The 115,343-nt window shown below is 55.0% G+C and carries 107 protein-coding genes and 6 tRNA genes (2 of these 113 cut by a window edge); 55 read left to right on the top strand and 58 right to left on the bottom strand.

Going from position 1 to position 115,343, the window contains the following annotated elements:
* On the bottom strand, positions 1-118 hold the beginning of the coding sequence (locus VH86_RS00525; protein ID WP_045831563.1) for a thiamine pyrophosphate-binding protein. Its footprint begins 1,538 nt before the window's first position; 118 of the gene's 1,656 nt are visible here — the first part of the coding sequence; the start codon lies at positions 116-118; its stop codon lies off the left edge, out of view.
* 213 nt (positions 119-331) lie between these two features.
* Here VH86_RS00525 and mgrA point away from each other — a divergent pair, with 213 nt between their 5' ends.
* Both mgrA and VH86_RS00535 read left to right on the top strand, forming a co-directional pair.
* Positions 332-1,324: an L-glyceraldehyde 3-phosphate reductase gene (mgrA, locus tag VH86_RS00530; protein WP_045831564.1), complete on the top strand. Its 993-nt coding sequence runs from the start codon at positions 332-334 to the stop codon at positions 1,322-1,324.
* A 159-nt stretch (positions 1,325-1,483) separates the two neighbouring features.
* Positions 1,484-1,831, top strand: a complete 348-nt coding sequence (locus tag VH86_RS00535; RefSeq protein ID WP_045816613.1) for a DUF2502 domain-containing protein — start codon at positions 1,484-1,486, stop codon at positions 1,829-1,831.
* 60 nt (positions 1,832-1,891) lie between these two features.
* Here VH86_RS00535 and VH86_RS00540 read toward each other — a convergent pair whose 3' ends face one another.
* A complete protein-coding gene (locus VH86_RS00540) occupies positions 1,892-3,133 on the bottom strand; it encodes an Nramp family divalent metal transporter (RefSeq protein WP_034825925.1) in 1,242 nt (413 codons plus the stop codon).
* A 369-nt stretch (positions 3,134-3,502) separates the two neighbouring features.
* Here VH86_RS00540 and VH86_RS00545 point away from each other — a divergent pair, with 369 nt between their 5' ends.
* The 5 genes from VH86_RS00545 (at position 3,503) to VH86_RS00565 (ending at position 9,153) form a co-directional block, all read left to right on the top strand.
* Positions 3,503-4,693, top strand: coding sequence for a NupC/NupG family nucleoside CNT transporter (locus VH86_RS00545; RefSeq protein ID WP_034825912.1), 1,191 nt, complete (start codon positions 3,503-3,505; stop codon positions 4,691-4,693).
* A 192-nt stretch (positions 4,694-4,885) separates the two neighbouring features.
* Positions 4,886-5,974, top strand: coding sequence for an LLM class flavin-dependent oxidoreductase (locus VH86_RS00550; protein ID WP_045831565.1), 1,089 nt, complete (start codon positions 4,886-4,888; stop codon positions 5,972-5,974).
* The gene (locus VH86_RS00555) at positions 5,974-6,957 is read left to right on the top strand and encodes an ABC transporter substrate-binding protein (protein ID WP_045831566.1); all 984 of its coding nucleotides are present in this window, start codon (positions 5,974-5,976) and stop codon (positions 6,955-6,957) included. Before VH86_RS00550 ends, VH86_RS00555 begins: the two co-directional genes overlap by 1 nt.
* Positions 6,954-7,544 carry a cysteine dioxygenase gene (locus VH86_RS00560; protein ID WP_038645597.1) on the top strand — a complete coding sequence of 197 codons (591 nt, stop codon included), beginning with the start codon at positions 6,954-6,956 and terminating at the stop codon, positions 7,542-7,544. Before VH86_RS00555 ends, VH86_RS00560 begins: the two co-directional genes overlap by 4 nt.
* Positions 7,537-9,153, top strand: coding sequence for a rhodanese homology domain-containing protein (locus VH86_RS00565; protein ID WP_045831567.1), 1,617 nt, complete (start codon positions 7,537-7,539; stop codon positions 9,151-9,153). Before VH86_RS00560 ends, VH86_RS00565 begins: the two co-directional genes overlap by 8 nt.
* 495 nt (positions 9,154-9,648) lie before the next feature.
* Here the strand turns inward: VH86_RS00565 and VH86_RS00570 are convergent.
* Positions 9,649-9,724: transfer RNA gene (locus VH86_RS00570), tRNA-Ala, on the bottom strand.
* 39 nt (positions 9,725-9,763) lie between these two features.
* Positions 9,764-9,839: transfer RNA gene (locus tag VH86_RS00575), tRNA-Ala, on the bottom strand.
* 344 nt (positions 9,840-10,183) lie between these two features.
* Between VH86_RS00575 and VH86_RS00580 the strand changes: the two genes are divergently transcribed.
* Both VH86_RS00580 and VH86_RS00585 read left to right on the top strand, forming a co-directional pair.
* Positions 10,184-10,969 (top strand): formate/nitrite transporter family protein, encoded by a 786-nt coding sequence (locus VH86_RS00580; protein WP_045831568.1) that lies wholly within the window; start codon positions 10,184-10,186, stop codon positions 10,967-10,969.
* A gap of 114 nt (positions 10,970-11,083) precedes the next feature.
* The gene (locus VH86_RS00585) at positions 11,084-11,437 is read left to right on the top strand and encodes a YfeC-like transcriptional regulator (RefSeq protein WP_034825897.1); all 354 of its coding nucleotides are present in this window, start codon (positions 11,084-11,086) and stop codon (positions 11,435-11,437) included.
* 83 nt (positions 11,438-11,520) lie between these two features.
* Here VH86_RS00585 and gltX read toward each other — a convergent pair whose 3' ends face one another.
* Positions 11,521-12,942, bottom strand: a complete 1,422-nt coding sequence (gene gltX, locus VH86_RS00590; RefSeq protein ID WP_045831569.1) for a glutamate--tRNA ligase — start codon at positions 12,940-12,942, stop codon at positions 11,521-11,523.
* Positions 12,943-13,215: 273 nt separating this feature from the next.
* Between gltX and VH86_RS00595 the strand changes: the two genes are divergently transcribed.
* From VH86_RS00595 to VH86_RS00615, 5 genes are all read left to right on the top strand, one after another.
* Positions 13,216-13,291, top strand: a tRNA-Val gene (locus VH86_RS00595).
* Between the two features lie 46 nt (positions 13,292-13,337).
* Positions 13,338-13,413: transfer RNA gene (locus tag VH86_RS00600), tRNA-Val, on the top strand.
* 41 nt (positions 13,414-13,454) lie between these two features.
* Positions 13,455-13,530 (top strand) — tRNA-Val (locus tag VH86_RS00605).
* A gap of 4 nt (positions 13,531-13,534) precedes the next feature.
* Positions 13,535-13,610, top strand: a tRNA-Lys gene (locus tag VH86_RS00610).
* A 147-nt stretch (positions 13,611-13,757) separates the two neighbouring features.
* The gene (locus VH86_RS00615) at positions 13,758-14,108 is read left to right on the top strand and encodes a FlxA-like family protein (protein WP_034825893.1); all 351 of its coding nucleotides are present in this window, start codon (positions 13,758-13,760) and stop codon (positions 14,106-14,108) included.
* Here VH86_RS00615 and VH86_RS00620 read toward each other — a convergent pair.
* The gene (locus VH86_RS00620; protein ID WP_045816606.1) at positions 14,105-15,025 is read right to left on the bottom strand and encodes a LysR family transcriptional regulator; all 921 of its coding nucleotides are present in this window, start codon (positions 15,023-15,025) and stop codon (positions 14,105-14,107) included. The genes VH86_RS00615 and VH86_RS00620 overlap by 4 nt on opposite strands.
* A gap of 99 nt (positions 15,026-15,124) precedes the next feature.
* On the opposite strand from VH86_RS00620, the gene VH86_RS00625 reads away from it, so the two are divergent.
* Positions 15,125-16,126: a bile acid:sodium symporter family protein gene (locus tag VH86_RS00625; protein ID WP_045831570.1), complete on the top strand. Its 1,002-nt coding sequence runs from the start codon at positions 15,125-15,127 to the stop codon at positions 16,124-16,126.
* A gap of 31 nt (positions 16,127-16,157) precedes the next feature.
* Here the strand turns inward: VH86_RS00625 and VH86_RS00630 are convergent, their stop codons facing one another.
* From VH86_RS00630 to zipA, 3 genes are all read right to left on the bottom strand, one after another.
* Complete coding sequence (locus VH86_RS00630) at positions 16,158-16,376, bottom strand: DUF3820 family protein (RefSeq protein ID WP_045831571.1); 219 nt, start codon at positions 16,374-16,376, stop codon at positions 16,158-16,160.
* Position 16,377: 1 nt separating this feature from the next.
* On the bottom strand, positions 16,378-18,396 hold the full coding sequence (gene ligA, locus VH86_RS00635) for an NAD-dependent DNA ligase LigA (protein ID WP_045831572.1): 2,019 nt from the start codon (positions 18,394-18,396) through the stop codon (positions 16,378-16,380).
* A 72-nt stretch (positions 18,397-18,468) separates the two neighbouring features.
* Positions 18,469-19,455: a cell division protein ZipA gene (gene zipA / locus VH86_RS00640; protein WP_045831573.1), complete on the bottom strand. Its 987-nt coding sequence runs from the start codon at positions 19,453-19,455 to the stop codon at positions 18,469-18,471.
* A 217-nt stretch (positions 19,456-19,672) separates the two neighbouring features.
* Here zipA and cysZ point away from each other — a divergent pair, with 217 nt between their 5' ends.
* The 5 genes from cysZ to crr all read left to right on the top strand — a co-directional run bounded on the left by cysZ (position 19,673) and on the right by crr (position 24,620).
* Entirely contained in the window at positions 19,673-20,431 is a 759-nt protein-coding gene (cysZ, locus tag VH86_RS00645) for a sulfate transporter CysZ (protein WP_045831574.1), read from the top strand.
* 140 nt (positions 20,432-20,571) lie between these two features.
* Complete coding sequence (cysK, locus tag VH86_RS00650) at positions 20,572-21,543, top strand: cysteine synthase A (RefSeq protein WP_045831575.1); 972 nt, start codon at positions 20,572-20,574, stop codon at positions 21,541-21,543.
* A gap of 386 nt (positions 21,544-21,929) precedes the next feature.
* The gene (gene ptsH, locus VH86_RS00655) at positions 21,930-22,187 is read left to right on the top strand and encodes a phosphocarrier protein Hpr (RefSeq protein WP_007889063.1); all 258 of its coding nucleotides are present in this window, start codon (positions 21,930-21,932) and stop codon (positions 22,185-22,187) included.
* 159 nt (positions 22,188-22,346) lie between these two features.
* Positions 22,347-24,074, top strand: coding sequence for a phosphoenolpyruvate-protein phosphotransferase PtsI (ptsI, locus tag VH86_RS00660; protein WP_034825874.1), 1,728 nt, complete (start codon positions 22,347-22,349; stop codon positions 24,072-24,074).
* 42 nt (positions 24,075-24,116) lie between these two features.
* Positions 24,117-24,620, top strand: coding sequence for a PTS glucose transporter subunit IIA (crr, locus tag VH86_RS00665; RefSeq protein WP_034825872.1), 504 nt, complete (start codon positions 24,117-24,119; stop codon positions 24,618-24,620).
* A gap of 658 nt (positions 24,621-25,278) precedes the next feature.
* On the opposite strand, the gene VH86_RS00675 is transcribed toward crr, so the two are convergent.
* The 11 genes from VH86_RS00675 to VH86_RS00725 form a co-directional block, all read right to left on the bottom strand.
* The gene (locus tag VH86_RS00675) at positions 25,279-26,640 is read right to left on the bottom strand and encodes an ATP-binding protein (protein ID WP_038645569.1); all 1,362 of its coding nucleotides are present in this window, start codon (positions 26,638-26,640) and stop codon (positions 25,279-25,281) included.
* A complete protein-coding gene (locus VH86_RS00680) occupies positions 26,637-27,317 on the bottom strand; it encodes a response regulator transcription factor (RefSeq protein ID WP_038645567.1) in 681 nt (226 codons plus the stop codon). Before VH86_RS00680 ends, VH86_RS00675 begins: the two co-directional genes overlap by 4 nt.
* A gap of 178 nt (positions 27,318-27,495) precedes the next feature.
* On the bottom strand, positions 27,496-28,377 hold the full coding sequence (cysM, locus tag VH86_RS00685) for a cysteine synthase CysM (RefSeq protein WP_045831577.1): 882 nt from the start codon (positions 28,375-28,377) through the stop codon (positions 27,496-27,498).
* Between the two features lie 72 nt (positions 28,378-28,449).
* Positions 28,450-29,538, bottom strand: a complete 1,089-nt coding sequence (cysA, locus tag VH86_RS00690) for a sulfate/thiosulfate ABC transporter ATP-binding protein CysA (RefSeq protein ID WP_045831578.1) — start codon at positions 29,536-29,538, stop codon at positions 28,450-28,452.
* Positions 29,528-30,400 carry a sulfate/thiosulfate ABC transporter permease CysW gene (gene cysW / locus VH86_RS00695; protein WP_038645560.1) on the bottom strand — a complete coding sequence of 291 codons (873 nt, stop codon included), beginning with the start codon at positions 30,398-30,400 and terminating at the stop codon, positions 29,528-29,530. The genes cysA and cysW overlap by 11 nt, the downstream gene beginning before the upstream one ends.
* Positions 30,400-31,233 (bottom strand): sulfate/thiosulfate ABC transporter permease CysT, encoded by an 834-nt coding sequence (gene cysT / locus VH86_RS00700; RefSeq protein ID WP_034825859.1) that lies wholly within the window; start codon positions 31,231-31,233, stop codon positions 30,400-30,402. Before cysT ends, cysW begins: the two co-directional genes overlap by 1 nt.
* Positions 31,233-32,249 carry a sulfate ABC transporter substrate-binding protein gene (locus tag VH86_RS00705; RefSeq protein ID WP_045831579.1) on the bottom strand — a complete coding sequence of 339 codons (1,017 nt, stop codon included), beginning with the start codon at positions 32,247-32,249 and terminating at the stop codon, positions 31,233-31,235. The genes cysT and VH86_RS00705 overlap by 1 nt, the downstream gene beginning before the upstream one ends.
* A 194-nt stretch (positions 32,250-32,443) precedes the next feature.
* Positions 32,444-33,340, bottom strand: coding sequence for a Dyp-type peroxidase (locus VH86_RS00710; RefSeq protein ID WP_045814864.1), 897 nt, complete (start codon positions 33,338-33,340; stop codon positions 32,444-32,446).
* 98 nt (positions 33,341-33,438) lie between these two features.
* Positions 33,439-34,059, bottom strand: coding sequence for an RpoE-regulated lipoprotein (locus VH86_RS00715; RefSeq protein WP_045831580.1), 621 nt, complete (start codon positions 34,057-34,059; stop codon positions 33,439-33,441).
* A 63-nt stretch (positions 34,060-34,122) separates the two neighbouring features.
* The gene (locus VH86_RS00720) at positions 34,123-34,584 is read right to left on the bottom strand and encodes a DUF2919 domain-containing protein (RefSeq protein ID WP_156150540.1); all 462 of its coding nucleotides are present in this window, start codon (positions 34,582-34,584) and stop codon (positions 34,123-34,125) included.
* A gap of 7 nt (positions 34,585-34,591) precedes the next feature.
* Positions 34,592-35,017: a GNAT family acetyltransferase gene (locus tag VH86_RS00725; protein ID WP_034825851.1), complete on the bottom strand. Its 426-nt coding sequence runs from the start codon at positions 35,015-35,017 to the stop codon at positions 34,592-34,594.
* A gap of 210 nt (positions 35,018-35,227) precedes the next feature.
* Between VH86_RS00725 and amiA the strand changes: the two genes are divergently transcribed.
* Together amiA and hemF are read left to right on the top strand one after the other, a co-directional pair.
* Positions 35,228-36,085, top strand: a complete 858-nt coding sequence (amiA, locus tag VH86_RS00730) for an N-acetylmuramoyl-L-alanine amidase AmiA (protein ID WP_038645549.1) — start codon at positions 35,228-35,230, stop codon at positions 36,083-36,085.
* 47 nt (positions 36,086-36,132) lie between these two features.
* On the top strand, positions 36,133-37,053 hold the full coding sequence (hemF, locus tag VH86_RS00735) for an oxygen-dependent coproporphyrinogen oxidase (RefSeq protein WP_045831582.1): 921 nt from the start codon (positions 36,133-36,135) through the stop codon (positions 37,051-37,053).
* 303 nt (positions 37,054-37,356) lie between these two features.
* Here hemF and maeB read toward each other — a convergent pair whose 3' ends face one another.
* A complete protein-coding gene (gene maeB, locus VH86_RS00740) occupies positions 37,357-39,636 on the bottom strand; it encodes an NADP-dependent oxaloacetate-decarboxylating malate dehydrogenase (protein ID WP_045831583.1) in 2,280 nt (759 codons plus the stop codon).
* A 319-nt stretch (positions 39,637-39,955) separates the two neighbouring features.
* Here maeB and tal point away from each other — a divergent pair, with 319 nt between their 5' ends.
* The 3 genes from tal to ampH all read left to right on the top strand — a co-directional run bounded on the left by tal (position 39,956) and on the right by ampH (position 44,300).
* Entirely contained in the window at positions 39,956-40,906 is a 951-nt protein-coding gene (gene tal / locus VH86_RS00745) for a transaldolase (RefSeq protein ID WP_045831584.1), read from the top strand.
* A gap of 69 nt (positions 40,907-40,975) precedes the next feature.
* The gene (gene tkt, locus VH86_RS00750; protein WP_045831585.1) at positions 40,976-42,985 is read left to right on the top strand and encodes a transketolase; all 2,010 of its coding nucleotides are present in this window, start codon (positions 40,976-40,978) and stop codon (positions 42,983-42,985) included.
* Positions 42,986-43,130: 145 nt separating this feature from the next.
* Entirely contained in the window at positions 43,131-44,300 is a 1,170-nt protein-coding gene (gene ampH, locus VH86_RS00755; protein ID WP_038645536.1) for a D-alanyl-D-alanine-carboxypeptidase/endopeptidase AmpH, read from the top strand.
* 84 nt (positions 44,301-44,384) lie between these two features.
* On the opposite strand, the gene VH86_RS00760 is transcribed toward ampH, so the two are convergent.
* The gene (locus VH86_RS00760) at positions 44,385-45,458 is read right to left on the bottom strand and encodes a DUF1176 domain-containing protein (RefSeq protein WP_045831586.1); all 1,074 of its coding nucleotides are present in this window, start codon (positions 45,456-45,458) and stop codon (positions 44,385-44,387) included.
* Positions 45,459-46,060: 602 nt separating this feature from the next.
* Here VH86_RS00760 and VH86_RS00765 point away from each other — a divergent pair.
* Genes VH86_RS00765 through VH86_RS00800 form a run of 8 tightly spaced genes read left to right on the top strand, consistent with a single transcriptional unit; the run spans position 46,061 to position 53,984 of the window.
* Positions 46,061-46,891 carry a DeoR/GlpR family DNA-binding transcription regulator gene (locus tag VH86_RS00765; RefSeq protein WP_045831587.1) on the top strand — a complete coding sequence of 277 codons (831 nt, stop codon included), beginning with the start codon at positions 46,061-46,063 and terminating at the stop codon, positions 46,889-46,891.
* Positions 46,892-46,903: 12 nt separating this feature from the next.
* Positions 46,904-47,887 carry a substrate-binding domain-containing protein gene (locus VH86_RS00770; protein WP_034825834.1) on the top strand — a complete coding sequence of 328 codons (984 nt, stop codon included), beginning with the start codon at positions 46,904-46,906 and terminating at the stop codon, positions 47,885-47,887.
* 2 nt (positions 47,888-47,889) lie between these two features.
* Complete coding sequence (locus VH86_RS00775; protein ID WP_038649967.1) at positions 47,890-49,395, top strand: sugar ABC transporter ATP-binding protein; 1,506 nt, start codon at positions 47,890-47,892, stop codon at positions 49,393-49,395.
* Positions 49,388-50,377, top strand: coding sequence for an ABC transporter permease (locus tag VH86_RS00780; protein ID WP_045831588.1), 990 nt, complete (start codon positions 49,388-49,390; stop codon positions 50,375-50,377). Before VH86_RS00775 ends, VH86_RS00780 begins: the two co-directional genes overlap by 8 nt.
* A gap of 13 nt (positions 50,378-50,390) precedes the next feature.
* Positions 50,391-51,440 (top strand): ABC transporter permease, encoded by a 1,050-nt coding sequence (locus tag VH86_RS00785; RefSeq protein ID WP_038645528.1) that lies wholly within the window; start codon positions 50,391-50,393, stop codon positions 51,438-51,440.
* Positions 51,440-52,132, top strand: a complete 693-nt coding sequence (gene alsE, locus VH86_RS00790) for a D-allulose 6-phosphate 3-epimerase (RefSeq protein WP_038645526.1) — start codon at positions 51,440-51,442, stop codon at positions 52,130-52,132. Before VH86_RS00785 ends, alsE begins: the two co-directional genes overlap by 1 nt.
* Entirely contained in the window at positions 52,129-53,022 is an 894-nt protein-coding gene (gene alsK / locus VH86_RS00795) for an allose kinase (RefSeq protein WP_045831589.1), read from the top strand. The genes alsE and alsK overlap by 4 nt, the downstream gene beginning before the upstream one ends.
* Positions 53,022-53,984 carry a ribokinase gene (locus VH86_RS00800; RefSeq protein ID WP_045831590.1) on the top strand — a complete coding sequence of 321 codons (963 nt, stop codon included), beginning with the start codon at positions 53,022-53,024 and terminating at the stop codon, positions 53,982-53,984. The genes alsK and VH86_RS00800 overlap by 1 nt, the downstream gene beginning before the upstream one ends.
* Positions 53,985-54,171: 187 nt before the next feature.
* On the opposite strand, the gene nudK is transcribed toward VH86_RS00800, so the two are convergent.
* From nudK to VH86_RS00835, 7 genes are all read right to left on the bottom strand, one after another.
* A complete protein-coding gene (gene nudK / locus VH86_RS00805) occupies positions 54,172-54,750 on the bottom strand; it encodes a GDP-mannose pyrophosphatase NudK (protein WP_038645520.1) in 579 nt (192 codons plus the stop codon).
* 257 nt (positions 54,751-55,007) lie between these two features.
* On the bottom strand, positions 55,008-55,592 hold the full coding sequence (napC, locus tag VH86_RS00810) for a cytochrome c-type protein NapC (RefSeq protein WP_038645518.1): 585 nt from the start codon (positions 55,590-55,592) through the stop codon (positions 55,008-55,010).
* Between the two features lie 8 nt (positions 55,593-55,600).
* Positions 55,601-56,032 carry a nitrate reductase cytochrome c-type subunit gene (napB, locus tag VH86_RS00815; protein ID WP_045814877.1) on the bottom strand — a complete coding sequence of 144 codons (432 nt, stop codon included), beginning with the start codon at positions 56,030-56,032 and terminating at the stop codon, positions 55,601-55,603.
* 11 nt (positions 56,033-56,043) lie between these two features.
* A complete protein-coding gene (napA, locus tag VH86_RS00820) occupies positions 56,044-58,530 on the bottom strand; it encodes a nitrate reductase catalytic subunit NapA (protein WP_045831591.1) in 2,487 nt (828 codons plus the stop codon).
* Positions 58,527-58,817 carry a chaperone NapD gene (locus VH86_RS00825; RefSeq protein ID WP_045814879.1) on the bottom strand — a complete coding sequence of 97 codons (291 nt, stop codon included), beginning with the start codon at positions 58,815-58,817 and terminating at the stop codon, positions 58,527-58,529. The genes napA and VH86_RS00825 overlap by 4 nt, the downstream gene beginning before the upstream one ends.
* A gap of 162 nt (positions 58,818-58,979) precedes the next feature.
* The gene (gene ansP, locus VH86_RS00830; RefSeq protein WP_045831592.1) at positions 58,980-60,482 is read right to left on the bottom strand and encodes an L-asparagine permease; all 1,503 of its coding nucleotides are present in this window, start codon (positions 60,480-60,482) and stop codon (positions 58,980-58,982) included.
* Positions 60,483-60,759: 277 nt separating this feature from the next.
* Positions 60,760-61,044, bottom strand: coding sequence for a YdgH/BhsA/McbA-like domain containing protein (locus VH86_RS00835; RefSeq protein ID WP_045831633.1), 285 nt, complete (start codon positions 61,042-61,044; stop codon positions 60,760-60,762).
* A gap of 214 nt (positions 61,045-61,258) precedes the next feature.
* Here VH86_RS00835 and narQ point away from each other — a divergent pair, with 214 nt between their 5' ends.
* The 3 genes from narQ to acrD all read left to right on the top strand — a co-directional run bounded on the left by narQ (position 61,259) and on the right by acrD (position 66,934).
* Positions 61,259-62,947 (top strand): nitrate/nitrite two-component system sensor histidine kinase NarQ, encoded by a 1,689-nt coding sequence (narQ, locus tag VH86_RS00840; protein ID WP_045831593.1) that lies wholly within the window; start codon positions 61,259-61,261, stop codon positions 62,945-62,947.
* A gap of 42 nt (positions 62,948-62,989) precedes the next feature.
* The gene (locus tag VH86_RS00845; protein WP_045831594.1) at positions 62,990-63,622 is read left to right on the top strand and encodes a response regulator; all 633 of its coding nucleotides are present in this window, start codon (positions 62,990-62,992) and stop codon (positions 63,620-63,622) included.
* Positions 63,623-63,817: 195 nt separating this feature from the next.
* Positions 63,818-66,934 carry a multidrug efflux RND transporter permease AcrD gene (acrD, locus tag VH86_RS00850; protein ID WP_045831595.1) on the top strand — a complete coding sequence of 1,039 codons (3,117 nt, stop codon included), beginning with the start codon at positions 63,818-63,820 and terminating at the stop codon, positions 66,932-66,934.
* A gap of 95 nt (positions 66,935-67,029) precedes the next feature.
* On the opposite strand, the gene ypfM is transcribed toward acrD, so the two are convergent.
* Complete coding sequence (gene ypfM, locus VH86_RS26310; protein ID WP_366557345.1) at positions 67,030-67,095, bottom strand: protein YpfM; 66 nt, start codon at positions 67,093-67,095, stop codon at positions 67,030-67,032.
* Positions 67,096-67,496: 401 nt separating this feature from the next.
* Here ypfM and VH86_RS00855 point away from each other — a divergent pair, with 401 nt between their 5' ends.
* From VH86_RS00855 to VH86_RS00865, 3 genes are read left to right on the top strand one after another with little or no spacing between them, the layout of a single operon-like run.
* A complete protein-coding gene (locus tag VH86_RS00855; protein WP_038645497.1) occupies positions 67,497-67,865 on the top strand; it encodes an ArsC family reductase in 369 nt (122 codons plus the stop codon).
* A 1-nt stretch (position 67,866) separates the two neighbouring features.
* Positions 67,867-68,994 (top strand): succinyl-diaminopimelate desuccinylase, encoded by a 1,128-nt coding sequence (gene dapE / locus VH86_RS00860; protein WP_034825781.1) that lies wholly within the window; start codon positions 67,867-67,869, stop codon positions 68,992-68,994.
* 25 nt (positions 68,995-69,019) lie between these two features.
* Entirely contained in the window at positions 69,020-69,208 is a 189-nt protein-coding gene (locus VH86_RS00865; RefSeq protein WP_034825779.1) for a YpfN family protein, read from the top strand.
* Positions 69,209-69,328: 120 nt separating this feature from the next.
* Here the strand turns inward: VH86_RS00865 and ypfH are convergent, their stop codons facing one another.
* From ypfH to dapA, 6 genes are all read right to left on the bottom strand, one after another.
* Positions 69,329-70,024, bottom strand: a complete 696-nt coding sequence (ypfH, locus tag VH86_RS00870; protein ID WP_045831596.1) for an esterase — start codon at positions 70,022-70,024, stop codon at positions 69,329-69,331.
* A gap of 73 nt (positions 70,025-70,097) precedes the next feature.
* Positions 70,098-72,203, bottom strand: a complete 2,106-nt coding sequence (locus VH86_RS00875; RefSeq protein WP_045831597.1) for a tRNA(Met) cytidine acetyltransferase TmcA — start codon at positions 72,201-72,203, stop codon at positions 70,098-70,100.
* Positions 72,203-73,066 (bottom strand): neutral zinc metallopeptidase, encoded by an 864-nt coding sequence (locus VH86_RS00880; RefSeq protein ID WP_045831598.1) that lies wholly within the window; start codon positions 73,064-73,066, stop codon positions 72,203-72,205. Before VH86_RS00880 ends, VH86_RS00875 begins: the two co-directional genes overlap by 1 nt.
* Positions 73,067-73,291: 225 nt before the next feature.
* The gene (gene purC, locus VH86_RS00885) at positions 73,292-74,005 is read right to left on the bottom strand and encodes a phosphoribosylaminoimidazolesuccinocarboxamide synthase (protein ID WP_034825771.1); all 714 of its coding nucleotides are present in this window, start codon (positions 74,003-74,005) and stop codon (positions 73,292-73,294) included.
* Positions 74,006-74,149: 144 nt separating this feature from the next.
* The gene (bamC, locus tag VH86_RS00890; protein ID WP_034825767.1) at positions 74,150-75,181 is read right to left on the bottom strand and encodes an outer membrane protein assembly factor BamC; all 1,032 of its coding nucleotides are present in this window, start codon (positions 75,179-75,181) and stop codon (positions 74,150-74,152) included.
* Positions 75,182-75,195: 14 nt separating this feature from the next.
* Positions 75,196-76,074: a 4-hydroxy-tetrahydrodipicolinate synthase gene (gene dapA, locus VH86_RS00895; RefSeq protein ID WP_034825765.1), complete on the bottom strand. Its 879-nt coding sequence runs from the start codon at positions 76,072-76,074 to the stop codon at positions 75,196-75,198.
* Positions 76,075-76,184: 110 nt separating this feature from the next.
* Between dapA and VH86_RS00900 the strand changes: the two genes are divergently transcribed.
* A complete protein-coding gene (locus tag VH86_RS00900) occupies positions 76,185-76,784 on the top strand; it encodes a glycine cleavage system transcriptional repressor (protein WP_369800279.1) in 600 nt (199 codons plus the stop codon).
* Between the two features lie 139 nt (positions 76,785-76,923).
* A complete protein-coding gene (gene bcp, locus VH86_RS00905; protein ID WP_034825761.1) occupies positions 76,924-77,391 on the top strand; it encodes a thioredoxin-dependent thiol peroxidase in 468 nt (155 codons plus the stop codon).
* 34 nt (positions 77,392-77,425) lie between these two features.
* Here bcp and VH86_RS00910 read toward each other — a convergent pair whose 3' ends face one another.
* The 10 genes from VH86_RS00910 to VH86_RS00960 all read right to left on the bottom strand — a co-directional run bounded on the left by VH86_RS00910 (position 77,426) and on the right by VH86_RS00960 (position 87,451).
* Complete coding sequence (locus VH86_RS00910) at positions 77,426-78,493, bottom strand: AI-2E family transporter (protein ID WP_038645487.1); 1,068 nt, start codon at positions 78,491-78,493, stop codon at positions 77,426-77,428.
* A gap of 279 nt (positions 78,494-78,772) precedes the next feature.
* Positions 78,773-80,365: a diguanylate cyclase gene (locus VH86_RS00920; RefSeq protein WP_045831600.1), complete on the bottom strand. Its 1,593-nt coding sequence runs from the start codon at positions 80,363-80,365 to the stop codon at positions 78,773-78,775.
* A gap of 165 nt (positions 80,366-80,530) precedes the next feature.
* Positions 80,531-81,361 (bottom strand): phosphodiesterase, encoded by an 831-nt coding sequence (locus VH86_RS00925; protein WP_045831601.1) that lies wholly within the window; start codon positions 81,359-81,361, stop codon positions 80,531-80,533.
* 11 nt (positions 81,362-81,372) lie between these two features.
* A complete protein-coding gene (locus VH86_RS00930; protein ID WP_045831602.1) occupies positions 81,373-82,362 on the bottom strand; it encodes an ABC transporter ATP-binding protein in 990 nt (329 codons plus the stop codon).
* Positions 82,359-83,171 carry an ABC transporter permease gene (locus tag VH86_RS00935; protein WP_034825754.1) on the bottom strand — a complete coding sequence of 271 codons (813 nt, stop codon included), beginning with the start codon at positions 83,169-83,171 and terminating at the stop codon, positions 82,359-82,361. The genes VH86_RS00930 and VH86_RS00935 overlap by 4 nt, the downstream gene beginning before the upstream one ends.
* Positions 83,168-84,034 (bottom strand): ABC transporter permease, encoded by an 867-nt coding sequence (locus tag VH86_RS00940; RefSeq protein ID WP_045831603.1) that lies wholly within the window; start codon positions 84,032-84,034, stop codon positions 83,168-83,170. The genes VH86_RS00935 and VH86_RS00940 overlap by 4 nt, the downstream gene beginning before the upstream one ends.
* A 2-nt stretch (positions 84,035-84,036) precedes the next feature.
* Entirely contained in the window at positions 84,037-85,041 is a 1,005-nt protein-coding gene (locus VH86_RS00945) for an ABC transporter substrate-binding protein (protein WP_231647072.1), read from the bottom strand.
* A gap of 39 nt (positions 85,042-85,080) precedes the next feature.
* Positions 85,081-86,076, bottom strand: coding sequence for a substrate-binding domain-containing protein (locus VH86_RS00950; protein ID WP_038645473.1), 996 nt, complete (start codon positions 86,074-86,076; stop codon positions 85,081-85,083).
* 126 nt (positions 86,077-86,202) lie between these two features.
* Positions 86,203-86,811 (bottom strand): DsrE family protein, encoded by a 609-nt coding sequence (locus VH86_RS00955; protein WP_038645471.1) that lies wholly within the window; start codon positions 86,809-86,811, stop codon positions 86,203-86,205.
* 34 nt (positions 86,812-86,845) lie between these two features.
* A complete protein-coding gene (locus VH86_RS00960; protein ID WP_045831605.1) occupies positions 86,846-87,451 on the bottom strand; it encodes a DsrE family protein in 606 nt (201 codons plus the stop codon).
* A gap of 639 nt (positions 87,452-88,090) precedes the next feature.
* Here VH86_RS00960 and VH86_RS00965 point away from each other — a divergent pair.
* Entirely contained in the window at positions 88,091-89,554 is a 1,464-nt protein-coding gene (locus VH86_RS00965; RefSeq protein WP_045831606.1) for a M48 family metallopeptidase, read from the top strand.
* A 5-nt stretch (positions 89,555-89,559) separates the two neighbouring features.
* Positions 89,560-89,907: an arsenate reductase (glutaredoxin) gene (gene arsC / locus VH86_RS00970; RefSeq protein ID WP_045831607.1), complete on the top strand. Its 348-nt coding sequence runs from the start codon at positions 89,560-89,562 to the stop codon at positions 89,905-89,907.
* On the opposite strand, the gene hda is transcribed toward arsC, so the two are convergent.
* The 3 genes from hda to upp form a co-directional block, all read right to left on the bottom strand.
* A complete protein-coding gene (gene hda, locus VH86_RS00975; RefSeq protein WP_034825971.1) occupies positions 89,904-90,605 on the bottom strand; it encodes a DnaA inactivator Hda in 702 nt (233 codons plus the stop codon). The genes arsC and hda overlap by 4 nt on opposite strands.
* Before the next feature lie 93 nt (positions 90,606-90,698).
* A complete protein-coding gene (gene uraA, locus VH86_RS00980) occupies positions 90,699-91,982 on the bottom strand; it encodes a uracil permease (protein WP_045831608.1) in 1,284 nt (427 codons plus the stop codon).
* 73 nt (positions 91,983-92,055) lie between these two features.
* On the bottom strand, positions 92,056-92,682 hold the full coding sequence (gene upp, locus VH86_RS00985) for a uracil phosphoribosyltransferase (RefSeq protein WP_034825735.1): 627 nt from the start codon (positions 92,680-92,682) through the stop codon (positions 92,056-92,058).
* A gap of 239 nt (positions 92,683-92,921) precedes the next feature.
* On the opposite strand from upp, the gene purM reads away from it, so the two are divergent.
* The gene (purM, locus tag VH86_RS00990) at positions 92,922-93,962 is read left to right on the top strand and encodes a phosphoribosylformylglycinamidine cyclo-ligase (RefSeq protein ID WP_034825969.1); all 1,041 of its coding nucleotides are present in this window, start codon (positions 92,922-92,924) and stop codon (positions 93,960-93,962) included.
* Entirely contained in the window at positions 93,959-94,597 is a 639-nt protein-coding gene (gene purN / locus VH86_RS00995; RefSeq protein ID WP_045831609.1) for a phosphoribosylglycinamide formyltransferase, read from the top strand. Before purM ends, purN begins: the two co-directional genes overlap by 4 nt.
* Before the next feature lie 137 nt (positions 94,598-94,734).
* Here purN and pstB read toward each other — a convergent pair whose 3' ends face one another.
* Genes pstB through VH86_RS01010 form a run of 3 tightly spaced genes read right to left on the bottom strand, consistent with a single transcriptional unit; the run spans position 94,735 to position 99,203 of the window.
* The gene (gene pstB, locus VH86_RS01000; protein ID WP_038645455.1) at positions 94,735-95,502 is read right to left on the bottom strand and encodes a phosphate ABC transporter ATP-binding protein PstB; all 768 of its coding nucleotides are present in this window, start codon (positions 95,500-95,502) and stop codon (positions 94,735-94,737) included.
* 12 nt (positions 95,503-95,514) lie between these two features.
* Positions 95,515-97,113: a phosphate ABC transporter permease PstA gene (gene pstA, locus VH86_RS01005; RefSeq protein WP_045831610.1), complete on the bottom strand. Its 1,599-nt coding sequence runs from the start codon at positions 97,111-97,113 to the stop codon at positions 95,515-95,517.
* Complete coding sequence (locus VH86_RS01010; protein WP_045831611.1) at positions 97,110-99,203, bottom strand: ABC transporter permease subunit; 2,094 nt, start codon at positions 99,201-99,203, stop codon at positions 97,110-97,112. Before VH86_RS01010 ends, pstA begins: the two co-directional genes overlap by 4 nt.
* Before the next feature lie 182 nt (positions 99,204-99,385).
* Between VH86_RS01010 and ppk1 the strand changes: the two genes are divergently transcribed.
* The 5 genes from ppk1 to mgtE all read left to right on the top strand — a co-directional run bounded on the left by ppk1 (position 99,386) and on the right by mgtE (position 105,499).
* The gene (gene ppk1 / locus VH86_RS01015; RefSeq protein ID WP_034825724.1) at positions 99,386-101,446 is read left to right on the top strand and encodes a polyphosphate kinase 1; all 2,061 of its coding nucleotides are present in this window, start codon (positions 99,386-99,388) and stop codon (positions 101,444-101,446) included.
* A gap of 5 nt (positions 101,447-101,451) precedes the next feature.
* Entirely contained in the window at positions 101,452-102,975 is a 1,524-nt protein-coding gene (ppx, locus tag VH86_RS01020) for an exopolyphosphatase (protein WP_045814904.1), read from the top strand.
* Between the two features lie 27 nt (positions 102,976-103,002).
* Positions 103,003-103,602 carry a tellurite resistance methyltransferase TehB gene (gene tehB, locus VH86_RS01025; RefSeq protein ID WP_045831612.1) on the top strand — a complete coding sequence of 200 codons (600 nt, stop codon included), beginning with the start codon at positions 103,003-103,005 and terminating at the stop codon, positions 103,600-103,602.
* A gap of 148 nt (positions 103,603-103,750) precedes the next feature.
* Positions 103,751-103,939 carry a YfgG family protein gene (locus VH86_RS01030; RefSeq protein ID WP_034825717.1) on the top strand — a complete coding sequence of 63 codons (189 nt, stop codon included), beginning with the start codon at positions 103,751-103,753 and terminating at the stop codon, positions 103,937-103,939.
* Between the two features lie 126 nt (positions 103,940-104,065).
* Positions 104,066-105,499 carry a magnesium transporter gene (gene mgtE, locus VH86_RS01035; protein ID WP_038645445.1) on the top strand — a complete coding sequence of 478 codons (1,434 nt, stop codon included), beginning with the start codon at positions 104,066-104,068 and terminating at the stop codon, positions 105,497-105,499.
* A 1-nt stretch (position 105,500) separates the two neighbouring features.
* Here mgtE and VH86_RS01040 read toward each other — a convergent pair whose 3' ends face one another.
* Positions 105,501-105,995: an AlpA family transcriptional regulator gene (locus VH86_RS01040; protein WP_045831613.1), complete on the bottom strand. Its 495-nt coding sequence runs from the start codon at positions 105,993-105,995 to the stop codon at positions 105,501-105,503.
* Positions 105,996-106,005: 10 nt separating this feature from the next.
* Positions 106,006-106,254: a hypothetical protein gene (locus tag VH86_RS26000; protein ID WP_072050553.1), complete on the bottom strand. Its 249-nt coding sequence runs from the start codon at positions 106,252-106,254 to the stop codon at positions 106,006-106,008.
* 216 nt (positions 106,255-106,470) lie between these two features.
* On the opposite strand from VH86_RS26000, the gene VH86_RS01045 reads away from it, so the two are divergent.
* Positions 106,471-106,650 carry a hypothetical protein gene (locus VH86_RS01045; RefSeq protein ID WP_034825711.1) on the top strand — a complete coding sequence of 60 codons (180 nt, stop codon included), beginning with the start codon at positions 106,471-106,473 and terminating at the stop codon, positions 106,648-106,650.
* A 252-nt stretch (positions 106,651-106,902) separates the two neighbouring features.
* Here VH86_RS01045 and VH86_RS01050 read toward each other — a convergent pair whose 3' ends face one another.
* The 3 genes from VH86_RS01050 to guaB all read right to left on the bottom strand — a co-directional run bounded on the left by VH86_RS01050 (position 106,903) and on the right by guaB (position 110,941).
* Positions 106,903-107,679: a DUF3750 domain-containing protein gene (locus VH86_RS01050; RefSeq protein ID WP_045831614.1), complete on the bottom strand. Its 777-nt coding sequence runs from the start codon at positions 107,677-107,679 to the stop codon at positions 106,903-106,905.
* Between the two features lie 142 nt (positions 107,680-107,821).
* On the bottom strand, positions 107,822-109,402 hold the full coding sequence (gene guaA / locus VH86_RS01055) for a glutamine-hydrolyzing GMP synthase (RefSeq protein WP_045831615.1): 1,581 nt from the start codon (positions 109,400-109,402) through the stop codon (positions 107,822-107,824).
* Between the two features lie 72 nt (positions 109,403-109,474).
* Positions 109,475-110,941, bottom strand: a complete 1,467-nt coding sequence (gene guaB / locus VH86_RS01060) for an IMP dehydrogenase (protein ID WP_034825688.1) — start codon at positions 110,939-110,941, stop codon at positions 109,475-109,477.
* Between the two features lie 169 nt (positions 110,942-111,110).
* On the opposite strand from guaB, the gene xseA reads away from it, so the two are divergent.
* The 4 genes from xseA to VH86_RS01080 all read left to right on the top strand — a co-directional run bounded on the left by xseA (position 111,111) and on the right by VH86_RS01080 (position 114,156).
* The gene (gene xseA / locus VH86_RS01065; protein WP_045831616.1) at positions 111,111-112,484 is read left to right on the top strand and encodes an exodeoxyribonuclease VII large subunit; all 1,374 of its coding nucleotides are present in this window, start codon (positions 111,111-111,113) and stop codon (positions 112,482-112,484) included.
* Between the two features lie 47 nt (positions 112,485-112,531).
* The gene (locus VH86_RS01070; RefSeq protein ID WP_045831617.1) at positions 112,532-113,545 is read left to right on the top strand and encodes a M4 family metallopeptidase; all 1,014 of its coding nucleotides are present in this window, start codon (positions 112,532-112,534) and stop codon (positions 113,543-113,545) included.
* Positions 113,542-113,868, top strand: a complete 327-nt coding sequence (locus tag VH86_RS01075) for a protealysin inhibitor emfourin (protein WP_045831618.1) — start codon at positions 113,542-113,544, stop codon at positions 113,866-113,868. Before VH86_RS01070 ends, VH86_RS01075 begins: the two co-directional genes overlap by 4 nt.
* Positions 113,869-113,973: 105 nt before the next feature.
* Complete coding sequence (locus VH86_RS01080; RefSeq protein ID WP_045814915.1) at positions 113,974-114,156, top strand: general stress protein; 183 nt, start codon at positions 113,974-113,976, stop codon at positions 114,154-114,156.
* A gap of 88 nt (positions 114,157-114,244) precedes the next feature.
* On the opposite strand, the gene VH86_RS01085 is transcribed toward VH86_RS01080, so the two are convergent.
* On the bottom strand, positions 114,245-115,343 hold the 3' portion of the coding sequence (locus VH86_RS01085; RefSeq protein WP_045831619.1) for a glucose/quinate/shikimate family membrane-bound PQQ-dependent dehydrogenase. The gene runs 1,340 nt beyond the window's last position; the window shows 1,099 of its 2,439 coding nt (coding positions 1,341-2,439); its start codon lies beyond the right edge, outside the window; the stop codon is at positions 114,245-114,247.

Here is a 115,343-nt window from a genome sequence, read left to right on the forward strand (position 1 = left end):
GCGCGATAACGCTGTCGAGAAATTGCAGATTGTAATCACCCGGCACACCGAACAGATGACGGATACCAGCTTGCTGTAAACGGTGCAGTAAATAGTCGCCAACGTTGAGGGTTTTCATCGACAGCTCCTTCTTAAGGGGATGATAGAAGTATCAGCGATGTGGCTGAATTGGCGAGATTTTCACCATCAGCGCATGGTGATTTGTGGCAAGCAATCGTTACGACGACAGAAAATTCTGTAAGTTGCGATCTTCGGCGCGTTTCGGCTTAGTGTAAACGCATACACTGCTATGCTGATGTCACTTTCTCCCTTCTTGAGACAGGAACGCTGCATGTCTGTATTTCCTCACCCCGAACGTTATCAACAGATGCAATATCGTCGCAGTGGCCGTACCGGCCTGAAATTACCGGCTATTTCGCTGGGTTTATGGCACAACTTTGGCGACAGCACCCGTGTCGACAACAGCCGTGAACTCCTGCGCCACGCCTTTGACCGTGGCATCACGCACTTTGACCTTGCCAACAACTACGGCCCACCGCCGGGTTCCGCCGAATCCAATTTTGGTCGCATTTTGCGTGAGGATTTTGCCGGATTGCGCGATGAGTTGGTGATTTCCACCAAAGCCGGTTACACCATGTGGGACGGCCCTTACGGCGACTGGGGCTCACGCAAGTATCTGATTTCCAGTCTGGATCAGAGCCTGAAGCGCATGGGGCTGGAGTATGTCGATATCTTCTACCACCATCGCCCTGACCCGGAGACGCCGCTGGAAGAGACCATGCGTGCGCTGGATCAGGTGGTGCGCCAGGGTAAAGCGCTGTATGCCGCCATTTCCAATTACCCGGCAGATAAAGCAGCCGAAGCGATCGCCATTCTGCGCGATCTGGGCACGCCTTGCCTGATTCATCAGCCGAAATATTCCATGTTCGAACGAGCACCGGAAGAGCAAGGTTTACTGGATGTGCTAGGTGATAATGGCGTCGGCTGCATCGCCTTCTCTCCGCTGGCTGGCGGCGTGTTGACCGATCGCTATCTGCAAGGCATCCCGGAGGATTCTCGTGCCGCCAGCGGCAGTCAATTCCTCAATGAGAGCCAGTTGACGCAAGAGAAGATGGAAAAAGTGCGTAAGCTGCAGGCCATCGCGCAACAGCGTGGACAGAAGCTGGCGCAAATGGCGCTGAGCTGGGTGTTACGTGATCCGCGTGTGACTTCGGTGCTGATTGGTGCGAGTAAAACTGCGCAAATTGATGATGCGGTTGAGATGCTAAGCCAGCCCATGCTGACAACTGAAGAGATCGAAGCGATTCATAACATATTAGTGTAAACGCTTACCTACCCGGCTCAGGCCGGGTATTTTCCGCAGCAGAAAATTCTCAATTCAGATTTCCCGCAACGTTTTCAGACTCACTCTCAAGGCAACACTGGACCGATGTGGCACACTAGCGCAACGGTGGCAGTGATAAGCCACTGAAAAGGAGAAGTTATGAAACGTGCAATTTTGTTTGCCGCCTTGCTGGCAACACTTTCCCCCCTGGCAATGCACACAGCAGAAGCCAACAGTGCCACCCTGACGCTGGCTCCGGGTGTCACGCTGCATCTCGGCGATCGCGACCGTCGAGGTTACTATTGGGATGGCGGCCGCTGGCGCGAGCCGCGTTGGTGGAATGACCGTTATCGCTACAACGATCACCGCTGGTGGCGTCATGAAGAGTGGCGTCGCCATGAGGCTTACGAACGTGAGCGTGAACGCCGCTGGCATGAGCGGGAACGCCGTGAGCATTGGCGCCATGACCATCGTCATGATGACAGGCATGATCACCACCACCATTAATACAAAAATCCCGGCCTGATAGCCGGGATTTTCTTTTCTTCCTGCTGACCAGCCGAAGAGTTACCAGCCGAGCGCCTCACCTACCAACAGATAGAGATTCAATGCCACCACCAGCACCACTATCAGGCGTCCGGCGTTTTGCATCAGGCGCGAATTGACCATCTCATCGCCCATCAACTCGCGGTTGCCGGTAAAGGCCAACAGCGGGATCAATGCCAGGGCGATACCGAAACTCAACAGTACCTGGCTCATCACCAGAATGCGTGTCGGATCCCATCCGGCCCAGATCACGATAAAGGAAGGCAGCATGGTGATAGTGCGGCGCAGCCACAGCGGAATGTGGAAGCGAATAAAGCCCTGCATCACGACTTGCCCCGCCAGCGTTCCCACCACGGTTGAAGACAAGCCTGCCGCCACCAGACTTAATCCAAAGACAATGGCTGCTGCACGGCCCAATAAAGGTTGCAGCGTCAAATACGCCTGATCGAGGTCAACGATGCTGGTGTGGCCACTGAAGTGAAAAGCCGCCGCCGCAGTCGCCATCATCGCCAGATTCACAAAGCCGGCAATGGTCATGGCAATCGCCACATCCAGCTTGGTTGATGAGTAGCGATCCGCTTTGCTGCCAATGTTACCGTGTTGCGTCAGTGCCGAGTGCAGGTAGATCACGTGCGGCATGATGGTGGCACCCAGCACACCGGCAGCGAGGAACACCGCGTCAGAGGTTGGCAGCGAAGGCAGCGCCATACCGGTGACCAGTTCACTCACTTTCGGCTGCGAGAAAAACAGCTCAACAATATAGGCAGCGGCGACAAACAACAGCAGGCCGCCAATCACCAATTCCAGCGGCTTCTGCCCCCGGCTTTGCAGCATCAAAATCAGGTAGGTGGCGACCCCCGTGAGCACTGCGCCTTGCAGTAGCGAAATCCCCAGTAATAATTTAAAGCCGAGTGCCGCACCGATAAATTCAGCAAGGTCAGTGGCCATGGCGATGATTTCCGCCTGCACCCAGTAGAACCATACCGCCGGGCGCGGAAAACGATCGCGGATATGTTCTGCAAGATTTTTACCGGTGGCTATACCGAGTTTGGCCGACATCAGCTGAATCAGCATCGCCATCACATTGGCCCAGACCACCACCCACAGCAGCTTGTAGCCGTAGGCCGCACCTGCCTGAATGTTGGTGGCAAAGTTACCGGGATCGATATAACCGATCGCCGCGATGAAGGCGGGGCCCAGCAGCGCGAGCTTGATTTTTCTGGCTCCGCGAGCAGCGCGCTCAGCGGTGCGACTTTCTGACATAGTGTGGACCCTGTCCTAACGCTTATTGACCCGTGCAGCTTAGCGGGCGCTCAAGGCAAGTGAAATTTGATTATAGTTATCGTATTAATAGATGGTGCTATGAAGTATAGCCATTGCTATATCTTGCGGTAAAGCCAGTTCTTGCCAAAATGTTTGCAACAGGAATCACTCTACTCTCGGGTTATTTTATAGACAATGTTTTTGTGGATATTTCTTGTGAAGACTTTGTGAAGAGGTTGTGAGCGGTGAGACTATTCTTAGAAATTTGTCGATACCGAATACTTATAATGTGGTTTTGATCTCGTTTTTAAGTAACGCGTTACATAGAATACGCAACAAAATACAACCCTCCTCAAATTTGGAGCCGACATGTCCCATATTTTGCACTTTCTTTTGGCATTAGTGGTGGTAGCCGTACTGGCCTTGCTGGTCAGTCACGATCGTAAAAGCATCCGCATTCGCTACATCGTTCAGCTTCTGGTGATCGAAGTTTTGCTGGCGTGGTTCTTCCTCAACTCTGAAGCGGGCCTCGGCTTCGTCAAAGGGTTTGCAGGTCTGTTTGATCATCTGCTCAAGTATGCCGCCGAAGGTACCAACTTCGTGTTTGGCAACATGAACGACAAAGGCCTGGCGTTCTTCTTCCTTAATGTTCTGTGCCCGATCGTATTTATCTCGGCGCTGATCGGTATTTTGCAGCATTTCCGTATCCTGCCTTGGGTGATCCGCGGCATCGGTACCGTGCTGTCAAAAGTTAACGGTATGGGCAAACTGGAATCCTTCAACGCCGTAAGCTCTCTGATTTTGGGACAGTCAGAAAACTTCATCGCGTATAAAGATATCCTCGGCAAAATGTCACAGCGTCGCATGTACACCATGGCGGCTACGGCGATGTCGACCGTCTCCATGTCCATCGTCGGTGCCTACATGACCATGCTGCAACCGAAGTACGTGGTGGCTGCGCTGGTATTGAACATGTTCAGCACCTTTATCGTGTTGTCACTGATTAACCCTTACCGCGTCGATAGCGAGGAAGATCTGCAGTTGCAGGATCTGCACAAGGGTCAGAGCTTCTTCGAAATGCTGGGTGAATACATCCTCGCCGGTTTCAAAGTGGCGATCATCGTTGCCGCCATGCTGATTGGTTTTATCGCCCTGATTTCTGGCCTGAACGCGCTGTTTGACCTGATCTTCGGCATCAGCTTCCAGGGTGTGCTGGGTTATGTGTTCTACCCGTTCGCGTGGGTGATGGGCGTGCCGTCCAGCGAAGCGCTGCAGGTGGGCAGTATCATGGCGACCAAGCTGGTTTCTAACGAATTCGTGGCGATGATGGATCTGCAGAAAATCGCCGGGCAGCTGTCACCGCATGCGGAAGGCATTCTGTCCGTGTTCCTCGTGTCCTTCGCTAACTTCTCTTCTATCGGGATTGTGGCAGGTGCGATTAAAGGTTTGAACGAAGAACAGGGTAACGTGGTTTCACGCTTCGGCCTGAAATTGCTGTACGGTTCAACCCTGGTGAGCGTGCTTTCTGCCGCTATCGCCGGTCTGGTTCTGGCCTTCTGATGTTCAGGGCGAGCTGCGGCTCGCCCTTCTCTTCTTAATTATGCCTTTCTGTTCTATCTCACTTCGATTCCCGTTTATCCCCGCCAATCGCCACTTCCCCGCTAAACGCAAAACCTTTGCACAATATTGAATTTCCTTCACGGCTGCCTGCGCCCGTAGCTTTTCTCCATAACGTCACATCTGGAGAATCGTATGAGCATTCAATTTCTTGGCATGATTGGCCACCGACTGGCTTCCGAGATCATCCCCGCCAGCGGCCCGCTGTTTGATAAAGATTACATCGCACGTTTTGCCCGCGCCCATGAAGAAGCAGGCTTTGACCGTATTCTGGTGGGGTATTGGTCCGATCAACCGGATGGTTTTCTGGTCACCGCCCACGCGGCGGCACACACTTCCTCACTGAAATTCCTGCTGGCACACCGTCCGGGCTTTGTCGCACCGACCCTGGCCGCACGCAAGCTGGCAACGTTGGATCAACTGACCGATGGTCGTCTGGCGGTGCATATCATCAGCGGCGGTAGCGATGTCGAGCAGCGTCGCGATGGCGATTTCCTGAATAAAGCCGAACGCTATGCACGCAGCGACGAGTTCCTCACCGTGCTCAGGCAGAGCCTGGAGTCCAGCCAGCCTTATGATCACAAGGGAAACTTTTACCAGACTGAACAGGCATTTTCAGCCATCAAGCCCGTGCAGAAAAAACTGCCGGTGTACTTTGGCGGATCGTCTCAGGAAGCGATTGATGTGGCTGCACGCCATGCCGATGTGTTTGCCTTGTGGGGCGAACCGCTGAAAGGGGCGGAAGAGACGGTGCGCAACGTACGAGCCGCTGCGGCTCAGCACGGGCGCGAAATTGATTTTAATATCTCGTTCCGCCCCATCATCGGTAAAACCGAAAAAGAAGCCTGGGAGCGCGCCGAGCATATCCGTGAGCTGGCAGAAAAACAGTTACAAGAGACCGGATTTGCGTTTGGCAAACCCAAGCCGCAAAGCGTCGGTGCTCAGCGCCTGCTGGCTGCCGCCAATGAAGGCGATCGCCTGGACAAAGTACTGTGGACAGGCGTGGCTAAACTGGTGCAAGGCGGCTACAACTCCACAGCACTGGTGGGTACTGCCGATCAGGTTTCCGACGCGCTGCTGGATTACTATCGCCTTGGCATTCACAGCGTGCTGATTCGCGGCTTCGATCCGCTGAATGATGCGGTGGAATACGGCCAGGAACTGATCCCACTGACGCGCGAAAAAGTGGCTGCGCTAAAAACCGCTGACAAAAGGAGCGCCTGATGCGCCTGGCTGCACTGTTTACCGGTGTTGCGCTAGCGCTCTCCACGCTCAATCCACTGTTCGCCGCTGATAAAGTCACGCTGCGACTGGGCGATGTAAAAGGGGATCGCTTTGCCGCATTAAAAGCGTCGGGCGAACTCAATAATCTGCCCTACGATCTGAAACTCACGGCATTTGATTCGGGTGCACCTGTGCAGGAAGCCTTGAATGCCGGTGCATTGGATGTCGGCTTCACGGGCGATTTGCCGTTCCTGTTCGTATTCGCAGCTGGCGCCCCTGTGAAAGCCGTGGGCGCATGGCAGAACAATCCTGACAGTATCGCGCTGCTGACGCGTCCCGATACCGGAATTCACCGTTTGCAGGATTTGAAAGGCAAGCAGATCGCGGTGAATCGTGGCGGCTGGGGCCACTATCTGCTGCTTGGCTTGCTAGAGCGTGCGGGATTAAAACCAGACGATGTCACGCTGCGATTCCTTGGACCTGTTGATGGCCGAGCCGCCTTGACCTCCGGCGCCGTATCCGCGTGGGCGCCATGGGAACCTTATATTGCTACCTCCACTGCTGTAGATGGCACGGTACGTGTCGCTGACGGCGGCGGCAAAGGCATTATGTCGGGTTATTCGTATGCTCTGGCGCGTGACGAGGCCTTACATGATGCCGGTAAGCGTAAAGCGATTGCCGATTTGCTGGCGCGTCTGGCTAAGGCACAAATCTGGGCGCAGCAACATCCGCAGGAGTTTGCCAGCGTGCTGGGCAAGACACTGAATATGCCCACTAATATCACCAGCAGCTGGATTGCCGATGCGCGTATTCGTCCACTGGTGTTTGATGCCAGCCTGATCCCCACGCTGCAAAAATCGGCTGACTTCTTCCATCGCTATCAGGTGCTGCCGAAAGCGATCGATGTCAGTAAAGCCTTTGATTTTAGTTTGTCGGCTCAGGCCAATCAGGTTGCCAAAAGCGCACCGGGAGATAAATCATGAGTGCCAATCAGCATCATCGTTTACGCGATTTTGTCGGCAATCTGGCTACGTTACTCGATCAGAATCCCGATGAAGCCACCATTTTGCAACAGGGTAGCGTTTGGCTTGGCGAGTTAATCCAGCATGATGACTGGCTGGACGAGGCTTATACCCAGCCACATCCTGAGCACTATCAACAATATCTGCTGTATGCCGATGCCCGACAGCGCTTTTCAGTCGTGAGCTTCGTGTGGGGGCCGGGCCAGCAAACCCCGATTCACGACCATCGCGTATGGGGATTAATTGGCATGCTACGTGGTGCGGAGATATCGCAATCCTGGCAGCCCGGGCCGAACGGCTTGCAGCCGGAAGGTGCACCAATACGCCTTGATCCCGGCAGCGTTGAAGCCGTCTCTCCCACCGTGGGCGATATCCATCGCGTCAGCAATGCCTATGACGATCGCGTCTCAATCAGCATCCACGTGTATGGCGCCAATATCGGCGCGGTAAAACGCGCGGTTTACCGCGAAGACGGCAGTGAAAAACAGTTTATCTCCGGTTACAGCAACCGTTACTTACCGAACATTTGGGATCTATCACATGAGTAAACCCGCATTCCCTTTCCGCCAGGCGGCGGACATTCTTGAGTCACTGCGTCAACAGCAGGAAGTGGCGATTGTTGATGTCCGCGACGAAGCGCTGTTTGCCACCGGTCATCCGCTGTTTGCGGTCAATATCCCGCTTTCCAAACTGGAACTGGAACTACTGGATCGCATCCCGCAATTGACGACAGCCATCACGCTATATGATAACGGCGAAGGACTGGCACAGACGGCTGCGGAACGAATTGCAGCACTGGGTTACAGCAATATAGCGCTGTTAAAAGAGGATTTAGCCGGCTGGCAGGCTGCGGGCGGTGAGCTGTTTATTGATGTGAATTCGCCGAGTAAGGCCTTTGGTGAACTGGTTGAACATCGCAATCATACCCCTTCCCTGTCAGCCGATGAAGTGCACAGCTTAATCAATAGCGATGCCAACGTGGTGGTGCTGGATGCGCGTCGCTTTGATGAATATCAGACCATGAGCATTCCAGGCGCCACCAGCGTACCGGGCGGTGAACTGGTGCTGCGCGTTCGCGATATCGCGCCATCACCGGAAACCACGGTGATTGTGAACTGTGCGGGCCGCACGCGCAGCATTATTGGTACTCAGTCGCTGGTGAATGCGGGCATTCGCAATCCGGTGTTTGCGCTGCGTAACGGCACTATTGGCTGGACGCTGGCAGGCCACGCGCTGGAGCATGCTCAGTCGCGCCGATACGGTGAAGCCAGTGAAACGGCACAGCGCCAGGCTGCGACGAACGCGCGTAGCATCGCGGATCGCGCAGGCGTGGAGCGCATTCCTCTGGCAACACTCAAGCGCTGGCAGCAGGAAACACGCACCACTTATCTGTTTGATGTGCGTGACGCTGACGAGTATGCAGCGGGTCATCTGCCCGGCAGTCGTCATGTACCAGGCGGACAGCTGGTGCAGGAAACCGATCATTACGCCAGCGTGCGCGGTGCACGTATTGTACTGATTGATGACGACGGCGTACGCGCCAATATGACCGCCTCCTGGCTGGCGCAGCTGGGCTGGCAAGTGTCGGTGCTGGAAGAGCTGCAGGCCAGTGATTTCAGTGCCACCGGTGCCTGGAAAGCGCAGGTTCCTGCTGTTGCGCAGCCCGAGTTTGTTTCGCCACAGCAGCTGGCGGAGTGGCTGGAAGAAGGTCAGACCCAGGTATTGGACTTCACCACGCACGCCAATCATCTTAACAGCCATATTCCGGGTGCGGGCTGGCTGCTGCGCTCAACGCTGCAAAAAGAAGGTAAAGCCATACTGCCAACGGCACGACGTTATGTGCTGACCTGCGGCAGCAGTTTGCTGGCCGGATATGCGGTTGACCAGGTGGCGGAACTCACCGGCAAGCCGGTGTTTGTGCTGGAAGGCGGCAATGCGGCCTGGCGCGCAGCTCACCTGCCGACTGAGCAAGGCGACCAGCAGTTGCTTTCACCGGTGATTGATCGCTATCGCCGTCCGTATGAAGGCACCGATATCGCACCTGCCGTGATGCAGGCGTACCTGGATTGGGAATACGGCCTCGTGGCGCAATTGGATCGTGATGGCACGCACGGTTTCCGTGTGTTGCCTGCTCAAGAACAAGCCGCAACCGCTTAACTCTTAGCGCCATGAATTGCGCCGCGACAAGATTGTGCATAATTTCAGTGCACACTAAGCGCTGGCGGCGCGATTTGTGGCGCACTCTGATGCAGTGCTGAATGCTGAACGGATAAGATGATCTCAGCGCGTGAGAAGCTGCTGCGGTGCGATTCATTGCGCACTCTGATGCAGTGCTGAACGCTGAACGCTGAACGCTGAACGCTGAACGGATAAAATCATCGCAGTGCGTGAGAAGCTACTGCGGTGCGATTCATTGCGTCCCCTGAGAAGAAGCTGGAATGCTGAATGGGTGAGATCATCGCAGCGCGCAGGAAGAAGCTCGCGCGTTTTATGGCGCAATTCGTCGTGAGACTTGATATCAAAAGATGGGCGCAATTCATAACGCTGGGAATGTCTTCGCACCAATAATGACGCCATTCTGCACATGAAATGAGCAATTATGAATTCAGTAATGTTGGATTGTGTTGCAATTGTTCAGGACGAACAGAGATTTGGTGGAGATAAGCGGGATCGAACCGCTGACCTCTTGCATGCCATGCAAGCGCTCTCCCAGCTGAGCTATACCCCCACATCTGGAAATCTTTTTCAGTGCATCGTTAAAACGATTTGGTGGAGATAAGCGGGATCGAACCGCTGACCTCTTGCATGCCATGCAAGCGCTCTCCCAGCTGAGCTATACCCCCAGCACCGAAAAACAGCCGATTTAACTCGACGGACGGCATCATATGAAACCGCTCCCTGAGTGTCAACGCCAAATTCTCGTTCTGTGTTCAATCGCTGAAAAAGGCGGCAACGCCCTACCGTAATGGCTTTTTTTTCAACGCAATTGCGCATTTCGTTAACGCATTTTCGCATTTAACACCCTGCAACCAAGGTTAAATCAGGGTTAAAGATGTTAGGAATAATCTTGTGTTCGTTACAGGTAAGTGTAAAACTTAGCGCGCTAATTAACCGGTCAACCTTCCAGGGTATATCACTCTTTGATCGGCCAGCATTTTCCCCTTGTTCATTAAAAGAAAAGTGAAATATGTCGCTGCATACACCGAAAGAGATCGCCCAACTGGCGATTCAAGCAGGCGTGGCTAAAAGCCGTTTGCCTGTTTCCACCTTATTGATCCTTGGTTTTATGGCCGGTGCATTTATTGCCACAGGTTTTCTGTTGGATCTGCATGTTATCAACCAGCTGCCTGCTGAATGGGGCTCCTTTGGCGGCTTCCTCGGCGCTGCGGTGTTTCCGGTTGGCCTGATACTGACCGTTCTGGCCGGTGGTGAACTGTTGACTGGCAACATGATGACCTTACCGATCGCCTGGTTCGCCCGCCGCATCAGCGGTTTGAGTGTGCTGCGCAACTGGTTCTGGGTCACGATTGCCAACTTTATTGGCAGCATCGCAGTCGCCTGGTTCTTTGGTCATATGCTCGGTATGACCGAAGGCGATTATCTGAAAAAGACCGTGGCGATTGCTCACGCGAAAGTGAATGCGGATTTCCAGCACGCATTCATTTCAGGTATTGGCTGCAACTGGCTGGTGTGTCTGGCTGTGTGGTTAGCTTTTGCCAGTAAAGATATGGTCGGCAAAATCTTTGGCATGTGGTTCCCGGTGATGGCCTTCGTGGCGATTGGCTTCCAGCACGTGGTGGCGAACATGTTTATTGTGCCCGCCGCGATTTTTGCCGGACAAATGAGCTGGGCAGACTTTGCGCCAAACGTGATTGCCGTCTTCCTTGGCAACGGCGTGGGCGGTGCAATATTTGTTGGCCTCACCTATTTCCTTGCTTTCCGTCCTGCACAAGCTGAAACCAGCGAAGCTTAATATCCGATTTATGCCTTTTGTCATGAGACAAGAGGCATTTTCCTGCCTGATTACTTTTCCCCGTTACGTTTTGTTGTAATATGTACAGCTAATGTATTTAACAGGGACAGCATCGTGAAAAAGGAATGGCTCACCCCCGAGGAGCTCGCGCTGGAAACGGGCTACAGTCGGCAAACGGTGAATAAATGGATCAAACGCGAAAACTGGACAACCACGCCCAAGCCCGGTGTACAGGGTGGTAAGGCGCGATTGATTCATATTGATGAGCGTGTAAAAAGCTTTGTTCAGTCTACCCGCCACGCGACCGAGCCGGCGGCCAATTACGGTGCTCAACAAAATACGTTACCTGCGTTATTAATAAATTCTGTCCAGCAAATGACAACCGCTGAGCAAGATCAACTGGCTGCATTGTTGCTACGCGAGGGGATAAGTGGTGTGCTGGAACGGCTAGGGATCAAAGAAGATTAAAAAAAGCCGGGCGCTCATGCTCCCGGCTTTTTTAATGCCCACGATAAGTGCAGCGGCAACGTTACAGGCTGCCGCTACCTCAATTAAGCCTGGGCTTCACGCTCAGCAATAAAGGCCAGCGCTTTTTCGATGCGAGCTACGCTGCGGCTGCGACCAATCGCTTCGACAGTCACATCCAGTGCCGGAGACTGACCTGCACCGGTGACCGCCACGCGCAGTGGCATGCCCACTTTGCCCATACCCAGTTCGAGCGCATCGGCGGCCCCCTGAATCGCGTTGTGCACATTCTCCGCATTCCACTCGCTGTCGCTCAGCGCAGCCAGTTTGTCACGCACCACTTCCAGTGGCTGACGCGCAACAGGGCGTAAATGTTTCTTCGCCGCATCGGCATCAAAAGCATCGAACTCTTCATAGAAGTAACGGCAAGAAGCGGCAATCTCGACCAGTGTTTTGCAACGCTCACCCAGCAGCGTCACCAGTTTCGCCAACTCCGGGCCGGTGCGGGTATCGATATTCTGCTGCTCGATGTGCCACTGCAGCTGCGTTGCCACGTATTCCGGCGGCAGCGTATTGATGTAGTGATGGTTCAGCCACTGCAGTTTTTCGGTGTTAAACGCACTGGCAGACTTACTCACAGCATCCAGGGTAAACAGCTCGGCCATCTCAGCCACGCTGAAAATTTCCTGGTCGCCATGTGACCAGCCCAAACGCACCAGATAGTTGAGCAGCGCTTCCGGCAGATAGCCATCATCACGGTACTGCATCACACCCACTGCGCCATGGCGTTTCGACAGCTTCTTACTGTCATCACCCAGGATCATCGAGACGTGCGCGTAGGTTGGCACTTCTGCACCAATCGCCTTAAGGATGTTGATCTGGCGTGGCGTGTTGTTGATATGGTCTTCACCACGGATCACGTGCGTGATGCCCATATCCCAGTCATCCACCACCACACAGAAGTTGTAGGTTGGTGAACCATCGGTGCGGCGGATGATCAGATCATCCAGCTCCTGGTTACTGAACTCAATGGGTCCACGGATCTGGTCGTCAAAAATGACCGAACCCTCTTGCGGGTTACGGAAACGGACCACGCAAGGCTCATCCGCCGCATGATGTTCATGACTGTCACGGCAGCGGCCGTCATAACGTGGCTTCTCGCCTTTCGCCATCTGCTCTTCACGCAGCGCGTCTAAACGCTCTTTAGAGCAATAGCATTTATAAGCGGTACCCGCTTCTACCATCTCATCGATGACGGCGTTGTAACGATCAAAGCGCTTCGTCTGATAGTACGGGCCTTCATCCCACTGCAGGTTTAGCCAGTTCATGCCATCCATGATGGCTTCAATGGCTTCCGGCGTTGAACGTTCCAGATCGGTATCTTCGATACGCAGAACGAATTCGCCCTTGTTATGGCGAGCATAAAGCCAGGAATAAAGAGCAGTACGGGCACCGCCCACATGCAGGTAGCCCGTTGGGCTGGGTGCGAAGCGAGTTTTGATTTTCATTCAGCATTGCCTTAGATGCGCAGGTTTCTTTGTCTGGATGACAAAAAAACGGGTTAACGCGAAAAAACAGTGCGCATATTCTAGCAGGTGGGACGCTTTCCTCAATGACTCTCGCGGCGGCATCACAGATTGAAGTGCGTTTTTCTGCTAATAAAACCAGCACATTGGCTAAAAGCGCGGCATGCTGCCTAAATTTAAAGCGAACGCACATTTATGTTTTAAAAAGCGTTGACTCACTTCGAAGGATCCCTATAATGCGACTCCACACAGCGGGGGTGATTAGCTCAGTTGGTAGAGCATCTCCTTTACACGGAGGGGGTCGGCGGTTCGAGCCCGTCATCACCCACCACTCTAAAAGTGGCTCGCAGTGTACAAGAGTTTGAAGAGTAAGATATGGGCGATTAGCTCAGTTGGTAGAGCATCTCCTTTACACGGAGGGGGTCGGCGGTTCGAGCCCGTCATCGCCCACCATATCTTAGTCAGATGACACTCTTGTTAAGCAGTTCCGAAGTGGGCGATTAGCTCAGTTGGTAGAGCATCTCCTTTACACGGAGGGGGTCGGCGGTTCGAGCCCGTCATCGCCCACCACTTCGGGTCGTTAGCTCAGTTGGTAGAGCAGTTGACTTTTAATCAATTGGTCGCAGGTTCGAATCCTGCACGACCCACCAATGTAGAAAGGCGCCCTAAAGGCGCCTTTTTGCTATCTGCGATTTGCCCACCCTAACAAAACCTTTGCAAACACTTAACGCTTTGTGTGCTCAAGCCGTTTTATCCCCTTGCCGATAACGATAATGGTCTATTGCAAGGAGAAAACCATGTCGACTATCTCAAGTGTTAGCAGTATCAGTACAGCGAGCAGTGGTGGCGGTTCAACGTCACAAATTGCCAGCCTGAATAAGCAGATTCAAAGCCTGACTCAGCAAGTCAAAGATCTTTCCAACGACGATACCCTGACAGATGAGCAAAAATCTGAACAGGAGCAGATGCTGGAGTCACAAATTCAGATGGTTGAAGCTCAAATTGCACAAATTGAGCAGCAGGCAGCTGAAAAGGCACAGCAGAAGCAGGAAGCCCAGCAACCCACCACGGAAAGTGCCACCAGCGCTCAAAAAGCCGATGGCATCAACCGTCCAACTGACACCAATCAAATCAACGTTTACGTTTAAAACGCCGGTTTGAGAGCACGTTGTTGCGCCAGCAAGCCTGCTTGTTGGCGCACCTCCTGCCAAATCGCTTCCGCGGCTGGCGTCAGGGAACGGTTTTTGCGTTTAATCAGCATGAGATTTCGATGAATTTCCGGATAGAGGCGTCGCACCGTCAGTTTCCGCCCCGCCGGCAGCGGTAACGCCAGAGCAGGTAAAATGCTGATGCCAATCCCTGCTTCCACCATCGGGAACAACGTGGCGGGATGGCCAATTTCCTGTACCACCTGCACCTGGATCGATAACTGCTGCAGCGCTGCATCCACCAGCAGACGGCTTCCTGAAGCATAATCCTGCAAAACCAGGTTACGCCCCGCCAGCATCGTCCACTCCGCTTGCTCAACCCGGGCCAGTTCATCATCCGCATGGCACAACAGTAAAAACGGCTCCTGCAAAATCGCTTCGTAATCCAGATCGGCATCTCCTAACGGCCCGATGACAATGCCAAAATCGACTTCCGCATTGCGAACGCTTTGTAGTACGGATTGCTGTGCGCGATCGTGCAGAATGACGCGAATATCCGGATAACGTTGCTGGCTACTCGCCAGACATTGCGGCATCAGATTCGCCGAAGGTGTCTGGCTGGCGGCAACACGTACGGTGCCACTGCGCTGCTCGCCGTAACTGCGCACATCCAGCAGCGTGGTGTTTAACTCCTCCAGCAAACGCTCCAGGCGCGATGCCAGCTGATGCCCTGCTTCAGTCAGCATCACTTCGCGCGTGGTGCGGTCCAGCAAACGCACGCCCATCTCCGCTTCCAGCTCTTTAATACTGTGGCTGACCGCCGACTGGCTGAGCCCAATCGCCTGCCCTGCCTGGCTAAAACTGCCCTGCTGCGCCACGGCCACAAAGGTGCGTAACTGACGTAAGGTGTAATTCATCGATATCGCTCATAGATTGATGCAATAAATCAATTTTATTTCTAAACCCAGCTGGCGCACAATCAGCACCATCTTTTTTATTTTAACCGGATTGTAACAATGGGCTTTTTACGACTCGACCCGATGATGGTCAAACTCATCATCACTGTGCTGTTGGCCAGCTTCATCCCGGCCAAAGGCGGGTTTGTCGATTTCTTTGAATACCTGACCACTGCCGCCATCGCCCTGCTGTTCTTTATGCACGGCGCCAAGCTGTCACGCGAAAAAATCATAGCCGGCAGCAGCCACTGGCGTTTGCATCTGTGGATTATGTGCAGCACCTTCGTGGTATTCCCGATTCTTGGCTTGCTGCTGGTGTGGTGGCATCCGGTGAACGTTGGCCCAGAGATTTACACTGGCTTCATTTACCTGTGTATTCTGCCTGCCACCGTGCAGTCTGCGATTGCGTTCACCTCCATGGCGGGGGGTAATGTGGCCGCTGCGGTCTGTGCCGCTTCTGCTTCCAGCTTGCTCGGCGTATTCATCTCACCGCTGCTGGTGAATCTGGTGATGAACGTGCACAGCGATGCGCCGAGCAATGGTCTGGAGCAGATTGGCAAAATCATGCTGCAACTGCTGGTGCCCTTTGTGATCGGTCATATGTCCCGTCGTTGGATTGGCGGTTGGGTGGAAAAACATCGCAGCCTGATTGGTAAAACCGACCAGACCTCAATTCTGTTAGTGGTTTACTCCGCGTTCAGCGAAGCGGTGGTCAACGGTATCTGGCATCGCGTGGGTGTGGATACGCTGCTGTGGATTCTGGCGGGTAGCGTGCTGATCCTGTTTGTCGCGCTGGTGATTAACCTGGGTGCCTCGCGCCTGTTTGGCTTCAGCCGCGCCGATGAAATCGTGGTGCTGTTCTGTGGTTCGAAAAAGAGTCTCGCCAATGGCGTGCCGATGGCCAATATCCTGTTCCCGGCCAGCTCCGTGGGGATTATCGTGCTGCCGCTGATGATCTTCCATCAGGTGCAGTTGATGGTCTGCTCCTTCATCGCTCAACGCTATAAAGCGGGCAATGAGAAGCGGCTGGCGCAACAGCAAGTTGAAGTGCAGAAATCATAAGTAAAATGGCCCGCGATGGCGGGCCATTTTGTTATTCACTGCGGTTGAGTGGTTTAACTAACCCCTGCAATCCTTCAATTTTGATCGCTAAAGTCAGCTGCATCAGCTCGCCCAACTTCCCTGCCGGAAATTCGTTTTTACGCGCAAACCAAAGCAGATACTCTTCTGGTACATCAATCAGCATGCGGCCTTTATACTTGCCGAATGGCATGGCGGTATTGGCGATTTCAACCAGCTGATGTTTGTCCACGTTAGGCTCCCAGCAGGCGAATCATTTCCGCTTCGTCGATCACGGGTATACCGAGCTCCTGCGCTTTCGCCAGTTTGGAACCCGCTGCTTCGCCAGCAATCAGTAAGTCTGTTTTCTTCGACACGCTGCCGCTTACTTTCGCGCCCAGCGCGACTAAACGTTCTTTGGCATCATCGCGGTTCATCTGTGACAGCGATCCGGTCAGCACCACGGTCTTGCCAGCAAACGGACTGTCGATCTCTTCAATATTCACCACTTCCAGCTGCGGCCAATGCACGCCCACCTCTTCGTTGAGCTCGCGGATCACTTCGCGATTGCTCTCTTCTTCCATGAAGTTGCGCACATGCGCGGCCACCACTTTACCCACGTCCTGTACCGCAATCAGCGCATCCAGATCGGCGTTCATCACCTTCTCAAGATCGCCAAAATGATTGGCCAGATTGGCCGCAGTGGCTTCACCGACTTCACGGATTCCAAGGGCATACAGGAAACGAGGGAGCGTGGTGAGCTTCGCTTTTTCCAGCGCATCCACCACATTTTGTGCCGATTTCGGCCCCATGCGATCCAGCCCCGTCAGCTTGCCCGCCGTCAAACGGAACAGATCGGCAGGCGTGTGCACGTACTCTTTTTCAACCAGCTGATCGATGATTTTATCGCCCATGCCATCAACATCCATCGCACGTCGTGAAACGAAATGTTTGAGCGCCTCTTTACGCTGGGCACCACAAATCAGTCCACCGGTACAACGGGTAACGGCTTCGCCTTCCACGCGCTCGACATCCGAGCCACACACCGGGCAATGGCTGGGGAAGACGATTTCACGGGTCTCATCCGGACGTTCGGATTCCACCACGTTGACCACCTGCGGAATCACATCTCCGGCGCGACGAATCACCACTTTGTCGCCAATGCGCAGGCCAAGACGCGCAATTTCATCCGCGTTGTGTAAGGTGGCATTACTCACCACCACGCCAGCCACCTGCACCGGTTCCAGACGAGCGACGGGCGTAATCGCGCCAGTACGTCCCACCTGAAACTCAACATCGCGCACAAAGGTCATCTGTTCCTGCGCCGGGAATTTAAAGGCCACGGCCCAGCGCGGGGCGCGAGCAACAAAGCCTAACTGTTCCTGCAGCGCCTGCGAATCGACCTTGATGACCACGCCGTCAATATCGAATCCAAGTGACGGACGGTCTTGCTCAACCTGACGATAAAACTCCAGCACCTCTTCCGCCGTATGCGCGAGGCGAATACGGTCACTGACCGGCAAGCCCCAGGCTTTAAATTGCTGCAGACGCTGCCAGTGACTGGCGGGCATATCACCGCCTTCCAGCAGGCCGAAACCGTAACAGAAGAAAGTCAGAGAACGTTTAGCGGTAATGCGCGGATCGAGCTGACGTAGCGATCCTGCCGCGGCGTTGCGCGGGTTGGCAAACACCTTCGCGCCGGTGCGGCGTGCATCCTCATTGAGCTTTTCGAAACCCGCTTCGGTCATAAAGACTTCACCACGTACTTCGACACGCGCAGGAATATTGTCGCCGTGCAGACGCAGCGGAATGGCATGGATAGTGCGCACATTGGCGGTAATATTCTCACCCGTGGTGCCATCACCGCGTGTCGCCGCACGCACCAGCAGCCCATCTTCATACAACAGGCTGACCGCCAGACCATCCAGCTTCAGTTCACAACAGTAGGTCAAATCATCGCTGCTTTTCAGACGATCCTGCACGCGTTTATTAAAGGCCAGGAAACCGGCTTCATCGAAAGTGTTGTCGAGTGACAGCATGGGCACTTCGTGGCGAACCTGTTCGAAAGCGGCCAGCGGTGCTGCGCCCACGCGCTGAGTCGGCGAATCCGGGGTAATGAGATCAGGGTGTGCCGCTTCCAGTTCACGCAGTTGCTGCATCAGTCGGTCATATTCTGCATCCGGAATTTCCGGGGTATCCATCACGTGATAGAGGTACTCATGGTGACGTAACGAGGTGCGCAGCGCAGTGATCTGCTCCTGAACCGATTTCATAGTGTTTTATCCGATAAAAAACCCCCGACATGCGGGGGTTATTTCGTTAATATTTGATTTTTCTCGCGGCTATCAACCGATAACCTCGCGAATGCGTGCTTTGTAGGTTTCCAGCTTCTGCGGCGTCATCATGCGACGCTCATCATCCAGCACAACCCCGCCGACATCGTCCGCAATTCGCTGGGCAGATTGCAGCATCAGCTTGAAGTTTTGGTTCGCATCGCCATAAGACGGCACCATCATAAAGATGGATATGCCTGGCGTGCTGAAATCGCCCATGGTGTCGGGATTAAAGGAGCCCGGTTTCACCATGTTCGCCAGACTGAACAGCACAGGACCGCTGCCCGCTGGACTCAGGTGACGATGGAAAATATTCATCTCACCAAACTGGAAGCCCGCTTGCAGAATACCCTGCAACAGAGCTTCACCGTTCAGTTCGCCACCGGCGTGAGCGGCAACATGCAGCACCAGTACCGCTTCATTTTTTCTCTGGGCAGAAGCAGCAGGCTGTTTTGGTTCATCGTGTGCGACCGGCGCTTCTTCTTCGTATTCAGGCTCTTCAGCGGCCTGGAACTCAGGCGCAGGCTGCGTGGCAGAAAGTGGCTCGTTATCCAGTAAGGGATCGGCCTGAACGGATTGAGGCTGTGGCTGCGGCGCAGGTTTAACCACCGGCGGTTGTGGCGCAGGTGCAGGCTGGCGCACTTCCGGCTCATCATCCAGCAGCGGATCGCCCATCAATGGAGTTTCATGACGCGGGAACGGCTGACGCGCAGGTTCAGGCGCACGTGGCGCGCTGACAGGCTTAGTCACAGGTGCGTCGAATTCGGGTTCGACATGCGCGTCACGATTGCGACGGACACGCACTTCGCCGACACCATCATCATCTTCTTCGCTCAGCAGATCTTCATCCGCTTCTTCGCGCTGTTTCAGACGTTTGTGCGGGCGATCGCGAAACACGGAAGAGCGCTCTTTACGGCTGGTCCACAGTCCGTGAAGTAGCAACGCTATTATGGCGATCGCGCCAACAACGATTAATATCAGACGCAAATCCTGCATCATTGTATTCTCTGTTGTTCCAATACCTTGCCACCACGGCAAACTTTATCCTCTAACTGTATTTGCCCAGCTACACAAGTGCAAGTCTGTGCAGTATTTTCTGACAAATAAGATAGCTGCCCCACGCTTTTTTGCTGATTTTTCGCGCAAAGTGCGCCTGCCACCGACAAAAAGCCAGGTTATGATGTTTGCGCCGCCACATAAAGGAGAAAGGCTCGCTATGCCCGTTGAGAAATCGCCCTCATCATTAAATGGTATTCATTACTTTGCCGAAGGCTGGAGACTGGTGCGTCTGCCTGGCATTCGTCGTTACGTCATTATTCCTCTGCTGGTGAACATTTTTCTGCTGGGAGGCGCCTTTATCTGGCTGTTTCAACGGCTCGGAGAGTGGATCCCGGCCTTGATGTCGCACATCCCTGATTGGTTGCAGTGGCTGAGTTATTTGCTGTGGCCGCTTTCCGTCATATCGATTGTGCTGGTATTCAGCTACTTCTTCTCCACCATTGCGAACTGGATTGCCGCCCCCTTTTGTGGATTGCTGGCCGAGCAACTGGAAGGCCGCCTCACCGGTCACCCGCTGCCGGATAGCGGTTGGGTGGCGATGTTTAAAGATATCCCGCGCATCATGAAGCGCGAATTACAGAAGCTTGGCTACTATTTACCACGCGCATTGGGATTGCTGCTGCTTTACTTTATCCCCGGTTTTGGACAAACGGTGGCACCGGTATTATGGTTTCTGTTTAGCGCGTGGATGCTATCGGTGCAGTACTGCGACTATCCGTTTGATAACCACAAAGTGAGTTTTCAGCAGATGCGCAGTGCGTTACGTCAGCATAAAACGGCGAACATGCAATTTGGCGCGCTGGTCAGTTTGTTCACCATGATTCCGATTCTGAACCTGGCCATCATGCCGGTGGCCGTATGTGGCGCTACCTCGATGTGGGTTGATCGCTACCGCCTACAGCATGCGCGTCATTAAAGCTTCAAAAAGCCTTATGCATTTTTGCGTAAGGCTTATGGTTGTGGGCTATATAGATATGCGATTTCTTTCCTTCCGCACACCGGAAGAACAGGTATGCTCTGAGGGTTCCCAATATTTCATACAGTTAAGGACGAGCTATGAGTAAGATCTATGAAGACAACTCTCTGACAATTGGTCATACGCCGCTGGTTCGACTGAACCGCATCGGTAATGGACGGATCCTGGCGAAGGTCGAATCGCGTAACCCGAGCTTCAGCGTCAAATGCCGTATCGGTGCCAATATGATTTGGGACGCAGAAAAGCGCGGAATTTTGAAGCCAGGCGTTGAACTGGTCGAGCCAACCAGCGGTAACACTGGCATTGCACTGGCTTACGTGGCCGCCGCCCGTGGTTACAAGCTCACGCTGACCATGCCAGAGACCATGTCTGTTGAACGTCGCAAGCTGCTGAAAGCACTGGGCGCGAATCTGGTGCTGACCGAAGGCGCAAAAGGCATGAAAGGTGCCATTGCCAAAGCCGAGGAAATTGTCGCCGGCGATCCGGATAAATTTGTGCTGCTACAGCAATTCAGTAATTCAGCTAACCCGGAAATCCATGAGAAAACTACCGGCCCGGAAATCTGGGAAGACACAGACGGTGAAGTAGATGTGTTCATTGCGGGTGTAGGTACCGGCGGCACGCTGACAGGCGTGAGCCGTTACATCAAGAACACCAAAGGCAAAAAAGACTTAATTACCGTAGCGGTAGAGCCGACTGACTCTCCGGTCATCGCTCAGGCTATCGCTGGCGAAGAGATCAAACCGGGCCCGCATAAGATTCAAGGCATCGGCGCAGGTTTCATCCCCGGCAACCTTGACCTGAAACTGGTTGATCGGGTTGTCGCCATCACCAACGAAGAAGCCATCAGCACGGCGCGTCAGCTGATGGAAGAAGAAGGCATTCTGGCCGGTATCTCTTCAGGTGCGGCAGTGGCTGCTGCGCTGAAGCTGCAGGAAGATGAGGCATTCGCCAACAAGAATATCGTGGTGATTCTGCCTTCCTCTGGCGAGCGTTATTTAAGTACCGCTTTGTTCGCCGACCTGTTCACTGAAAAAGAGCTGCAGCAGTAAACGCCTTAGTCTGAAAACGACGAAAAAAGCACCCAAATGGGTGCTTTTTTGTGGCGCAGATCTCACTTTTATCACCAGACAGATTGATTTCAATGACGCGGCTCTGGTATTTAAGCTCCCAATTATTTCGGTGCCTGAAATTAATCTGGCTTTGAAGTGGATCAAGCTGAATGGAATTACTGATTTGGCGAAACGGCGAATCACGGCATACTTAGCAAGGTGACCTTTTCGCACAGTTTTTGATCTGCTGCTGAAAGACACACATTATTCAGCGCATTTTTTGGTCAGCTTAATGCCATACCAGCGCACCTATACAGGCTAAAGTGACGGCTCCAGGCTAGACTTTAGATCCATAACACCAAACCTGATAAAGTTGGGGAAATAGAATGTTCCAGCAAGAAGTTACCATTACCGCACCTAACGGCCTTCATACCCGTCCTGCAGCTCAGTTTGTAAAAGAAGCTAAGGCTTTCCAGTCAGAAATCACTGTGACCTCCAATGGCAAATCTGCCAGCGCGAAAAGCCTGTTCAAACTGCAGACCCTGGGTCTGACTCAGGGTACGGTTGTTACACTGTCTGCTGAAGGTGAAGATGAGCAGCAAGCGGTTGAGCACCTGGTGAAACTGATGGCTGAGCTGGAGTAATTCCGCTCAGGCAAGCAACTAAACCGACTCTTTTGCCCCATTGAGTGCAAATATCTTGATCGCGGACAACCTGTCCGCGTTCTTGCTTCCTTAGAGTACTGTTCCGCGACAGTGGCAACGCATTGGGTCAATGAGCCATCGTGATTAAAAGGTAGGGTTATGATTTCAGGCATTTTAGCATCACCGGGTATCGCTTTCGGCAAAGCACTTCTGCTGAAGGAAGATGAGATCGTCATCAGCCGTAAAAAAATTACTGACGATCAGGTTGAGCAAGAAGTTCAACGCTTCCTTGATGGACGTGGCAAAGCGGCAGTACAGCTTGAAGCCATCCGTGTCAAAGCCGGTGAAACCCTCGGTGAAGAGAAAGCGGCGATCTTTGAAGGTCACATCATGCTGCTCGAAGACGAAGAGCTTGAGCAGGAAATCATCGACCTGATTAAGAAAGATCACGCAACAGCGGATGCTGCTGCTTACTCCGTCATTGATGGCCAGGCCAAGGCGTTGGAAGAACTCGACGACGAATACCTGAAAGAGCGTGCGGCTGACGTACGTGACATCGGTAAGCGTCTGCTGCAAAACATCCTCGGTCTGCATATTGTCGACCTGGGTGCTATCGCAGAAGAATCCATTCTGGTGGCGAAAGATTTAACGCCGTCAGAAACCGCACAGCTGAACCTGAAGAAGGTGCTGGGCTTTATCACCGATATCGGTGGCCGTACTTCGCATACGTCCATCATGGCGCGTTCTCTGGAGATCCCAGCGATTGTCGGTACTGGTAACGTCACCACGCAAATCAAAAACGGTGACTTCCTAATTCTCGATGGCGTGAATAACAAGATTTACGTTAATCCTACCGATGCAGAACAAGAAGAACTGAAAGCCATCCAGACACAATACCTGTCTGAAAAGCACGAACTGGCGAAACTGAAAGATCTGCCCGCCATCACCCTGGATGGCCATCAGGTGGAAGTGTGCGCCAACATCGGTACCGTGCGTGATGTCGCCGGTGCAGAGCGCAACGGTGCGGAAGGCGTGGGCCTGTATCGTACCGAGTTCCTGTTTATGGACCGTGATTCACTGCCCACCGAAGAAGAGCAGTTCCAGGCTTACAAAGCGGTGGCGGAAGCCATGGGTTCTCAGGCTGTTATCGTGCGTACCATGGACATCGGCGGCGACAAAGATCTGCCGTACATGAACCTGCCGAAAGAGGACAACCCGTTCCTCGGCTGGCGTGCGATTCGTATCGCCATGGACCGCAAAGAGATTCTGCATGCTCAGCTGCGCGCTATCCTGCGTGCATCGTCCTTCGGCAAACTGCGCATCATGTTCCCGATGATCATTTCGGTGGAAGAAGTGCGTGCACTGAAGGCCGAACTGGAGCTGCTGAAAACCCAGCTGCGCGAAGAAGGCAAAGCCTTTGATGAGACCATTGAAGTGGGCATTATGGTGGAAACACCGGCTTCAGCGGTGATTGCGCGCCATCTGGCGAAAGAAGTCGACTTCTTTAGTATTGGGACAAATGACCTGACGCAGTATACTCTGGCGGTCGATCGTGGTAATGATTTGATTTCACACCTCTATAACCCAATGACGCCATCTGTTTTGGGCCTCATCAAGCAAGTGATCGACGCATCACATGCCGAAGGGAAATGGACCGGCATGTGTGGTGAGCTGGCTGGTGATGAACGTGCTACACTACTGTTACTGGGAATGGGGCTGGACGAATTCAGCATGAGTGCCATTTCAATCCCGAGCATCAAGAAGATTATTCGTAATACTAATTTCGAAGATGCGAAGGCATTGGCGGAGCAGGCTCTGGCTCAACCCACAGCGGAAGATTTAATGAACCTGGTGAACAAGTTCATTAAAGAAAAAACGCTCTGCTGATCCACGAGACGCTGGCCCCAAATTACTGCTTAGGAGAAGATCATGGGTTTGTTTTCTAAACTTTTTGGCGAAAAATCAGAGAGCGCGTCAGGGACTATTGATATCGTTGCGCCTCTGTCAGGCGAAATCGTGAATATCGAAGACGTACCTGATGTGGTATTTGCTGAGAAAATCGTGGGTGATGGTATCGCCATTAAACCGACTGGCAACAAAATGGTTGCACCGGTTGATGGTACCATTGGCAAGATTTTTGAGACCAACCACGCCTTTTCAATCGAATCTGACAACGGCATCGAGCTGTTCGTCCACTTCGGTATCGATACGGTTGAACTGAAAGGTGAAGGCTTTAAACGCATCGCCGAAGAAGGCCAGAAAGTGAAAAAAGGCGACGTGGTGATCGAGTTTGATCTGCCATTGCTGGAAGAGAAAGCAAAATCTACGCTGACGCCGGTTGTGATCTCGAACATGGACGAGATCAAAGACCTGATCAAACTCTCCGGTCAGGTGACTGTGGGCGAGACCCCGGTTATCCGTATCAAGAAGTAAGCAGCGTTTGCATCATAAAAAACGGCACCCACTGGGTGCCGTTTTTGTTTGTGTCGCTGCCTGGAACCAAAGGGTGCGGTGGCGGTTAGTGCTAGATCGGTTGAATTGGGACGCGTGGCGGTGACGTCGGGCTAGTGTGGTGGTGTTGGGGCTGGTGCTGTGGCTTTAGAGATGGTGCGGTGGCGTTAGGGATGGTGCGGTGGCGTTAGGGATGATGCGGCGGCGCTGGAGCTGGTGCGGCGGCGCTGGGGCTGGTGCGGCGGCGTTGGGGCTGGTGCGGTGGCGTTGGGGCTGGTGCGGTGGCGTTAGAGATGGTGCTGTGGTGTTAGAGATGGTCGGTGGCGTTAGGGATGGTCGGTGGCGTTAGGGATGGTGCGGCCGGTCAGGACGACCGGGCAGATCGCAAAGACGGCATAAACCATCCCTGGGCCTCGGCCCTCGCCATCCATGGCGAGGGACGCTTTGCTCCTCTGCCCGGTCGTCCTGCCCTGCTCCACATAGTGCGTGCTGCTTTTGACTGCGTTAGATGACCGGCTCAGTGCAAATAGCTTCGTAGTATGAGTTGCAATGCATTGCTCTTGCCTGTGCGAACCGGACTGTATGGGCGCCCTGCTCTGGATTCATAGGAACCGGGTTAAATTGTGAGCGCTTTAAACCTTCAGTCTTGTTTCCAGCGCGGCAGCTTCAAGGTCAGCTCCAGACCACCCTCAGGGCGATTCACCGCCTGCACTTCGCCATGGTGCGCCAGAATCACTTTACGCACGATGGAGAGCCCTAAGCCGTATCCTTTGCCCATCAGTGGCGAATTAACGCGTACGAAGGGATCGAAGATGCTGGAGAGCTTCTCTTCGTCAACGCCCGGTCCCTGATCGCGCACGCGAATCGCCAGCCACTGGTTCTCCGCCTGTAGCCTCACGCTGATATGCTGGCCTTTGTGCGAGAAACGCAGTGCATTACGCAGCACATTTTCCACACCACGACGAATCAACTCAGCATTGCCGTGCACGGTGTAATCGGCGTTCTCGTCCACCTGAAAATCGACTTTTACCCCCGGAATCTGAGCCTCATAGCGCACGTCCGTGACCACTGCGTGCAGCAGACCAGTGAGGTCGAAATACTGCTCGCCCGGCATACTTTCGTGTTCCGCACGCGACAGCGTTAACAGCTCGCCAATCATCTTGTCGAGACGGCGCGCTTCTTCATCAATGCGATTCAGGGAGGATTCGACGGATTCCGGCGTTTGCCGCGCCAGACCGGTCGCCAGTTGCAGGCGCGCCAGCGGTGAGCGCAGTTCGTGGGAGATGTCGTGCAGCAACTCCTCACGCGCCTTTACCAGCGTATCAAGACGCTCCACCATGGCATCGAAATCCTGCGCCACAATCGAAAGCTCATCGTGGCGCTTGCGCATTACAGGATAGAGCCGCACGGACAAATCACCACTGGAGACTCGCGCAAAACCTTCACGCAGCTGCCGCATCGGACGCGTCAGGTTCCATGCCAGCAATAGACTGAACAGCAGACCGAGCGCACCGGCAAAGGTAAACATCGGCTCCGGGATATTCAGAATCCGACGCGGCCCACCGCCGCCCATCGAGCTATCTTCTCGCAGACCCTTCACGTCATAACGCAGCTCGTACTCTTTACCGTCCTGCCCTTTAACCCAGCGCACAATGACGTCGGGGAAAGGCCCATGGAACGGCTCATTGATGCTCTCGGGCGGCGCATTATTGGGGGTAGCCATAGGCCTGGAATGTTGAATCACGGAGAAGAACTGACGATCGTTGGGCTCCCAGTCAGCCATCATGTCATCCAATGAACTGGGACCACCACGTTCCAACACCGACACCGCAGAGGCCATCTGCAAATTCACAATACGCCGAATCGCCATCAGTTCTGGGGGTTCATGATGACTGCCGGAAAGCGTAAACCCCAGCCACAACATCTGGCTAATGATGACAAAAACGATCCAGAAGCCCAGCAATATCTTCCAGAACATGCGGCCACGGTAGCTGTGTTTCATCGAATGCGATAACCAATACTGCGCACAGTTTCAATGTTGATGCTGTCGGCGGTCAATGCGGCCAGCTTCTGACGAATGTTGCTGATATGCACATCCACGCTGCGATCGTAAGCCTCACGCGGGCGACCCAGCCCTTTTTCTGACAATTCGTCCTTCGACACCACGCGATCGGGCGCACGCAGCAGCAGATCCAGCAGGTTGAACTCCGAGGCCGTCAGATCAAAGGCTTTGCCCTGCCATTCGGTGATGCGCGTGGCCGGATTCAGGCTCAACTCGCCCCAACGCAGTACTTCTTTTTTGTCCTGCACCGGTGCCTGATCTTCAAAACGACGCAGTACAGCACGCAGACGCGCCACCAGCTCACGCGGATAGCACGGCTTTGGCACATAGTCGTCCGCACCCATTTCCAGGCCAATCACGCGATCGATATTGTCGCCTTTCGCCGTCAACATGATCACCGGTAAGCGGCTGTTCTGACGCACCTGCCGCAGCACATCAATACCGCTCATATCCGGCAGCATAATGTCGAGAATCATCGCGGTATAGTTGCCCGACAGCGCCCCTTCAATCCCGGCGCTTCCGGTTAAAACCAATTGCGTTTCAAAACCTTCCGCAATCAGGTACTGGCTCAGCATAGTGCCAAGTTCTACATCGTCATCAACAAGCAGAATTTTCATCTTTATCTCTCGTACAAAATTGCCGCTATTTTGGCCTGAGTTGGCAATGAGCGCAGCCGATTTTACTCGATCCTTACAGTGCCAACACCAGAGGATTATCAGGGAGACTATAGACAAAAATGGCCCGGTCGCACCACAACAGCGCAAGCAGGCCAGATAAAATGCGGGGAAGAGGAGATCAGTGGTACACGCCGGTTGAGAGATAACGGTCACCGCGATCGCACACTATCGCCACCACGACGCTGCCGGGATGGGCGGTGGCGATGCGCAGCGCGCCTGCCACAGCACCACCGGAACTCACGCCGCAGAAAATCCCTTCACGTTGCGCTAGCGCACGCATGGTTTTTTCGGCTTCCACCTGTGCCATATCGATGACCTCATCCACTAACTCAGGACGGAAAATCCCCGGCAGATAAGCCTCAGGCCAGCGGCGAATGCCCGGAATGCTGCTGCCCTCCTGAGGCTGTAAACCAATCACTTTCACGGCGGGGGCAAACTCTTTCAGATAGCGTCCTACGCCGGTGATGGTCCCCGTCGTGCCCATACTGGAGACAAAATGGGTCACGCGGCCCTGCGTCTGCTGCCAGATTTCCGGGCCGGTAGTGAGATAGTGGCCGAGTGGATTGTCGGGATTATTGAACTGATCCAACACCCTGCCCTCACCGCGATCGGCCATCTCTTGTGCTAAATCGCGGGCGCCTTCCATGCCCTGTTCGCGCGTCACCAGGATCAATTCCGCGCCGTAGGCACGCATCGCGTCCTGCCGCTCCTGGCTCATGTTATCGGGCATCAGCAGGCGTAATTGATAGCCTTTCATCGCCGCGATCATCGCCAGGGCGATGCCAGTATTCCCACTGGTGGCTTCAATCAGAGTATCGCCGGGTTGAATGTCACCGCGCTGTTCCGCCTGATGAATCATCGACCAGGCAGCACGATCTTTTACCGAACCGGCCGGATTATTGCCTTCCAGCTTTAACCAGATTTCACTGCCGTTATCGGGCGTCAGGCGTTGCAGCCTGATCAACGGCGTATTACCGATGGTATTTTCCAATGTGGTCACGGTTTGATTCCAGACAGAAGAGAGGCAAATAAATCGGGCGGGAAAGTCCCGCCCGAAGGAGTGTCAAAAATATCAGGCGCTTTCGGCAAAGGCAACCGGACGCAACGGCGCAGTGCCATGGTAAAGTCGTGCCTGTTGCAAGCCAACAAACAGACGTTCGCCACGGATCGGTGCAGTATGGTCGCCGTCATAGACCACCGAGAAGACATCACCCTGCCAGCCGCTTGGCTGCACCACTAATTGCCAGAAGTGACCGCGCGGGCTGATCTCCAGCACCTGCACCGGCAGCGGCGTTTCCAGGCTGCTCTGACGCGAGATATCCACTTCCCACGGACGCAGGAACAACTCGACCTCACCCTGATGTGCGGGCGTGTAACCTAATGGCCAGCGATGTGCACCCACATGGAATTGTGAACCGTGCACTTCACCGTCAAAGCGATTCACTTCGCCGAGGAACTCCAGCACAAAGCGGGTAGCCGGTTCCTGCCAGACTTCCTCAGGCGTGCCGACCTGTTCGATATTACCCTGGCTCATTACCACCACGCTGTCAGCGACTTCCATCGCCTCTTCCTGGTCATGCGTCACAAACACGCTGGTGAATTTCAACTCTTCATGCAACTGACGCAGCCAGCGACGCAGCTCTTTACGCACCTGCGCATCCAGCGCGCCGAAAGGTTCATCCAGCAGCAAGATCTGCGGTTCCACTGCCAGCGCACGCGCCAATGCCACACGCTGCTTCTGTCCACCCGAGAGCTGAGCCGGGAAACGATTGGCGAGATGCGCCAGCTGCACCATCTCCAGCAGACGCGTCACACGCTGTTTAATTTCAGCGGCGGATGGGCGCTCACGGCGCGGCAACACGGTTAAACCAAAGGCGATGTTATCGAACACGGTCATATGGCGGAACAGCGCATAATGCTGGAACACGAAGCCGACCTGGCGATCGCGCGCGTGAATGCGGCTGACATCTTTACCGTGGAAATGAATCTGCCCGCTATTCTGATGCTCAAGACCCGCGATGATGCGCAGCAGCGTGGTTTTGCCCGAGCCTGACGGCCCCAGCAGCGCCACCATTTTGCCGGTAGGAATATCCAGAGAGATATCGTTTAGCACCGGCGTATGGCCGAACGCTTTGTTAATGTGTTTAATCTCAATGCTCATGATTTTCCTCCTGTTGGCGCTTCTGCTGATGCTCTAATCGCCACTGCACCACGCTTTTCAGAAACAGCGTCAAAATGGCCATCAGGGTTAACAACGCAGCCGCAGTAAAGGCGCCAACGGTGTTGTAATCCTGATGCAGTAATTCAACCTGAAGCGGTAAGGTGTAGGTCTCACCGCGAATCGATCCCGAGACCACCGAGACCGCACCAAACTCGCCAATCGCACGCGCGTTGGTTAACACCACGCCGTACATCAGCGCCCAGCGAATGTTCGGCAACGTTACGCGGCGGAACATCTGCCAGCCCGAGGCGCCTAACAGCACCGCGGCTTCATCTTCATTGCTGCCCTGGCTCAACATCACCGGCACCAGCTCACGGACCACAAACGGGCAGGTGACAAAAATGGTGGCCAGCACCATGCCCGGCCAGGCAAACATGATCTGAATGTTGTGCGCGTCCAGCCAACCACCCGCCGGGCCGTTGATGCCCCAGAACAGCAGATACATCAGCCCCGCCACCACCGGTGACACGGCAAAAGGAATATCAAACAGCGTCAGCAGCAGTTGGCGGCCCGGGAAAGTAAAGCGCGTTACCAGCCATGCCAGCAGCGTACCGAACACCAGATTGACCGGCACGGTAATCAGCGCCACCAGAATCGTCAGCCAGATGGCGTGCAGCATGTCACCCTCTTTTAAATTAGAGAGCGAGGCAATAACCCCCTGGCTCAGGGCTTCCCAAAAGATGGAGATCATCGGGACCACCAGCAGCAGGAAGGAGACCAGCGCGCCCACGCCAATCAGCAGCCATTTACCCCAGTTCACTGGCTGACGCTCAGCGTGATTAATCTGCGAAATCTCCGCCATTAGTGGCCTCCTAAGCGACGGCCAAAGCGGCTCTGCAAGGTGTTAATCGCGAACAGCAACAGCAGCGAAGCGGCCATGATGACCGAGGCGATAGCACTGGCCGCCGGGTAATCAAACTCTTGCAGGCGAACAAAAATCATCAGCGAGGTGACTTCGGTTTTCCACGCGATGTTACCCGCAATAAAGATAACCGCACCAAACTCACCCAGGCTGCGCGTGAACGATAACGCCGTGCCCGCTAACAGCGCGGGCGCCACCTCTGGCAGCACCACACGGCGGAAACTTTGCCACGGTGTCGCACCCAGCGTTTCAGCCGCTTCTTCATATTCCGGGCCTAACTCTTCCAGTACCGGCTGCACCGTACGCACCACAAACGGGATGCTGGTAAAGGCCATCGCCACTGCAATGCCCAGCCAAGTGTAAGAGACTTTGATATCGAAATGGGCCAACCATTGACCATACCAACCACTCACCGAGAACAGCCCCGCCAGCGTCAGGCCAGCGACAGCAGTAGGCAGTGCAAACGGCAGATCCATCAAGCCATCCAGCAATGCGCGGCCAGGGAAACGGTAACGGGTCAGAATCCATGCCATTAACATGCCAAAGAACGCATTGAAAATGGACGCCACACCCGCCGACAACAGCGTGACTTTATAAGCCGCAATCAGCTGTGGATTGGTGACCACATCCCAATACTGCGCCAGTGTCATGTTGGATAACTGCATCAGCAGCGCGCTGATTGGCAACAGCAGGATCAGGCAGGTAAATAGCAGGCTGGTGCCGAGGCTGAGACCAAACCCCGGCAGCACGCGCTTTTGCGCTAAGGCAAACATCAACCGCGCCCCGCTGCCAGTAATTTATCCAGCTCACCGCCGCTGGCAAAATGGGTTTTCATCACGTTATCCCAGCCGCCAAAGGCATCCTGCACATTAAACAGCGCGGTCTGCGGGAAGCGGTCTTTCTGTTCCGCCATCAGCTGTGGATTGTTCACGCGATAATAGAAACCGGTAATGATTTTCTGCGCCTCAGGGGAATAGAGGAAATTCAGGTAGGCTTTTGCCGCGTCTGCGGTGCCGTTGTGCTCGACGTTTTTGTCGACCCACGCCACCGGAAACTCCGCCAGAATATTGGTCTTAGGCACAATGACTTCGTAGTCATCTTTGCCGTATTGATTGCGGATGTTGTTCACTTCCGATTCGAAGCTGATCAGCACATCCCCTAAACCGCGTTCGGCGAAGGTGGTCGTCGCGCCACGGCCGCCGGTATCAAACACTTCGACGTTTTTCAGGAATTTCGTCATAAAGGCTTCGGTTTTGGCTTTATCTTTACCATCCGCCTGATCGGCAGCGCCCCAGGCCGCCAGATAGGTATAGCGACCATTACCGGAGGTTTTCGGGTTCGGGAACACCAGCTTCACATTATCGCGCGCCAAATCCGACCAATCGTGGATTTGCTTAGGATTACCCTTGCGCACCAGAAACGCCATGGTGGAGTAGAACGGTGAGCTGTTGTTCGGCAGACGGGTTTGCCAGTCAGCCGGGATCAGGTTGCCTTTGTCATGCAGCACCTGCACGTCAGTGACCTGATTGTAGGTCACCACATCCGCGCGCAGCCCTTGCAGAATAGCCAGCGCCTGTTTTGATGACCCGGCATGCGATTGTTTAATCGTCAGCTTTTCATTGGGATGTGCTGCATTCCACTGTTGTTCAAATGGCGCATTCAGGGCAACAAACAGCTCGCGCGAGACATCATAAGAGCTGTTCAACAACTCTGTTGCCTGCGCTGCACCGGCTAACGCCAGTGACAAGGCGATTCCGCTCATCCATTTTTTCGCAATCGGAAGTGTCATGCTGCACCCTGCTAGTCGGCGAAATCGCCAATGCCATTAGATGCTGTCAGTGTATTTATAACTCAGGGCAAACCAGTAACGGTTTTATATATCGTTTGGGGATTTCAAAGTCTAAAAAGGCATAAGACGGCGGGAGAGTTTATGCCAAGAGCGGGATTAACCGTGAGCGGCGCAGAGGGCCGCTCACCCGCCTGTTACAGCGCTTGTAATGCGTCCAGTGAAGGCGCGAAGAAGTAGCTGCCGGTGACCGGTTTGGTGAAACGCAGCATCGCATCCATCTTGCCATCGCGCTCACCGAACATGCTCAGCAACTGCTGCTCGATGTTATAGAGGCGGTTGCAATAGGAGATGAAGTACAGCCCGTGCGTGCCGCTGGCGGTGCCGTACGGCAAGCTCTGGCGCAGGATTTTCAGCCCTTTGCCCTCTTCTTTCAGATCAACGCGGCTCAGATGTGAGGTCACGGGACGTTGATCACCAGGTAACTCCTCGTTATCCACTTTGGTGCGACCCATAATCGCTTCCTGTTTCTCTACCGCCATGCGGTTCCACAGTTTGAGATTGTGTTCCCAGCGTTGAGTGAACACGTAACTGCCGCCCGCATCCGGTCCCTCGGCGATAATCGCCACCTGCTGACGTGCTTCGCCCTGCGGGTTTTCGGTGCCATCAACAAAGCCCGACAGATCGCGATCTTCAACCCAACGGAAGCCGTGCGTCTCTTCTTCAATCACGACCGCATCAGCAAAGGCGGCGAGTGCGGCCTGCGCCAGCGAGAAGTTCACGTCATGACGTAACGATTGGATATGGATGAGCAAATCACGCTGGGTCGCAGGCGCAATACCTTTACCCAGTGGCGCGAAAGCTTTCAATTCCGACGCGGAAGAGGCACCTTGCAGGTCACGCCACAACGCATCACCAAAGGCGATCACCGCGCCCAATCCGGCATCGGCAAATTTCTGTTGTAGCGCTTCGAGTTGCTGCAGAAATGATTTGCTGCCCTGACGCAGCGCATTGAGGTCACCCGTGACGCGGGCTTCAAGCCAAATGGCGAAACGGCGGTGTTCCAGCAGGATCCCGCTCTGAAATTGAGACATTGCACTGCTCTCCGGCATGATGAGTTAAGACGTTTTTTTCGCCTGTATCATACCGGAAAGCCACACTGAGGTTGTGCGTTAACGCAACTTTTTTTCGCTTAGCGCTGCCAAACGATCTTGCTGATTTTCCAGCTTTTTAAGGTATCGTCAGCGGGCATCAAACCCTCGGGGCCGTGTCCTTCTCCGCTATAGACATAGGAGATGTGCTGGCTACCCGGCGCACGGCATTCCACATCGCGCGCATCTAATCCCGAGACCAGTTTGCAGTTATCGAAGGCTTTACTGAATTTGTCGCTAAACAGATCGCCGATTTTGCTGCCATCAGCGCTTTTGGCTGCCGTGTCCAAGACTTCAATGCGCTCTACGCTGCTTTGACCATTGATCACCAGCTTCAGTTTGCCGTCATCCAATGCCTGCCAGAAATCCACCACCTGACCATTTTGCGTGCGCATCCCCTGACGCAGTTGGTAATCGTTGTTCAGCGCTTTACCAATCGCCGCTTCCGACATCGCCGTGGTGCTGCTGAGTCCAGCCACACCCTGCTCGGTCACGGTTAACGAACCGCCAAACCAGTTCATTGGATTCAGTGCCGACCAGTGATAGCTCAGCGGATTATACCAATGGGTTTCGCTCGCGCTGGAGGCGGAAGAGGAACCTGAACTGGCGCATCCTGCCAGAATCATGGCGCTGACCAGCAGTGCGGGACGAACAACTTTCATGAATACTCCTTGATCTTCTGTGCCGATTGGCGTGCCTGTTGGAGTCGCTAATCGGCAAAAAGTTTATTCGAGATGCAGATGTTCCGGCAGAAAACAGTCGCGCAAGCGCTGATGGGTTTGCAGCCAAATCAACGCCAGCAGATCAAACAGCGTTAAAAGTAGCGGCCACGGAGCGTCCGGAAAAGCGCCCTGTATCAGCCCATAGCCTTGCGACAACAGACTGATCAATAACGACACACTCAGCACCTGCCGCCCACTCTGCCACAGGCGCGGCCAGCGTTGGCGATAGCCGGTCAGCAGCAAACCCGCTGCCGCTGGAATGCCCAGCGCCAATCCAATCCAAAAGCTCTGACGGTCGGGATAGAACAGCGCCAGCAGATCGTTACCCTGTTGACGGGACGCGCCCGCCATCACCAGTAACAGCCAGGTGCGCGCCTGCAATAACAGAATCAGCCAGAAAAGAAACGGCAGCCGTAGCTGCCCTTTTGCATCGTATTCGTCTGGCAAATATTTCAGCCCCATCATCGGCGGCTTAATACTCGCGGTCTTCGATTAAACGTTTACCCAGTAACACCGAGTCCACAGGCTCGTAATCGAGCTTTTCGTAGAAGGCGAGCACCTGGTCATTTTCTTCACGCACCATCAGATTGATTTTCGGACAGCCGCGCGCGATTAATTTCTTCTCCAGGCGATTCATTAAGGCATTCGCAAAGCCGCGCCCTTGATAATCGGGGTGCACCGCCAGATAGTAGACCGATCCGCGATGGCCATCGTAACCGCCCATCACCGTGCCGACCACTTCGCCGCCCACTTCCGCCACCAGAAACAGTTCGGGATCGTGGTTCATTTTACGTTCGATATCCAGTTCCGGATCGTTCCACGGACGTAACAGATCGCAACGCTCCCAGAGCGTGATCACTTCTTCAAAATCTTCCTGGCGGAATGAGCGGATTTCCATCGGCGTTACCCTGCTGTTAGGCACAATTCGCTGATTATCACGCATTCTTTGCCAGGCGCAACCCTCACGCCGCGCAACGGCGGAAAAAAACGGCTAAATTGCTGTTAGTACCGTGTAATACAAAGTAATGCGCTGAAATGGTTGTGAAGTCGCCGCAGGGCAATTGTTACGATATAACACTGGGCAGGATTTCCTGTCAGGGACACTATTATGAATAAAATTTCACTGCTGAAGCGCCTTACCAATCGCCGCCAGCTGATTCTTTCTGGCCTTGCGCTGGCGGTGCTGTCACCCCGTGCGGTGATGGCAAAAGAAGAGAGCGCCGATTTGCGCGTCAGCAAAGGTCACACACCGCCTAAACCGGCGACTAACGGTAAACGCATCGTGATGATCGATCCCGGTCACGGCGGCATTGATTCGGGCGCGGTTGGCGAAGAGGGCTCGGAAGAGAAACATATCGTTCTGGCAATTGCCAATACTGTGCGCACGCTGCTGCAAAATCACCCTAAAGTGGAAGTGCGACTGACGCGAGAAAGCGATCACTTTATTCCGCTCTATCAACGCGTCGAAATCGCGCATCAGCACGGCGCCAATCTTTTCATGTCGATCCACGCTGACGGCTACACCAGCCCGGATGCCAATGGCGCGTCAGTATTCGCGCTGTCGAACCGCGGTGCCAGTAGCGCCATGGCGCGCTACATGTCGCAGCGCGAAAACGATGCCGATAAAGTCGGTGGCGCGGAAGTGCAGGAGAAAGATAACTATCTGAATCAGATTCTGTTCGATCTGGTCCAGACCGATACCATCCGCAATAGCCTGACGCTGGGCAAACACGTATTGGATCAAATTCGCCCGGTGCATCATCTGCACAGTCAGCATACCGAACAGGCCGCGTTTGCCGTGTTGAAGTCGCCCTCGATTCCGTCAGTGCTGGTCGAAACCTCCTTTATTACCAACCCGCGTGAGGAGCAACTGCTGGGTACCACTGCCTTCCGCCAGAAGATCGCCAGCGCGATTGCCGACGGTATCGTCAATTACTTCAACGAGTACGATCGTCGCCAGGCGTAGCGCTGTCCTGTGATAGAATCGCGGCAAATTTCCGGAACGAGTGACTCATGAGCAATCCCGATATTTCCCGCGTCAAAGCGTTTTTACTGACGCTGCAGGATGAAATTTGCGCCCAGCTGGCAGCAGCCGATGGCACAGCGACCTTCGCCGAAGATGACTGGCAGCGCCCAGGTGGCGGTGGCGGACGCAGTCGCGTACTGCGCAACGGCGCGGTGTTTGAGCAGGCAGGCGTGAACTTCTCTCACGTACACGGTGATCAGATGCCCGCCTCCGCCACTGCGCACCGCCCCGAACTGGCCGGCCGCAGCTTTGAAGCCATGGGCGTGTCACTCGTTGTGCACCCGGAAAACCCGTACATCCCAACCAGTCACGCCAACGTGCGTTTCTTCATTGCTGAGAAGCCGGGTGCCGATCCGGTGTGGTGGTTCGGCGGCGGTTTCGATCTCACTCCGTATTACGGTTTTGAGGAAGATGCGCTGCACTGGCATCAGACCGCCTTCGACCTGTGCCAACCATTCGGTGAAGACGTCTATCCGCGCTACAAAAAATGGTGTGATGACTATTTCCACCTCAAACATCGTAACGAGCAGCGTGGCATTGGCGGGCTGTTTTACGATGACCTGAATACGCCAGACTTTGATCACTGCTTCGATTTTATGCAGGCGGTGGGCAAAGGATATCTGGATGCCTATTTACCGATCGTCGCCAAGCGCAAAGCGCTGCCGTGGGGCGAGCGCGAGCGCCAGTTCCAGCTCTATCGCCGCGGGCGTTATGTCGAATTCAATCTGGTGTGGGATCGCGGCACGCTGTTCGGCCTGCAAACCGGCGGCCGCACCGAATCGATTTTGATGTCGATGCCGCCACTGGTGCGCTGGGAATATGATTACCAAACCGAAGCCGGCACGCCGGAAGCAGCGCTTTACAGTGATTTCTTGCCGGTGAAGGATTGGCTGGGATTGGGTGAATAGTTCTTTTGCAGGAAAGCACAAATGTTGATGGCCTTAGCCCCTCTGCTGCTGCAAGGGCTATCCGCAGCGCTGAGGCTTTTACGTTGGGCCAGGAGGTTCACGCAGGGATGCGTGAATCAGTTCGGGGCCGACCAGGGATGGTCGATCCCCGAACGATCCGTAGGCACAACGTGGAAGCCGAGGGCACCGCGTTAGCGGCGCGAGGACTGCCCGGCAGTAGCAGTGGGGCTAAGGCCCACACCAACCCCCTCCTAACTTTTAGCCCTTAGCCCTTAGCCCTTAGCCCTTAGCCACGTCATCACATCACAACGGCTCGGTTTGCGCCTCCACCACCGCTAATGCCACCATATTCACAATGCGCCTCACCGATGCAATCCGCGTCAGCACGTGCACCGGCTTGCTAATCCCCATCAATACCGGCCCGACCGTCACCCCTTCCGAACAGGACACGCGCAGCAGGTTATAGCTGATGCGCGCCGCTTCCACGTTCGGCATAATCAGCAGATTCGCGGTGCCTTTCAGCGGGCTGTCGGGCATCAGTTCACGCCGGATACTCTCCACCAACGCCGCATCACCGTGCATCTCACCGTCGATCTCCAGTTCCGGCGCACGGCTTTGAATCAGCGCCAACGCCTCGCGCATTTTACGCGCCCCTGGCGCATTAGACGTGCCAAAGCTGGAGTGCGACAGCAGCGCCACGCGCGGTTCAATACCAAAGCGACGCACCGTTTCGGCCGCCAGCAGTGTGATATCCGCCAGCTGTTCCGCACTGGGATCTTCATTCACATAGGTATCTGCAATAAAAGTGTTACCGCTCGGTAGCAGTAGCGCGTTCATTGCCCCAGCGACTTTCACGTCGTCGCGGAAACCAAACACCTTCTCCACCACATCGTAATGCTCGCGGTAATCGCCAATGGTGCCGCAAATCAACGCGTCGGCTTCGCCACGATGCACCATGATCGCACCGATCAAGGTGGGATTGCCGATCACTGCCCGCTGGGCCGTTTCCGGAGTGACCCCGCGCCGTTTCATGATCTGGTAATACTCGTTCCAATACTCTTTAAAGCGCGGATCGGACTCATTGTTGACGATCTCAAAATCCTTGCCCGTTTCAATCTTCAACCCTTGCTTCTGGATACGCATCGCAATCACGTTTGGACGACCAATCAGAATCGGCTTCGCCAGCCCCAGCGACACCAGCTCCTGTGTCGCATGCAGCACGCGCACCTCCTCTCCTTCCGCCATCACCACGCGCTTCGGATCTTTGCGTGCCTGCGAGAAAATCGGCTTCATAAACAGGTTGGTTTTATACACAAACTCGGTGAGCTGCTCGCGATAGGCATCAAAGTCAGCGATGGGCCGGGTCGCTACGCCGGACTCCATCGCCGCTTTCGCCACAGCAGGCGCGATCTGCACAATCAAACGCGGATCGAACGGTTTCGGGATCAGATATTCCGGTCCAAAACTCAGATCCTGATCATCATAGGCGGAGGCCACCACATCGCTCTGCTCGGCCTGCGCTAAGGCCGCAATCGCCTGCACCGCCGCCAGTTTCATCTCTTCATTAATGGCCGTCGCGCCAACGTCCAACGCCCCGCGGAAAATAAACGGGAAACACAGCACGTTGTTCACCTGATTCGGGAAATCCGAGCGTCCGGTGCAGATAATCGCATCCGGTCGAACCTCTTTCGCCAGCGGCGGCATGATCTCTGGTTCAGGATTGGCGAGCGCCAGAATCAGCGGGTTCTGCGCCATTTTCTTCACCATCTCTGGCGTCATCGCTTTCGGACCCGAGCAGCCGAGGAAGATGTCCGCACCGGCAATCACTTCATCCAGCGTACGCGCGCCTTTATCTTCTATGGCGTACTCGGCTTTGGTCGGCGTCATATTGGGTTCACGATCGCGGTAAATCACCCCTTTGGAATCGCACACCACAATGTTGTGCTTCTGCATGCCGAGCGCCACCAGCAAATTCAGGCAGGCAATGGCTGATGCGCCCGCCCCAGACACCACTAGCCGCACATCTGAGATGGCCTTTTTCACGATGCTCAAACCATTGAGCACCGCCGCAGTACAGATGATCGCCGTCCCGTGCTGATCGTCGTGAAACACCGGAATCTTCATGCGCTCGCGCAATTTCTGCTCAATGTAAAAGCACTCTGGCGCTTTGATATCTTCGAGGTTGATGCCGCCAAAGGTCGGCTCCAGCGCGGCAATCACCTCAATCAACTTATCCGGGTCCAGCTCATCCACTTCGATATCGAACACATCAATGCCGGCGAATTTCTTGAACAATATCCCTTTGCCTTCCATCACCGGCTTACCGGCCAGCGCACCGATATTGCCGAGACCGAGCACTGCCGTTCCGTTCGAAATCACCGCCACCAGATTGCCGCGTGCGGTGTATTTGTGCGCCGCCAGCGGATCGGCAGCAATCTCGAGGCAAGGTGCCGCCACACCCGGCGAATAGGCCAGCGCTAAATCACGCTGCGTCGCCAGCGGTTTGGTGGGGGAAACCTGAATTTTTCCGGGAGTGGGATATTGGTGGAAATCGAGCGCGCTTTGCTTGAGTTGATCGTCCATTTGGCATCCTTTGGCACGGCTGAAAAACCACCAGTATAGGAATCTGCGGCACAAAAGAGGGTGAAGGCGCTCAAAGAACGAGGGCACAGATTGCCACGGCTTCGCCTGCGGCTTTGGCGCAGCCTGCTATCCTTAATGATGGCAAAACACGTAGCTGAACCGATCAGGCACCCCCTTCCGTGACAGATGCCCTTCAGCGCCACAATCAGAGAAAACGCATTTTCTTCGTGCAACGTCTGTAGCACTGTGTTGAGCCACGACTCAACAGGAAAGGGCACGACTCGTTTGCCCACATTATTGCTAATCAAGGAGTTAAGCGATGAACCAGCTAGATGCATTGAAACAGTTCACCACCGTGGTGGCGGACAGCGGCGACATCGAATCTATTCGCCATTATCATCCGGAAGACGCAACAACTAACCCCTCTTTAATTCTGAAAGCCTCCGGTCTTGACGCTTACAAACATCTGATTGATGACGCTATCGACTATGCGAAAAAACAGGGCGGCAGCAAAGAGACGCAAATCATTAACGCCAGCGATAAAGTGGCCATCAACCTCGGTATGGAAATTCTGAAAAGCGTACCGGGCCGTGTTTCGACCGAAGTGGATGCGCGCCTCTCCTTCGATCGTGGCATGTGTGTCACTAAAGCTGAAAAACTGGTGCGGATGTACGAAGAGAACGGCATTGATCGTTCACGCATCCTGATCAAACTGGCCTCAACCTGGGAAGGGATCAAAGCCGCTGAAGAACTGGAGAAAAACGGCATCCAATGTAACCTGACGCTGTTGTTCTCTTTTGCGCAGGCGCGTGCCTGTGCCGAAGCAGGCGTGTTCCTGATCTCCCCGTTTGTCGGCCGCATTTATGACTGGTACAACTCACGTAAACCGCTGGACCCGTATGTGGTGGATGAAGATCCGGGCGTGAAATCCGTGCGTCGTATCTACGACTACTACAAAAAACATCGTTACAGCACCGTGATCATGGGAGCCAGCTTCCGTAAGGTTGAGCAGATTCAGGCACTGGCTGGCTGCGACCGCCTGACCATCTCCCCTAACCTGCTGGAAGAGCTGGCAAACAGCGATGCACCGCTGGAACGTAAGCTGGAGCCTTCAACTGAAGGCTTCCATCAGCCTGCTCCGCTCTCTGAAGCCGAGTTCCGCTGGGAACATAACCAGGATCCGATGGCAGTGGAAAAACTGTCTGACGGCATCCGTCAATTCGCCATTGACCAGCAGAAGCTGGAAGATGTGCTGGCATCACGCCTGTAAATCACCAAACTTCTCACGCCGGACGGGCGTCTGCCCGTCCGCTATTGCCCAATCACAAGGGAGTACCCTATGTCTTCACGCAGAGAGTTGGCTAACGCGATTCGTGCTTTGAGTATGGATGCGGTACAGAAAGCAAATTCCGGTCACCCCGGTATGCCGATGGGAATGGCTGATATCGCCGAAGTCCTTTGGCGCGACGTTCTCAAACACAATCCCAACAATCCGGCGTGGGCTGACCGCGACCGCTTTATCCTCTCCAATGGCCACGGTTCGATGCTGCTTTACAGCCTGCTGCACCTCACCGGTTACGACCTGCCGATGGAAGAGCTGAAAAACTTCCGCCAGCTGCATTCCAAAACGCCTGGCCATCCGGAAATTGGCTATACGCCAGGCGTGGAAACCACCACCGGTCCGTTGGGACAGGGTTTGGCCAATGCGGTGGGCATGGCCATTGCCGAGCGCACCCTGGCGGCGCAGTTTAACCGTCCCGGCCACGATATCGTCGATCACTACACCTATGTGTTTATGGGCGATGGCTGTTTGATGGAAGGCATTTCACATGAAGTCAGCTCACTGGCCGGCACCCTCGGCCTCGGCAAACTGATTGGTTTCTACGATCATAACGGCATCTCGATTGATGGTGAAACCGAAGGCTGGTTCACCGATGACACGCATAAACGTTTCGAAGCCTACAACTGGCACGTGGTTGGCAGTGCGGAAGGCATTGATGGCCACGATCCTGAAGCCATTGCGGCGGCGATCAAAGAAGCGCAGAGCGTCACCGACAAGCCTTCGCTGATCATCTGTCGTACGGTGATTGGTTTCGGTTCGCCGAACAAAGCCGGTAAAGAAGAGTCACATGGCGCCGCGCTGGGCGAGCAGGAAGTGGCGTTGACGCGCCAAAAACTCGGCTGGCATCATCCGCCGTTTGAAATCCCGAAAGAGATTTATCAGCAGTGGGATGCCAAAGAAGCCGGCAGCCAGCGTGAGAAAGCCTGGGATGAGAAGTTTGCTGCTTATAAAGCCGCACACCCGGACCTCGCCGCCGAGTTCAGTCGTCGTCTGGACGGGGGGATGCCGGCGAAATGGAGTGAGGCGACTCAGGCGTTTGTGGAAGATCTCCAGGCCAATCCGCAAAAAATCGCCAGCCGTAAAGCGTCGCAGAACACGCTGGAAGTGTACGGCAAACTGCTGCCAGAGTTGTTAGGTGGCTCGGCTGACCTTGCGCCGAGTAATCTCACCATCTGGTCAGGTTCGAAATCGATTAAAGAAGACATCGCCGGAAACTATATACATTACGGCGTGCGCGAATTTGGTATGACGGCGATTGGTAATGGCCTGGCGCATCACGGCGGCTTCATTCCGTACACCGCCACCTTCCTGATGTTTGTTGAATACGCGCGTAATGCGGTGCGTATGGCGGCGCTGATGAAGGCTCGCCAGGTGCTGGTCTATACCCATGACTCGATTGGCCTGGGCGAAGATGGCCCAACCCACCAGCCGGTTGAACAACTCGCCAGCCTGCGCGTGACGCCAAATATGAGCGTCTGGCGTCCGTGCGATCAGGTGGAAACTGCCGTGGCCTGGAAAGCCGCTGTTGAGCGCCACCATGGCCCGACCGCGCTGATTCTGTCGCGTCAAAATCTGCTGCAGCCAGAGCGCAGCAAAGCACAGGTAGCGGATATCGCCAAAGGCGGCTATGTGTTGCAGGATTGTGCGGGAACGCCAGAAGCGATCATCATCGCCACCGGATCTGAGATTGAAATCGCGCTGGGCGCAGCCGATAAACTCGGGGCCAGCGGTCACAAGGTGCGCGTGGTGTCCCTGCCCTGCACCGACGTGTTTGACAAGCAGGATGCCGCCTACCGTGAATCGGTGCTGCCTTCCGGCGTTAAAGCGCGTGTGGCGGTAGAAGCGGGTATTGCCGATTACTGGTTCAAGTATGTCGGTCTGGATGGCGCGATTGTCGGTATGACCACTTTTGGTGAGTCTGCGCCGGCAGGCAAGCTGTTCCCGGAATTTGGCTTTACGGTGGAGAATATCGTGAGCCATACCGAAGCATTACTCAAGCCGCACTAATCGATTCGGCCCTGCGTCTTTTGGCGTGAGGGCCGTTTTTTGATCACAGCCTGATACAGAAAAAAATCCTGCCTTCCCTCTTCACGCCTCGCACAAACTGATTACTATAAGCTTTCCTCCGAATCCTGTTGCGGACGCTTTCCCGTTGAAAAAACGTACTCCTTTTTTACTGGCCTTAATGGTTTCAGTGCTTCCATTAAAAAGCATGGCGCAGACGGTAGCCGATCCGCTGCTGGCCTCACAGATCGTTGATCGTTATGCCGAGCATATCTTCTATGGCAGCGGCGCAACCGGCATGGCGCTGGTGGCGATTGATGGCAATCAGCGCGTATTTGCTAGCTTTGGCGATACCAGCCCTGGCAATAACGTGCGCCCTCAGCTCGATTCAGTGATTCGCATCGCCTCGCTCAGTAAATTGATGACCAGCGAAGTGATGGTCAAAATGGCGGAACGTGGGCAGATTCGCCTTGATGACCCGTTAAGCAAGTATGCTCCGGCTGGCGCACGCGTCCCAAATTACAACGGTCAGCCGATTCGCCTGATCAACCTCGCCACTCATACCGGTAGCCTGCCGCGTGAACAGCCGGGCGGCAAACCGCATCGTCCGGTGTTTGTCTGGCCAACCAAAACCGATCGCTGGCAGTGGCTGCAGGGTGCACAACTGAAAGCCACGCCAGGAACACAGGCCTCCTACTCCAATCTCGGCTTTGATCTGCTCAGTGATGCGCTGGCTAAAGCGGCAGGCACGCCTTATCCCGCCCTGCTGCAACAGCTGGTGACGCGTCCGCTGGGAATGAAAGACACCACCTTTACGCCATCCCCCGATCAGTGCCAGCGCCTGATGATCCCTGAGAAAGGGGCCAGTCCGTGCAATAACACGCTGGCAGCGATTGGCAGCGGTGGCGTGTATTCAACGCCAGATGATATGGGCCGCTGGATGCAGCAATTTCTCAACTCGGCGGTTAATCACCGCACGCCGCAGGTTGATCGTCTGCAAACGCTGATCTATCGCCGAGATCAGCTGACCAAAGTGGAAGGTATGGATGTACCTGGTCGTGCCGATGCCTTAGGCATGGGCTGGGTCTATATGGGGCCAAAAGAGGGACGTCCAGGGATTATCGAAAAAACCGGCGGCGGCGGCGGCTTTATTACTTACATGGCGATGGTGCCACAGAATAACGTCGGGGTATTTGTGGTGGTGACGCGTTCACCGCTGTCACGCTTCACTCCGATGAGCGATGGCGTGAATAACCTGCTGGCGGAGTTGGTGGGCAATCAAAATGGTTCGCCGATGACGGTTAACGCCATCCGTTAAATCATGAGGCGTTGCGGCCGCCATCAATGGCGGCCCTGCATGGATAGAGGGCGCCTTGATGCGCACTCAGCAGCCAGCGCGCCATTAATCCGACTGAACGGCATTCTGAGTTTGGCTGACCCACAGCGTGGGCCAATGATCACTGCTATGCCATGCGTCACAAGTTTTCTCTTCAGCATACTCTGCCAGCACAAAGTCATTTCCGTCGTACTGCCAACGCGTGGCGACACCACAATCTCCCAGACCGCGGCCTTTACTGAAGGTGTAAAGCAAACCGCTGCTGGCATCGAATTCAGCATTCACCAACTCCATCTGATTGTCACTGCGTCCTGGTGGCGTGAATGGCAAGGTCAACGTCAGCCCGCGCGCCACGTAAGGCTGGCTACGCGTCACCTCAAAGGCCAAATCAATCACGTTATAGGCACCGGCTTCACAACTGATTAAAAGCAGCGCTTTGGTGTCGGTGAGCGGCGCCACACTCACTTCTCGCCTGAGCGGATCGAGTGAACAGTTGTCGGTGTTAACCCGCCAGGTACCGTAATCAATTAGACCGCTGGTTTCTTCCTGAGTTAACGGCGCTGGCTGCGGTAAGGGAGCGGGCAGTTGCGGTACCTGCGGCGCAGGGGGAACGTCCGATGGCGCGCGATCGCCCCGCTTCACCCAGGCACTGGCACCATTTACCCGCCCCTGAACGTCATCCATCAAGAATAGCGCCGCTTTCATGCCGCTGAGTGGGATAGTGGCTTTAGCCTGATAGGTCAGTTGCAGAGTATGGGCATCCAGCGTTTGCGCAAGAAATTCGTCGATGGCAATGGCATTACTGGTTGCAAGATGATGTGGCTCGACGCTCCAGTGTTTGAGGTCCGGCGTCAGGCGACGCTGATCCAGCAGCAAATTATCCTTTAACGATCCGCCGGGCAGCTCTCCACTGTACGCGCTGCCGTAATCAATACGCAGCAGCGGGCGATCGTTAACACCAGCGCCGCGTGATAGGGTCATCACTAATCCGTTGTCTCCCGGAAAGCTGCGTGCCACGCAAAAAGCCGCGTTGTTACAGGTGAGCTGCCAGTCAGAAAATGACTTTTGCAGTGGCTCAGCCTGAACGCACGCGACAAACACAAAAGGTAATAAAAGCAGCGATTTCATCCAATAAGACATCAAAAAAAAGGTCCCCAAATTCCTTGAAAAGAAATCATAGCGTAACGGAAAGGTTATCAGCAGGCCGAAACTGTGACCTGGCCCTAAAAGCGGTACTCACTGCTGAAAAAGCCGTCGCCTGAGGGCGATCTGAGGCTGGAGAAACAAGAATTCCATCATCCGTTTCGACTGATTTCCGCTCAATCGGATTCGTCGGACTATGGCGTCATGTTTGTCTGAAAGCGTGTGTCTGGGTAAGACCTCCGTCCGCTCGACGTCATGCCGTCATGCCGTCAGGGCGTCATGCCGTCAAAGAGGGTATGACTAAAAACAATTTAGCGCACATCACAATTCGGTCAAATACACACAAACGGTCACATTCGGTCATGATAAGGTGTTTTCATACGGTAATAATTGTTTCCTACCGATCCCTCGATTTAGCGCTAACACGCGTATTTATGTGAATAAAATCTCTATTACATGAAAAATAGATATCTCATTTACATAAAAATTTGATCCATATCACTCTAACGTCGCCGGGCATTTTGACCACTGCGGACTCGTGCGCAGTCCACATTTTCCCGCTGCGGTATCCAGTACTTTATAGCCATCGGAGGGAAGTCATGTTGCCGATTGAAAGACAGCAGCGAATTATTGACGAACTAAATTTAAATGGTCGGGTTATTGTCGCTGAATTAGTCACGTTGTGTCAGGTTTCGCAAGAAACCATTCGCCGTGATTTAACTCAACTGGAGAAACGTGGGCTATTACAACGCAGCCACGGCGGTGCGGTACCAGCAAAACGACAAGCCGCTAACATTCAGGGGAATACGAGGGGTGTTAACGAGTATGAATTATCTTTCCGCCAGCGCATGAATGAACATGTAGATGCAAAGATGGCGATAGCCAAACGTGCACTCGATTTCATCAGCCCCGGCGATTGTATATTATTCGACAGTAGCACCACTTGCTGGTATTTAGCGCGACAGCTACCAGATATTGAATTAACGGTGTTAACCAACTCTATCAGAATTGTGCAAACCCTTGCGGCGCGGGGAAGTATCCGCACCATCTGTCTGGGGGGAGAATATTCTGACCGTTATGAAGATTTCCACGGTGTTGTCGCTGAGCAGCCTTTACGGGAATTTCAGATTAATAAAATCTTTTTTTCCTGTAGCAGTTTAGGCAATGACGGTTATTTACGTGAAGGTAACGAAAACAACGCACATTTAAAACAACAGATGCTACTGGCAGCAGAAAGAAAACATCTGCTGCTGGACGCCAGTAAATTCCTGCGGCCCTCATTCGCGCGTATTTGTCATTATCGCGATGTGGACTTTCTCATCACTGACCAATTAAAAGACAAAGAGCTGGAACAAGAATTAGCCTGGAACGGCGTCAATATTATTGATTGCTCGCAGCGCAATAATTCAATGCAGCTAATAAAAAATTAATCCGGAGTCTTTATGAAAAAACATCTTATCGCCTGTTCTCTGCTTGCCCTGTTTGCCGCCACCGGCGCGCACGCTGCTGACAAATTACGCATGGGCATCGTGGTGAAAATTGGCGGTATTCCGTGGTTTAACGCCATGGAAGCGGGCATCAAAAGTGAAGCGGCAAAACGCGGCATTGATGCATGGATGGTGGGCCCAACCGCCGCCGACCCTGCGCTGCAGGTGCGTGCGATTGAAGATTTGATTGCGCAGAAAGTCGACATCATCGGCGTGGTACCGAATGACCCGAAAGTGCTGGAGCCGGTGCTGAAACGTGCGCGTGAAGCTGGCATTCAGGTTATCACCCACGAATCACCGGATCAGAAAGGCGCCAACTGGGACTTCGAACTGGTAGATGCCCCGACGCATGGCATCAACCATATGAAAGCACTGGCGAAATGCATGCATGAAGAAGGCAAATACGCCATGTACGTTGGCAGCCTGACTGTGCCATTGCACCAACAGTGGACCGATGCCGCGCTGAACTACCAGAAAGAGCACTATCCAAAAATGCAGATGGTGACCGACAAGTTCGGCGTGGGTGAATCGCTGGATGACTCCATCCGTACCACTAACGAACTGATGTCTAAGTACCCGGATCTGAAAGGCATTATGGCGTTTGGTTCACAGGGCCCAATCGGTGCCGGTCGTGCGGTGATGAACCGCAACAAGATTGATCAGGTGTGCGTGATTGGCGCCTTCAGCCCAGGCCAGGGGGCTTCTCTGGTGCAGCGTGGCGCAATCAAAGGCGGCTACATCTGGAACCCGCAAACCGCAGGCGAAGTGTTCGTGCGTATTGCCGACATGATGCAGAAGAAAGAACCCATCACCGATGGGATGACCATCGACGGTCTGGGCAAAGTGAAAGTTGACGAGGCGACCCACACCATCCTCGGCAACAACACCGAAAGTCTGGATAAAGAAAACCTGCCAAAACTGGTGAAAATGGGGCTGTAATGATGAAAGAGGTGATCCCACAGACGTTAATCGCGCTCGACAACCTGTCGAAAACTTTTGGTGGCAACCGCGCACTGAGCGATATCTCGCTGAGCTTACTGGCGGGCGAAGTGCACTGCCTGGCTGGCACCAACGGCTGTGGCAAGAGCACCTTGATCAAAGTGATTTCCGGGGTGCACGCCCCGGACAGCGGCAGCCGCATCACCCTGGGTGATGGTCCGACCTTCCCGCGTCTGACCACCCGTCAGGCGCGTGATTTCGGTATCCAGGTGATTTATCAGGATCTGTCGCTGTTCCCGAATTTGAGCGTAGCCGAGAACATCGCTTTTGAGCACAACCTCAATGGCCTGCTCGGCTGGCACCGCAAAGCCAAACTGCGTGAAACGGCAGCGCGTATTATTGAAGAGCTAAAGTTCGATCTCGATCTGGATGAAAAAGTCTCGGCGCTGTCGATTGCCGCACGTCAGCAGGTCGCGATTTGCCGTGCACTGGTCGCCGATGCGCGTCTGGTGATCATGGACGAACCGACGGCTTCTCTGACCCGCACCGAAGTGAACCAGCTGCTGCGCACCGTGCGCTATCTGAAAGACAAAAACATCTGCGTGGTGTTCGTCAGCCACCGTCTGGACGAGGTGCTGGAGATTTCGGATCGCGTCACGGTGATCCGCGACGGACGTAAAATGGGCTGCTGGCCCGCCAAAGAGATGACGCCGCATCATCTCACCGAACTGATGACCGGACTGAAACTCGATTATCAACTGAAAGCCCCCACGCGTAATGCCGACCGCGCCATTCTCGAAGTTGAGAATCTGACGCGTGCCGGTCAATATCACGACGTCAATTTCAAACTGTACCAGGGCGAAGTGCTGGGTCTGTGTGGCCTGCTCGGTTCGGGTCGTACCGAACTGGCGCTGTCACTGTTTGGCATGACCAAACCTGACAGCGGCAAAATCTGGCTCGACAGTAAGCCAGTACGTTTCCGCGGACATGAAGATGCCATCAAAGCCGGCATCGGTTATGTCTCTGAAGACCGCTTAACTCTCGGTCTGGTGCAGCAACAATCGGTGGCCGACAACATGGTGCTGCCGATCCTCGACAAGCTGCAAAACCGTTTTCACATCATCGACGAGTACCGCAAAAACAAGCTGATCCTGCAATGGATTCAACAGCTCGGTGTGCGCGTGGCCGATCCCAATCTGGCGATCTCCACCCTCTCCGGCGGTAACCAGCAAAAGATCGTGCTGGCAAAGTGGGTACTGACTCAGCCGCGCATTTTGATTCTCGACTCGCCGACCGTGGGCGTGGATGTCGGTGCTAAAGCCAGCATCTATCAGTTGATCCACGAGCTGGCGAAAGAAGGTCTGTCGATCATTCTGATTTCCGATGAAGTGCCAGAGGTTTGGTACAACTGCGACCGCATCCTGCACTTCCGTGATGGCACCGTTCATGCCGAATACCAACCCGATACCGTTGAGCAAGAACAGCTGGCGGAGGTGATCAATGCCTGATTTTTCTCGTTTACGCCCGCACTCCAGTCAAGGCTGGCTGGCGTGGGTACTGCTGGCTTTCATCCTGTTCTTCTCGGTAGCCAGCGATCAGTTCCTCTCGGTACAGAACCTGCTGGATCTGGCCGAAAGCTACGCGGTGACCGGTATTTTTGCCCTCGGCCTGTTTGTGGTACTGGTGACCGGCGGGATCGATATCTCCTTCGCCGCCGTGGCGTCGGTGGTGCAATACCTGATTGCTTCGCTGTTTGTACAGTTCCAGTTTGATAACGCGACACTGAGCATCTTACTGGCGATTGCCTGTGGCACCGCCTTTGGCGTGATTAACGCTCTGCTGATTACCTCGCTGCGCGTGGTGTCGATCATCATCACCATCAGTATGCAGTCGCTGCTGTTTGGCCTACTGATGTGGGTGACCGGCGGTAAGAGCCTTTATTCCCTGCCGGACTGGTGGATCACGCTGCGCAGCGTGCTGCCCTTCACCTGGCAAGGCAACAGCTTCCAGATTGGCCTCCCGCTGATCACCATGCTGGTGATTGCCGGACTGACCGCGCTGCTGCTCAACAAAACCAACCTCGGCCGCCAGCTGTATGCGGTGGGCGGCGATGCGGAATCCGCACGGCGTATCGGGATCCGCGTCGGTCTGATTCACGTCTTCGCTTACGGTTGGCTCGGTGCAATGGCGGCGATTGGCGGGCTGGTGCAGGTCTATCGCATGGGTGAAGTGGTGCCGAATGCCTTAGTCGGCGGCGAGCTGGATGTGCTGGCGGCCACGGTACTCGGCGGGGCCAGCCTGATGGGCGGTAAAGGCACGGTGAGCGGCACGCTGATGGGCGTGTTCCTGATCGCCATCCTGAAGAACGGCCTCAACCTGATTGGCGTTTCCAACTACTTCATGAACATCGTGGTAGGTGGCGTGATCATGGTGGCGATTGCCGTCACTCACTACAAAAAACGTAAAGAAACTGACGTCAGTTTCGTCTGACAGGAGCATTCACATGAAATCACTCTCTGCTCTGCGTCCGGACGGCACCAATATCGGCCTGATGCTGTTGATTGCGCTGGCGCTGGCGGTCTTCACCTTCATGCTGCCGGGCCGCTTTATGACCGACTCGACCTTTATGAGTATGGCGTTTCAGTTGCCGGAACTTGGCTTGCTGACGCTGGCGATGTTTATCGCCATCCTCAGCGGCGGCCTGAACCTGGCGATTATCGCCACCGCCAACCTGACCGCACTGTTTATTGCCTGGACGCTGATGAGCGCCCTGCCCGCTGATGCCGGCACCGGTCAGCAACTGCTGTGGCTGTTTATCGCTATCGTCGGCGCGATGCTGATTGCCGCTTTTATCGGTGTGATCACTGGCGTGATGGTGACGCGAATTGGTGCCCACCCCATTCTGGTGACGCTGGCGACCATGATGACGCTGAACGGCATCGGTATCTGGCTGACCAAAGGTGCGGCTGTCAGCGGCATGCCATCGGTGGTGCAAGCGCTGGGTTCCAACACGCTGTTGGGTATGCCGCTGCCGCTGTGGGTATTTCTGATTGCGGCCGCGCTTCTGGCGCTGTTCCTCGGCAAAACCCGCGCCGGTAAATGTATCTACATGGGCGGCAGCAACATCAACGCGACCTGGTTCAGCGGCATCAACACGCATCGCATGGTGGTGCTGGTGTACGTCATCTCCAGCCTGCTGTGCGTGTTAGCCGGATTGATCATGATGGCGCGCTTTAACTCAGCGCGTATGGGTTACGGCGATGCGTATCTGCTGCTGACCGTACTGGCGATTATTCTCGGCGGCACCGACCCGAACGGTGGCTTCGGCCGCGTCACGGGTGTGGTACTGGCGCTGATTGCCCTGCAAGTGCTCTCAACCGGTTTCAATCTGATGAACATCAGCCAGCACGTAAGCCTGGCGATGTGGGGCGCAGTGCTGATTGTGGTGTTGGCCTTCAAACAATTTAAAGCCCGTTTTAATGAACATCGTGCCGTCAAGCTGAGCAAGCTCGCTGCGGCCCTTAATCCTCTGACCGAAAAAAAGGAAGTCTAATGCGTATTCAAGTCTCCCCGTCGTTGATGTGTATGAATCTGATGGAGATCAAGCACCAGCTGGAAGTGCTGGACTCCCGCGCAGACTTCCTCCATATCGATATCATGGACGGTCACTACGTTAAGAACATCACGCTGTCGCCGTTCTTTATTGAGCAGATTCGCCCACACACCAAAGTGGCGCTGGATGTGCATTTGATGGTGGAACACCCGACCGACTTCATTGAAGTGATTGCCAAAGCGGGTGCCGACTACATCTGCCCACACGCAGAAACCATCAACCGCGATGCGTTCCGCGTGATCAACCTGATTCGCAGCTTTGGCAAGAAAGTCGGCGTGGTGTTGAACCCGGCCACACCGGTGTCGTTTATCCATCACTATATTCATCTGCTGGACAAAATCACCGTGATGACCGTGGATCCTGGCTATGCCGGACAGCCATTCATCCCGGAAATGGTAGCCAAAGTGCAGGAGTTGAAAGCCCTGAAGCAGCAGCATGGCCACAAATATCTGATTGAGATCGATGGTTCCTGCAACACGCGCACTTACAATACGCTGGTCGGTGCGGGTGCAGAAGTGCTCATCGTCGGTACCTCGGGCCTGTTTAACATCCATGACGATCTGGCAACGGCCTGGGACATGATGCGTGACAGCATTGATGAAGCTCAGGGCCTGGCGAAGGTATCCGCATGATTCCACGCTGGCTGGGTATCGACATTGGCGGCACCGGCACACGTCTGCAGCTGATGGAAGAGGGACGCATCTGGCCCAGCTTCCGCAAGGTGCCGACGGCCAGCTGGGCGCAGCAGCCCGACGCATTGACGGCACTCGGGCAGTTAATCAGTGAAACACTGGAGCAGCAACCGGTGAGCGGCGTGATGCTGGGATTGCCCGGCATACTGAGTCGTGATCGTCAGCAGGTGATTTCGCTGCCGTTTATTCAGGCGCTGGATCATCAGCCGGTGGCGGCGATCCTCACCGAACGTCTTGGCGTGCCGGTGGCGATGGATAAAGATGTTAACCATCTGATGATGTGGGATTTAATGCAGCTGGAGCAGTTGCCGGATATCGCGGTAGGTTTGTATCCCGGTACCGGCATGGGCAACAGCTTGTGGATTAATGGCCGCTTCTATCACGGCCAGCACGGCGGCGCGGGTGAATTGGGCCATGTGCCGATCGCCGGTAACGATCTGCCCTGCCCGTGCGGCAACCGGGGTTGTGCGGAGACGGTGACTTCGGGCAATTGGTTGAGTCACTGGGCTAAGGCTCACGTGCCGAATACCGATATGTCGGCGCTGTTTACGCAACATGGCGACCATCCGGAGTTGCAGGCCTTTGTTTATCGTCTGGCGCAGCTGATTGCCACCGAAATGAACATCCTCGATCCCGAATACCTGATTCTGGGTGGCGGAGTGCTGGCGATGGCGGACTTCCCGCTGGCGCAGTTACGCAGTCAGATTCAGCAGCATCTGCGTCCACCGGCCACACGTGACAATTTGAAGATCGTGTTTAGTCAATCCACCGATCACACCGGCTGTCGCGGTGCCTGTTTAGCCGCCGAACGCCTGTTCAGGAGTGCATGATGAAAGGAAAAGTGTGTGTGTTTGGCTCGTTTAACCTCGACGTCGTCGCGGTGATGAACCGTTTTCCAATGCCCGGTGAATCACTGACTGCGCACAACAGCATGATGGGACCGGGTGGCAAAGGAGCCAACCAGGCCACGGCGGCGCTGCGCGCTGGGGCGCGCGTGCACTACATCGGTAAAGTGGGTAACGATGATTTTGGCACCTTTGCCCGTCGTCACCTGGAGAAGACCGGTTTCGATGCGATCACGCTGTTTACCTGCAAAGAGAAGCCCACCGGCAACGCGTTGATCTATGTGGCCGGGGATGATGCAGAAAACATGATTTCGGTGTTTCCGGGCGCGAACACCACCGTGACGGCGGCCGAAGTGTCGCGCTGTCAGCCTACCGTGGCGGCGGCCGATATTTTGCTGGTGCAGTTGGAGAACAACCTGAATGCCATTCAGCGCATGATCGATAATGCGCGTGCGGGGGGCACCTTTGTGATTTTAAACCCAGCGCCGTGGCAGAAAGTGAGTGATGCGCTGCTGGCAAAGGTGGATTTATTGACGCCCAATAGCACCGAAGCGATGCAGATTACCGGCGTGAAGGTCACGGATTTTGCCAGCGCACAGAAAGCGGCGGAAGTGCTGCACCGTAAAGGCGCGCGTCAGGTGATTATCACATTGGGGATGGCGGGTGCACTGCTGTCCAATGCGGAACAGCAGCCGCTGCGCATTCCGCTGTTCCCGGCGCAACCGCTGGATACCACCGGCGCGGGCGATGCGTTTAACGGTGCGCTGGCAGCACGTTTAGCCTCTGGTGATGAACTGCCACAGGCGGCATTATTTGCCTCGGCGTTTGCTTCGCTGTGTGTCGAGCGATCTGGTGCGGCCAACTCTATGCCGTCTTACGCTGAAGCACTGGCGCGTATGCAGTCACATCCGGAGTGCGTGCCGGAGCCGTTGGAAGTGATGGCTTGATTTGAGCTAACAACGTCTCGGTGATGTTAGTTGAACCAATCGTGATAACGCAGTCTGGGGCCGCCATGAGGCGGCCCCAGACTGCTCATAAACTTGATTGCGCGTTGTTAAAAAGAGCAAAACTGTTTGATGCCACAGGCAATTCGCCACCATTTATTGACTCGTGGCTTAATTAGATTTTGAAAGTTTAAGCTCTCAGCCACCCCGCAATTTGCGCATATTGCAGCAGCATAATCGCTTTACCATCGAGGATGCGGCCGTCTTTCACCATCGCCAGCGCTTGCGGGAAAGGCAACTCCAGCACGGTGATCTCTTCATCTTCCACGCCACCACCGGCATTGGCGCGCATCGCATCGCTGTATTCTGCTGCGAAAAAATGGACGATTTCCGTCACGCCGCCCGGCGACATATAAGCTTCAAACAGCTTCTCGACCTTGCCGACCTCATAACCGGTCTCTTCGATCGCTTCTTTGCGGATGCAATCTTCCGGCGTGTCGTTATCCAGCAGCCCCGCACAGGTCTCAATCAATTCACCGCTGGCATTACCGTTAACGTAAGTCGCAATGCGGAACTGACGAATCAGCAGCACGGTGTTTTTATCGCGGTTATAAAGCAGAATGGTGGCGCCGTTGCCACGATCATAGACTTCGCGTTTGTGGCGAATGACTTCGCCGTTGCTACGGGTCAGTTCGTAGGTGAAGTTACGCAGGATAAAGTAATTATCTGACAGTAACTTATCTTTAATGATGTTGATCTTTAACGACATGGCCGCTCCACCGCTTAATGAGGGAGCCTGAGATAATAGGCGCTAACGGCGGGGAAAACTATCTGAATTGCATTGGAGAACCGGATACAGAGTGTTGTGGAGACCCGGCATTTACAGACGGGTCTCCCTCCATGGCGACCCTGCCATTTAATGCAGAGTCGCTGACCGAATCCGCATCAATGACAATGACCTGTGTGTCCGGTTAACGTGTTACCCAGGTGCCCGGTTTGTTCCTGACTACCGGGCTGACTGGAGCGTCAAAAACCGTTCTTCTGCTCGCTCATATCCGGCAGGTGGTGCGCAATCCCTTTGTGGCAATCAATACAGGTTTGCCCATCCTCCACCGCTTTGCTGTGCATTTTTGCTGCCACCGTCTTCTGCGCGGTGAAATCCATATACTCGAAGTTGTGGCAGTTTCGGCACTCCTGCGAGTTATTGTTCTTCATCCTGCGCCACTCGTTCTGAGCCAGCTCGATACGTGTCTCTTCAAACTTTTGCGGCGTATCAATCAGGCCGAACACCTTAGCATACACCTCTTTGCTGGCTTGCAATTTGCGCAGCATTTTCGGGCCCCATTCGTGCGGCACATGGCAATCCGGACAAGTAGCACGCACGCCGCTGCGGTTGTTGTAATGCACTGTCTGCATGTACTCCTGATACACGTTGTTGCGCATCTCATGGCAGCCAATGCAGAACTGCTCACGGTTGGTCATCTCCATTGCGGTATTAAAACCGCCCCAGAAAATAATCCCACCGGCAAAACCCAAAATCAGCAGCGTGCCGAGTGCTAATCGGCTGGGGCGTCGCCACCAGCGCCAGATGCGTAATAATCTTTCTTTCATTAATAACCTCACTGCCCAAAGCCATTGGCCGGTTTAAAGGTGTTCTCCACCACCGGTTTGGCATCGGTCTGCGGGACGTGGCACTGCAAGCAGAAGTAGCGACGCGGCGATACCGTGCTGCTCACCAGGCCATCGCGATCGGTAAAGTGTGTTGGGCTCACGCGCGGTGCGCCGGTGGTCAGGTAACTTTGTGTGCCATGGCACTGCAGGCAGCGGTTGACGTTTTTCGTCACCTGATAGCCATCGACGCTGTGCGGGATCACCGGCGGCTGATTCACGTAGTTCAGCGGTTTGCGGCTCTGCTCTTTTGGCTGATGGATCGTGCCCTGCTGCGTGGCCGTGACTTCCGGGGATTGCGTAAGATCCACGCCATGACCCGCGTAAACCACGCCGCCCAGCGTCAGGGCGGCAACGGTGATAAGAGTAAATAAGGGTTTCATTGCATCCTGCCTTAAATTTTGACCAGCTTAACGGCGCATTTTTTGTAATCGGTCTGCTTCGATAGCGGATCGGTGGCATCCAGCGTGACGTTGTTAGCCAGCACGCCAGCATCAAAGAACGGCATAAACACCAGCCCTTTTGGCGGTTGGTTACGTCCGCGCGTTTCGACAGTCGCCACGGTTTCCCCCCGACGTGACACCACGCGCACCTTCTCGCCACGGCGGAAACCGCGATCTTTGGCATCCAGCGGATGGATATACAGCAGCGCCTGCGGCACGGCGCGATGCAGTTCCGGCACGCGACGCGTCATGGTGCCAGTGTGCCAGTGTTCCAGCACGCGGCCAGTGCAGAACCACAGATCGTACTCGGCGTCTGGCGCTTCAGCAGGTGGCTCATACGGCAGGGCAAAAATGGTGGCTTTGCCATCTGGCTTGCCATAGAAACGTACGCCCTCGCCCGCTTTGACATAGCTGTCAAAGCCCTCGCGATAGCGCCAGCGTGTCTCTTTGCCATTCACCACCGGCCAGCGCAATCCGCGCGCTTCATGATAGGCATCGAATGGCGCCAGATCGTGACCGTGTCCGCGGCCAAAACTGGCATACTCTTCAAACAGGCCTTTTTGGATGTAGAAGCCAAAATCGCGCGCCTCGTCGTTCAGTCGATCGTCGGCCACTTCGCTCAACGGGAATTGATTAACCTGGCCGTTGGCGTACAGCACGTCATACAAGGTTTTATCCCGCAGCGCCGGCTGTTGGGCAATCAACGCTTCCGGCCAGACCTCTGCCACGCGGAAACGCTTAGCGAAATTCACCATCTGCCACAGATCCGATTTGGCTTCGCCCGGCGCTTTCACCTGTTGATGCCAGAACTGGGTACGACGCTCGGCGTTGCCGTAAGCGCCCTCTTTCTCCACCCACATCGCCGTCGGCAGGATTAAGTCCGCACACAAAGCACTGACGGTGGGATAAGGATCGGACACCACGATAAAGTTGCGTGCATCACGCCAGCCCGGCATGCGCTCCTGGGTCAGGTTCGGACCCGCCTGCATGTTGTTGTTACACATCACCCAGTACGCATTCAGCTTGCCGTCTTTCAGCGCGCGATCCTGTGCGACCGCATGCAGGCCGATTTTGGCGGGAATGGTGCCCTGCGGTAGCTTCCACAATTTTTCAGCCGTCGCACGGTGCTTATCGTTATTCACCACCATGTCTGCGGGCAGGCGATGCGAGAAGGTGCCGACTTCACGTGCCGTGCCACAGGCAGAAGGCTGGCCAGTGAGCGAGAAGGGACCGGTGCCGGGGCGCGAGATTTTGCCGGTCAGCAGATGGATGTTGTAGCACAGGTTATTGGCCCACACGCCGCGCGTGTGCTGATTGAAGCCCATGGTCCAGTAGGAGACCACGTTGATGTTCGGGTCGGCATAGAGTTCGGCCAGCGCAATCAGCTGATCCTGCTCTACGCCACTCATCTCACTGGCTTTCTCTACCGTGTATTCGGCAACGAATTTGGCGTATTCGTCGAAGCTGATCGGCGTGGATTCGCCGCTATCCGGGTTTTTCGCTGAGGCCTGACGCGGATCGCTCGGACGTAATCCATAACCAATATCCGTGACGCCTTTACGCAGCGTAACGTGATTCTGCAGGAAGGCTTTATCGACTTTGTTGTTCTGAATGATGTAGTTGGCGATGAAGTTAAGAATCGCCAAATCACTTTGCGGCGTAAACACCATGCCGTTGTCGGCCAGTTCAAAACTGCGATGACGGTAGGTAGAGAGCACGGCGACTTTAACGTTGTCATCGCTCAGGCGACGGGCGGTCAGGCGTGACCAGAGAATCGGATGCATCTCGGCCATGTTCGAGCCCCACAGCACAAAGGCATCGGCCACTTCGATGTCATCGTAGCAGCCCATCGGCTCATCCATGCCGAAAGTGCGCATAAAGCCCACCACGGCCGAGGCCATGCAGTGACGCGCATTAGGATCGAGGTTATTGGTGCGGAAACCGGCTTTCATCAATTTAGAGGCGGCATACCCTTCCCATACCGTCCATTGACCGGAACCGAACATGCCGATGGATTCAGGCCCGTTGGCTTTTAGCGCCGCTTTGAACTTCTGTTCCATGATGTCGAAGGCCTGATCCCAGCTCACCGGGGTAAACTCGCCTTCTTTGTCGTAGCGGCCATCGGTCATGCGCAGCAACGGCTGCGTCAGGCGGTCTTTTCCGTACATGATCTTGGGCAGGAAATAGCCTTTGATACAGTTCAGCCCACGGTTCACTTCCGCCTGCGGATCGCCCTGTGAGGCCACCACGCGTCCCTCCTGGGTGCCCACCAGCACGCCACAGCCGGTGCCACAAAAACGACACGGCGCCTTTTCCCAGCGGATCGGGGCGCCCAGTGCGGTCACGGCTTTGGTGACGCTAGGAATAGTAAGTCCTGCGGCCACTGCCGCCGCTGCGGCCGCATTGGCCTTCATAAATTCTCGACGACTGACTTTCATGATGCTTCCTTGTGACGATATTCCGTTTCGTCTTGCTGGTGATACACCAGAGAAACGGCCAATACATGCGGGATATTGCGGGTGGCTTCGATGTTATTCAGCAAGGCGCGACTGTCAGCGGCACCTAAGGTCACGGCCAGCGTGCCGCGTGCGCTGTCTTCGGCGGCGATTTCGCAATCAGAAAGCAACAGCAATGCCTGCTTTACCGCCGGGATGGCGTGGGATCGCGCCTGGATGACCAGACCGCATACGTGCCAACTGCTTTCAGGGAGAATGGAGTGCGTCATGCGCTCACCTCGTTTAGCCAGCTTGAGATGAGGCGTAAAATACCCTGAGGTTTTACAGGGCTATATCACCCAAAAGGTGTATATCCCGATGTGGGATCAAGGGAAGGACAATTGAAATGAAAACGGGGGCCAAAAGGCCCCCGTTGATGAGAATGGCTGCGATTAACGCGAGCTATCTTCCGCCAGCTTAGCGGCCCCATCATCCTGATCGTCATGATGATGGTCGTGCTCTTTCATGGCTTCCGCATGCACGCGTTTGCGCACACCGAACCAGCCCAGCACCAGTACCACTGCAATCAGCGGGATGGACGCAATAGTGTAGGTACCGTTTGGATAATCAAACGCCATCAACACCAGCACGCTCACCAGGAACAGCAGCGTCAACCATGAGGTGAACGGTGCCCACGGCAGCTTGAAACTGACGTCTTCCGCTTTACCTTCTTTAATCGCTTTGCGCAGACGCATCTGGCACACCACGATAAAGCCCCACGAAGAGATGATGCCCAGTGAGGCCACGTTCAGTACGATCTCAAACACCTGAGAAGGCACATAGTAGTTGAGTACCACACCGACCACGTACACCGCGATGGTAACGAGGATACCGGCGAACGGCACCTGCTGTTTGCTCATCTTCGACATGAACTGTGGTGCAGAACCGCCCATCGACATGGAACGCAGAATACGACCGGTGGAGTACAAACCTGAGTTCAGGCTCGACAACGCCGCACTCAGCACCACGATGTTCATCACGCTCCCAATGTAAGGCACGCCCAGTTTGGAGAAGAAGGTCACAAACGGACTCTGCCCTGCCTGATAGGCGTTCCACGGCAGCAGCAGTACCAGCAGCACCACCGAACCGACGTAGAAGAGACCAATACGCCAGATCACGCTGTTGATGGCTTTTGGCAGCATGGTTTTCGGGTCTTTACACTCCCCGGCCGCGGTGCCCACCAGCTCAATCGATGCGAAGGCAAATACCACCCCTTGCACCAGCACCAGCGCGGGTAGCAAGCCGTGCGGGAAGAAACCGCCGTTGTCCGTGATCAGATGGAAGCCGGTGGTATTGCCGTCCAGCGGTTTACCGCTGCCGAGGAACACCACACCGACAATCAGGAACACCACGATCGCCAGCACTTTCACCAATGCGAACCAGAACTCCATTTCGGCGAACCACTTCACGCCGATCATGTTCATGGTACCGACAATCGCCAGTGCGCCGAGAGCAAACACCCACTGCGGCACATCACCAAACGCGCCCCAGTAGTGCATGTAGAGCGCGACCGCGGTGATATCCACGATACCGGTCATCGCCCAGTTAACGAAGTACATCCAGCCTGCCACGTATGACGCTTTTTCCCCGAGGAATTCGCGTGCATAAGAAACAAAGCTGCCGCTTGATGGGCGGTGTAATACCAGTTCGCCCAACGCACGAAGGATAAAGAAGGAGAAGATACCGCACACCAGATAAACCAGTGCCAGAGCAGGACCAGCCATCTGCAAGCGCGCGCCTGCACCAAGGAACAGGCCGGTACCGATGGCACCGCCAATGGCGATCATTTGTACCTGACGGTTACCCATTGCTTTGTGGTAACCGCTGTCGTGGGAATTGAGCCAGCGTCTTTTCGCAGCGCGTTGTTCGGCTGCGGTTTTTTTAGTTGAATTCATAGCTTTCCTGTTTGTCCTGACCATCAATCATCGCCTAACCAATCGTTTGCGTGCGGCGGTGCGAAATGGGGTAAAACCCGCTACCGATACGGCGGAACGATGTCGCGCGGTGAGCCGGGAATTTACGGCGATGAATCCTACCCGTTCTGCATGAACGAAGCAAAAAATACCGTTTGGTTGCACAAGTTGAATTGTAAGAATCGGTCGCGGTGCACAAAAAAACCGGCCAGTGAATGGCCGGTAAAGGGGTGGCTACAGGGAGGTATTGCGGGGGGTATTAACGATAAATCTCTGCGGTACCGCTCCACAGGCTGGAATCGCCTGGGTTTTGCACGCCAATAACGCGGTAATGGCTGGCGCCCCTATCTTCCGCTTTCTGCGACAGCTGACGGGTTGCGTCATCGAACGAACCACGCACGCCGCTGACAGAGACGGTGCCACTGCTTTGCAGGTTTTCTGCCTGCTCAGCACTTAAAGGTTGCGCGGCAAAGGCCGTGAAACTTGCGGTGGCAAGCAGTGCAGCAGTCAGAATGGCAATTTGCTCCTGTTGTCTTCCGTTCAAAAAGTGATTACGCAGCAAATTATCAGCGAAGTAATGAAAAGCAGGCACAGCAGGCCGTAAAGCCGTTCAATAATTCGCCAGCTAACGACATGCAATCCAGGGAAAGGTAAAGAGAAGTGGATTTCTCTGCTAAAAGTAACCTGATGTGACGATTTCCGGCTCGCTGTCCGCCAGACGCTGCCTTATAATCCCACGCTCTTATAAGGGTTTTATTGTGATAGTGAAACGTCCTGTTACCCGCACCATAGCCCGTGCCCTGAGCGCGATTGTGTTGTTGTCGCTGCTCACCACTGGCCTGGCGCTGTTAACGCTCTCCAGCAGTTTGCGTGATGCCGAAGCGGTGAATGTCGCCGGTTCACTGCGCATGCAAATTTATCGCCTTGCCTGGGATACCACGCGCGATCCGCAGCAGTTGGCGCAGCACATCCAAATCTATCAGCACACCCTCAGCTCACCGGCTTTGCAGCATCTGGAACGCCCGTGGGTGCCGAAGGAAGTGGCCAGCCGCTATCGCTATCTGCGCGACAGCTGGCCGCAGTTGCAGCAAACGCTGCAGCCCGAACGCGCGCAGATCTATCAACAACGCGTTGCCAGTTACGTGAGTGAGATTGACCGCTTTGTGCTGGCGCTGCAGCATTACGCTGAACTGAAGATGCATCTCGTGGCGGCCAGCAGCCTGTTTGGTTTCCTGGCGATTGTGGCGCTGGCGCTATGGACCATCCGCTTTATTCGTCGCAACGTGGTGCGCCCGCTGGATTCACTGGTCACGGCCAGCCAATACGTTGAGCAGGCGAATTTCAGCTTTCCGCCGTTATCGGTTTCCCAACCCACAGAACTCGGCGTGTTAGCTCAAGCCTTTACCACCATGGCCGAACGGCTGCACTCGCACTATCGCCTGCTTGAGCTGGCGGTGCGCAATAAAACGGAAGACCTGACGCAAGCCAACCGCACGCTGAAATTACTCTATGAATGCTCGCAGGTCCTCACCAGTAGCCCACTTAATCCGGAGTTGTTCCAGGGATTGCTGCGGCTGGTTCAACGTCGTGAGGCGTTGACCGTATTGAGCATCACCAGCGACGGCATTGATTTTCAGACGGGCGTGGCGGAAGACGATCTCGAATGGCAGCGTTTGCCGTTGCAGCAAGAAGATCAGTTACTCGGCGAACTGTGCTGGCAAACGCGACGAGCGCCACCTGCCGATGAACTGATGCAAAGCCTGGCCAACATGCTGGCGCGTTCGTTATGGATTTGGCAGACGCAAAAACAGTACCAGCAGATGCTATTAATAGAAGAACGATCCACCATCGCGCGTGAACTGCATGATTCGCTGGCGCAGTCGCTCTCTTTCCTGCGCATCCAGCTCACACTGCTGCGCCGCAATGTCGATCACACTCAGCCCCAGGCACAATCGATTATTGCCGAGTTTGATCGCGCCCTGGCCGAGGCCTATCAGCAACTGCGCGAGTTACTGACGACCTTCCGTCTGACCATCGAACAGGCGGATATAGTGCAGGCGATGCAGGCAATGATCGCTCCGTTGCAGGAACAGTCTCACGCCACAATCGCCTTCGATTACCAACCGGGACTGCAAACGCTGGATGCTCAACAGCAGGTGCATGTGCTGCAAATTGCGCGCGAAGCGCTGCTGAACGCTATTCGCCACGCGCAGGCGCAGAAAATCCATATTTTTTATCAGCGCGATGAAAACGCATTCCATTTGCTGACGATTGAAGATGACGGTTGCGGCATCCGCAGCCTTGAAGAGCCACCGGGCCATTACGGCCTGACAATTATGGCGGAGCGCGCTGCCCGGCTTTCCGGCAGCTTACAGGTGACGCCACAGGCACAAGGCACCTGCGTCACGCTGCGTTTCCCGCCACGGCCAGCGCACCGGCTGGTTTAACGCGATACACTTACTGTTGAATGGACGTTGACTGGAGAATTTATGGCATCCCCTTCCCTGACTATTATGATCGTTGACGATCATCCGCTGATGCGTCGTGGCATTTGCCAACTGCTGGCACTGGAACCGCGTCTGGAAGTGGTGGCCGAAGCCAACAACGGCACTGAAGCGCTGGCTGAAGCACGTCGCCTCTCGCCCGATGTGATATTGCTCGATCTGAACATGAAAGGTATGTCGGGTTTAGATACCCTGAAAGCCCTGCGCCATGAAGGGATCGCTTCGCGCATTTTGGTACTAACCGTTTCCGACGCGCGCAATGATATTTACGCCATGGTCGATGCCGGCGCTGATGGCTATTTGCTGAAAGACAGCGAGCCGGAATTATTGCTGGCGCAGGTCATGCGCGGTGCATTGGGTGAGAATGTGTTCAGTGAAGTGGTGGCAGAATATCTGGCAACGCGCCAGCCGAGCGCCAATCCTTTCAAACAACTCACCGAGCGTGAACTGGATGTGTTGCAGGAAGTGGCGCGTGGGTTATCCAATAAAGAGATTGCCGCCACCTTGCATATTTCCGAAGAAACGGTAAAAGTGCACATCCGCAATCTGCTGCGTAAACTGGATGTACGTTCGCGCGTCGCCGCCACCGTGCTGTGGCTAGAGAGCCGCAATGTGTAGCAGCGCACAGAAAACCAGCACCACATTTACACTTTCTCCATAATTTATCCACGATTCTCTAATTTGCGCCGCGTACAGTAAGCAGCAGCAGGAGTTTTCGGGATAGCACCTTGCACTCCGCCGACGTGAAGCCAACTGCGCTTCACGTTTTACATAATAAAAGTAAAAAATACGCAGCTGAGGAGTGTCGGTTCCATGTCGAATTTTTTTATCGACCGCCCCATTTTTGCCTGGGTTTTGGCTATTTTGCTTTGTCTTTGCGGCACACTAGCGATCATCTCCCTGCCCATTGAGCAGTATCCCGATCTCGCACCGCCTAACGTGCGTATTACTGCCAACTATCCCGGTGCCTCTGCGGAAACGCTGGAGAACACCGTTACTCAGGTTATCGAGCAGAACATGACCGGCATCGATAACCTGATGTATATGTCCTCCAACAGCAGTAACACGGGTCAGGCGCAAATCACCCTCACCTTTACCGCTGGCACCAATCCTGATGAAGCCCGCCAGCAGGTACAAAACCAGCTGCAAACCGCACTGCGTAAATTACCCGCCGCCGTTCAATCTCAGGGCGTCACGGTGAATAAAACCGGTGACAGCAATATCCTGATGATTGCGTTTGTCTCTACCGACGGAAGTATGGACAAACAGGATATTTCAGATTATGTCGCCAGTAACATTCAGGATCCGCTGAGCCGCATCGATGGTGTGGGTCAGGTTGATGCCTATGGTTCACAATACGCGATGCGTATCTGGCTCGATCCCAACAAGCTGATTGCCTATGCACTCACTACCGATGACGTGGTGAAGGCGATTGAATCGCAGAATACACAGGTGGCCGTGGGTCAGGTTGGCGGCTTGCCGTCTGTGGATAAACAAGCGCTGAATGCCACCGTCAATGCACAGTCCATGTTGCAGACGCCAGAGCAGTTCAAAGCCATTACCCTGAAAACCAACAGCGACGGTTCCGTGGTGACGCTGGGCGATGTGGCTGACGTGGCGATGGGGGCAGAAAAATACGACTTCCTCAGCCGCTACAATGGTCAGGCGGCGTCAGGTCTCGGCATTAAGCTGGCGTCTGGCGCTAACGAAATGAATACCGATAAGCTGGTGCGCGCGCGCGTGGAAGAGCTATCGCGTTACTTCCCGCACGGGCTGGAAGCCAAAGTGGCTTATGAAACCACGCCGTTCGTAAAAGCCTCGATCACCGATGTAGTGAAAACACTGCTGGAAGCGATTCTGCTGGTATTCCTGGTGATGTATCTGTTCCTGCAGAATTTCCGTGCCACGCTGATTCCGACCATTGCCGTGCCAGTGGTGCTGCTCGGCACCTTCACCGTGCTGTATGCCTGTGGGTTCAGTATCAACACGCTCACCATGTTCGCGATGGTGCTCGCCATCGGCCTGCTGGTAGATGACGCCATCGTGGTGGTGGAGAACGTTGAGCGCATCATGAGTGAGGAAGGACTTTCACCGCGCGCCGCCACACGAAAATCGATGGGACAGATCCAGGGTGCGCTGGTGGGCATTGCGCTGGTGCTATCGGCGGTATTCGTACCGATGGCCTTCTTCGGCGGCACCGTGGGCGCTATCTATCGTCAGTTCTCGATCACCATCGTGTCGGCGATGGTGTTGTCGGTGCTGGTGGCGATGATTCTGACGCCAGCCCTGTGCTCGACGCTGCTTAAACCACTGGAACAAGGCCATCATCATGGACGTCGCGGCTTCTTTGGCTGGTTTAACCGTACTTTCAATGCCAGCGCGGAACGCTATGAGCGCGGTGTCGCGCGTATTTTGATGAAGAGTGGGCGCTGGCTGGTGCTCTATCTCGGCATCATCGGCGTGATGGCGTTTCTGTTTATCCGCCTGCCGACCTCGTTCCTGCCGCTGGAAGACCGTGGTGTATTCCTGACGCAGGTGCAGTTGCCGCCGGGCGCGACGCTAGAGCAAACCTCCAATGTGGTGGCGAAGGTCGAAAACTATTACATGACCGCTGAAAAAGACAACGTGCTATCGGTGTTCTCAACCATCGGCGCCGGTCCTGGTGGTAACGGCCAAAACGTGGCGCGCCTGTTTGTGCGCCTGAAAAACTGGGAAGAGCGCCCTGGCAGCGATCGTACCTCGTTCGCTATCATCGAGCGTGCCACCAAAGCCTTCCATAAGATCAAAGAAGGCCGCGTGATCGCTAGCAGCCCACCGGCCATCACCGGCATGGGCAGTTCCTCCGGTTTCGATATGGAACTGCAGGATCACGGCGGTGTCGGCCATACCCAGTTGATGGCGATGCGTGACAAATTGCTGGAGCTGGCCGACAGCAATCCGGCCCTGTCTCGTGTGCGTCACAACGGTCTGGATGACAGCCCACAGTTACAGATTGATGTCGATCAGCGTAAAGCCCAGGCGCTGGGCGTTTCACTCGATACCATCAATGACACGCTGACCACCGCATGGGGTTCGACTTACGTCAATGACTTCCTCGATCGCGGACGTGTGAAGAAGGTCTATGTGCAAGCCGCAGCGGAATTCCGCATGCTGCCGGGTGATATCAATAAGTGGTACGTGCGCAATAGCAGCGGCACCATGGTGCCCTTCTCTGCCTTCGCCACCAGTCGTTGGGAGACCGGTTCGCCGCGTCTGGAACGCTACAATGGTTACTCTTCACTGGAGATTGTTGGCGAGGCAGCCAATGGCGTCAGTAGCGGCACCGCGATGGATGTGATGGAGAAACTGGTGGGGCAACTGCCCTTAGGTGTCGGCTTCCAGTGGACCGGAGCCTCTTATCAGGAACGTCTCTCCGGTTCACAGGCGCCTGCGCTGTATGCGATTTCGCTACTGGTGGTATTCCTGTGTCTGGCCGCGCTGTATGAGAGCTGGTCGATTCCATTCTCCGTAATGCTGGTGGTGCCGCTCGGCGTGGTGGGTGCGCTGGTGGCAACCTGGATGCGCGGACTCGAGAACGACGTTTATTTCCAGGTTGGCTTGCTTACCGTGATTGGTTTGTCGGCGAAGAACGCCATCCTGATCGTGGAATTTGCCAATGAGATCAACAGTAAAGGACGCGAGCTGATGGAAGCGACGCTGGAGGCTTCACGCCAGCGTCTGCGCCCGATTCTGATGACATCGCTGGCCTTTATCTTCGGCGTGCTGCCGATGGCGATCAGCAGCGGGGCGGGTTCCGGCAGCCAGCATGCGGTCGGAACGGGCGTCATGGGCGGCATGATCTCCGCGACGATATTAGCGATTTTCTTCGTACCGCTGTTCTTTGTGCTGGTACGTCGTCGCTTCCCGTTAAAAGAGAAGTCACACGATTAAAGCCTAAAATAAAACGGGGCCGCGATATTCGCAGCCCCGTTGTTATTTGGATTGAAATACAGCAAGTTGGGAGTGCCCTGCTTTTCTCTTCGCGATTACTTACTACGTAACATCGCTTCAATAAATTCTTTCCAGTTCCCCAATTCGGTGTCGACCATCATACCCTCTCTTATTGTAGTGGTGATTCTACGCCGATTTTTTCTACAGGTGAATACGTTTCCACCACTCAACACTATCGGCAAAAGCGCAAAAAACTTTCAATTTGTCGAAAATGCGTACTGACGCACATTTCAGCAAGCCGTTAACACCACAGGGAAAAATCACCTGCGTTATCGGGTAGCACATTTTTACGATTAGGATAATTCTTAGGAGACTGATGATGCCACCAGGAACTATTCAGGACGTTAATGAAAACGTTTACTGGACCTAATTAATAGAATTTATAACGCTGAAATTATCATTAAAAAACAAATAAAACGCAGCGCCTTACGCCGCAGAGGTCACAGCCAGCAGAGCGCTATGGTAAACTCGCGCTTTATTTTTCACAGGATGGGTACAGGCGATGACAGCGCAGTGGGTGATGTACGGAATTAAAAATTGCGACACCATAAAAAAAGCACGCAACTATTTAGCAGAATCCGGCACCGACTATCGTTTTCACGATTATCGCGTGGAGGGCATCGATGACGCGCTGCTGCAATCGTTTATCGATCAGCTTGGCTATGAAGTGCTGCTGAACACGCGTGGCACCACCTGGCGCAACCTGCCGGAAGCGGAGCGTGCAGCCGTCACCGATGCGGCCAGTGCGAAAGCAGTGATGCTCGCCCAGCCTGCCATTATCAAACGTCCGGTATTGTCTGCCCCCAACGGTGACTTGCTGGTCGGTTTCAAAGATTCCCTTTATCACGCGTTTATCCAGGAGAAGTCATAACATGTTCTGTCCGGTCATTGAGCTGGCTCAGCAGCTTATTCGTCGCCCGTCACTGAGTCCGGATGATGCCGGTTGTCAGGCGCTGTTGGTGGCGCGTCTGGAAGCAATTGGCTTCACGGTCGAACAGATGCACATCGGCGATACGCTGAACTTCTGGGCCACGCGTGGTCAGGGCGAAACCCTGGCGTTTGCCGGTCACACCGATGTGGTGCCGCCGGGTGATGCCAACCGCTGGATCAGTCCGCCGTTTGAACCCTCAATTCGTGATGGCATGCTGTTTGGCCGTGGTGCTGCCGACATGAAAGGCTCGCTGGCGGCGATGGTGGTGGCCGCTGAACGATTTGTCGCCGCTAATCCGCAGCACAAAGGGCGTCTGGCTTTCCTGATCACTTCCGATGAAGAAGCCAGCGCCGTTAACGGCACGGTCAAAGTGGTAGAACGTCTGATGGCGCGCAACGAGCGCATGGATTACTGCCTGGTGGGCGAGCCTTCCAGTACCGAAATCGTTGGCGACGTGGTGAAAAACGGTCGTCGCGGTTCGATGACCGCCAATCTGACGATCCACGGCGTACAGGGACACGTGGCTTATCCGCATCTGGCCGATAACCCGGTGCACCGCGCGATGCCAGCCCTGAATGAGCTGGTGGCCACCGAATGGGATCAGGGCAACGAATTCTTCCCGCCCACCAGCATGCAGATTGCCAACGTGCAGGCCGGCACCGGCAGCAATAACGTGATCCCCGGTGAATTTTTCGTGCAGTTCAACTTCCGGTTCAGCACCGAACTCACCGATCAAATGATCAAAGAGCGCGTAGCCGCCCTGCTGGATCGCCATCAGTTGCGTTACACGCTGGAGTGGAATGTTTCCGGTCAGCCGTTCCTGACCTCACGCGGCAAACTGGTTGATGCCGTGGTAAATGCTGTCGCGCACTATAATGAAATTAAGCCACAGTTACTGACCACAGGCGGCACCTCAGACGGACGCTTTATCGCGCGGATGGGTGCGCAGGTTGTGGAACTGGGCCCGGTGAATGCCACCATTCATAAAATCAATGAGTGCGTGAAAGCGTCAGATTTGCAGATGCTGAGTCGTATGTACCAGCGCATCATGGAACAGCTGATCGCTTAAGTAAGCACGCTAAAGGAGCAATGGGATGGAATTCTTTAAAGAGTACTGGTGGATCTTAGTGATCCTGCTGATGGTCGGTATTTTAATGAACGTTTATAAAGACTTAAAACGTATCGATCACAAAAAGTTTATGGATAACAAACCGGATTTACCACCGCATCGCGACTTTAACGATAAATGGGATGATGACGACGACTGGCCGAAGAAAAAATAATTGCGGTTAATCTCCTCCCTGTAAACGTAGCGGCGCGATGCGCCGCGCATCGGATAGCGAATAGGCTACAGCAATGCGCGATTAATCTCGCCGTTACGTTAAAACGACTCTGGTTCGCCATCACATCATCATCACCACATCATCATCACCCGGTTTAGCGCCGCTCAGCGCCTCGTCGAAGTAGCGACGCGGGATGGTATAACGCAGGTGATTCAACGCCAGTTCCATGCTGCGATCGTCAATCGCGTGCGGCAAATCGTCCACCACATCGAGTGTCACATCACCGCCCAGCGCCGTTAAGCGCTGCATTGCGGCTTCAGCATGTTCCAGCGGAATCTGATCATCATAATCGCCGTGGATCAGATGGATGGTATTGCGAGAGCTGACGCGCTCCGGCAGCGTGCTGTAGCGGCCGCTGAACACAATCGCGCGCCCTGCCAGATCCGCATGGGCTTTAACGCCTTCCAGCACCATGGTGCCGCCCTGAGAGAAGCCTACCAGTGCGGTGGCATCCGGCCGAACACCCGATGCCTGTTGCCAATGGCGCACCGATTCGACAAACATCGGCATCACCGCATTGACGCCCTGCTGTTCTGATCGGTCATGCGCGGGAATATCCGCAAACCATTGGCGGCCCTGCGGCACGCTGCCAGGGTAAGGTGCACCCACCACTACCACCTGCGCTTCCGGAAACGCTTTTGCGAACCAGTTGCCGATTTGCGCCATCGAATCAGGGTTATCATTCACGCCGTGATAGAGCAAAAACAGCTGCGCAGCGTGCATCGGTTGCTGAACAATTACATATCGTAGTGCCATAAGATCCTCCTCAAATCACTATACGCCGCTCTGGCGAGAGTGATATTGGGAAAATTTGAACGAGATAAAGGATTTATTGCAACGATGCCAACTGCAGTCGCCACTGTTCCGCCTGGCGGGTATCGCACTGAATCAACGCCTCCGCCGTCTCCTGGCGTAAACGTTGTATCAGGGCTTTACGACCACTGAGACCCGCTTGCTGTGTTGCGGCACTCAGCGGTTGTTTTTGCACAAGGATGGCTTCGAGTATCGGTTGTGGTGATGCGCGCACCAGGCGTTGCAACGCGGCATAGCTCGCTTCATACGGCCGCTGCGCCCAGGCGAATCCTGCCAGTAGCGGCCAGTCATCATCATTGAGTGTCTGCGGGTGCTCGGTGGTCTCGAAAGGAAGATCAATAATGTCACGCAGCCACACAGCGTCACGCGCAAAACGCTGAGCCGCTTGCTGTTGCAGCCGTTCTCCGGCAGGCGTTAAGCCGCGTATCGCCATCGCGGCATAGCAGCCGCTGCTGGCTTCACGCTGTGAGCCGATGCGCACCAGGGTAAATCCACAGCGCTGCCAGAACAGCCACAGCATTTCGGTATAGCCAAAACTCACCGAAAGGAAATCGCATCCTTCCGCCTGCTGATGTGCCATGGCCACCAACGCGCTGCCAATACCGCGCTGTCGTTGTGCGGCTAACACGGCAATGCGACTGATGCGCTGCGATCGCAAGGTAGCGGCTTCTGCGAATCCTGCATGGGCTGCCAGTGACTGTGCGACCAGATTACCGCGCGGACGGCGCAACCCCGCCCAGACGGCATCAGCCAGCGGCTTGTCTAACCCACCCTCTTCCACCAGCCACAGTGCGCCGACAATATTTTCTGGCGTTCCTGCCAGCCAGAAGCGCATGCCGGGGGCATCCAGCATGCGCCGCAGGTCAATTGGAGAAGTGCGATAGTGGGCGCTCGCCAGCAGACGGTAGCCCGCTTCCAGCGCTCCTTGCTCTGGTTTAGCCGGAAAAACCGACATCTCACCGTTAAATTCGCTCTCTGCGGCATCCTCAAACAGCAGCGCCTGGCTTAGCCACTGTTCCAGCGGATCGTGCGCTGACCAACGCAAAGGTTCATCGAGCTGGAAATGTTGCACCTGCGGCAAGGTGGCGCAGAAACGCAGCATAAAACCGCGACCGGTGCCTTCGTAACCCTGCACGGTGGTGATCATCAACACGCGAGGAAAACGCTGAATCAGTTGTTGTAACAACGGCGATGGAATCGCAGCCGCTTCATCAACAATCAACCATTGCGCTGACAGCTGAGGGTTTGAAGCGAGAATGGCATCCGGCGCCATAAAATGAAAATGTTCACCGGCAAACGCCGCCAGCACGTCAGTGGAAACTTTGGCCGGTGCCGTCACCAGGCAGTGCTGATTCTGTTGCGCCAGCATCCCGGCCAGCGCCGATTTGCCCCGTCCGCGCGCGGCGGTGATCACCGCCACGCCAGAGGGCATCGCCAGCAACTGTTGCAGGATCCGCGCCTGCTGCTGCGGTGCCTGGCATTGCCAATCGGGTAAGTCCAGCAACGCAGATGCGTGCACAGGCTGATGCTGGTGCAGCAATGCGGGTGCACGTGCAGGCCGATGTTGGTGCAGCAATGCGGCTGCACGCACAGGCTGATGCTGGTGCAGCAATGCGGCTGCGCGCACAGGCTGATGTTGGTGCAGTAATGCGGGTGCACGCGCAGGCTGATGCTGGTGCTGCAACATGACCTGCGGATCCTGCTCGATCAACCGCTGCAGATGGTGGATAAAATGAGGCGTGGCAATGGGTTCGGCGACATCGGCCCAGCGCAGGCTGTCGCAGTCCGGTTGCGTGGCCCACTCTTGCCACGGCGGCGTCAGTAACAATAACCAGCTTCCCGCACGCAACGTGCCCGCCAACGCCGCTAACGCCTCCGCATGGAAACCGCTGCGCGCATCGAAAATCGCATGCTGGAATTCACGCCCCAGCAGCGTGCGCAGGGCGGCGGGCGCCACGCGTTGGGGGAAATCATCGCTGTCGCTCAGCGTGAGCCAGTCGCCGGGCAGCGCCGCACGCCACTCAACGGCCTGTTGCAGCGCCCAGTCAGCTTCACCGGCGATCACACACAAGCGACGAATGCCCGCTCGCTGCATCACGGCGGTGATATCAACTAACGACATCAGTTGGCGGCGAAGGTGTTACAGTCGCCCGGATTTCCGCTGTCAAAACCGCGTTTAAACCAGGTATAGCGCTGTTGTGAAGTACCGTGCGTGAAGCTATCCGGCACCACGCGGCCCTGGCTTTTCTGCTGTAGTCGGTCATCACCAATCGCTTCTGCGGTATCCAGCGCTTTCTTAAGATCGCCCACTTCCAGCATATTTTGCTGCTGCACATAATGGCCCCACACGCCGGCAAAGCAGTCTGCCTGCAACTCCATTTTCACCGACAGCTGATTGGCCTGTGCCTGAGTGGCACCCTGCTGCATCTGACGCACTTTAGGCTCGATGCCCAGCAGCTTCTGGATGTGATGGCCGACTTCATGAGCAATCACATAGCCCTGCGCAAAGTCACCGCCCGCACCCAGCTTGGTTTTCATATCATCGTAAAACGACAGATCGATGTAGACAGTTTGATCCGCCGGGCAGTAAAACGGCCCCATCGCCGACTGGCCAGTGCCGCAGCTGGTTGAGGTGTAGTTGCGGTACATCACCAGCTTAGGTGGCACATACTGTTTGCCCATTTTCTGGAACAGCGTGCCCCAGGTCTCTTCGGTGGTGGCGAGAATCACCTTAGTGAATTTGGCATCTTCATTATCCTGCGCAGAGTTCACCGGGCGCTGCTGCTGTTGTGTCACCGAAGTTCCCCCCTCCAGCAATGCGGTGAGGTCGTAACCGTAATAACCCGCCACGGCCACCACAATCAGCAGAATGATACCGCCCTTGCCGCGCGGAATGCGGATCTGCCGACCGCCGCCGCCCAATCCGGGTGAATCATTGCGACGATCTTCTACATTGTCGCTTTCACGACGACCTTGCCAGCGCATGGCTTGCTCCTGTTAAAAGGTTTTGCATGATTTTAGTTGGCGGCATCGCTAATCACCAGCGTTGCGGCGCTAGCGTCGCGAGATTGAGAGAAAGGAGGCGTATTAGATAACGTGCAGGCAGGGCAGAAACAGAAAAGGCCGCCAGCGATGACGACCTTTCATTTATCACGACACCCTGTTTACAGTGCGCTGGAATGCGCACCAAAAAGATATATCGCTGAAGACTTAATCCAGTTTCACACCCAGGCGGTGCGCCACTTCTTCATAAGCTTCGATCAGGCCGCCGAGGCTCTGACGGAAACGGTCTTTGTCCATTTTGTCCATGGTTTCTTTGTCCCACAGACGCGCGCCGTCTGGCGAGAACTCATCGCCCAACGTCACTTCACCGTTGAACAGACCGAACTCCAGTTTGAAGTCGACCAGGATCAGACCGGCGTCATCAAACAGTTTGCTCAGTACGTCGTTGGCTTTGAAAGTCAGTTCCTGCATGCGCGCCAGATTGGCTTTGCTGACCCAGCCAAAGGTCTCGCAGTAGGATTCGTTGACCATCGGGTCGTGTTTGGCGTCATCTTTCAGGAAGAGATCAAACAGCGGTGGATTGAGCAGCATGCCCTCTTCCACGCCCAGACGTTTTACCAGCGATCCTGCCGCACGGTTGCGCACTACGCACTCCACCGGCACCATCTCCAGCTTTTTGACCAGCGCTTCGTTATCCGACAGCAGCGCTTCCATCTGGGTCGGAATGCCCGCTTCCTGCAGTTTGGTCATAATGAAATGGTTGAACTTGTTGTTCACCATTCCTTTGCGATCAAATTGCTCGATTCGTGCACCGTCTCCTGCTGACGTATCGTTGCGGAATTCAAGTACCAGCAGATCCGGATTATCGGTGCTGTATACGGTTTTCGCTTTACCGCGATACAACTCAGCTCGCTTTTGCATCTCATTAACTCCAAACATGAAAGAACCCGTGTTCAGCGGTGTTTCACCGCGCGATGACTGCCTGACGCAATCGTTTACTTCGCCGGGCGCTATTATGCCAAATCCAAAACAAAAAGGCCGGAGAATCTCCGGCCCTTTGGCAATTTATTTGTTCAGTGCACCCTGGAACACCGCCACCAGCGCATCGTTCTGCGCCTGAGTGAGCACATGGCCCTTCGGATCAATGAACTGCAGACTGCTGCGGTTATCCAAATCACCCACCTGCAATTTGTAATCGCCGTTTGGCAGTTCAGGATCTTTCGCACCAATCGCGTCAAACGCGCTGCTACCCGGCTGCTTGTAGGTCACTTTCAGACTACCCTGCGAGCGGTTGTCATCGGTGACTTCCATGCCCACACGCTTCAGCGCCGCTGGCAGACGCTGCCAGGTGACGTTAAACGGTGAACGCAGCACCAGCAGTGGCAGACCGGTATCATCTGCGCCGCTCTGGACGTCAATCTGCCCGGTCGCACGGCCTGCAGCGGCATCGGCGCTGGCGGTATCAATCTTATCCAGACCGGTGCTGATGTCGTTCAACATCTGGCCGGTATAGCGTTGGATCTGCGCAGGTGCAGTCACCGTCTCACCTTTCTGCTGCAATTCCAGCAGACGAACCGTCAGCACCTGCTGATAGCTCTGGTTCTGTACGCTGATCTGGTAGCGACCGCGATACTGGTTATCTTCATCCGCACGGTTCCACTGCACCCAATCGGTGGTCAGCTGCTGCCCAGCATCATCACGCTGTGCAATCGGGAACTTGTAGGACTGGATCACATTCACCACCTGTGACCAGATAGAGCCACGGCTGCTCTCAACCGCCAGCACACCGGTATTACCAGTGAACTGTGCACGCGTACCGTTCAGCAGCGCCAGAGGTTGAGCCGGAGGGCGAATATCCAGTTCTTTACCTACTGCACCCTTCGCAACAGTGTGCGGCACATCGTAATCGCCATTCTGCAGAGGCAGAATCATCCCCGCTGGGGCTTTTAAATCATGCAGTTCAGGCGCCTGCAGGTAAGATTCATCACCGCTGACCTGGCGCTTATAACGCTGATCGCTGGAACAAGCTGTTAGCAGCATCAGGGTGGACAAGCCCACCACGGTTGCCAGCGTCGAGCGCTTAACTGAATAACTCATTGATTCTCCCTAATTTATCGCAGACCCGCTTTAATCAGCGCCTGAGCCGTTTTCGCCTGACCGGCTTCGGTCAGTGGCGTCATTGGCAAGCGCAGCGTGTCATCCGCGATTAATCCTAGCTGTTTCGCTGCCCATTTGACCGGGATTGGATTGGGTTCACAGAAAAGCGTCTGGTGCAGGTGCATCAGACGCTGATTCAGGCGACGCGCTTCGGCAAAATTACCCTGTTGCGCCAGCGCACAGAGTTCTACCATTTCACGCGCTGCAATGTTGGCTGTAACCGAGATTACACCTTTGCCGCCCAGTTGCATGGAGTCCAGAGCTGTCGCGTCATCGCCGCTGACAATAATGAACTCATCATTAACCAGCTCTTGGATCTGAGAAATACGCGATAAGTTCCCGGTGGCCTCTTTGATTCCGATAATATTTTTTATTTCGGCCAGGCGAGCCACGGTTTCTGGCAGCATGTCGCAACCAGTACGTGATGGTACGTTATACAGCATCTGCGGCAGATCGGTGCTTTCGGCAATCGCTTTGAAGTGCTGGAACAGACCTTCCTGGGTTGGACGGTTGTAGTAAGGCGTCACGGTCAGACAACCCACCACACCGGTGCCGGTAAAGCGCTTCGTGAGAGAGATACCTTCAGCAGTGGCATTGGCGCCGGTTCCGGCAATCACCGGGATACGGCCATCCGCCAGCTCCAGGGTCTGCATCACCACATCGCCATGTTCTTCATGGCTGAGGGTAGCGGATTCGCCGGTGGTGCCAACAGAAACAATCGCCGCGGTGCCGCTGGCAACATGATAATCAATCAGTTTTTTCAAACTCTCGCGGCAGACATTACCTTTTTCATTCATTGGCGTAATGAGCGCAACAATACTTCCGGTGAACATGGGCTATCCCCTCGACAAACAAGTGCCTCATGTTACGTTTTACCTCGAAAGAAAAGCAAGCGAGCCAAGCCATTCCTACCCTTGTCAGCAGTTTTTTTTATGTTTACCTTATGGTTATTAGCGAACGTACAGGAAATACCATTTTGTCGCAGTCACAGCCGCACCATCTGGTGATCACCGCATTGGGCGTTGATCGTCCGGGTATCGTCAATACCATCACTCGCCACGTCAGTAGCTGCGGCTGCAATATTGAAGACAGTCGTCTGGCGATGTTGGGTGATGAGTTCACCTTCATCATGCTGCTTTCGGGGAGCTGGAACGCGATAACCCTGATTGAATCCACGCTGCCGATGAAAGGGGCTGAGCTGGAACTGTTGATTGTGATGAAGCGCACCAATGCGCGCGTCACCCCGCCGATGCCCGCCACAGTATGGGTGCAGGTGGAAGTGCCGGATTCTCCTCATCTCATTGAGCGCTTTACCGATCTGTTCGACAAACACCAGATGAACATTGCCGAATTGGTGTCGCGTATTACCCCGGCACAGGAAGGTGTCCCACCGACACTGTATATTCAGATGACGGCACACAGCCCGGATAATCAGGCCAGCGCACCATTTGAACAGGCCTTCAACAATCTGTGTGAAGAACTGCATGCACAAGGCTCAATTCGTCTTTATAGTGTCACCGACGATGCCAACAACACCCTGTAAACTAACGCCGGGTTATTTCTCCACACACTCTGCCATGCGGCATACCGTGTAGTGAAATAACCCAGAGGGTGGCACCCGCTGGGGCTTTTTGCCGCGAGGGTGTATTACCCACAGCATGAAGAAAAAATGGAGAGTTGTGATGAATCCACTGAAAGCCGGTGATACCGCACCGAAATTTAGCTTGCCCGATCAGGACGGCGAACAAGTAAATTTGGCCGACTTCCAGGGACAGCGCGTTCTGGTCTATTTCTACCCGAAAGCCATGACGCCGGGTTGCACCGTTCAGGCCTGTGGTCTGCGCGACAACATGGATGCGTTGAAAACCGTGGGCGTGGAAGTGCTGGGCATCAGCACCGATAAGCCTGAAAAACTGTCACGCTTCGCCGAAAAAGAGGTGCTGAACTTCACCCTTTTATCTGATGAAGATCACCAGGTCTGCCAGGAATTCGGTGTCTGGGGTGAGAAAACCTTTATGGGTAAAACCTATGACGGTATCCACCGCATCAGTTTCCTGATCGACGGTAACGGTAAAGTTGAGAAAGTCTTCGACGACTTCAAAACGTCGAACCACCACGACATCGTGCTGGATTATCTGAAGTCGGCATAAAACAAAACGGGTGCACAATGTGCACCCGTTCTCTTTACCCCTGCTGATGCTCCAGCGCCGTTTCCGGCCAGGCGCGCACCACCGCCTTGATTAACGTCGCCAGCGGGATGGCAAAAAACACGCCCCAAAAGCCCCACATCCCGCCAAAAATCACCACCGAAAGAATGATCACCAGCGGATGCAAGTTGACGGCCTCTGAGAACAGAATCGGCACCAGCACATTCCCATCCAGCGCCTGTACCACCAGATAAACGATAAACATCGTCCAGAAATCAGTGCCTAAGCCCCACTGGAACAGACCGACGCCAATCACCGGAATCGTGACCACCATGGCGCCGATGTAGGGAATCAACACGGAAATCCCTACCAGCACCGCCAGCAGCAGCGCGTAGTTGAGCCCTAAGACCAGGAAGGCAATCCAGGTGACAAAACCTACCGCGACCATTTCCAGCACTTTGCCGCGAATGTAGTTGGTGATTTGCTGATTCATCTCCTGCCAGACCACGCCCGCCAGACCGCGATTGCGCGGTAATACACGGCGCACGGCATTGAGCATCTGCTCTTTATCTTTCAGCAAGAAAAACACCATCAGCGGCACCAGCACCAGATAGATCATCAGCGTCATCAGCCCCACCAGCGAGGCCAGTGAGTACTTCACTAATGATTCCCCCAGCCCGGTCAGGCGACTACGCAGATTCTCAACGATGATATCGATGATGCCCGCATCCACCAGCGCCGGAAAACGCTTTGGCAATCCGGCGGCATACACATAGAGCTTGTTCAGCATATTCGGTAGATCACGCAGCAAGTTGATGCCTTGCTGCCAGGCTACTGGCGCGACAATCAACACCATCACCAGCAAAATACCGGCAAAAACAATCAGTACCATGCTGGTGGCACAGGTACGGCTGCATCCCAGGCGCTGTAATCGAACGGTTGGCCACTCCAGCAGATAAGCCAGCACCAGCGCGACCAGCAACGGTGCCAATAAACCACTGAAGAAAAACAGGATACAGAACGCCATCAGCAGGATCACCAGCAGGCCAATCGCCTGCGGATCGCTAAAGCGACGTTTGTACCATTGGAAAAGCAGTGCCAGCATTTCACTTCCTTGACGCCAAAAACGGGATGATGATTGTACAGAAATTTACGGCGAAAACCTGATGTGCATAAACCTGCATCTTAAGAAACCCGATGAGGATCTGCGCTGAGGTGCAGGCGGCAATGCCTGCGCAGCTAGCGTCCAATCGAGCCTGATAAATCACTCGATAATGTGCGTTAATGCATACCGGATAAATTGCAGAATCTTGTGCGTCTGCGCACACCGGATAAATCCTGCACGCTGGTGATAGGGCCGCCATTTAGGTCGACCCTTGCGGCACTAGCGGGTAATACTGCTCACCAGCGCGTCCTGGCCGGCAATCATCACACAGTTACGTCCGGCATTTTTCGCCTGATAGAGTGCAGCATCCGCCTGTTTCAGGCTCACATCTTGCGGCTCGTTATCGGCTTCCCAATGTGCGATGCCCACTGAGAGCGTGATATGCCCAACATGGTCAATCCAGCTCTCGGCAATGCTGGTGCGCACGCGCTCGGCAATCACCCGCGCTTCTTCCGTCGAGGTGGCTGGCAGCAGCATCAGAAACTCCTCGCCGCCGTTACGGCACACCACGTCGGTCTGGCGCGCACTGTTACGCAGGGTTCGCGCCACCTGTTTGATCACTTCGTCACCGACATCATGGCCGAAGTTGTCATTCACCCGCTTGAAATGGTCGATATCCAGCGCCAGCACCGCAAAGGGCTGACGCATGGTTTCGAAGTAATCCAGCACCGCACTCAGGCCCCGGCGGTTAAGCAAACTGGTCATCGGATCGGTTTGTACTTCCGATTTCAGCCGACCGATTTTGTCCTGTACCAGTCCGATCCCGGTGAGCAAGGCGCGCTTCACCTGAGCCGCTTCGAAGTACCAGGCACGAATGCCGCCAATTTCACCCGATACGCCCTGGGTATCCATCTGACTGGCTTTACGCGCCAGCTGCCATAGCGGTAAGGCAATCAGACGGGCGAAGATCACCGCCATTAGTAAGGTCAGGAGCGCAAACGGCACAGAATTTTTCAACACCTTCAGCAGCAAACCAGAGAGCGGTTGCAGGGTGACGTCCGTTGGCTTAAGTGCCACCACCATCCAGCCGGTGGTTGGCACGATGGCGTAACCCACCAGTTTCGCCGTATCCTCTTCTTTGACCTGCACCTCGCCATTGGTGCTCTCATTGCGTTGACGCTCGCTGACGATTTCCGGTGCAGTTTTGCCTATCAGCTGACTGTTCTGGTGATAAAGCACCTGATTGTTGCGATCCAGTACATAGACGCGCGTGCCATCCCGGTAGAATTGCTCACCGAGTAAGGCATTAAGAATACTTTTCTTCTTCAGATAGATGGTGCCACCCACATAGCCGAGGTAGCGCCCTTCGTTGCTCCAGATCGGCCAGGAGACAAACACAATCAGATTGTTGGCCGCTGAAATTGTCGGCTTACTCACCATCGGTTGACGCTGTGCCAGCGCCTCCCGTGAAGCCTGGCTGGTGAGCTGCATACCTTTAAGCATCAGTGACTCAGGCGAAATCGCTTTGACTATCCCATTGGTGTCGACCACGGCAACGGAGTTAAAGCTATTGGTTTGCTCACGCAGACGGTTCACTTCCTGCTGCGCCAGCTCCGGATTATCAAAATCCTTGCCTAATTGGGTCGCGCTGTAATGCAACTGCGACTGCGCCAGCTGGAAAAAGACTTCTGTCGTCGCGGCGAGTTTAGTGGCATAGGCGCGGTTGGCCTCAAGGGTGCTTTCGATCAGCACCATACGCTGCACGCGCCAGGTGGCGTACAAGGTATTGGCGAGCGTAATGACGATGCTGGTGATTGCCAGCAACGCAATCAGCGTACGCAGGTCAGTTTTTGGCCGGATGCGCATCAGCATGACGCAACCGCCCTGGTGTGAAAATTCATCATTCGCGTGCCTGACAATATAGTTATAGTTGGACGAGCTACCCCTGGTGAGGGAACCGCCAATTGTACACCTGCAAACCAAATTGAGCACGAACCATCCTGTCAGACACGCGTAATTATTCAGCAAACGTTGGCGCTAATCGATCAGACCATTCGCATCATAGAACGGCCACGGGCCTGGATAATCGCCGATAGCGCACTGGTGCGTCGTCATACCTTGCTGAGGATGCCAGCGATGTAACAGGAAACCCGGCGGCTCCAGCACGAAATTCGCCGGACCATTTTCAGACAAATCAAAGGCCACCTGATGCGACACGCCTGGCGCAACGCAGGCTATCGTACCGGCAAAGCGCGCCTGCACCGAACGATGCAGATGGCCGCTCAGCACACGTTCAACCTGCGGATGCTGGCGGATAATCGCCGCCAGCGCGTCGGGATTGCGCAGCGGCTGCTTGTCCATATGACCAATGCCGGAGATCAAGGGTGGATGGTGCAGCATCACCAGCGTGGGTAATTGTGGTTCGCGCTCCAACTGCTCTTTCAGCCAGGCCAGCTGCGCTTCATCCACGTAACCCCACGGCTTTTGCGGCACGCTGGAATCCAGTGCCAGCAGCTGCACTCCTTTCACCTGCGCCTGCCAGTTTAGGGTTTCGCCACGTTGCAGATAGTGGTGATCCGGGAACGCCGCGCGTAACTGCTGGCGATCGTCGTGGTTGCCCGCCATCAGCATGTACGGCAGTTGCAGACGACGCAGCGCCGTCCGCAGCGTTTGATACTCTTCTGCGGTGCCAAAATCCACCAGATCGCCGGTGATCACCACAATATCCGGGCGCGGCGTCAAACGATTCAGGGTGTCGATGACCCGCAACAGCGCCGCCTGGGTGTCGACTTTTTTGTAAGACAGGCGACCGTTCGCCTTGATGTGTAAATCGCTAATTTGCGCGATCAGCGTCAATGCTTCAGACACGAATTTCTTCCTCAGGATGCAGAAAATTGCAGGGCGGCGTCTTGCGCCAGCGTCCAGCTCACCGGTTGCCCGGCATGCCAGGCTTCACGCGCATGGCGATCGACCTGAATCGGCATTGCAAGGCCGATGTCGATCATCAGCCGCTGCGACGCGCCTAAAAAGGTGCTGGCAAGGATAAAGCCCTGGCGTGCGTAGCGATTATCATCGGCGAGTAGCACATCTTCCGGACGACAGAAGCGCTGAGGATTGCCGCGCTTATCCACATCGACGCAGTTAATCGCCCCGACAAAATCCGCGACAAACTTCGAAGCAGGATGCTGATAGATATTTTGTGGCGTATCGATCTGCACCAGACGCCCCTGCTCCATCACCGCGATGCGATCGCCGAGCGCCATGGCTTCTTGCTGATCGTGCGTGACGTACACGGCGGTGATCGCCAGTTTCTTCAATAAGATGCCGATTTCCAGGCGCAGGCGATCGCGCAGACGTGCATCCAGCGCAGCCAGTGGCTCATCAAACAGCAGTACTTTGGGTCTGGCTGCCAGCGCACGCGCCAGCGCCACACGCTGTTTCTGTCCGCCGGAAAGCTTATCAATGCTGCGCTGCGACAAGGCGCTGAGATCCACCAGCTCCAGCATCTCCTGCACGCGCGCTTCACGCTCGGCACGCGCCACGCCCTGCACTTTCAAGCCGTAAGCCACGTTCTCGGCAACGTTAAGATTGGGAAACAGCGCATAGTTCTGGAACACCATGCCAACGTTGCGTTTCTCAATCGGCAACGCGGTGACGTTACGATCGTCGAACCACACCTCGCCGCCCGCATCGCAGCGCTCAAGCCCGCTGATGATGCGCAAGGTGGTGGTTTTTCCGCAGCCAGAAGGCCCGAGCAACACCAGGGTTTCCCCGGGATTCACGGTCAGATCGAGCGGATGCAGTGCCAGTTGGTGATTGAAGTGACGTGAACAACCGCGCAGCGTCACGGTAACGGCCGCAGGATTCATGCCGCCTCCTTGTTTTGGCGCGATACCGCGCGGTTAAGCCAGTGATTCACCGCATTCAGCATCAGCAGCAGCGGCAAGATCATCAGAATGAAAATCAGCGTATACGCAGAACCCACTTCCAGTCGCATCGAGGCGTAACTGTCCGCGAGGCCGACCGGCAGGGTTTTGGTCAGTGGCGTATGCAGCATCCAGGTGATGTTGAACTCCCCTACCGACAGGGTGATCACCATAAAGGCACCGGCCAGAATGCCGTTGCGGCAGTTGGGCACCACCACGGTAAAGAAGCGCTGCCACAGGCTGGCACCGAGGCTGGCGGACGCTTCTTCCAGACGCGGCATATCGATCGCCTGCATCACCGCCAGCACCGGTCGCATCATAAACGGCAGCGTGAACAGCACGTGACCAATCAGAATAAACACCCAACTGTCACGCAGGCCGGAAAACTGGCCGTAAAGCAGAATGATGCCGAGCGCAGTGGCTAAGCCGGGCAGCGCCACGGGCAACATCAGGCACTCTTCAATACGTGCTGCCCAGCGGCCGGGCGCTTTCAATAAACCCCACGCGGCTGGCACGCCAATCACCAGAGTGACCAGCAAGCAGAACAGCGCTATCAGCAACGACAGCCAAAAGGTGTCGGCATACATTTCCCACACTTGCTCAACCCATTTCAGGGTCAAACCGCTGCGCAGGCCGATAAAGTAGTTATTGGTGACACCTGCCAGCATCGACAGCACCACCGGCACGATCATAAACAGCGCGGTGAGCGTGGTGACCAGCAGCTGCAGGCTAAACAATCCGCGACGATTCATGCTGCCCCCTTGTGTGCCAGACGGCGCGCCAGCATGAGCGCCAGCCAGGCGACCGCGCCCATGACCACCGACAGCGCCGCCGCCGTAGCGAAGTTAGCGTAGTTAGTAAATTCGCCATAAATGGTCAGCGGTAACACCGCCAAATTGGTGCCGAGGGTAAAAGCGGTACCAAACGCGCCCATGCTGGTGGCGAAACAGAGTGCGCCGGTCGAGAGCAACGCCGGCTGCAAACCCGGCACAATCACATCCCAGGTAATGCGCCACTGGCTGGCACCGAGTGAACGTGCCGCCTCCTCCAGCGAACGGTCAAGTTTTTCACTGGCCGCGACGAGCGTGACGATGGCGCGCGGCAGCGAGAAATAGAGATAGCCAATAAATAGGCCGGTCAGTGAGTAAGCCAGCGTCCAGCGCTCGTGCACCAGGCTCATGCTAATTTGCGCCAGCAAGCCCTGACGGCCAGCCAGCATCACCACCAGAAAACCGACCACGACGCCGGGAAAGGCCAGCGGGAAGGTCAATAAGGCGAGCAAAGTGCCGCGCCCCGCAAAGCGTTGACGCGCCAAAAAACAGCCGACAACAGCAGCAATCACCAGCGTCACGAGCGTCACGAGCGTGACAGCCAATGACAACAACACGGTATTTAACAGACTGAACAGGTAATTGGGCTGACTGATCACCGTCCAGTAGCCACTGTGCTGTGTGGTGCGATCGTTCTGCATACCGATTTGCAGCAGACGGGCAAACGGCAGCAACCAGAAGGCACAGAAAAACAGCAGTGCGGGCAGCGTCAGCCATAGCCAGCGGCTGCCCGGCAAAGTGCGAGCCTGGCGGCGTGAAGCCGCCAGGGTGTCGGAAATCGACATGATCAGTGGATCTCGCTCAGGTACTTAGCAGAGAAGGCTTTCTGCGCATCGGCCATCTGCTGATAGTCGACAGTTTGGGCGCGGGCGTAGTCGCTATCCGGCAGGAAGAATTTTTTCGCTTCGGGTGACATCGCTGAAGTACGCACCGGGCGCAGGAAGGCATTGGCCCAGATCGCCTGACCTTTGTCCGACAGCACATAATCGATCACTTTCTTGCCGTTGGCTTCGTGTGGCGCGTTCTTCACCAGGCTGATGACATAAGGAACCGTCACCGTGCCCTCTTTCGGGATCACAAACGCGACGTTGGCGTGATCTTTATATTTGGCGCGATAAGCATTGAAGTCGTAGTCGAGCAGAATCGGGATTTCGCCAGAGAGCAGGCGCGCGTAGGCAGTTTGCTTCGGTACGATTGGCTGGTTGGCCTGCAACTTCTTGAACCAGTTCAGTGCAGGCGTGAAGTCCTGCATGTTGCTGCCTTTCGCCTGGTTAACGGCCACCGCCGCCACATAGCCGACAAAGGCGCTGGCCGGGTCGAGGTAGCCAATCATCCCTTTGTACTCTGGTTTCAGCAGGTCATCCCAGGATTGTGGCACTGGCGCGCCGCCGAGCGCATCCACGTTGACCATAAAGCCCATGGTGCCCGAGTGCAGCGCGACCCATTTACCGTTCGGATCTTTCATTCCGGCTGGGATGTCATCCCAGTGTGCGGGCTTATAGCCGGTGATGACGCCCGCGCTATCGGCCTGGATGCCGAAACTGACGCCGTAATACACCACATCTGCCACCGGATTGCCCCTCTCCGCCACCATTTGCGCCAGCGCCTGGCCGGAGTTTTTGTTGTCTTGTGGCACGGTGATGCCGATATCTTTGGCAATGGCTTTGAGCTGTGTGCCCCAGTCAGCCCACTCGGGCGGACAGTTGTAGCAGATCGCGGTTTCGGCGGCCTGCGTCATCATACTGAACAGCGAACCGGCGGTCAGCGCGATCGCTCCTGCAAAAATTTTCATTTTTCGTTGGAATTTCATGGTGGTTCCCTGGTGTTGGTATCAAAAAGCGGTGGCTGGCGCGGCGATACTCTCACCGCTCCGCAACCGATGGGCCAGCACGCGGGTGCCGCGACTGGCTTGTTGTAACAACATATCGATGGCACAGGCACCGAGCATGTCGGCTGGCTGAGTGACGCTCGCCAGTGACGGCGCAATCTGCTCGCCAATATCGATGCCGTCGAAGCCCATCACCGAAAGTTGCTGCGGGATGCGTACACCGGCACGCGCCGCCGCACCAATCAGGCTGATGGCGAGCAAATCATTGGTACATATCACCGCCGTCAGCGGTGCTGCGCCCTGCAACTGCGGTTGCAGCAGCGCGAAATCAGAATGGGTATGGCTGGTCATCTCAATCACCGGCAGTGCAGACAGCCCGGCGCTGTGCATAGCGTCGCCATAGCCCTGATAGCGCAGGCGCGCACGATCCGATTGCAGCATCGGCCCGGCGACCATACCGATATGGCGATGCCCGAGAGACAGCAAATGTTCTGTGGCTTCACGCATCGCCTGCCGGTTGTCGACGCAAATGGCGGGCCAGTGACTTTGCTGAGGGACGTTGTGCGCCAACACAAACGGCATGCTGGCTTCATGCAACGTCGTCAGGACCGCGCTGTTATCCGCATCGGCCACGGTCAACACCAATCCCGCCACGCGCTGGCGCAGCATATGTTCGACAATCGCCGCTTCACGCTCTGGCTGGTAATCACTGGTCGCTACCAGCAAACCGTATCCGGCCGCGCGCGCCTGACGCTCCATCGCTTGTAACTGGCGTGAGAAAATCGGGTTAAGCAGCGAAGGCAGCAGCACACCCAGCGTGGTGGAGCTTTGCGTACGCAGTTGACGTGCAATGTGATTGGGGCGAAATCCGAGTTGCTCTGATGCCGCCAACACCTTTTCCAGCGTGTCAGGCCGTAACAGATGGGGATCAGAAAATGCGCGTGCAGCGGTAGCGCGAGATACGCCAGCCAGCTTTGCCACACTGATTAAATCGGACATGTTCGCCTCGTAAATGAGCAATGAGATCGATCTCATTGGCGCTTAAAGTAGCGGCGAACTGTGACAGCAACATCGCGGAGAGATGACGAAAAAATGACAGCAGCGCGAACTGCTGTCAGGCAGGAATTACAACATCAGGAAGGCGTAACCTTCGTTTTGCAACGAGGCAACCGTGGTACCGCTGGAGAGGGTGTGCGTCACGCGGGTATCGATCCAGTCCCGCTGTAGCTGATGGAAGGCCACCGACTGATCGCAGATTGTCACCTTCACACCCGCCTGCTTCAACTCATCGATCAATTTCAGGTTCGGGTTATCTGTGCCGTAAGCTTTGCGGAATTGATCGTTATTCAGCGCGGCAGGCACGGCATCGCTGTTGATTGACACCACAAAATTCAGCTGATTGAGCGGCACCCCGGCAGCGTAATAAAGGTTGGTGACACGCGCCACGCGTTCCAGTCCGAGGTTAGGTTGACGCACATCCCCTTCCGTGCGGTTGATCTGAAAAACGATCTTATTGCTCAGGCCTGGTGTATTCGCGGGGTTGTAATCCGGCGTATTCACAAAATGGATTTTGCCGTAGCCCGCGATGGCTGGCGTGCTCCAGAAGTCCGCTGGCTCGCTTTTGTTGTCAGCAAACTTGCTGCTGACCTTATCCACCAGCTCTGGAAGCTGTAACACATTACCGCCCACGAAACCCGCCAGTGCGGCGATGACAATATAGGACGCTGGACGCATTTCACTTCTCCTCGATAGAAGACCCTAAGCCCAATTACATTTGCAGGAAGGCATAACCCTGATTTTCCAGCGTCGACACTGTGGTCGGACTGGACAACGCATGAATAACCGATTGATCAATCCAGTCTTTCGGGAAGTGATGGAACGCCACTGACTGATCGCACACCGACACTTTGACGCCTAATTTGTTGAGCTCGCCGATCAGCGCCAGGTTGGGGTTGTCAGCTTTGTAGAATTGCTGGAAATGCGCGTTATCCAGCATGGCAGGCGTGGCATCTCCGGTCACAGAGACCACAAAGTGCAACTGATCGGCTGGCACGCCTGAAGCGATGTAGAGATTGACGACGCGGGCGACGCGCTCCAGCCCAAGATTAGGCCGCTTCATGTCCCCTTCGCTTTTGGTGATTTGAAACACCACTTTGTTGCTCAGCCCGACGACCGGTTTAAAGGCGGCATCAGATTCGTAATGGATTTTGCCGTAACCATCGACAGCAGGCGTGCTCCAGAACCCGTCCGGATCGGTTGGCTCGGCAGAAAAATGGCCCACCACTCGCTGATAAATATCATCACTTTTGCTGACGGTGGCGCCAACAAACCCACCCACGATCGCAATCAGGGCGTAAGAGACAACAGAACGCATAAAAACTCTCCGGCATGCACTGCGCTAATTCACAGTCCGTTTGAATAAAGTGCCTTATCTATATCACAGCGTGAGCAGGGCAAAAGTCCTGCAGTTTTGGCCTGTCCGGGGTTTTCATTGCGGAAATAATAATTAGTCAGGCTAATTGAATAATGCTTTCGATTGAGCCGAAGAGATGCCTAAAAAAATAACTGGCTTGAATCGACAGCTATCTGTTTAGGTTTTATCAAGCCAGTGGCGCTGAAAATATAACCATACTTAACTAAAATTTCGGCGACCCAATAAAAAATCACCATTAAAATCACTGATGGATAAAACAGGCCAGTTCACTGTTTTGACGTTTGTTTTTCAGAGTAAACCTGGAAAAGTTCATGCCAGATTCAATTATTTTGAGCAACTTTACGTAACTTTAACTTCTGAACCTGTAAAAGCGCTAATCTGGTCGTGGCGGACTATTCAATTTTTTGCTGCAATCAGCGCCCGCTGTAGCCATTTTTTCATTTTAAGTCTGTGTCGCTTCTTCATTTGCTTGTTACCACGCGCTGGTTAAGATAGAAGCGCTGCGTCAAAGGAAAGAACGCGCAGAACATTTGAACGACTTACCTGTCCAATTGCAGGTGACTTTTACAGGATCAAGGCATGTTTAACCGGTTGAAAAAATCAGTGCTGGCGGCCCTTATTCCTACGCTGCTGCTGACGCCCGCGCTCTCCGTGCGCGCGGACGTGAGTGATAATCTGCCCGATATGGGAACCACAGCGGGTTCGACGCTATCCATTAATCAGGAATTACAAATTGGCGACTTCTACGTGCGCCAACTGCGCGCCAGTGCGCCGCTGATTAACGATCCGCTATTAAATCAATACATCAATGAGTTAGGGCAGCGCCTGGTGGCGCATGCCAATTCGGTGCGCACGCCGTTTCACTTCTTTCTCATTCAGAATGACGAACTTAACGCGTTCGCCTTTTTCGGCGGCAACGTTGTGCTGCATTCATCATTGTTCCGCTACACCGATAACGAAAGCCAACTGGCGTCGGTGATGGCGCACGAAATTTCCCACGTCACCCAACGTCATCTGGCACGTGCGATGGAAGAGCAGAAGCGTAATGCGCCCCTCACCTGGGTGGGTGCATTGGGGTCGATTCTGCTGGCCATTGCCAGCCCACAAGTCGGGATGGCAGCATTGACCGGTACATTGGCGGGCACGCAGCAGGGCATGATCAGCTTCACTCAAGCCAACGAGCAAGAAGCCGACCGTATCGGCATTCAGGTGCTGCAACGCGCCGGTTTCGATCCGCAGGCGATGCCGAGTTTCCTGCAAAAGCTCGCCGATCAAAGCCGCTTCTCTTCTAAACCTCCGGAAATTTTGCTCACTCACCCCTTACCGGATAGCCGTTTAGCCGATGCGCGTAACCGTGCCAACCAAATGCGCCCGGTGGTGGTTCAGTCATCTGAAGGCTTCTATATGGCGAAGGTGCGCTCGTTGGGCATGTATGCCACGGGCCGTAATCAGCTGACCGATGATCTATTAAATGAATACGCTAAAGGGAATTCGCGTGAGCAGATGGCGTCGCAATATGGCAAAGCAGTGCAGTTCCTGCAGGCGAAAAGCTTCGACAGTGCGAAAAAAATCATCAGCCCGATGCTGGCGAAACAGCCGGATAACGTCTGGTTGCTGGATATCATGACGGATATCGACATCGGTCTGAACCAGCCTCAGCAGGCGATCAACATGCTAACCAGTGCCAAAGGTAGCAGCACCAATCCGGTGCTACAGCTCAACCTCGCTAACGCTTATGTCGAGGCGAAACAGCCCGCTAACGCCACGCGCATCCTCAATCGTTATACCTTTGCCCATCCCGATGACGTCAATGCCTGGGATTTGCTGGCACAAGCCTCGGCGGCACAGGGATTACGGGATGAGGAGTTGTCGGCACGAGCGGAAGGATTAGCACTCAATGGCCAGCTCGATCAGGCGATCACCACCCTGAGCAGTGCCAGCGCCCAGGTGCCACTCGGCAGCCTGAAACAGGCACGTTACGATGCACGTATCGATCAGTTCCGCGAACTGCAGAAGCGGTTCCGTCAGTATCAGAAAGGATAAAAATAATGGTGAGCATTTATCACAACCCGCGTTGCAGCAAGAGCCGCGAAACCCTGGCGCTGTTGCAGGATAAAGGCATTGAACCTGAAGTGGTGCTGTATCTTGAGACACCACCTGACGTGCAGACGCTGAAAAAACTGCTGCGGCAGCTAGGCATGAGCAGTGCGCGCGACCTGATGCGCCGTAAAGAAGACCTCTATAAAGAGCTGAATTTGGCCGACGTGCAGTTGAGTGAAGCGCAGTTGCTCCAGGCGATGGTGGACAATCCCAAACTGATTGAACGTCCCATCGTGATCAACGGTGACCAGGCGCGTATTGGTCGTCCACCTGAAGCGGTGCTGGAGATTATTTAAAGCCCCAGCGCTTCTTTCACAAAGGGAATGGTGAGCTTGCGTTGCGCGCTGATAGAGGCGCGATCCAATCGATCAAGCGTATCAAACAGCGTGCGCATTTCGCGGTCGAGGCGTTTCAGCAGGAAGCGCCCGACATCTTCCGGTAACTCAAAACCACGCAACCCCGCACGCAACTGCATCGCCTGGAGTTTGTCTTCATCAGACAGCGGTTGTAAGCGATAAATCTGGCCCCAGTCGAGACGTGATGCAAGATCGGGCAGTGCAAGATTGAGCTGACGCGGAGGACGATCGCCAGTGATCAACAAACGCGTTTTGCCGATTTCAAGAATGCGATTGTAGAGATCGAAAATCGCCATCTCCCACTCCGCATCACCGGCAATGCATTCGATATTATCGATACACACCAGCGCCAGATTCTCCATGCCATCCAACACTTCCGGCACGAACCAGGTGCGCTTATCCAGCGGAACATAACCTACCGCTTCACCACGCGCCGACATCTCTGCGCAGGCCGCGTGTAACAGGTGGCTGCGGCCGCCGCCTTCGCGTGACCAGAAATAGAGATAGCTGCCGTGCTGCTGAGAAAGTGCGCCTTGCAGCGCCGCCAGCAAAGACGGATTTTCCCCCGGCCAGAAACTGGCAAAGGTTTCATCATCGGGTAAATAGAGTGGCAGTGAAAGCTGTGCCGGCGTGTTCAGAAGTACCTCAACGGATGAGCAGGCAGAAAACGGCGCAAGTTTATCACGATCCTTGCAAGAGATGAACCAGGCTTCCCTGCCCGGCAAAGCGCATTAACTTTCGCGCTTTTCTTCGGCATCCAGTACCACTTCCTCGGGCCGTAACAGATTGATTACGCGGAAAATCAGTGCCAACGCGACGCCAACGATAGTGGCCAGCGCCATGCCTTTCAGTTCTGCAGCGCCGATATGCACTTTCGCGCCGCTGACGCCGATGATCAGGATCACCGAGGTCAGGATCAGATTCTGCGCTTTGTTGTAATCCACTTTAGATTCAATTAATACGCGAATACCGGAAGCCCCGATCACCCCGTACAACAGCAGAGAAACACCCCCCATTACCGGTACCGGGATCGCCTGAATCGCGGCCGCCAGTTTACCGACGCAAGAGAGTAGAATCGCGAAGATCGCCGCCCCGCCAATCACCCAGGTGCTGTATACGCGGGTAATCGCCATCACGCCGATGTTCTCACCGTAAGTGGTGTTTGGCGTGGAACCGAAGAAACCGGAGATCATGGTGGACAAGCCGTTAGCAAACATCGAGCGATGCAGGCCGGGATCGCGAATCAGATCTTTTTTCACGATATTGGCGGTAACGACTAAGTGGCCAACGTGCTCAGCGATCACCACGAGCGCCGCAGGCAGGATGGTCAACATCGCGGCCCATTCGAAGCACGGCGTGTAGAAGGTTGGCAGTGCAAACCACGGCGCATCGGCGACCGATTGCCAGTTCACAATGCCCATAAAGGATGAGAGCGCGTAGCCTGCCAGCACACCAATCAGAATCGGGATGATGGCGAGGAAGCCGCGGAACAGCACGGAACCAAACACCGTGACCGCCAGCGTCACCATGGAAATGATGATGGTTTTACTGTCAGGTGACGTGCCATCGGCTGGCAGCAGACCGGCCATATTGGCCGCCACGCCCGCCAGTTCCAAACCGATCACCGCAACAATTGCGCCCATCGCGGCGGGGGGGAACATCACGTCAAGCCAGCCGGTGCCGGCTTTTTTGACAATCAACGCCACCACGCAGAACAGGAAACCACAGAGAATAAAGCCGCCGAGCGCCACTTCATAACCCAGTGGCAACAGCAGCAGCACCGGTGAAATAAACGCAAAGCTCGAACCTAAATACGCCGGGATTTTGCCTTTACAGATAAACAGATACAGCAACGTACCGACGCCGTTGAACAGCAGCACGGTGGCCGGGTTGATATGGAACAGAATTGGCACCAGCACTGTGGCACCAAACATGGCGAACAGGTGTTGCAGGCTGAGTGGAATGGTTTGCAGCAGCGGTGGACGTTCGTCAACCCCAATCGCGCGACGAGTCATTGATATCCCCTTGAGTTGTGTTTTATTTTTTTGCCAAAAAAAAGCCGACTCTCTGGCCGGCTGTATGCTTTATTTATTTCGTTCCGAAGATCTTATCGCCGGCGTCGCCGAGACCCGGAATGATATAGCCCTTCTCGTTCAATCCCTGATCGATTGACGCGGTATAAAGCTCAACGTCTGGATGCGCTTTTTCCAACGCCGCAATCCCTTCTGGCGCCGCCACCAGCACCAACACTTTAATGCTGTTGCAGCCCGCTTTTTTCAGCAGGTCGATGGTTGCGATCATCGAACCACCGGTCGCCAGCATCGGGTCAACCACCAGCGCCAGACGCTCTTCGATGTTTGACACCAGCTTCTGGAAATAAGGAACCGGCTCCAGCGTCTCTTCGTCACGATAAACACCAACGACACTGATGCGCGCGCTTGGCACGTGTTCCAGCACGCCTTCCATCATGCCGAGGCCGGCACGCAGGATCGGCACCACGGTGATTTTTTTGCCTTTGATTTGATCGACATCAACCGGGCCGTTCCAGCCTTCGATGGTGACGCGCTCGGTGGCCAGATCGGCGGTGGCTTCATAAGTCAGCAGGCTGCCGACTTCAGAGGCCAGCTCGCGGAAGCGTTTGGTGCTGATATCATGCTCACGCATCAGGCCCAGTTTATGTTTGACCAGCGGGTGTTTGACTTCCACGATCTTCATGATTGTTCTCCCGGAATTGAGTTGAGCTAAAAAAAATCGCCGGATTATACCGCCTTTTTGCCGCTGCGCCACTTGTCATTGGTCAATGGCTTAGCGCGATCCGCGTGATCATAAGGATTGGCGAAAAATCAGCGCTGTGCAAAGCGGCATGAGATGGGACTCGCAAACGTTTGCCTGCACTGGTAGAATTAGCGCGCTTAATTTTTGCCACCAACCGCAATTCGCGTGGGGATTCCGCAGTGACCGACAAAACCTCTCTCAGCTACAAAGACGCCGGTGTTGATATCGATGCTGGTAACGATCTGGTTGACCGTATTAAAGGCGTAGTAAAGAAAACTCGTCGCCCGGAAGTGATGGGTGGACTGGGTGGCTTTGGCGCGCTCTGTGCGCTGCCGCAGAAATACCGCGAGCCTGTGCTGGTCTCCGGAACCGATGGCGTCGGCACCAAGCTGCGTCTGGCGATGGATCTCAAACGTCATGACAGCATCGGCATCGATCTGGTTGCGATGTGTGTGAACGACCTGATTGTGCAAGGCGCTGAGCCGCTGTTCTTCCTCGACTACTACGCGACCGGCAAACTGGATGTGGATACCGCTTCTGCGGTGATCACCGGCATCGCCGAAGGTTGCCTGCAGTCAGGTTGTGCGCTGGTCGGCGGTGAAACCGCTGAGATGCCAGGCATGTACCACGGTGAAGACTACGACGTGGCCGGTTTCTGCGTCGGCGTGGTGGAAAAATCAGAAATCATTGACGGTTCGAAAGTGCAGGACGGCGACGTGCTGATCGCACTGGGCTCAAGCGGCCCGCATTCGAACGGTTATTCGCTGGTGCGTAAGATTCTGGAAGTCAGCCAGACTGATCCAGAAACCAAACAGCTGGATGGCAAACCACTGGCCGATCACCTGCTGGCACCGACTCGCATCTACGTGAAAAATATCCTCAGCCTGATCGAACAGGTGGATGTGCACGCAATTTCTCACCTGACCGGTGGCGGCTTCTGGGAGAACATCCCACGCGTGTTGCCAGACAATACTCAGGCGGTGATTGACGAGAAGAGCTGGCAGTGGCCGTCCGTGTTCAGCTGGTTACAGCAGGCAGGCAACGTCAGCCGTCATGAAATGTATCGTACCTTCAACTGCGGCGTGGGCATGATCATCGCGCTGAGCCCGGCCGATGCCGATAAAGCGGTACAGCTGATGACCGACGCTGGCGAACAGGCGTGGAAAATCGGCGTGATTAAAGCCTCTGACTCAGAAGAGCGAGTGGTTATTAATCCATGAAAAAACTGGTTGTACTGATCTCCGGTAACGGAAGCAATCTTCAGTCCATCCTCGACGCCTGCGCAAGCGGGCGTATCAACGGCAGCGTCGCTGCCGTTTTCAGTAATAAAGCCTCAGCGTTTGGTTTGACGCGTGCGCAGGAAGCCAGCGTACCGGGTCATAGCCTCGCCGCCAGTGACTTTGCCGACCGCGATGCATTTGACCGCCAACTGATGCAGGAAATCGATGCCTATGCACCCGACCTGGTGGTGCTGGCCGGTTACATGCGCATTCTCAGTCAGGCGTTTGTCGCGCATTATCACGACCGGTTGGTGAACATCCATCCGTCGCTGCTGCCGAAATATCCCGGACTGCATACCCATCGTCAGGCGCTAGAGAATGGTGATGAAGAACACGGTACGTCGGTGCACTTTGTTACTGACGAACTGGATGGCGGACCGGTGATTTTGCAGGCGCGCGTTCCGGTATTTGCTGAAGATGATGAAGAAGAGATCACCTCACGCGTGCAGCATCAGGAGCATGCGATTTATCCGCTGGTGATCAGCTGGTTCGTCGATGGACGCTTGCAGATGCGTGATGGAAAAGCCTGGCTGAATGGGCAACCGCTGCCACCGCAGGGTTACGCACACGACTGATTTTCACCTTTTTCAGCCGCTTGCAGACACGTTGCCCCGCTTAATTCACCCCAGTCACTGGCTGATGTCAGCGCCTGGGGCTGCTAAAACCTGCTGCCTTTCTACGCCCTGAAAACGTAGAGCAAGTGGCTTATCCCTTAACCAAATCTACCCGTAATGTAATCTTCGGTTTTACGCGCTTTTGGCGAGGTGAAGATACGATCGGTTTCATCAAACTCCACCAGTTGCCCGTTATGCATGAACGCCGTGTAATCTGACACACGTGCCGCCTGCTGCATGTTGTGCGTCACCAGCACCAGCGTGAAATGCTGCTTTAACGTGGTCATTAACTCTTCGATCACTAGCGTGGATATCGGATCGAGTGCCGATGTTGGCTCATCCAGCAGCAATACTTCCGGCTCAATGGCAATGGCGCGCGCAATCACCAGACGCTGCTGCTGACCGCTGGAGAGCGTCAACGCATTCTGCGCCAGCTGATCCTTCACTTCACTCCACAGTGCCGCCGCACGCAGCGCACGTTCACAAGCTTCATTCAGCACGCGACGATCGCGCACCCCTTGCAGCCGCAAACCGTACACCACGTTCTCATAGATCGATTTTGGGAACGGATTCGGCCGCTGAAACACCATGCCAATGCGACGGCGCAGCGCGGGCAGATCCTGATTGGCCTGCATCACTGCATGCTGATCCAACAGAATTTCGCCCTCTATGCGGCAACGATCAATCACATCATTCATGCGATTAAAGCAGCGCAGCAGCGTCGACTTGCCACAACCGGACGGGCCAATCAGCGCTGTGATGCGGTTTTTGGGGATGTGCAGATCGATATTGTTCAGCGCCTGGCGTTCGCCGTACCACAGCGACAGCTGGTTAACGGTTAACGCGATGTCGTAATCGGGCGTCATCTAAAAACCTTTCTAGTGCGTCATGAGGCGGTAACGCTCGCGCAGCCGATGCCGCAGCGCCATCGCCAGCAGATTGAGCGACAGGATAATCACCACCAGCAGCAAGGCGGTGGCGTAAACCAGCGGTCGGTCAGCGTCGATATTCGGGCTCTGGAAGGCCAAATCGTAAATCTGAAAACCGAGGTGCATAAATTTGCGGTCGAGGTGCAGATACGGGAACACCGCATCCACCGGTAGCTCCGGGGCCATTTTCACCACCCCCACCAGCATCAGCGGGGCGGTTTCCCCGGCCGCACGCGCCACGGCCAGAATCAGGCCGGTGAGCATCGCCGGTACCGCCAGCGGTAACACCACGCGCCACAGCGTTTCCGCCTGCGTGGCACCCAGCGCCAGCGAGCCCTGGCGCAGATTATCCGGGATGCGTGACAGCCCCTCTTCGGTGGCGACAATCACCACGGGTAATGTCAGTAGCGCCAGCGTCAGTGCCGCCCACAGCAGGCCCGGTGTGCCATACGTCGGATTCGGTAGTGCGCGTGAGAAAAACAGCTGGTCGATAGTGCCGCCGATCAACCAGACAAAGAAGCCCAGACCAAACACGCCATACACAATGGATGGCACGCCGGCGAGATTCACCACCGCAATGCGCACCAGACGGGTTAAGGCATTACGTCCGGCATATTCGTGCAGCCACACTGCCGCCACCACGCCCAGCGGCATCACAATGATCGACATCAGTAACACCATCAGCACCGTGCCAAAAATCGCCGGGAACGCCCCGCTCTCGCCGCCGCCTGATGTGGGTGAATCGCTGACAAACTGCCAGATCTGACTGAAGAAGTGCTGCAACTTCTGCCCAAACGACATCGCATTTGGATACCAGGCATCCACCACCTGCGCCAGCGGAATAACGTGATCCTGCCCCTGCACATCGCGCAGCACCAAGGTGTCGCGTTCGCTCTCATGTTGCAGATGGGTCAGCTGTTGCGCTAGTGCGCTAAAGCGCCGCTGCAGCGCCACGCTGTTGGCATCGAATTCCGATTGATCCTGCAGGGTGAACGTGCCGCGCTGACGTTGCTCATCAGCTTGCTGCTGCAGGCTTTCCAGCTGTGCATTAAGGCGTGCCATTTGCACACGACGAATATGGCTGGCCTGACGTAACTGCTCATGCACCTGCACCAACCGCTGGTGCAACAGCGCATCACGATCCCGTGCGGTCAGCACTTCGTTTTCTTCCCGCAACTCAATCAGCCAGCCGTAAGCATTGCCGCCGCTGCGGCGCTGTAACACCATCGCATCTGCTGGACGGCGCGTTTTCGCCGCGCCCTGGCTATACAGCACACGGAAATCCGGTGCGGCAAAATCGCGATTGCCGGTTTTCACCACATAGCGCCACTGCTCGCCCTGCGGCTGTTTGTGCAGCGTTTCGCCCAGCACCATCACCGCCGAGCCTTCCGGCGGCTGGAACAGGTATTGATCCACCGGTTGTGGCCAGAAGGCGCGCATGCCCTGCCATGCCAGCAGGCCAATCAGCAAGGTAAACGCCAGTAAACACACGGCCACCGCACCGGCTGTTAGCCAGCGCCAGCGATCGTTTTGACGCATCGCTTTCATCCCTGTCCCTCATGCTGGCTGTAGCGCTGGCGCAGACGCTGACGAATCAACTCCGCGACGGTATTGATCACTAAAGTGAATATCAGTAACAACAGCGCACTCAGGAAAAGAATTCGGTAATGCGCACTGCCCGCTGCCGCTTCAGGCATCTCAATGGCGATATTGGCCGAAAGCGCACGTAGCCCTGCAAACAAGCCGCCTTCACTGACCGGCGTGTTACCGGTGGCCATCAGCACAATCATGGTTTCACCTACTGCGCGGCCAAAACCGATCATCAGGGCAGCAAAAATCCCCGCCGATGCGCCTGGCAGCACCACACGCGTCAGGGTTTGCCACGGCGTGGCGCCCAGCGCCAGTGAACCTTGTCCCAGTGCGCCTGGCACGCTGAATAGGGCATCTTCAGACAACGTGAAAATCAGTGGAACCAGCGCAAAGCCCATCGCCAGCGCTGCGACCAATAAGTTACGTTGCTCATAGTGCGCCAGCCGCTCGCCGATATCCGGCCACAGCTGCGTGGGCAACCACAGCGTTAACAGGGTCACGGCCAGCAATACCGGCAGCAGAAGAATCACTTCAAAACCGGGCCGACGCCAACGCAAGGGCAAGTGCGGACTGAGCACGCCGCACAGCAATAAAGTGACCGCCAGCACCAGCGGCAACAGCAGCACGCCGACCAGCGCAGTACCCACATGGGGTGCCAACCAAACCCCGGCTATCAATCCAATCACCACGCTCGGCAACGCACCCATCATCTCAATGCCCGGCTTCACCCAGCGGCGTAACCCCGGCGACATAAACCATGCGGTGTACATTGCCGCCGCCAGAGCCAGCGGCGTGGCAAACAGCAGCGCCAGCGAGGCGGCTTTGAGTGTGCCCAGCACCATCGGTATCAGACTGAATTTGGCCTGATAGCTGTCGCCAGCCGCAGTGGATTGCCATACCCAATCCGGCTGCGGATAGTTTTCGTACCAGATTTTTTGCCACAGATTGCGCCAGGTGAAATCGGGCCAGGGATTATCCAGCGCAAACTGTTGCCACTGCCCTTCCCGCTCCACAATCAGCGCATCACCGCGGGGTGAAAATGCCAGCGCCTGAATACCGGGAGCTAACTGCCGCGTCAAGATTGGCCCTTGCTGCTTGCTGGCGAACAGTTTGACTTCCCCCGCAGCATTAAAGGTGGCAAACACACGTCGTTGCGCCTCAGGTACGATCTTCACCGCATCCTGGCTGTGCTCAAAGGTATGTATTTCCTGCAGCCGTGGCCCTTTATCGCTCGCAATGGCAAACCACTGTTTCACCCCCTGTGCATCCTGAATCAGCAGCGTGCGGCCGCCGGTAAGGATATGCAGGCTTTGCGGACGCTGGTTTAGGGTCTGCGTTTCACGCAGTTGTGCGCCTTCTGGTGTGATTTGCCACACACGCAACAAGCGCCCTTCACTGGCGTACAGCAATGTGCCATCGGGGGATAACAGCAGATGCTCGGCTTGCTGCTGTGGCAGCAAAATCTGATTGACGGTTTGCTGGTTCTCCAGCGTCATCACGCTGATGCCCGCAGGCGTTTGGGCGGCAATCCGCCACTGGTGATCGCTCAGCGAGGCCAGCGCCATGGTGGTCACTGCGCCCTGCGCCAGACGCAGCGGACGATCGCCAAACGGGAAGAACCACTGGCCATGATTTTCGTGGATCAGCGGTTGCATCAGCAGCAGTGCGCCCTGCATATTGAGTAATACGCTACTGCTATTGCTGCTGATGACCGCCGCATCAGGATGCTGTTGCAGCGCCAGTGCCTCAACGGCGGGCTGTCCATCGAGCGGAAAAAAGCGCGCCTCATTGCGGCTGATGCGCCAGCCAAGCTGTCCATCGCTGCCCATCGCCAGCACCGGCGCTTTATCCCAAAGTTGGATATGAGTGGTGGCTTGCATGCCCGGCGCGCTGAAAAGGGGTAACACCACCCAAATCAGCCAGAAGAAAAGCAGCAGCATCAGCAGTAAAATGCCCACGCCGCAGCCTGTCACCACGCGACGAACTAACTGATCGACAGCGCGGCGACGGCGGTCGCTGAAATGGACAGGGATACGATTTATGCTCATGCAGGCCAGGTTACAGGTGAAAACACGTCGCTATGTTGCCCGTAGCTGATTGATAAGACAACCTTTGGCGTTGGACAAGCTTGCCATACTCTCGCCATAATGGTGACGGACACTGAGCGGAGGCGCATTTTTGCGATTTTCCCGCCGGACAATCCGTCCAGCAACAGCCTCACGGAGTCAGAATGGGTCAGGAAAAGCTGTATATAGAAAAAGAAATAAGCTGGTTAAGCTTCAACGAACGTGTGTTACAGGAAGCAGCGGACAAGACTAACCCGCTGATTGAGCGCATGCGCTTCCTGGGAATCTATTCCAACAATCTTGAAGAGTTCTACAAAGTGCGCTTCGCCGATCTGAAACGTCGCATTCTGATTGGTGAGGAACAGGGCACGCCGACGACCCTTCGTCATATCTTGAAAAAAATTCAGCTGCGGGTGCAGAAATCGGATCAGGAATTCGATGCACTGTATAACGACCTGCTGCTGGAAATGGCCCGTAATCAGATCTTCCTGATTAACGAACGCCAGCTGTCGCCGAATCAGCAAGAGTGGCTGCGCTATTACTTCAAACATCAATTACGCCAGCACGTCACGCCGATTCTGATTAACCACGACACCGATCTGATTGAATTCCTTAAAGACGACTACACCTATCTGGCAGTTGAGATTATTCGCGGCGACGATATTCGTTATGCGCTGCTGGAAATCCCGTCCGACAAAGTTCCCCGTTTCGTCAACTTACCGGCTGAATCGCCACGCCGCCGCAAACCGATGATTCTGCTGGATAACATCCTGCGCTATTGCCTGGACGAAATTTTCAAAGGCTTCTTCGATTACGATGCGCTGAATGCTTATTCAATGAAGATGACGCGCGATGCTGAGTACGATCTGGTTACTGAGATGGAATCGAGCCTGCTGGAATTGATGTCCTCCAGCCTGAAGCAGCGTCTCAACGCAGAACCGGTGCGCTTTGTGTATCAGCGTGATATGCCGGATGCGATGGTGGAAATGCTGCGCCATAAGCTGTCGATTTCGAACTACGATTCGATTGTGCCGGGCGGTCGTTACCACAACTTTAAAGACTTTATCGGCTTCCCGAACGTCGGCAAAGCCAACCTGGAAAACCGTCCTCTGCCACAAATTCGCCACATCGGCTTTGATGGCTTCCGCAACGGTTTCGATGCCATCCGTAATCGTGATGTGCTGCTCTACTATCCATATCACACCTTTGAGCACGTGCTGGAGCTGCTGCGCCAGGCGTCATTCGACCCAAGCGTGCTGGCGATTAAGATCAACATTTATCGCGTTGCCAAAAACTCACGCATCATGGATGCGATGATCCACGCCGCCTACAACGGTAAAAAAGTCACGGTGGTGGTTGAGCTGCAGGCGCGATTTGATGAAGAAGCCAACATTCGCTGGGCGAAACGCCTGACCGAAGCGGGCGTGCACGTGATCTTCTCTGCACCAGGCCTGAAAATTCACGCCAAGCTGTTCCTGATTTCACGTCGTGAAGGCGATGAAATCGTGCGTTATGCGCATATCGGTACCGGCAATTTCAACGAAAAAACCGCACGCATTTATACTGACTATTCATTGCTGACTGCCGATGCGCGTATCACCAATGAAGTGCGTCGCGTGTTTAACTTTATTGAAAACCCGTACCGCCCGGTGACGTTCGAGCACTTACTGGTGTCGCCGCAAAACTCGCGCGACATGCTGTATAAGTTGATCGATGCCGAGATCGCCAATGCTCAGCAGAAAAAACCGGCCGGCATTACGCTGAAAATCAATAACCTCGTCGATAACGGCTTGGTAGATCGTCTTTATGCCGCGTCATCTGCGGGCGTGAAGATCAATTTGCTGGTGCGCGGCATGTGTTCTCTGATCCCTGATTTACCGGGCATCAGTGAAAATATTCGCATTACCAGCATCGTTGACCGTTATCTTGAGCACGACCGCGTCTATATTTTTGAGAGCGGCGGCGAGAAAAAGGTTTATCTCTCTTCCGCAGACTGGATGACGCGTAATATCGATCACCGCATTGAGGTGGCCGTGGCGATCCTCGATCCCCGCGTGAAGCAGCGCATTCTGGATATCATTGCCATTCTGTTGAGTGATACCGTAAAAGCGCGCATCGTGGACAAAGAACTGAGTAACCGTTATGTTCCGCGCGGCAATCGCAAGAAGGTGCGCTCGCAGCTGGCGATTTACGATTACATCAAGAAACTGGAACAACCCGAATAACGCCTATGCCAATTTCCCATAAAAGTACGCCGAAACCGCAGGAATTTGCTGCCATCGATCTGGGCTCAAACAGCTTTCACATGGTGATTGCCCGTGTGGTCGATGGCGCCCTGCAAGTGTTGGGGCGGTTGAAACAGCGCGTGCATCTGGCCGATGGGTTAGATGCGCAAAATCGCCTGAGCGATGAGGCGATGGAGCGTGGCTTGAGCTGCCTGGCGCTGTTTGCGGAGCGTTTACAGGGGTTCAGCCCGGCAAACGTCACTATCGTCGGTACGCACACGCTGCGTATCGCCACCAATGCCGAAGAGTTCCTGCAGCGTGCGGCGGAGGTGATCCCTTATCCGATTGAAGTCATCTCTGGCAACGAAGAAGCGCGTTTGATTTTCATGGGCGTGGAGCATACGCAGCCGGAGAAAGGCCGCAAGCTGGTGATCGATATCGGCGGCGGTTCAACCGAGTTGGTGATCGGTGAGGATTTTGAACCGCAGCTGGTGGAAAGCCGCCGCATGGGTTGTGTCAGCTTCGCCAATCTCTATTTCCCGAAAGGGGAAATTTCGCCTGAACATTTCCGTCGCGCGCGTTTGTCCGCAGCGCAGAAGCTGGAAACCATGGCCTGGCAATATCGTCTGCACGGCTGGCAGTATGCGCTCGGCGCTTCAGGCTCGATCAAAGCGGCCTGCGAAGTGCTGCTGGCAATGGGTGAAAAAGAGAAGCTGATCACGCCGGAAACGCTGGAGATGCTGGTCTCTGAGGTGCTGAAGCACAAGTCGTTTAATGCGTTGAGCCTGCCGGGCTTGTCAGAAGAGCGGAAAGCGGTGTTTGTGCCGGGGTTAGCGATTCTGTGTGGCGTGTTTGATGCGCTGGCAATTCGTGAGCTGCGCCTGTCTGATGGCGCACTGCGTGAAGGCGTGCTGTATGAGATGGAAGGCCGTTTCCGCCATCAGGATATTCGCAGCCGCACCGCACAAAGTCTGGCAAACCATTACGCCATCGATAGCGATCAGGCGCGTCGTGTACTGGAAACCACCGAGCAGCTGTATCTGCAGTGGCTGGATCAAAATCCTAAGCTGGCAAATCCACAGCTTTCCGCGCTGCTGAAATGGGCTGCGCTGCTGCATGAAGTCGGATTGACCATCAATCACAGCGGCATGCAGCGCCATTCAGCTTACATCCTGCAGAACTCCAACATGCCTGGTTTTAATCAGGATCAACAGATGTTGTTGGCCATGCTGGTACGCTATCACCGTAAAGCGGTGAAGCAGGATGAAATGCCCCGTTTCACCTTGTTCAAAAAGAAACAGTTCCTGCCGATGGTGTTCCTGTTGCGTCTGGGCACGCTGCTGAATAATCAGCGCCAGGCAACAACCAAGCCGGACTCGCTCAAGCTCAAGGCCGATGACAGCACCTGGACGCTGACTTTCCCGCGTGGCTATCTGAGCCAGAATACGCTGGTGCAGCTGGATCTGGAGCGCGAGCAAGCTTACTGGAATGATGTTACCGGCTGGAAACTGACGCTGGAAGAGGAGTAATGCGGGCTGCTGGCCCGCTGTATCACTATGACAATTCGTCCCGACAATTTTTATGCCGAAAAATACGGTCTGACGCCGACCCACTCCGAAGTGTTGGCCGCGCTGCCTAAACTGGAAGTGGGTAAGGCATTGGATCTCGGTTGCGGCCAGGGGCGTAACAGCCTGTTCCTCAACCAACATGGCTTTGACGTCACCGGCTGGGACAGCAATCCCCAGAGCCTGGAGCGCCTGAATAGCATTATCCAGGAAGAGAATCTGCAGAATATTCGCACCGAACTGTGCGACCTCAACCAGGTTCGTTTTAACGGCGGCTACCAGTTTGTGCTCTCGACCGTGGTGATGATGTTCTTGCAACCGGAAACCATTCCGCAGCTGATAGCCGACATGCAGGCCAGCACGGTGAAGTATGGTTATAACCTGATTGTAGCGGCAATGAGCACGGATGATTATCCGAACTCACAAGGCTTCCCGTTTACGTTTAAATCGGGTGAACTGAGCGACTACTATCGCAACTGGCATATCGTGAAGTACAACGAGGATGTCGGCGAACTGCACCGCCGCGACGAAAACGGTAACCGCATCAAGTACCGCTTCGCCACGCTTCTTGCGCAAAAAGCCAGCTACTGATAAAAGGCCGCGTGTTGCGGCCTCATCTAATATTGATCAATGTAGCTTTAACCCTTGCTGCTCATTTTTCACACAGCGATTGACCTGAAGATCTAACTGTGACTAAATGTTGCTACCGCCCGATGGGCATTTACAGGAACCACCCCGCGTGAACAGCGCCATACCTGCACGAAGACGTCCCAAAACCGGCACCATGACTCGCATTATTTTGCTGATCAGTTTCTTTATTTTGGTTGGCCGTCTGATTTTCATCATCCCCGGTGCGATTGAGCACCATCAGCAAAAAAAAGCCGCACCTGAGCCGGTCACCACACTGAGCACCAGCGATTCGCGCTAAGGAACTTGCGGGTCATCGTTGCTTGCCGCTGCACATTGCCCGTTTGTGACAATGCCGCTAAATACGCCCTGATTACCCGCAACGCGCTACACTTTGACCTGACTTTACAGACACAAGGGACGCGTTATGTCTGCTCCGTATGCACAACAATTAACTGAAATCCGCCAGCGCATCTTGCATCTGCTCCTTAGCGAGGACGATCTCGTTGATGTGCTGCTGGATAAATCTATCGATCTCAATGCCGCCGAGCTGCGGGAGATCACCGACTGGCGCCATCAGCTGGAAGAAGAGCTGCAGCAGCTGCATGCTGCTGACTTAGCGGATATCCTCGAAGCGCTCCCTGAACAAGAACGTCTGGCATTATGGCGCCTTGTGCCCTCCGAGCAGCGCGGTCGCGTGCTGGTCGAAGCTTCAGAAACCGTCTGGGCCAGCCTGACGGAAGGTATGACTGATCGCGAGATTCTGCACGCTATTGAGCCGCTGGACATCGACGATCAGGTATATCTGGCACGCTATCTGCCGCGTGACTTAACCGGACGTTTGCTGACCACGCTGGAGCCAAACCTGCGTGCACGCCTGCTGGAAGTGATCGAGCTTGATCGCGACCGTGTGGGCCAGGTGATGGATTTCAATATTCTGACGGTCCGCTCTGACGTTACCCTCGCTACCGTGCAGCGTTTCCTGCGTAAGCGCAAAAGCATGCCGGATGGCACCGATAAAATCTTTATTACCGACGAACAGAACCAGCTGCTGGGAGAGTTATCACTTACCGACATTTTGCTCAACAAGCCTAAAACGCTGGTTTCTGATGTGATGAATGCACGCCCGACCACCTTTCAGCTTGATGACAAAGCCGAAGAAGCGGCCAGTGCCTTTGAACGTTATAACCTGATTTCCGCCGCCGTTATTGATGCTAAAGGCAAGCTGATTGGGCGTATTACCGTAGAAGACGTGATCGATCTGGTCAATGAAGAGAACGAAAGCAACATCCGTAAGATGGGGGGTATCAGTCAGGGCGAAGATGTGTTTGCGCCCGTGCGCAAAGCGGTTGGCAAGCGCTGGGCGTGGCTCGCCATCAATCTGTGTACTGCATTTATCGCTTCTCGTGTGATTGGCCTGTTTGAAGAGACGATATCCCAACTGGTAGCGTTGGCGGCACTGATGCCCATCGTGGCCGGAATTGGTGGTAACACCGGCAACCAGACCATCACCATGATTGTGCGCGCCCTGGCGCTGCATCAGGTGGAACCCGGTAACTTCTCCTTCCTGGTGGTACGTGAACTCGGCGTTGCCCTGATAAACGGGCTGTTCTGGGGCGGAATCATGGGCAGCATCACCTGGTTGATGTATGACAACCTGCAACTCGGTGGCGTGATGATGCTGGCAATGGTGCTTAACCTGCTGCTGGCGGCACTAATGGGCGTGCTGATTCCGTTGATCATGACCAAGATGAAACGCGACCCGGCGGTAGGCTCCAGCGTGCTGATCACCGCCATCACCGACACTGGCGGTTTCTTTATTTTCCTTGGATTGGCGACGGTGTTTTTGCTGCACCATTAAATCAAAGACAGTGCGCGTAACGTTGCAACGCTTGCTGCAAATTGAGTTGTAACGTTGCGCGTGCCAGTTCGCTGATGCCTGGTGTTACGCGGGATGATCCGCGTTGATTTAACCACTCGACCACATCGATAAGGTGCCACAGCGCGGTTTTACCATCATGAATCGGACGTGGAAACTGCGGGCTGTGAGTGAGCATTAACTTACGCATATTCTGGCGCGACACGCCAATCAACTCAGCAATATCCGTGAGGCCCACCAGATCGGGGGCCGCTTCAATCAGTTCAGCATCGGGTAAAGCCTGAGTGATTTCAGCTAAGGCATCGCGAATCGCTTGCTGCGCACTCTCCGCTTCCCGGCAGTACATCAGACTCAATTTGCCTGCTACGCCGTTGCCCACCAGCGCATCAGTGCAACCGGCAGCGCCGAGTCGTTCCAGGGCTTCGTCATCAGAAACGGCCTCACTCAACTGAAAACGCAAAGTGAATTCAAATTCCATTTTTTCATCCTTATCGTTTCACTTTTGAGCAGTTATCCACCACTCGCTTTAACATCCTGGCGTGATTTTCAGGGCTCTTAGGCGTGCGCCAGATACAGGTAATACAGAAATCACCGCATCGACACTCTGCCGAATTCTCCGGACAATACATTTTGCCCCACGCATGATGCCCACCTTGCACAATTTTCCATCCCTGAACTTCCGCATAACGTAAAACGCTCTCAATCTCTTTGTGCGGGTGTCGCTTCCGCTCTGACATTGCATGCCACCTTATACTTTGATTTTATGGTTGTCAATTGACAACCATCACGAATATTCAGAGGCTATGTCAGCAGTATTTAAGGCGAGAAAAAACAAGGAGTGTCCTGAGAATCCATGCTTATATTGTTGTTGGAAAACAGCGCACAAAATCGAGCGCGCCTGAGTTCAAGCGCATATACACTTAGCGCTATCACTGACCTGAGGGAGAAACAGCATGTTTAAAGTTGATGATTTTGTGCAGTCGAAGACCGGTGGCCCAAAGATGCAGGTCACACGGGTTGAAGGTGAGTTGCTATGGTGCGCGCGTATTGACGATCCCATCAAACGTGAGATCGAGGTCAGAGCAGATAGCGTGAATTTGTATCATGAAGAGGGCGATTTCGGCGTGTGCTGATGCTTCCGTTCCGCGATAAATAGCGCCGCTACTGGTCAGTGCACCCTGCCATAGCGGCGTAATTTATTGTGTAATGCCTGGTTTTGATCGCCATGAATGACGCCCTACATTGCTCGGTGCGGTTAATGATGCCCTTACATTGTTTGGTGCGGTTTTCGTAGAGTGCGCATTCATGCGTACCAGGTTAAACAGCACCCACTGGCTTAAGTGAATGGCATTACGCAATTTATTGCACGACGTGAACGCAGACAATCACGGATTGTCCTTTTGCAGATTATCTTGCCCAATCCCGCCAATAAACGGCAAGCGCAGTTTTAATGGCGTGAAGTCCAGCCCCAGATTCAATCCCAGCACATTCACTTCCAGCCCTTCTTCCGCCCCCAGGGTGACGCCTAACACACCCAGCAAGGACACCTGTAACCCGCGCCCCGACGGTGGTAATCCAATTGGATGAAGCAGAGAGCGATAATCTTTGCCTAAAGCATTGGCAGGCAAATCCAGCTTCAACGCAGGCACTTCACGGCCAATGTGCGCCATAAAGGTGTTACTGTTCGGTCCAGGCCAGGCATGATAGGTCGTTGGCCATGGATAGGATTTTATCGCCGCTTCGATCTGCGGAATCATCGCTTCGGCTTCTTTACCACGATGCTCCACCAGCAAGCGCGGTTTTGCGCCGTACCAGTATCCATCCGGCAGGTTTGCGTTGCGACGCACCTTATCGCCGCTGCCCCAGCTGATCACTTCGTAGCGGTTGTACTGCGTCTCCCCGGCACGCTTAAAAATGATCCACGGATGTACCGCGACAGCGCCCTTCCAACCATAAGTGGGCGCGGCATAGGCCTGCACAATAGCCAGATTGGCATATTGGTGTGGGTCCGGCGCTAACCCGGCCGAATCCCGTCGCGCCGTCGCCCAACCACCGCGCTCGCTGGTCAACTCACCGGTGCGCGTGGCCTGCGCCAGGCTGGCTGCCAGCGAGAGCAGTACAATACAGAGGAAAGAGAGGAGAAAGGCTTTCAATGGCAGCATCGACGGCATCCTGATGAGTAATCATTCACCCGTCATCATGCATTGGTTTAGGTGAGTTTGTATTCACTAACTATGCTTTGCTGTCTTGAAAAGAAAAAGCCCGCATTGATGCGGGCTTGATCGGCAATTCAATGAGTGGAAATCATTCCCACTCAATCGTGGCTGGTGGCTTACCAGAGATATCGTAAACCACGCGAGAAATGCCGTTCACTTCGTTGATGATGCGGTTGGAGACACGGCCGAGGAAATCGTACGGCAGGTGCGCCCAGTGCGCGGTCATGAAGTCGATGGTTTCTACTGCACGCAGTGAAACAACCCAATCATATTTACGACCGTCGCCCATTACGCCAACAGAGCGCACTGGCAGGAACACGGTGAAGGCCTGGCTAACTTTGTTGTACAGGTCAGCTTTATGCAGTTCTTCGATGAAGATTGCATCCGCACGACGCAGCAGGTCGCAGTACTCTTTCTTCACTTCGCCGAGGACACGCACGCCCAAACCTGGACCTGGGAACGGATGGCGATACAGCATGGCGTATGGCAGACCCAGTTCCAGACCGATCTTACGCACTTCGTCTTTGAACAGCTCTTTCAGCGGCTCAACCAGGCCCATCTTCATCTCTTTCGGCAGACCGCCCACGTTGTGGTGCGATTTGATCACGTGCGCCTTGCCGGTAGCAGAAGCAGCAGACTCGATCACATCTGGATAGATGGTGCCCTGTGCCAGCCATTTCACGTCAGTCAACTTCAGCGCTTCTTCGTCGAACACTTCAACGAACACGCGGCCGATGATCTTACGCTTGGCTTCGGGATCGTTCTCGCCCGCCAGTGCGTCAAGGAAACGATTCTCAGCGGCAACGTGAACGATGTTCAGACCAAAGTGGTCGCCAAACATGTCCATGACCTGCTCAGCTTCATTCAAACGCAGCAGTCCGTTGTCCACGAACACACAGGTCAGACGATCGCCGATGGCACGGTGCAGCAGCATCGCAGTGACAGAGGAATCCACACCACCTGACAGGCCCAGGATCACTTTGTCCTGACCGACCTGCTCACGAATACGCTCTACCGCATCTTCGATGATCTTAGCTGGGGTCCACAGTGCTTCACAGCCGCAGATGTCGCGGATGAAGCGCTCCAGCATGCGCAGGCCCTGACGGGTATGCGTCACTTCTGGGTGGAACTGCACGCCGTAGAATTTCTTCTCTTCGTTAGCCATGATGGCGAACGGACAGGTTTCGGTGCTGGCAACCGTTTTAAAACCTGCTGGGATGGCGGTCACTTTGTCACCGTGGCTCATCCACACGTCCAGCAACGGTTTGCCGGCAGCGCTGATGGCATCTTCGATGTCACGCACCAGTGCGCTCTGGGTCAGCACTTCAACCTGCGCATATCCAAACTCACGCTCGTTGGAGCCTTCAACCTTGCCGCCCAGCTGCATTGCCATGGTCTGCATGCCGTAGCACACGCCCAGCACCGGTACGCCAGCATTGAACACGTATTCTGGTGCTCGTGGGCTGTTCAGCTCAGTGGTGCTTTCCGGGCCACCTGACAGGATGATGCCGTTTGGATTGAAGCTACGAATCTGCTCTTCGGTGACATCCCACGCCCAGAGTTCGCAGTAGACGCCCAGCTCACGCACGCGGCGCGCGACCAGCTGCGTATACTGAGAACCAAAATCGAGGATCAAAATACGATGTTTATGAATATTTTCAGTCGTCATTGAGGCGTTTCCATTGGGATGGACTTAATAATAAAAGCGCCCGGCAGGTGCCGGGCGTTGAATCTTACGGGATTATGAACCCATGCGGTAGTTCGGTGACTCTTTGGTGATGGTCACATCATGCACGTGGCTTTCGTTGATACCTGCGCCACTGATGCGCACGAACTCGGCTTTAGTACGCAGATCGTTGATGGTTGGGCAACCGGTCAGGCCCATGCAAGAGCGCAGACCGCCCATTTGCTGGTGCACGATCTCTTTCAGACGGCCTTTGTACGCTACGCGACCTTCGATACCTTCTGGTACCAGTTTGTCAGCCGCGTTATCGGTCTGGAAGTAACGGTCAGATGAGCCTTTAGACATCGCGCCCAGTGAACCCATACCACGGTAAGATTTGAACGAACGGCCCTGATAAAGCTCGATTTCGCCTGGAGATTCTTCAGTACCCGCCAGCATAGAACCGACCATCACCGCGGCCGCGCCTGCGGCGATCGCTTTGGCGATGTCACCTGAGAAACGAATACCACCATCAGCCACAACCGGGATACCGGTGCCTTCCAGCGCAGCAACCGCATCAGAAACGGCGGTGATCTGTGGTACACCTACGCCAGTCACGATACGCGTGGTGCAGATTGAACCAGGGCCGATACCCACTTTCACCGCGCTCACGCCCGCTTCGGCCAGTGCCAATGCACCTGCACCGGTCGCCACGTTGCCACCGATGATGTCCAGGTCTGGATACTTCGCACGGGTTTCACGGATACGCTGCAGAACGCCTTCAGAGTGACCGTGAGAAGAGTCGATCAGCAGAACGTCAACGCCCGCAGCAACCAGCGCGTCAACACGCTCTTCGTTACCCGCGCCCGCTCCAACCGCAGCACCCACACGCAGACGGCCTTCCGCATCTTTACAGGCGTTAGGTTTACGTTCTGCTTTCTGGAAATCTTTAACGGTAATCATGCCCAGCAGGTGGAAGCTGTCATCAACAACCAGCGCTTTCTCAACACGTTTTTCGTGCATTTTCTGCAGTACGATGTCGCGCGCTTCACCCTCTTTAACAGTGACCAGACGCTCTTTCGGTGTCATCACTGCGGAAACTGGCAGGCTCAGGTCAGTCACAAAGCGTACGTCACGACCGGTGATGATACCGACCAGTTCGTTGTCTGTGTTCACAACCGGATAACCCGCAAAGCCGTTGCGCTCGGTCAGCTCTTGCACTGCCGCCAGCGTGGTGGTTGGCAGCACAGTTTGCGGATCGGTCACTACGCCACTTTCGTGTTTTTTCACTTTACGAACTTCATCCGCCTGGCGCTCAATCGACATGTTTTTGTGGATAAAGCCCAGACCACCTTCCTGCGCCAGTGCAATTGCCAGACCGGCTTCGGTCACGGTGTCCATGGCAGCAGACAGCATAGGGATGTTCAGACGGATGTTTTTCGTCAGTTGGGTGCTGAGATCAGCGGTGTTCGGTAAGACAGTGGAGTGAGCTGGAACGAGCAGAACGTCGTCAAAAGTGAGGGCTTCTTTAGTGATTCTTAGCATTGCAATATCTCCACCTAGGGGCGATTAAAACAGATAAAATATTGCCGCGGCATTATACAGGCCGAAATCGATTGCCTCCAGTGTTTTTTAGGAAAAAGTCTTGATCCTTCGGGTGAGCAATGTAGTATCGGTTGATTAACCCTCTGATTTAAAATTTGATCTACATCACATGTCGCTACCGCCAACCGCCAATATTTTTACTGTCAGCCGCCTGAATACCACGGTGCGCCAACTGCTGGAAAATGAGATGGGCCTGGTGTGGCTCAGTGCTGAGATCTCAAATTTTAGCCAGCCCTCTTCCGGTCACTGGTACTTCACCTTAAAGGATGATGGCGCACAAGTTCGCTGCGCGATGTTCCGAAACAGCAACCGCCGCGTCACCTTCCGTCCCCAGCATGGTCAGCAGGTTTTGGTGCGCGCCAGCATTACGCTGTATGAACCGCGTGGCGACTATCAACTGATTATCGAAAGCATGCATCCGGCCGGTGAAGGCTTGTTGCAGCAGCAGTTCGAACAGCTAAAAGCGCGTTTGGCAGCTGAGGGGTTGTTCGATCAGCAGTTCAAACAGCCGCTGCCGGATCCGGCACGTCAGGTTGGCGTCATCACCTCCGCGACCGGCGCGGCGCTGCATGACGTGCTGCGCGTGCTGCATCGCCGCGATCCGTCGCTGCCCGTGATTATCTATCCCACGCCAGTGCAAGGTGTCGATGCGCCCGCAGCCATCGTGCGTGCCATTGAACTGGCGAACCAGCGTGATGAGTGTGACGTGTTGATTGTCGGCCGTGGCGGCGGCTCGCTGGAGGATTTGTGGAGCTTTAACGATGAGCGCGTGGCGCGTGCTATTTTTGCCAGCCGCCTGCCGATCGTCAGTGCCGTCGGCCACGAGACAGACGTCACCATCGCCGACTTTGTCGCCGATCTGCGCGCCCCTACCCCATCTGCGGCGGCAGAAGTCGTGAGCCGCAATCAGATCGAACTGCTGCGCCGTTTGCAGTCACAGCAGCAGCGTATGGAAATGGCAATGGATTTCTACATTGCAGAGCAGCAACGCCGTTTTACCCGCATACAACATCGTTTGCAGCAGCAGCACCCACAGTTGCGCCTGGCACGCCAGCAAACCACACTGTTCCAGCTGCAACGCCGCCTCGGTGAAGCGATGGATCAGCGCCTGCGTGTGGCTAATCGCCAGCAGGATCGCGTGTTACAGCGCCTCAATAATCAGCAGCCGCAGGGCCGCATTCTGCGTGCACAGCAGCAGATGCAGCAATGGCAGTATCGCCTGCAACAGGGCATGGAGAAGCAGCTGAATCACAATCGTCAGCGCTTTGGTAATCTGGCCGCGCAACTGGAGGGCGTCAGTCCGCTTGCCACACTGGCTCGCGGGTTTAGCGTGACCACGGATACGCAAGGCCAACTGGTGAAGAAAACCCAGCAATTGCATAAAGGTGATTTACTGCGCACCCGCCTCGATGACGGCTGGGTGGAAAGCCAGGTGACCGCACTTGAACCGCAGAAATCACGCCCCCGTAAAGCACGCTCCTAGCTGAAAAACTATACTTCTGGCATGTTCCCTCACGGCCAGGAGTTAATATGACCTACAGCGTTATTCCTCCGTATATTCTTCGCAATATTATTGACCATTGTTCGGGTGCGCCGCAGGAGTCTGCTCGCCGCACCCTAACCCATGTTCAGCAACTGATGGCTGAACACAACCATAAAGCGGCCAGCTCGGCCACCGCCCACCCCGGAACCGTGCTGCGTGCCATCTATGATGCTGAGAATACGCAAAATCTGCCTGGCACCCTAATCCGCGATGAAGGCCAGCCGGGCAATGGCGATGTGGCGGCTGAAGAAGCCTGGAATTATCTCGGCATCACCTACGATTTCTACTGGCAGATCTTCAAGCGCAACTCACTGGATAACAAAGGCCTGAAGCTGGATGGCACCGTGCATTATGGCAAGGAGTATCAGAACGCCTTCTGGAACGGTCAGCAGATGGTATTTGGTGACGGCGATGGCGAGATCTTTAATCGCTTCACCATTGCGCTGGATGTGGTGGCGCATGAACTCACCCATGGCGTGACGGAAAACGAAGCAGGACTGGTTTACTTCCAGCAATCCGGTGCATTGAATGAATCGATGTCTGATGTGTTTGGCTCGCTGGTGAAGCAGTTCCACCTGCAGCAAACGGCCGATCAGGCTGACTGGTTGATTGGTGAGGGCTTGTTAGCAGCCGGCATTAAGGGGCGTGGGCTGCGCTCGATGTCCGCACCAGGCACGGCTTACGATGATCCGAAACTCGGCAAAGACCCACAACCGGCGGATATGGATCATTACATAGAGACACGTGATGACAACGGCGGTGTCCATCTCAACTCAGGCATTCCAAATCGCGCTTTTTATCTCGCCGCGAAGGCGTTAGGCGGCTTTGCCTGGGAGCTGGCGGGTCATGCCTGGTATGACACGCTCTGCGACAAGACGCTGCCGCAGGATGCCGACTTCAGTACCTTTGCCCGTTTCACCATTGAACATGGTGGCAAGCGATTTAACCGCTCGGTGGCGGAAGCAATTCAATCCGCCTGGCAACAGGTAGGCGTAACGTGAATATTCAACTGACTGATGACGCCATTATCGAACTGGCGCGTGAAGGCGGCATTGCTTTTATCCCCAACCTGCGAGGCGAGCGCCGCTTTGCTCTGGCACAACTGCCAGAACCGCAAAAACAGCGGGTGTGTAACGTGCTGGAGCAGGCATTACCGTTGGGGGAACCGGAAGATCAGGCGGCGAATCTTGGACGCGGCGATCAGCGTTATTTTCGTATTCAAATCACCTATGCCACCCATCATGAAGCGGGCTCTATCGTGATTTTGATTCCTGAAACCGCAGCCTCGCCTGAATTAGAAGCACTTTGGCGCGACGGCCAGTGAAGAACTCGGAGATCTCCCAAGGCAACCTGTAACTTACTGACTATAATCATTAATGTGGCTAGCTAGTCCACGTCGAAGAAAACACCCTTAGATGAGGTCTTTGCTATGACACAAAAAAAGCAACGAGGTGGTGCCGGGAACTTTGCAGAGGACCCGGAGCGCGCCAGGGAAGCCGGCAGTGCTGGCGGCAAAGTCAGTGGGGGTAATTTCAGAAACGATCCTGAAAGAGCCAGGGAAGCTGGAAGAAAAGGAGGTCAAAAAAGCCGTCGCCCCTCCAAGCAGCAGTGAATAAGGTACCTTAAGGAGTGAAGTACGCCACGGAAGGTTCATAAAAAAAGGCCGACATCATGATGTCGGCCTTTCTTCTTACTGAGGCTTACTTGCTGTCTGGCAGCGCGTAAGCAATCACGTAATCACCACGGTCTGGTGACTGACGTGCGCCACCGGCGGAGATCAGGATGTACTGTTTGCCATTTTTCGGCGAAACGTAGCTGATTGGGCCACCCTGGCTGCCGACTGGCAGACGTGCTTTCCACACTTCTTTACCGGTTGAGCTATCGAAAGCGCGCAGATAGTAATCCTGCGTACCGGCGATGAACACCAGGCCACCCTGAGTTGCTAAGGTGCCACCCAGCGTTGGCATGCCGATTGGCATTTGTGCACGCATCTTAATACCGAATGGACCGGTATCCTGCACGGTACCGACTGGCACCTGCCACACGATTTGACGGGTTTTCATGTCGATGGCTGACAAGGTACCGAACGGCGGCGCCTGACACGGAATGCCCAGCGGAGACATGAAGCGGTTTTTGTTAACAGCGTAAGGGGTGCCTTTCAGCGGAACGGCGCCCATACCCGTGTTGATCGCTTCACCGCCATTGCTGGCTGCATCTTTGCTGGTGTCCTGAGGAATCATCTGCACCCACAGGCCCAGACGCATGTCGTTGACGAACATGTACTGGTTGTTCGGGTCAAACGAGATGCTGCCCCAGTTCATACCACCCAGTGAACCTGGGAAGCTGAGTGACTTGTCAGTATCCGGAACGGTGAACAGGCCATCGTAACGCATGCCTTTGAAGGCAATACGGCACACCAGTTGATCGAACGGCGTTGCACCCCACATGTCAGACTCGGTCAGTTTCTGATTGCCAATGTTTGGCATTTCCACTGAGTGCGGCTGCGTTTTGGTGTACTGCTCGTTCGGGATGTGACCCTGCGGCATTGGCTGCTCTTCAACTTTGGTCAAAGGCTTGCCGGTCAGACGATCCAACACCCAAATCATACCGGTTTTTGCACCGATAACGACGGCAGGCTTAGTGGTGCCATCCTTCATTGGGAAGTCGACCAGGCTCGGCTGCATTGGCAGGTCGAAGTCCCACAGATCGTTATGTACGGTCTGATAAACCCATTTTTGCTTACCGGTAGTCGCATCCAGCGCCAGAATGGATGCGCCGTAGGTGTGATCCAGTTTGGTA

The organism is Pantoea sp. BL1, from assembly GCF_000963985.1.
GTDB lineage: Bacteria > Pseudomonadota > Gammaproteobacteria > Enterobacterales > Enterobacteriaceae > Pantoea > Pantoea rwandensis_B.

What these genes read in the sequence shown, in the direction of transcription:
- mgrA (WP_045831564.1), top strand. Translation starts at nt 332, where the DNA reads ATGTCTGTATTTCCTCACCCCGAACGTTATCAACAGATGCAATATCGT.
- VH86_RS00535 (WP_045816613.1), top strand. Translation starts at nt 1,484, where the DNA reads ATGAAACGTGCAATTTTGTTTGCCGCCTTGCTGGCAACACTTTCCCCC.
- VH86_RS00540 (WP_034825925.1), bottom strand. Translation starts at nt 3,133, where the DNA reads ATGTCAGAAAGTCGCACCGCTGAGCGCGCTGCTCGCGGAGCCAGAAAA.
- VH86_RS00545 (WP_034825912.1), top strand. Translation starts at nt 3,503, where the DNA reads ATGTCCCATATTTTGCACTTTCTTTTGGCATTAGTGGTGGTAGCCGTA.
- VH86_RS00550 (WP_045831565.1), top strand. Translation starts at nt 4,886, where the DNA reads ATGAGCATTCAATTTCTTGGCATGATTGGCCACCGACTGGCTTCCGAG.
- VH86_RS00555 (WP_045831566.1), top strand. Translation starts at nt 5,974, where the DNA reads ATGCGCCTGGCTGCACTGTTTACCGGTGTTGCGCTAGCGCTCTCCACG.
- VH86_RS00560 (WP_038645597.1), top strand. Translation starts at nt 6,954, where the DNA reads ATGAGTGCCAATCAGCATCATCGTTTACGCGATTTTGTCGGCAATCTG.
- VH86_RS00565 (WP_045831567.1), top strand. Translation starts at nt 7,537, where the DNA reads ATGAGTAAACCCGCATTCCCTTTCCGCCAGGCGGCGGACATTCTTGAG.
- VH86_RS00580 (WP_045831568.1), top strand. Translation starts at nt 10,184, where the DNA reads ATGTCGCTGCATACACCGAAAGAGATCGCCCAACTGGCGATTCAAGCA.
- gltX (WP_045831569.1), bottom strand. Translation starts at nt 12,942, where the DNA reads ATGAAAATCAAAACTCGCTTCGCACCCAGCCCAACGGGCTACCTGCAT.
- VH86_RS00615 (WP_034825893.1), top strand. Translation starts at nt 13,758, where the DNA reads ATGTCGACTATCTCAAGTGTTAGCAGTATCAGTACAGCGAGCAGTGGT.
- VH86_RS00620 (WP_045816606.1), bottom strand. Translation starts at nt 15,025, where the DNA reads ATGAATTACACCTTACGTCAGTTACGCACCTTTGTGGCCGTGGCGCAG.
- VH86_RS00625 (WP_045831570.1), top strand. Translation starts at nt 15,125, where the DNA reads ATGGGCTTTTTACGACTCGACCCGATGATGGTCAAACTCATCATCACT.
- ligA (WP_045831572.1), bottom strand. Translation starts at nt 18,396, where the DNA reads ATGAAATCGGTTCAGGAGCAGATCACTGCGCTGCGCACCTCGTTACGT.
- zipA (WP_045831573.1), bottom strand. Translation starts at nt 19,455, where the DNA reads ATGATGCAGGATTTGCGTCTGATATTAATCGTTGTTGGCGCGATCGCC.
- cysZ (WP_045831574.1), top strand. Translation starts at nt 19,673, where the DNA reads ATGCCCGTTGAGAAATCGCCCTCATCATTAAATGGTATTCATTACTTT.
- cysK (WP_045831575.1), top strand. Translation starts at nt 20,572, where the DNA reads ATGAGTAAGATCTATGAAGACAACTCTCTGACAATTGGTCATACGCCG.
- ptsH (WP_007889063.1), top strand. Translation starts at nt 21,930, where the DNA reads ATGTTCCAGCAAGAAGTTACCATTACCGCACCTAACGGCCTTCATACC.
- ptsI (WP_034825874.1), top strand. Translation starts at nt 22,347, where the DNA reads ATGATTTCAGGCATTTTAGCATCACCGGGTATCGCTTTCGGCAAAGCA.
- crr (WP_034825872.1), top strand. Translation starts at nt 24,117, where the DNA reads ATGGGTTTGTTTTCTAAACTTTTTGGCGAAAAATCAGAGAGCGCGTCA.
- VH86_RS00675 (WP_038645569.1), bottom strand. Translation starts at nt 26,640, where the DNA reads ATGAAACACAGCTACCGTGGCCGCATGTTCTGGAAGATATTGCTGGGC.
- VH86_RS00680 (WP_038645567.1), bottom strand. Translation starts at nt 27,317, where the DNA reads ATGAAAATTCTGCTTGTTGATGACGATGTAGAACTTGGCACTATGCTG.
- cysA (WP_045831578.1), bottom strand. Translation starts at nt 29,538, where the DNA reads ATGAGCATTGAGATTAAACACATTAACAAAGCGTTCGGCCATACGCCG.
- cysW (WP_038645560.1), bottom strand. Translation starts at nt 30,400, where the DNA reads ATGGCGGAGATTTCGCAGATTAATCACGCTGAGCGTCAGCCAGTGAAC.
- cysT (WP_034825859.1), bottom strand. Translation starts at nt 31,233, where the DNA reads ATGTTTGCCTTAGCGCAAAAGCGCGTGCTGCCGGGGTTTGGTCTCAGC.
- VH86_RS00705 (WP_045831579.1), bottom strand. Translation starts at nt 32,249, where the DNA reads ATGACACTTCCGATTGCGAAAAAATGGATGAGCGGAATCGCCTTGTCA.
- VH86_RS00710 (WP_045814864.1), bottom strand. Translation starts at nt 33,340, where the DNA reads ATGTCTCAATTTCAGAGCGGGATCCTGCTGGAACACCGCCGTTTCGCC.
- VH86_RS00715 (WP_045831580.1), bottom strand. Translation starts at nt 34,059, where the DNA reads ATGAAAGTTGTTCGTCCCGCACTGCTGGTCAGCGCCATGATTCTGGCA.
- VH86_RS00720 (WP_156150540.1), bottom strand. Translation starts at nt 34,584, where the DNA reads ATGATGGGGCTGAAATATTTGCCAGACGAATACGATGCAAAAGGGCAG.
- VH86_RS00725 (WP_034825851.1), bottom strand. Translation starts at nt 35,017, where the DNA reads ATGGAAATCCGCTCATTCCGCCAGGAAGATTTTGAAGAAGTGATCACG.
- amiA (WP_038645549.1), top strand. Translation starts at nt 35,228, where the DNA reads ATGAATAAAATTTCACTGCTGAAGCGCCTTACCAATCGCCGCCAGCTG.
- hemF (WP_045831582.1), top strand. Translation starts at nt 36,133, where the DNA reads ATGAGCAATCCCGATATTTCCCGCGTCAAAGCGTTTTTACTGACGCTG.
- maeB (WP_045831583.1), bottom strand. Translation starts at nt 39,636, where the DNA reads ATGGACGATCAACTCAAGCAAAGCGCGCTCGATTTCCACCAATATCCC.
- tal (WP_045831584.1), top strand. Translation starts at nt 39,956, where the DNA reads ATGAACCAGCTAGATGCATTGAAACAGTTCACCACCGTGGTGGCGGAC.
- tkt (WP_045831585.1), top strand. Translation starts at nt 40,976, where the DNA reads ATGTCTTCACGCAGAGAGTTGGCTAACGCGATTCGTGCTTTGAGTATG.
- VH86_RS00760 (WP_045831586.1), bottom strand. Translation starts at nt 45,458, where the DNA reads ATGTCTTATTGGATGAAATCGCTGCTTTTATTACCTTTTGTGTTTGTC.
- VH86_RS00765 (WP_045831587.1), top strand. Translation starts at nt 46,061, where the DNA reads ATGTTGCCGATTGAAAGACAGCAGCGAATTATTGACGAACTAAATTTA.
- VH86_RS00770 (WP_034825834.1), top strand. Translation starts at nt 46,904, where the DNA reads ATGAAAAAACATCTTATCGCCTGTTCTCTGCTTGCCCTGTTTGCCGCC.
- VH86_RS00775 (WP_038649967.1), top strand. Translation starts at nt 47,890, where the DNA reads ATGAAAGAGGTGATCCCACAGACGTTAATCGCGCTCGACAACCTGTCG.
- VH86_RS00780 (WP_045831588.1), top strand. Translation starts at nt 49,388, where the DNA reads ATGCCTGATTTTTCTCGTTTACGCCCGCACTCCAGTCAAGGCTGGCTG.
- VH86_RS00785 (WP_038645528.1), top strand. Translation starts at nt 50,391, where the DNA reads ATGAAATCACTCTCTGCTCTGCGTCCGGACGGCACCAATATCGGCCTG.
- alsE (WP_038645526.1), top strand. Translation starts at nt 51,440, where the DNA reads ATGCGTATTCAAGTCTCCCCGTCGTTGATGTGTATGAATCTGATGGAG.
- alsK (WP_045831589.1), top strand. Translation starts at nt 52,129, where the DNA reads ATGATTCCACGCTGGCTGGGTATCGACATTGGCGGCACCGGCACACGT.
- VH86_RS00800 (WP_045831590.1), top strand. Translation starts at nt 53,022, where the DNA reads ATGAAAGGAAAAGTGTGTGTGTTTGGCTCGTTTAACCTCGACGTCGTC.
- nudK (WP_038645520.1), bottom strand. Translation starts at nt 54,750, where the DNA reads ATGTCGTTAAAGATCAACATCATTAAAGATAAGTTACTGTCAGATAAT.
- napC (WP_038645518.1), bottom strand. Translation starts at nt 55,592, where the DNA reads ATGAAAGAAAGATTATTACGCATCTGGCGCTGGTGGCGACGCCCCAGC.
- napB (WP_045814877.1), bottom strand. Translation starts at nt 56,032, where the DNA reads ATGAAACCCTTATTTACTCTTATCACCGTTGCCGCCCTGACGCTGGGC.
- napA (WP_045831591.1), bottom strand. Translation starts at nt 58,530, where the DNA reads ATGAAAGTCAGTCGTCGAGAATTTATGAAGGCCAATGCGGCCGCAGCG.
- VH86_RS00825 (WP_045814879.1), bottom strand. Translation starts at nt 58,817, where the DNA reads ATGACGCACTCCATTCTCCCTGAAAGCAGTTGGCACGTATGCGGTCTG.
- ansP (WP_045831592.1), bottom strand. Translation starts at nt 60,482, where the DNA reads ATGAATTCAACTAAAAAAACCGCAGCCGAACAACGCGCTGCGAAAAGA.
- VH86_RS00845 (WP_045831594.1), top strand. Translation starts at nt 62,990, where the DNA reads ATGGCATCCCCTTCCCTGACTATTATGATCGTTGACGATCATCCGCTG.
- acrD (WP_045831595.1), top strand. Translation starts at nt 63,818, where the DNA reads ATGTCGAATTTTTTTATCGACCGCCCCATTTTTGCCTGGGTTTTGGCT.
- VH86_RS00855 (WP_038645497.1), top strand. Translation starts at nt 67,497, where the DNA reads ATGACAGCGCAGTGGGTGATGTACGGAATTAAAAATTGCGACACCATA.
- dapE (WP_034825781.1), top strand. Translation starts at nt 67,867, where the DNA reads ATGTTCTGTCCGGTCATTGAGCTGGCTCAGCAGCTTATTCGTCGCCCG.
- VH86_RS00865 (WP_034825779.1), top strand. Translation starts at nt 69,020, where the DNA reads ATGGAATTCTTTAAAGAGTACTGGTGGATCTTAGTGATCCTGCTGATG.
- ypfH (WP_045831596.1), bottom strand. Translation starts at nt 70,024, where the DNA reads ATGGCACTACGATATGTAATTGTTCAGCAACCGATGCACGCTGCGCAG.
- VH86_RS00875 (WP_045831597.1), bottom strand. Translation starts at nt 72,203, where the DNA reads ATGTCGTTAGTTGATATCACCGCCGTGATGCAGCGAGCGGGCATTCGT.
- VH86_RS00880 (WP_045831598.1), bottom strand. Translation starts at nt 73,066, where the DNA reads ATGCGCTGGCAAGGTCGTCGTGAAAGCGACAATGTAGAAGATCGTCGC.
- purC (WP_034825771.1), bottom strand. Translation starts at nt 74,005, where the DNA reads ATGCAAAAGCGAGCTGAGTTGTATCGCGGTAAAGCGAAAACCGTATAC.
- bamC (WP_034825767.1), bottom strand. Translation starts at nt 75,181, where the DNA reads ATGAGTTATTCAGTTAAGCGCTCGACGCTGGCAACCGTGGTGGGCTTG.
- dapA (WP_034825765.1), bottom strand. Translation starts at nt 76,074, where the DNA reads ATGTTCACCGGAAGTATTGTTGCGCTCATTACGCCAATGAATGAAAAA.
- VH86_RS00900 (WP_369800279.1), top strand. Translation starts at nt 76,185, where the DNA reads ATGGTTATTAGCGAACGTACAGGAAATACCATTTTGTCGCAGTCACAG.
- bcp (WP_034825761.1), top strand. Translation starts at nt 76,924, where the DNA reads ATGAATCCACTGAAAGCCGGTGATACCGCACCGAAATTTAGCTTGCCC.
- VH86_RS00910 (WP_038645487.1), bottom strand. Translation starts at nt 78,493, where the DNA reads ATGCTGGCACTGCTTTTCCAATGGTACAAACGTCGCTTTAGCGATCCG.
- VH86_RS00920 (WP_045831600.1), bottom strand. Translation starts at nt 80,365, where the DNA reads ATGCTGATGCGCATCCGGCCAAAAACTGACCTGCGTACGCTGATTGCG.
- VH86_RS00930 (WP_045831602.1), bottom strand. Translation starts at nt 82,362, where the DNA reads ATGAATCCTGCGGCCGTTACCGTGACGCTGCGCGGTTGTTCACGTCAC.
- VH86_RS00935 (WP_034825754.1), bottom strand. Translation starts at nt 83,171, where the DNA reads ATGAATCGTCGCGGATTGTTTAGCCTGCAGCTGCTGGTCACCACGCTC.
- VH86_RS00940 (WP_045831603.1), bottom strand. Translation starts at nt 84,034, where the DNA reads ATGTCGATTTCCGACACCCTGGCGGCTTCACGCCGCCAGGCTCGCACT.
- VH86_RS00945 (WP_231647072.1), bottom strand. Translation starts at nt 85,041, where the DNA reads ATGAAAATTTTTGCAGGAGCGATCGCGCTGACCGCCGGTTCGCTGTTC.
- VH86_RS00950 (WP_038645473.1), bottom strand. Translation starts at nt 86,076, where the DNA reads ATGTCCGATTTAATCAGTGTGGCAAAGCTGGCTGGCGTATCTCGCGCT.
- VH86_RS00955 (WP_038645471.1), bottom strand. Translation starts at nt 86,811, where the DNA reads ATGCGTCCAGCGTCCTATATTGTCATCGCCGCACTGGCGGGTTTCGTG.
- VH86_RS00960 (WP_045831605.1), bottom strand. Translation starts at nt 87,451, where the DNA reads ATGCGTTCTGTTGTCTCTTACGCCCTGATTGCGATCGTGGGTGGGTTT.
- VH86_RS00965 (WP_045831606.1), top strand. Translation starts at nt 88,091, where the DNA reads ATGTTTAACCGGTTGAAAAAATCAGTGCTGGCGGCCCTTATTCCTACG.
- arsC (WP_045831607.1), top strand. Translation starts at nt 89,560, where the DNA reads ATGGTGAGCATTTATCACAACCCGCGTTGCAGCAAGAGCCGCGAAACC.
- uraA (WP_045831608.1), bottom strand. Translation starts at nt 91,982, where the DNA reads ATGACTCGTCGCGCGATTGGGGTTGACGAACGTCCACCGCTGCTGCAA.
- upp (WP_034825735.1), bottom strand. Translation starts at nt 92,682, where the DNA reads ATGAAGATCGTGGAAGTCAAACACCCGCTGGTCAAACATAAACTGGGC.
- purN (WP_045831609.1), top strand. Translation starts at nt 93,959, where the DNA reads ATGAAAAAACTGGTTGTACTGATCTCCGGTAACGGAAGCAATCTTCAG.
- pstB (WP_038645455.1), bottom strand. Translation starts at nt 95,502, where the DNA reads ATGACGCCCGATTACGACATCGCGTTAACCGTTAACCAGCTGTCGCTG.
- pstA (WP_045831610.1), bottom strand. Translation starts at nt 97,113, where the DNA reads ATGAAAGCGATGCGTCAAAACGATCGCTGGCGCTGGCTAACAGCCGGT.
- VH86_RS01010 (WP_045831611.1), bottom strand. Translation starts at nt 99,203, where the DNA reads ATGAGCATAAATCGTATCCCTGTCCATTTCAGCGACCGCCGTCGCCGC.
- ppk1 (WP_034825724.1), top strand. Translation starts at nt 99,386, where the DNA reads ATGGGTCAGGAAAAGCTGTATATAGAAAAAGAAATAAGCTGGTTAAGC.
- ppx (WP_045814904.1), top strand. Translation starts at nt 101,452, where the DNA reads ATGCCAATTTCCCATAAAAGTACGCCGAAACCGCAGGAATTTGCTGCC.
- tehB (WP_045831612.1), top strand. Translation starts at nt 103,003, where the DNA reads ATGACAATTCGTCCCGACAATTTTTATGCCGAAAAATACGGTCTGACG.
- mgtE (WP_038645445.1), top strand. Translation starts at nt 104,066, where the DNA reads ATGTCTGCTCCGTATGCACAACAATTAACTGAAATCCGCCAGCGCATC.
- VH86_RS01040 (WP_045831613.1), bottom strand. Translation starts at nt 105,995, where the DNA reads ATGGAATTTGAATTCACTTTGCGTTTTCAGTTGAGTGAGGCCGTTTCT.
- VH86_RS26000 (WP_072050553.1), bottom strand. Translation starts at nt 106,254, where the DNA reads ATGTCAGAGCGGAAGCGACACCCGCACAAAGAGATTGAGAGCGTTTTA.
- VH86_RS01045 (WP_034825711.1), top strand. Translation starts at nt 106,471, where the DNA reads ATGTTTAAAGTTGATGATTTTGTGCAGTCGAAGACCGGTGGCCCAAAG.
- VH86_RS01050 (WP_045831614.1), bottom strand. Translation starts at nt 107,679, where the DNA reads ATGCTGCCATTGAAAGCCTTTCTCCTCTCTTTCCTCTGTATTGTACTG.
- guaA (WP_045831615.1), bottom strand. Translation starts at nt 109,402, where the DNA reads ATGACGACTGAAAATATTCATAAACATCGTATTTTGATCCTCGATTTT.
- guaB (WP_034825688.1), bottom strand. Translation starts at nt 110,941, where the DNA reads ATGCTAAGAATCACTAAAGAAGCCCTCACTTTTGACGACGTTCTGCTC.
- xseA (WP_045831616.1), top strand. Translation starts at nt 111,111, where the DNA reads ATGTCGCTACCGCCAACCGCCAATATTTTTACTGTCAGCCGCCTGAAT.
- VH86_RS01070 (WP_045831617.1), top strand. Translation starts at nt 112,532, where the DNA reads ATGACCTACAGCGTTATTCCTCCGTATATTCTTCGCAATATTATTGAC.
- VH86_RS01080 (WP_045814915.1), top strand. Translation starts at nt 113,974, where the DNA reads ATGACACAAAAAAAGCAACGAGGTGGTGCCGGGAACTTTGCAGAGGAC.